Here is a 115,343-nt window from a genome sequence, read left to right as displayed (position 1 = left end):
AAATCAAGTTACTGACTTTTGTCGCCTGGTTGCTCGGCTCGGCGGTCGGTTTCATGACGGTTAAAGGCATGATGACGCTGACCACAATTCCGTCCGTGGATTCGATTCTGGTGGCCTGTGTTTGTTATGCGTTGTTTAGCCGGATGCAAAACCACTAACCGCGAAAAGGGTAAAATGCGTCATAATTGAGGAAATCCGTCGTCATGACGGATTTCCTTTTTTTTGCGGCAGGAGCGCCTCTGTATGCTGATTTCTGATGAAAGTATTCGTATCGTCCATCTGGTCGCGAAATACCAAAGTATTACCACCGCCGCCGATCAGCTGAATAAAGTCCCTTCTGCCATCAGCTATACCGTCAAAAAGCTCGAAGAAAGCCTCGGCGTGGCGCTGTTTATACGCAAAGGCAACCATATCGAGCTCACCCCGGCGGGACAGTATTTTATCCGCCACAGTCAGACCCTGCTCAGCGATCTCGATGCCCTAAAACGCAACACAGCGCTTATCCACGACGGCGTCGAGCAGGAATTTATCATCGCGGTGAATAACATCGTGCCGATGCCTGTGCTGGTAGATTTTATCAGCGCCTTTGAGCGGACGTTTCCGTCGACGCGGCTGTCGCTGAACGTCGAGGTTTATAACGGCTGCTGGGATGCGCTCTACAGTAAACGGGCCGACCTGGTGATTGGCGCGCCGCATAATGTGCCGGGCAGCGAAGGCGTGATTACCGAAAGTCTGGGACAGCTGGAATGGGATTTCGTCGTCGGACCGCAGCATCCGCTGGCCACCCTGATGCAACCGCTAACTAATACCGAGCTGCGGCAATATCCGGCGGTATGTATCCGCGATACCGCTGTGAATTTCGCACATCAGCAGGCATGGCTGCTCGAAGGCCAGAAACCGTTGTTTGTGCCTGATTTTCCTATCGCTATTTCGCTTATCGAGCGCAATACCGGCATCGGCTATCTACCCCATCATCTGGCCTTACCGCTGCTCAATAACGGCCAGCTTGTGAAAAAACCCATGCTGGAACATAAACATGCGACGCAACTGTTTCTCGCCGCCCGCTCCGACGGCCTGGGTAAAGTCTGTCAGTGGTGTCTCGATTACCTGCTGGATCCGGGTATCAAAGCCGAACTGTGCGGAAAATGACGCGTTTTAATTGATTGAGAATCAACATGCCAAAAATCAAAAGTCAGGAAGCCCTGGTGCGTCAGCGCAAACGCTGGGTAATGCTGGCGGTGCTGGTGGCTCTTATTACAGGAAGCTATCAGTGGTGGAAGCAGGGAAAACTGATTTCCGAAACCTGGAGCCCGAATAAGCAATATGTCGTGCGCGAATACCGGACGTTCGATTTTCTTCCGCGCATGGCCATGCCGGGCGATGGCGGGCATTATTCAGGTTACATCCGGGTGTATAACCGCGACGGTAAGCAGTTCTACGAAGAGTACTCCGACTTGCTCGATTTTATCGAAGGGCCGTTTTGGTCAAATGACGGGGTTTACTGGATGGGCAATGATAATCAGGACATCGTGAGATTGCCGACAACGCCGGTAGAATGAGGTTTTAAGATACAAAAAAGCCGCGACACTGCGCGGCTTTTGTCTTTTTCAGGCGTAATGGAAACCCATTAGCTCCTGATTTTGCGGTAAATAAACAGAACCACAATCGCACCGATTACCGCGACAACGAAGCTGCCGAAGTTGAAACCGTCTACGCGGCCAAAGCCGAAGAAAGTACTGATGTAACCACCCACTACAGCACCGACAACACCCAGTACTACAGTCAGAATGAAACCGCCGCCATCTTTGCCCGGCATGATCCACTTAGCCAGAATACCTGCAATAAGACCAAAGATGATCCAGGATAAAATTCCCATTTTCGACTCCTCCGAATAAATTTCCGTTACCGTGAATATTGTTCAGCCAAGTCGGCCAAACAAAAGCAGAACCTTTAAGATGCTGCGGTCTGGGTGGCAGGTTTATTTTCATGCCCCACGCACAACCCGTTTCTGATACTACCCTGAAAGCGTAGCACTGAATCGACAAACCCGCCAAAAATCAGCAGGAAGGAGAAAATAGCAGCATAAAGTGACGTTGTTTAAGGCTGCGTCAGCATTCAGGGGGTTTCGTCAGGTACACGCACAGGGACGTAAAATTGCGTAAAAAGTAGACCAAATATTTTGAATGACTTACTCAAATCAATCCGTTTTTCATCTCCGCGTATCAGGCCTATTATACCTCCATCGAAAGGCAACCACCTTTCACTCTCACAAACCTGAATGGAATACTTATCATGAAAAACGTCAAAATTTTTGCTGTAGCTGCCACCCTCTCCCTGATTTCTTTCGGTAGCTTCGCGGCTCAGCAGGTCACTCAGCCATCCGGTGACATGCAGAAAATCGGTGTTATCTCCGCCGCTAACTCCACTACCCTGAGTGGCCTGGAAGCGAAACTGTCACAGCAGGCGAAAGATGCCGGTGCGTCTTCTTACCGCATCATCTCCGTGACCGGTAACAACAAACTGCACGCTGACGCTGAAATCTACAAATAATCGTCACGCCGGATCATCGCTCCGATAAAACCCGCTGAAAAGCCTGTGGAAGCTCATCTTCCACAGGCTTTTTTTTGGTTTCGGCTTCATTGGAAACTTCCTGCACGATTGTCTATTCTGGATTGCCGACACTTATAAGGAATCCTGTCATGAAGACCCGTCTCACCCATACACCGTCCCCCGAAGACCTTGAAGAAATCAAAACAGAACTGCGTAATTTCAACAGCAACTTTATTCACAGGCCAACACTCCGTGAGTTAGGCGTATTTGTTGAAGATGAGAACGGCAAGAAGCAGGCCGGGATTGTGGCTGAAACTGTCGGAAAGTGGATGTACATTCAGATGTTGTGGGTTGATGAGTCACTGCGCGGGAAAGATGTCGGCACGCAACTGATTACCGAAGCGGAAGAAGAAGCCAAAGCGCGTGGCTGCCGGTATTCACTGGTTGATACCTTCAGTTTTCAGGCGCGTCCGTTTTATGAACGTATGGGATATAACGTGCAGATGGCACTGGAAGATTACATCGATGACTCCCGTGCGCCGGAGGATGCACCTTCAACCCATACGCGCTTTTTCCTGACCAAATCTCTGTAATCTGCTTTTTCGCGCAGTCAGTTTTTCGGCTGACTGCGCCCTTCATTTTATTTCTTCGCTGATAACGCCAGCCATTCTAAAACTGAAGGTCTTTGCCATTGCGCCTCGGCGTAAGCGGCGAGTTTTTCCGGCATCGGATCGCCGTTTATATGCAGACGGTTCAGCATCAGCGCCAGATCCACATCCGCAATACTCCATTCACCAAACAAATGCGTTTTATCACCGAGCAGACGCTCAGCGGCGGCGTAAAGTTTTTCGGCGGCCTGCTGACCTTTGGCGGACAGCGCCGGACGTTTCGCACCGGCAAACACCACTTCAGTCGAACGTTCTTCACGGACAGGCATCAGATCGCTGCGCAGCCACGCCTGAACTTCGCGGGCCTTGGCGCGGTTTTCCGGATCGAGCGGATAAATCGCCGGAAACGTCGGCGCGGGGAACAGCTCATCAACATATTCGTCAATCGCAGAAGATTCAGATAAGACAAAAGTGCCATTGGTGAGCGTCGGCACGCGGCGGGTGACGGAAATCGCCGAATACGTTTCCTTCAGGTTCTCCGCTTCGGCCAGATCGACGGTTTCCAGTTCAAACGGAATGCCTTTTTCAGTCAACGCGACAAAGGCTGACATCACGTAAGGACTGAAATAATTGGCGTCGGAATATAAAATCAGCGAAGGCTGGCTCATGACGAACTCCTGAAGAAATAAAGCAAAAGGATAAAAAACATAGCGCAGAAAAGGGGATGTGTCGTCAGAAAAAGCCTTCTCCCCGGCGGGAGAAGGCGGTGTAAATCATTATTTCAGCCGGAACACCTGCACGATTTCGTTGAGGCGGCGTGCCTGATCTTCAAGCGAAGCCGAGGCGGCAGAGGCCTGCTGCACCAGCGCGGAGTTTTGCTGGGTGACGCCGTCCATCTCATGCACCGCCTGCGTGACCTGAGTGATACCGCGCGACTGCTCGTCGGAGGCCGAGACGATTTCACTCATGATGTCGCGCACGTCGGTGATCGCTTTCATGATCTCTTTCATCGTCTCACCGGCATTTTTTACCAGCCCGACACCGTGATCGACGCGTGAGGTCGATTCCGCGATCAGTGCGGAAATCTCTTTTACCGCGTCGGCGCTGCGCTGCGCCAGACTGCGCACTTCCGCTGCAACTACCGCGAATCCGCGCCCCTGTTCGCCTGCGCGGGCGGCTTCAACCGCCGCGTTCAGCGCCAGAATATTGGTCTGAAACGCGATGCCGTTGATAACGGAAGTAATGTCAGCAATGCGACGCGAACTGTCGTCAATCTCGCCCATAATTCCCACAACGTCGGACATAATGCTATTCCCCTTTCCGGCAATCGTGGTGGCGTTTTCGGTCAGCTCGGTAGCAACGTGCGCGTTGTCAGCGTTTTGTTTTACCGTAGCGGTCAGCTGTTCCATGCTGGCGGCGGTTTCTTCCAGCGCGGCGGCCTGCTGCTCGGTTCGCGAAGCCAGGTCGATATTCCCCGCCGCAATCTGCGACGCCCCGCTGCCGACGGCGTGACTGGTGGAAATAATGTCAGTCACCACGTGCCTCAGCTGCGCCTGCATGGTTTGCAGCGCGAAGAAGATACTGGTGCGGTCATTTTTCTGCGTCACAATCGGATGCGTTAAATCGCCGTCGGCCACCGTCAGCGCAATTTTCGCGGCATCTGCCGGTTCACCGCCGACCGGGCGCAGCACTTTGCGGGTGAAAATAATGCTCAACACGGCAAACACTACGACGATGCTTAATACCATCAGCACCAGCGCGGAATACAACTGCCGCGTGCTCTCTTTCATCACCGCATTGACCGGCGCCACAATCCCCAGCATCCACGGCGTACCGGTATTGCCAATCTGAATCGGCACAAATTCGGCAAAGGCTTTTTCGCCCAGTATGGGATCCTGCTGCTCACTGCTAAAAAATGCGCCGGTCTGGATGCTTTTCAGCAACGGCGCATCGTTTTCCAGTTTTTTCGTCACCTGATCTTTTTGCGGCGAGGAAATGTAATTACCGGACTGCGAAAACAGCATCGCATAGCCGGTGCCCTGATAGGGTTTGATGCCGTTGACCATGGTCTGCAAAGTTTGCAGCGAGAAATCCGCCGTAACCGATCCCAGGAATTTGCCCTCGACGATGATAGGCACGGCAATCGAAGTCAGCAGTGTATTGACGCCGTTGTACGGATAGCTATAAGGCTCGAGTATCACCTCTTTTTTCAGCTTACGCGGCAGCAGATAATAATCGCCGCTGCCCGGCGTTTCGTAATCGGTCAGGTTATGCAGCACGACGTTGCCGCTGGTGTCGCGGTCAACATAACGGACATAGCGACCGTCCGGATCCTGCCCCGGCTGGGCGGCTAACTCGTCATCTTTGCCATCAAACGCGTCCGGCTCCCACGCCAGCGACATAGAGAGGAAATCCGGGTGATTTTTTAGCGCGTTTTGCAACAATGTATCGGCCAGTTTGCGGTCGGCGTGTCCGGCTTCGCGCAGGCTCAGCATGCTCTGCCCCAGATCGCGGGCGGCATAGAGTGCAGTATCGAGTTTCTGACGGGCAAGATAACCGTCGGTGTTGGCGGTCTGCTGAAGATAACGGCGGGCGATATCACGTTGCTGATTGGCGGACTGCCAGCTCAGCAAACCGACCGTAATGATGTAACCCAGACTGATGGTCAGCAGCCCGACAATCAGCATCAGCGTGCGGGTGCGCATCGCCTTTCTTTGCTGTGTTTTTTGCTTCTTTGGCGCAGCCGTGGCCGCAGGTGAGAACGCCTGACTCTGACTCATAAAACTCCCCGGAACAGTCAACGTGCTGTGAAAAACTCACTGTAGAAAATGGGTTATCTGTCCCTGATACATGTCCTCTGCGGATGAGCAGGAATTCCGTTATCGTCTGAATTATCGGCACAGACCGGAGATGCTTTAGCCAAAACGGGTAAAATCCTCCCCGAAAAGATAAACGTTCGCATCCTGCCCACGTCTCCCTATACTGCTGTTATGTCGGCTAATTCAGACCTGTTCAGGAAACTCCTATGAAGTCATGGCTTTTACCTCTGCTGTTACTTGTGCCGCTGTGCTCGCAGGCGGCATCGACGCCGAAAGAAATCAAAACCCGCTTTAACCAGTTTAAGGTGGGCGATAAGACCATTTGCCTGGATGACGTGACCTACGCCAACAACAACAAAATGAAGGTGATCGAGAACGGTTTTGTGGTGTCTAAACGCAAAAACGTGCTGGTTTACCAAAGCAATACGCTGTTTTTGCTGGGCAATGAGGTGACGGTAAATATCAAAGCGATCATCGAAAGCCGGATTGGCAAAACGTCGTTCAGCAATCAGTTTAAGCAGGCGATGATTCAGGTCGAAGGGCTGGACGATCCGACGCGCGCCGGTGAGAAAGCCAAAATCATTCAGTCTTTCCAGGAAGTGGTGGCGGATAAAGACAATCAGACGCCGTACAGTTCGGTAGCGCTGACCGACAACGGCTACATCATCACGCAGGCGGAAAGCCATTCGACCACCATCAGCGAATGCTATGTGACGCCGTATAAAAAACCGGAAATCATTAAATAACGCAGAGGGAAAGGATGACTGTATTAATGCCCATGAGCGCCACGTTCTTTGAGGAATTCGCAGAGCAGCTGGCAATAGATTACGCCGAAGAAAATGTGACAGCCGGTTTGTGGCTGGAAGAGACGGCCCTTGAACGCGCGCGAAGTTCAACGCAGAACGCGCTGCCGCAGGGCATCAACACGCCCGATCATTATCTGTTTGAAATTAAAGCCGACGAACAAAGCGAAACCGCCGGCTATCTGTGGTTTGCCAACGTGGAACGGTACGGCGTGCGCAGCGCGTTTGTGTATGAGCTGACGGTTTATCCGCAATTTCGCCGTCAGGGACATGCCGCCGCCGCGTTTCGTCTGATGGAGGAACGCCTGCGCCAACTCGGCAGTGTAGCGATCGAACTGAATGTTTTCGCCAGCAATCCGGGCGCACAGGCGTTGTACGCCAGCCTGGGTTACGTCACCACCAAAATGAACATGCGCAAACCGCTTTAACGGATATATTTCATAAAGTTGGTCGGCTGCCCAACCCGGTCATACAGTTTGCGCGCGGTGTGGTTGGTGGTTTGCGTCATCCAGTACACGTTGGCTTTGCCGTTCTCGTCGGCGTAAGCGTACACCGCTTCAATCAGCTTCTGCCCGATCCCCAGATTGCGCGCGCTGTCATCGACATATAAATCCTGCAGGTATACCACCTGATTCATATGCCAGCCGTGATCGTGATTCAGGCAGTTCACCAGCCCGACCAGTTTCCCCTGATATTCCGCCAAAAAGCCAAACATACCCGCGTAGTTCGGGTCCGAAAGACGCTGGAACGTGAAATCAAACTGCGAAGGGTCGAGCCTTGACTGATAAAAATCGAGATAATCGCGCCACAGCGTTTCCCAGCCTTCACGGTCAGCGGATGTTAATGGGCGAATAACAATGTGATCAGATTGGCTCATGGGCTTTCTCTCTGTTAAATATAAGTAATCTCCATGCAGTTTATTGCAACTGTCGTTCTTTTCGCCAGAAGGATTTTTCAGCCATGTCGTCACGTTTCAACGTCAGGGATCTCACGTTTTCGGCGGTGATCGCCGGATTTGTTGCCGTATTAGTCGGATATACCAGCTCAGCGGCGATTATCTTTCAGGCGGCAGAGGCGGCAGGTGCCACTGCGGGGCAGATTGGCGGCTGGCTGAGCATGCTCGGCCTGGGAATGGGCGTCACCAGCATCGGTTTATCATTGTATTACCGCACGCCGGTGGTGACCGCGTGGTCGACGCCCGGCGCGGCGCTGCTGGTCACCAGCCTGCCCGGTACCTCGATCAACGAAGCGATTGGCGTTTTCGTGTTTGCTAGCGGGCTGATTCTGCTGTGCGGCGTCACCGGATTATTCGCCAGACTGATGCATTACATTCCACAGGCGCTCTCGGCCGCAATGCTCGGCGGGATCCTGTTGCGGTTCGGGCTGAACGCCTTCACGTCACTGCAAAGCAATTTCGCGCTGGCGGGAACGATGTGCCTGGTTTATCTGCTGGCGAAACGCGCCCTGCCCCGTTACGCAGTGGTGCTCGCGCTGGCCGCAGGGCTTATCGTCGCCGGATTACAGGGCAATATCGCGCTGCACGGCCAGACGCTGACCTTTGCCACGCCGGAGTTTGTGATGCCGCATTTCACGCTCTCCTCGATTATCGGTATCGGAATTCCTTTCTTTGTGGTGACGATGGCGTCGCAAAACGCACCCGGCATTGCCACGCTGAAAGCGCACGGTTACAACCTGCCGGTTTCACCGTTGATTTCCTGGACAGCGCTGACTGCGTTGATTTTGGCACCGTTCGGCGGTTTTACCATCTGTATCGCCGCCATTACCGCCGCGATTTGTATGGGCGAGGATATTCATCCCGATCCGAAAAAGCGTTATATGGCCGCGGTCGCGGCGGGCGTGTTTTATCTGATTGCCGGAGTGTTTGGCGGGTCGATTGGCATGGTCTTTACCGCGCTGCCTGAAGCGCTGATCCACACCATCGCTGGTCTGGCGCTGCTCGGCACGATTGCCGGGAGTTTGTATCGCGCGCTGGAAAACGAACATCAGCGCGACGCGGCAATCATTACGTTTCTGATCACCGCGTCCGGCGTGACGTTGCTGGGCGTAGGATCGGCATTCTGGGGGCTGCTCGGCGGCGTGATCACCCATCTGATCCTCAGTATTCCTGCGCGAAAAAGATGAGTCCGTTCAAGTTATGGGTAACAGGTTTTCGTAACACGGCACAAAGTGATGGCGATCACATTTTTCACCGCCCAAACGCTCTTTACTGGGGATAATCAGGCAACACACGCCCCCTTTAAAGAGCGAGAAATCCATGACTACTGCCACGCAATCCTGCGTCGTGACCGGAAAAAAAGACGTTTCGGTCATCGACCAGACAATTGATTACACAGGCCAGGGCACTTTGGTGAAAATTACCCGCGGCGGCATCTGCGGCTCCGATCTGCATTACTACGAACACGGCGCAGTCGGTGATTTCAAAGTGCGCGAAGCGATGGTGCTCGGCCATGAAGTGGTCGGCGTGGTGGAGAAATCTGACAACCCGCGTTTACAGCCTGGCCAGAAAGTGGCGCTCAACCCAAGCAAGCCGTGCAAAACCTGTAAATACTGCCTGTCCGGCGACGAAAACCAATGCACGACGATGAAATTTTTCGGCAGCGCGATGTATTTCCCGCACATCAACGGCGCGTTTACCCAATACAAAATCGTCGACAGCGATCAGTGCATTCCGTACGACAATCAGGTCAGTGACCGGCTGATGGTGTTCGCCGAACCGCTGGCCGTTGCTATTCACGCGGTGAATCAGGCCGGTGATGTGCGTGGCAAAACGGTATTCGTGTCCGGCGTCGGGCCAATTGGCTGCCTGATTGTACTGGCGGCGCAAGCCCAGGGCGCGGCACAGATTGTCGTGACGGATCCGAGCGAACGCTGCCGCACGCTGGCACTCGCCGTCGGTGCCGACAAAGCGCTGGACGCCGCACAGGGCGATTTCACCGCGTATCAGGCCGAAAAAGGCTTTTTCGATGTATCCTTCGACGCTTCCGGCCACCCTTCATCCATCCGCCGCTGTCTGGAAGTCACCCGCGCGCGCGGTACGCTGGTCCAGGTCGGGATGGGGCCGGTGGTCAATGAATTTCCGCTGATGATGCTGATTGCCAAAGAAATTAACTGGGTCGGCAGCTTCCGCTTCACCGAAGAGTTCAACACGGCAGTGGAATGGCTGGCGAATAAAACCGTCGATCCGATGCCATTGCTCTCCGCTGAATTCCCGCAGGGTGATTTACTGGAAGCGCTGGAGTTTGCACTGGATAAATCCAAAGCCTCAAAAGTGCAGCTGGTTTTCTAACCTGCATTTTTCCGGTCTGCCACGCAACTCACAATATCAAAACACCGTTTCAATTTATGATGTCCTCTGATTTTTTTTCTCAGAGGACATTTGCATGATGGTAACGGACAACGCAAAAAAGCAGGTCGCACTCCTGCTGGCAGACGGATTTGAAGAAGGTGAAGCGGTAATTGTGCTCGATATTCTCGAACGGCTGGAGATTCAGGTCACCACGCTGGCGTGCCAGAAAAGTCAGACGCTGCGCAGTTATCACGGCATTCAGATGCAGGCCAATGAATTGCTGAGCGCGCAGGGCGATCGCCTGTTTGACGCGGTGGTGATGCCCGGTGGCCCGGAAGGTTCCGTGGCGCTGGCGGCCAGCGGAGAGGTGGTGGAGTTTGTCCGTCGCCACGACGAGGCCGGTAAACTGATTTGTCCGCTGTGTTCCGCCGCTGCGCGCGTGCTCGGCGGCAACGGCCTGTTGAAAGGCCGCCGCTATGTGTGCTCCGGCGATTTATACAAAGATGTCAAAGACGGCGTTTACGTGAATCAGTCCTTCGTCGAAGACGGCAATCTGCTGAGCGGCAAAGGATTAGGACTGGCATTCGATTTCGCCTTCCAGCTGGCCTACCGCCTGACCGGCAACGCCGAAGCTACAGATTTCCAGGCCGACCACATCGATTATCACCACTGGCGCGCTAACCAGAAAATCTGATTGTTTTCAGCGGACGGCGCAGGTCGTCCGCTGTGGTCAGCATCGTGTCCGTTTTTGGCATTCCCCCGCATCTTTTTCAGGCGCACACTGGTTTCATGCTCACCAGATGGAGTCCGAAAATGACAAAAAGCGCCCTGTTAAATATCGACGTTCAACGTTCGTTTGAACATAAAGAGTTCTGGCAGAAAGACGATCTTCCGGCATTTCAGCACGCCCTGACCCGCCTGATCGACGGCTGCCAGACGCGAAATGTTCCGGTCGTGGATGTGTTCCACGTTAACGCGGAAGGCGTATTCTCACTGGCGTCCGGGCTGGTCACGCCAATGACATTCCTCAGCCATACGCCGCAAAAAACCGTTCACAAAAATGTCCACAACGCGTTGCTGGAGTCCGGGCTGGACGCCTGGCTGCGCGAGAAAGGCATTACACATCTGATTATCGCCGGAATGCGCACCGAACAGTGCTGCGAGACCACGACGCGCGTGGCGTCGGATATCGGCTATAAGGTGACGTTCGTGACCGAAGCGACGATGACGTTCCCGATGACGCACGCCAGCGGGGAGGTGTTCTCCGCCGATTCAATCAAACGTCATACCGAGCTGGTGCTGGCCGACCGCTTTGCCACTATCACTAACGTGGACGGCGCGCTGGCGGAACTCGACCGGGCTGTGTGAAGATACGCTTTTGTGCGAACGGGTAAATGAAACGATATGCAGCGAAATGTCTACTTTGTGACGCTACCGGGCGTGATGTCGTTAGATCTGACTGGCCCGGCAGAAGCGCTGCGGCTGGCCGGACAATTTCAGCTGCATTACATCGGTCCGCAGGCGGAAGTGACGATGTCCACCGGGTTGACGGTGTCCCATTTGCAGCCACTCCCCGACACCCTGCCGCAGGGCAGTATTTTGATCATGCCAGGCGTGACCGAAACGGTGGAAAATTTTTCCTCACCGGTCGCGCAGACCACCTGTAACTGGCTGCGTCAGCAAAAAAGTGCTATCGAACAAGGCCATGTCACGCTGGTATGCATCTGCTCGGGCAGCCTGCTGGCCGGAAAAGCCGGGCTGCTGGACGGTTATCAGTGTACGACGCATCACGACGTGATCGACCGTTTACGTCAGCAGGTGCCTGCCGCGCAGGTAAAAGATAACCGGATATTTGTTGAAGACCGCTTCGTACTGACCAGTGCCGGCATCAGCGCCGGTATCGATCTGGCGTTACATCTCATCGCCACGCATTCAGGGCCACAGGCCGCGCTGGACGTCGCCCGCGAAATGGTGGTTTATTTCCGCCGCGCCGGTGATGATCCGCAACTCTCCCCGTGGCTGCGCTACCGCAATCACCTGCACCCCGCCGTTCACCGCGCACAAAACCTGATGGCCGCCGAACCTGAATCGCCGTGGCAGGTGGAAGACGTCGCCGCCCGGTCCCATATCAGCAGCCGCCACCTGACGCGCCTGTTCCGTCAGCATCTGGGCATCAGCGTGCGTGATTACCATGAGCAGCTGCGTATCGCCATCACCCAGCAGCGCATTCAGCAAGGCGCAGGCATTGAAAAAGCCGCGCTGGCCGCCGGATTTTCATCTGCAAGGCAATTCAGGCGGGCGCAGGAACGGTGGGAATGAGTGGAAGACCGGTTGCAAATTAAGCGGGTAGTGAGTAAAATTTTACCCGCTGACGATTTGTGGGACTGAATAGCTGAGCTAAACAGTACGTCAGTGTCTGCCTTCAAAGGCCGCTGGCCGTGCCGCGATAAGAAAGTTTTCTAAAGACCTCCACCTGATAGTGCAGGAAATGACAAAAAAGCGACGCTAAGTCGCTTTTTTGCTATCTGCGCCTTGTCGGCAGTTTTAATCCATTGAGTCTTGCATCAAATATATGCCAAAAGCTAAACCGGCCTGTGGTTCCCACCGGCGCTGCCCATTTTTCCAAAGGATATGCAGTAGTCACTTTTAAACGTATTTCACTGCAGGGATGCTGGCTTTGGGTTATTTCAAAAAATAAACGATAATCCACGCCCATAAAATATTCTTCAAGATAGAAAAAGTTTCATGGTGTTGATGCAATGTTCTGCCGAGTATTGCATTGTCATTAATAAGCTTAATAACAAGTTCAGGTAAATGCTTTGAGCAAGAATAACGTTCATGGCAAAAATAACGTTTATGACGCCCGATACTATAGGGATAAACCCAATTTTCGGACACTGCCGTATGTGCCGTAAAACAATGATCACTAAAAATAATAAATACGCGGATACTACGGGAAGCGAAATGACTACTGGCAGGCCTCACGGCAGTCAGAGTTGTGGCCCTAAGGTGGTCCAGCACGTAGCGAACACCGTTAATTTCAAAGGGTGGCCATAGGTTCATCGTCATATGCTCAAATAAATGAGGCAAAATAGTAACTGTGTCTTTCACGTAAATATAATGAAATATACAAATCGAAATGACTTCGAATTTAGTATCTAAGATAGATTATTACTGAAACTCATTTTTAACTTTAAATATAACAATCAATAATTAAACACGAATCAATAATATAGTTAAGATAGATTCACGAGGTAAATTAATTTCAGTTTACCCTCAGCTCACCCACTTCCGCCGATCGATTTTCGCTAATAACATCGCCAGCCCTAATCCACCGCCCAAACCGCAGATAAACAGGTACGCGACGTTAAGCAGCGGAAACTGTGGTAAATCGAGGTGACGGCTACGCAGGGCAATAATGATCAATGCGTGAAAGCCGTAGATAGCCAGAGAATGCCGGGAGATCAAGCTAAATCCCGGCAGGATGCTGTTTGATAGCGCATTTTTAAATGTCACAAATAGCGCCATCGCCGAGATAAACACCAGCGGGCCACTGTAGACGTAAAAGGTGTCGGCGAAGTTCTGGTTGATCTGCATCTGCCGGTAAGTGCCTGCGGCGATGGCCAGTGTGCTGAGAACGAAAATAGCGGCGGCGGCCAGCGTGATGCCAGATTTTCGGGTGTCGAGCTGGCTGATGGCGCGTCCCATCAGGGCGTAGAGGACGTAATAAAACGTATCGCCGCCGATATACAGATCCAGCGGTAAAAGATGGATTTTCTGCCAGTTCAGCGCCGGCAGTTGCGGATTCGCCAGTACGCCGAGCAGGATACCGGCAATCAGCAAATATTTTCCGGAGACTGCTTTGACGTGAATCAGCGGGGAAAGCAGATAAATTACGATGATGGCGTAGAAAAACCAAAGGTGATAAAACACCGGTTTTTCCACTATCAGCCGCAGAGACGGCCAAAACCCGATTTTTGTCATGGTGAGAATGTAGAGCAGCGAGACAGCGCTGTAGAACAACAGGCAGAGCGTTACGCGCAGAAAATGCCGTTTTTGTGCGCTTCTCTCGCCAAAAAACAGCGCCCCGGAAATCATGAAGAACAGCGGCACGCAAACACGCGACGCCGAATTAAGCAGGTTTGCCACCGTCCACTCCGCGGTATGTACCGCCGCGAAATTTACCACCAGCGAGGTGCTGGCGTGGACCATCACTACCATCATGCAGGCGAGCGCGCGCAGATTATCTATCCAGCTTATTTTTTCGCTCATGACCCGCAAATTCCTTCCCGTTGATGTGGTGTTTGCAGCCTATCCAGCTTTCAGACGGCTAACAAGGCAAAAGTACCATTCTCAGATTGTGCTGAAGGTGAATCCGAGGATTGCACCGCGCTCAAAAAATGGGCAAAATAGCCAACATTACTGCCTCGCTTGCGAAACCCGCCCGGACAGTCTCTACTATTTCGCTAATTTTCAAACAATTAGCCTCAGTCTGTGAAATAACAAAAATGCATAATTCTCCAAATACTGCGTCCCTTCTGGGGCGGCAGGCGCTTCTGTTCCCTCTGTGTCTGGTGCTGTTCGAATTCGCGACCTATATCGGCAACGATATGATCCAACCGGGCATGCTGGCTGTCGTGGCCAATTTCAACGCCGGTGAAGAGTGGGTGCCTACCTCGATGACCGCGTATCTTGCCGGCGGGATGTTCCTGCAATGGCTGCTCGGGCCACTGTCTGACCGCCGCGGACGTCGTCCGGTCATGCTTACCGGCGTCATCTTTTTTATCATCACCTGCCTGGCGATTTTGTTCGTGCAGAACATTGAACAGTTTATGGTGATGCGTTTTCTGCAAGGCATCAGCCTGTGCTTTATCGGCGCGGTGGGTTACGCCGCGATACAGGAATCCTTCGAGGAATCGGTGTGCATTAAAATCACTGCGATGATGGCAAACGTGGCGTTGATAGCCCCGCTGCTCGGCCCGCTGGCCGGTGCTGCGTTGATCCACGTCGCGCCGTGGCAACTAATGTTCGTGATTTTCGCCGCGCTCGCCGCCATTGCGCTATGGGGTCTGTGGAAATCGATGCCAGAAACCGCATCGCGCCTTGGCGAACCGTTCTCCATGCCAAGCCTGCTGCGCGATTACAAACACGTGCTGAAGAACCGTCAGTTCGTGTGCGGCGCGCTGGCGATTGGCTTTGCCAGCCTGCCGCTGCTGACGTGGATCGCACAATCGCCGGTGATTTTGATCAGTGGTGAAGGGCTTTCGACCTACGATTACGGCCTGTTGCAGGTGCCGATTTTCGGTGCGCTGATCGTCGGTAACGTCACGCTGGCGCGTCTGACCGGAAAACGCACGGTGGAATATTTGATCAAACTGGGCGCGGGTCCGATGGTGTTCGGCCTGCTGATCGCCGCCGCCGCGACAGTGGTCTCCTCTCACGCCTATCTGTGGATGACCGCCGGTCTGAGCCTGTATGCTTTTGGGATCGGTGTGGCAAACGCCGGTCTGTACCGCCTGACATTGTTCTCCAGCGACATGAGCAAAGGCACGGTTTCTGCGGCGATGGGTGTCATCAGCATGATGATTTTCACACTTGGGATAGAGCTTGCGAAAGTGGCTTACGTTGAAGGCGGTGCGGGAATGTTCAATATGTTCAACCTGTTAAGCGGCCTTTCGTGGCTGGCGCTGGTGGTGTTTTTCCTGCGCAGCCGTCAGGTAGTAATGCCGCCGAATGGCGTGATTTGATTTCGTTCTGAGTCGCCATTAATACCCCACCCCTCCCCTTCGCAGGGGAGGGAGCAGATCGCGTTTTTGCTCCTCCCCCTGCGAAGGGGGAGGCCGGGAGGGGGTTTAGCAGACTGCCCGGTGCTTAGAATAACCCCATCGGTTTGCTTGAATAGGAAACGAGTAAACATTTCGTTTGCTGATAGTGATCCAACATCATTTTATGCGTTTCACGGCCAAGGCCTGACTGCTTGTAGCCACCGAAGGCGGCGTGCGCCGGATAGGCGTGGTAGCAGTTGGTCCAGACGCGTCCCGCCTGAATGTTTCGCCCCATGTGATACGCCACGTTGCCGTCGCGGCTCCAGACGCCCGCCCCCAACCCGTAGGCGGTATCGTTGGCAATTTGCAGCGCTTCATCCATATCTTTAAATGTCGTCACCGCCAGCACCGGTCCGAAGATTTCCTCCTGGAAGACGCGCATGTTGTTTTTACCCAGCAGGATGGTCGGTTGCAGGTAATAACCTTCGTTGAGCGAGCCTTCCAGCTTTTTCTTCGCGCCGCCGGTCAGCACTTCCGCGCCCTCTTTTTTACCGATTTCAATGTAGTCCAGAATGGTTTTCATCTGTCCGGCAGAGACCTGCGCGCCCATCTGCGTTTCCATATCCAGCGGGTTGCCGGTTTTGATGGCCTCGACGCGCTTAATCGCACGCTCCATGAAGCGTTCATAGATGGATTCCTGCACCAGCGCGCGGCTCGGACAGGTACAGACTTCACCCTGATTAAAGGCAAACAGCGCGAAGCCTTCCAGCGCTTTGTCGAAGAACTCGTCTTCTTTATCCATCACATCAGCGAAGAAAATATTTGGCGATTTCCCCCCCAGCTCCAGCGTGGCCGGGATCAGATTCTGCGCGGCGTAACCGGCAATTTGCTGGCCGACTTCGGTCGAACCGGTGAACGCGACTTTGGCAATACGTTTGGAGGTGGCCAGATATTCGCCAATTTCGCCGCCCGCGCCGTTGACCACGTTGATGACGCCCGGCGGCAGAATGTCCTGCACCAGCTCCATCAGCAGCAGTACGGAAAGCGGCGTGAGTTTAGCCGGTTTGAGAACAATGCAGTTACCGGCAGCCAGCGCCGGTGCCATTTTCCAGCAGGCCATCAGCAGCGGGAAGTTCCACGGGATGATTTGCGCCACGACGCCCAGAGGTTCATGGAAATGGTAAGCGACAGTTTCGCTGTCGATTTCGCTGATCCCCCCTTCCTGTGCGCGGATGCAGGACGCGAAATAGCGGAAATGATCGATAGCCAGCGGAACGTCCGCACCGCTGGTTTCGCGGATCGGTTTTCCGTTATCCCAGGTTTCGGCGTTAGCCAGCAGTTCGATGTTTTGTTCCATGCGATCGGCGACTTTAAGCAGTAAATTCGCCCGCTGCTGCACCGGCATTTTGCCCCATTCCCCTTTGGCATTATGCGCGGCAACCAGCGCCAGCTCGATATCGTCGGTGCTGGAACTCGCCACTTTGCACAGCACTTCGCCGGTCACCGGCGTCAGATTGTCGTAATACTCATTTTTCACCGGCGCGACCCATTCACCGCCAATGAAGTTTTCGTATTGTTTTTTGAGTTTGAGCGGGAAACCGTATTCTTCCGGTTTGACGGCATGAGGATTTTTATCATAAGCCATGATGGGACTCCTTTATGCAGCAGGTTTTAGCAATGCGCTGCATAAAGCGTAGGCCGTGGACGCTTATCCGGTGGGATGTAAAGAGAACTCTTCGAGCGGCCTCACACCTTTTTCACTGCAAAGCTGGCAGTACCGCCTCCGGGGGGTGTAGTGCGCGCAAAACTCTCGCGCTGGAACAGGCGTTCGACCAGTTTAATCAGCTCCGGACGCTCGACACACCAGCCCGGTGCGATACGGCGAAAGTTGATGTATCCCAGCGAACAGGCGACGGCAATATCGGCCACGTTAAGGCTTTGAGAATTGAGCAACGTGCGTTTCCCGGCGAGTTTTTCCAGCGCGTCCAGCCCACGCAGCAGCTTTTCACGCTGACGCAAAACCCAGGCTTCGTTACGTTTATCCGGATCGCGACGGCCTTCCAGTACCAGCGCCACGGCGGCGTCGGTCACGCCATCGGCCAGCGCTTCGATTTGCTTCACCCGCAGGGCTTCCAGTGGCTGCCACGGCAACAACGTCGGGGCGACGTTCAATAGCTCGATGAACTGAACAATGATCGGGGAATCGTAAAACACTTCGCCCTCGTCGGTAACCAGCGCGGGCACTTTCCCAAGGGGATTGAACTGGGTGATTTTGCAGCCCGGCTCATGGGGGATGTCATTGATAAAATCGAACGGGATGCCCTTTTCCAGCAACATCACGGAAATTTTTCGCACATACGGGCTGGTATAGCTGCCGATCAACTTCATCAGACCCTCCACTTTTCACCGGAACCTCTATTAAACCTAGCAGCCGCACGCCTTTCTTTCCATCACGCGGCGGCTGCCAGATTCAGAGATTACTGCGCGGGAAACAGAAACGGATTGATGCCGCTGCCGGTGAAGCCCTTGTCTTCCATACGATCGTCTAACAACAGCGTGGCGAGATCGTCCGCAACCGCCTCGGCCTGCGGATCTTTTTCCTGATAGATGACTTTCAGATAAGCGCCGCAGTCGTCGCAGGTTTCGGCCTTCACCGCTGCCTGTTCATTCTCAACGGAACCGTCCGTCACAGACCAGTAGTGCAGATTACCCATCTCGTCGCAGTTGCTGCATTTGGCGCGCACGACGTGCCATTCGCTTTCGCACAGATTGCAGTGCAGATAACGCAGGCCGCTGATCGTGCCCATCGCGATCACCCCGGAGACCGGCACGCTGCCGCAAACCGGACAGAACTGACGGTTTTCGCCGTAATCTGCGCGCCCGACGCCATGCAGCTGCGCTGCCATTTGCGCCCAGTAGAGCGAAAGCGCGGCCCAGATAAATGGCGCTTTATCAGCAGGAACGTGCGTGAAATCCTGATTCAGCAACTGCGTCGCCATCATTTCGCGTTGCAGACTGGGTGCATGTTCAAGGCGTCCAAGCACGGCCTGTACCGGGCCGGAGGACTGCGGTTTGAGCACGACGATCAGCGCGTCCAGCAACCGCAGCCAGTGCGGAGTACGGGGAAACAAATGGCAATCGAGCGGCGGTTTTCCAGCGGCTTTTTGCAATTCTTCGCTGAGATCGATATTCAGCGGAAACTCCGTCAGCACACGTTGCTGCGCTTCGCACACCGACGCGGCAAAGTTCAAATACCCGTCCAGCGGGCTGTCTTCTGCCAGCTTGCGCAGACGATCGGCGCGGTGCTGATACAGGGTTTTGAGGTTGGCGAACAGCACCGGCGGGATGTTTCCCGCCGTTTTTTTGCCGTCGGCCAGTTGGTCCTGCGGGACAATCTGGATGCTCATCCGGCTTTCCTCTCGTCTTCGTCTTTTTGCTTCTGCTTCGCCAGCTCTTCGCGATACCAGCGTGGATGGTGGTACTTCGCCCAGGATGCCGGCACTTTACCGCCGGTCATCGCATCGATAGAACCTTTCGCCCAGGTCGCGGCGTACACGTGCATGATGATGACCAGAATCAGCCCGATACCTGCCAGCGAATGCACCAGCAGGGCGAGACGAATCAGTGGGATAGGAAAGAAATCCGCAAACCACGGACGCCAGATAATGACGCCGCTAGCCATCAGCAGAACCAGGCAACTGATCGCTGCCCAGAACACGCATTTCTGGCCAAAGTTATAGCGGCCTGTGTCGCCCACTTCATGGTTAGTCAGCACTTTGTCGATATTTTTCGCCCAGACCAGATCGTCTTTTTCCGGCAGGTTGTGCTTCCAGTAGCGGAAGAACATCCCGAGGAACGAGACGAACATCACCACGCCGAAGAACGGATGGAGAATACGCGCCAGCTGCGGCGTGCCGTAAATGTTCATCAGCCAGTTAAACGAAGGAAAAAAGAACCCCAGACCGCTGAGCGCCAGCGTCACAAAACAGAACGCGACGGTCCAGTGATTGAGGCGTTCCATCAGGCTGTAACGTTGGATCATTTTTTCTTTTTTCATGGTTTTTTCTCCTCGTCATCATGCTCTTCTTCCTCTTTCACATAGTTAGGTCCTACGCCGAGGAAGTGGAAGGCGGCAGCAGCAAAGGTCACCGCAAATCCGACGGCTGCGAGAGGTTTCCAGACACCTTTCCATAACGTTACTGCCGCACTGATCGCCGGATCTTTCGGCAGACCGTGATACAGCTCCGGTTTATCGGCGTGATGCAGCACGTACATGACGTGCGTGCCGCCGACGCCTTGTGGATCGTACAGTCCGGCATGTTCAAAACCGCGCCCCTGCAGCTCGCTGACGCGCTCTGCGGCGAGGTATTTCATCTCCTCTTTGGTGCCGAAGTGGATCGCGCCGGTCGGGCAGGTTTTCACGCAGGCCGGTTCCTGACCCACGCTCACGCGGTCGACGCACAGCGTGCATTTGTAGGCACGGTTGTCCTGTTTGTTGATGCGCGGCACGTTGAACGGGCAACCGGCGATGCAGTAGCCGCAGCCGATGCAGTGCTCAGACTGAAAATCGACGATGCCGTTGGCGTATTGCAGGATCGCGCCTTCCGCCGGGCAGGCTTTCAGACAGCCCGGATCGGCGCAGTGCATACAGCCGTCTTTGCGGATCAGCCATTCCAGCTTGCCGTTTTCCTCGACTTCCGAGAAACGCATCACCGTCCAGGATTTCGCACTGAGATCCATCGGATTGTCGTACACGCCGGTGTTGATGCCAACGTCGTCGCGCAGGTCGTTCCATTCGGAACAGGCGACCTGACAGCCTTTGCAGCCTATGCAGGTGGTGACGTCGATAAGCTTCGCCACTTCCTGCTGATGATCGCGGGCACGCGGCGCTGGCGTGAACCCGTTAGTTGCGGACTTACGAAGTATGTCCTGAGATTGCATTGCCATGATTCGCCTCCGTTAGACCTTTTCCACGTTAACCAGGAACGCCTTAAACTCCGGCGTTTGCGAGTTAGCGTCACCGACCGACGGCGTCAGCGTATTGGCTAAATAGCCTTTGCGCGTGGCGCCTTCAAAGCCCCAGTGGCAAGGAATGCCAATGGTATCGACGTGTTTCCCGTCGATAGTGAGCGGACGGATGCGTTTGGTGACCACGGCTTTCGCCACGATGAAACCGCGCTTTGAAGACACTTTGACTTCGTCGCCCTGCGCGATGCCTTTCGAGGCGGCCAGACTTTCGCCGATCTCGATAAACTGCTCAGGCTGCGCGATGGCGTTCAGCAGCGCGTGCTTGGTCCAGTGGCGGAACAATTCGGTGATCGAATACGTGGTAGCGACGTACGGGAAATCCTTCGCCGTGCCCATATTCGGCACATCGCTGGCAAAAATACGCGCGACCGGGTTAGAGATAACATTCGGGTGCAGCGGATTGGTGCCAATCGGCGATTCGATCGGTTCGTAATGCTCAGGGAACGGGCCGTCGGCCATTTTATCGGTAGAGAACAGACGTCCGACGCCTTCCTGCTGCATGATGAAAGGCCCGACGCCGCTGCCCGGCGCAGCGTTGCTGTAATCCGGCACGTCAAAACCGATCCACTTCGCGCCATCCCAGCGGATAATTTCGCGTTTGGGATCCCACGGCTGGCCCTGCGGGTCAACGGACGCGCGGTTATACAGAATGCGGCGGTTCAGCGGCCATGCCCATGCCCAGCCGGACGTGCAGCCCAGACCGGACGGATCGGCGTTATCGCGGCGCGCCATCTGATTACCGGCTTCGGTCCAGCTGCCGGCATAAATCCAGCAGAAACTGGCGGTGGTACCGTCGTTTTTCAGATGGGCGAAGGTCGAGAGTTGCTGACCTTTTTTCGCCACAAGATTGCCCTGTTCGTCATGAATATCTGCCAGTGCTTTGCCGTTAGCTTCACGGGCGATTTCTTCCGGCAGCGGGTCAAGCGGATCCTGATAATCCCACGCCATATTCATCACCGGCAGCGGGTTCGCACCGCCTTCTTTCTGGTACAGCTCGCGCAGTTTCATGAACAGGCGGGCGATGATTTTGCCGTCGTGCAGCGCTTCACCCGGCGGCTCAGAGGCCTGGAAGTGCCATTGCAACCAGCGGCCGGAGTTCACAATCGAGCCGTTTTCCTCCGCAAAACAGGATGACGGCAGACGGAACACTTCGGTCTGAATATCGGCGGTGCTGACGTCGTTCATCGCGCCGTGGTTTTGCCAGAAGTTCGAGGACTCGGTCACCAGCGGGTCGATCACCACCATGTATTTCAGTTTTGAGAGCGCACGCGAGGATTTATTTTTGTCCGGGAACGCCGCCAGCGGGTTGAAGCCCTGCACGATATAACCGTTCAGTTTGCCTTCGGTCATCAGCTCGGCCTGTTGCATCACGTCGTAGCTTTTGTCCCATTTCGGCAGCCAGTCAAAACCCCAGTCGTTCTGCGCCGTGGCGTTGTCGCCCCAGAAGCTTTTCATCATGCTGACGAAGAAGTTCGGCGTGTTTTTCCAGAAGTTGACCTGATTTTCGACCAGCGGCCCCGGCGTGATTTGTTTCAGGTAATCCGTCAGTTTGGTCTGTTTTTCCGACGGCAGCGGCATATAGCCCGGCAGGTTCAGGGAAAGTAAACCGAGGTCGGTATACCCCTGAATATTCGAGTGGCCACGCAGCGCATTGACGCCGCCGCCGGGCATCCCGATGTTGCCGAGCAGCAGCTGGATCATCGCCGCACAGCGGATGGTTTGCGCGCCGCCGGTGTGGTGCGTCCAGCCCAAGGCATACAGGATGGTCGAGGTTTTGTCGCGCGCGCAGGTTTCCGCCAGAATCGAGCTTATCAGCAGGAAATCTTCTTTCGAAGTGCCGCACAGGCGCTCCACCAGCTCCGGCGTATACCGGGAGACGTGCTCTTTCAGCAGATTCCACACGCAGCGCGGATCCTGCAAGGTTTTATCCTGTTTCGCGACGCCGTTTTCATCCAGCTGATAGTGCCAGCTGTCTTTGTTATAGGCTTTCTTCGCGGCGTCGAAGCCGCTGAACAGGCCGTCGTTAAACGCATAATCTTCCCGCACCAGCAGGCTGGCGTTGGTGTATTCCCTGACGTAGTCGGTCTGAATTTTATTATGTGTAATCAGGTAGTTGATCATGCCGAGCAGGAAGGCGGTGTCGGAACCGGCGCGGATAGGTGCGTAGATATCGGCCACAGCGGCGCTGCGGTTAAAGCGCGGATCGACAACGATGACTTTGGCGTTATTTTTGGTTTTTGCCTCAATCACCCATTTGAATCCGACCGGATGCGCTTCGGCAGCATTTCCGCCCATGATTAAAATCACGTTGGCGTTTTTAATGTCTACCCAGTTGTTGGTCATCGCCCCGCGTCCAAAGCTTGGCGCTAAGGCGGCGACGGTCGGGCCGTGACACAGACGCGCCTGACAGTCGATAGCAACCATCCCGAGCGCGCGGGTAAATTTCTGATCCAGCAGGCCGGTTTCGTTACTGGCCGCAGAGGAACAGAGCATCCCGGTGGTCAGCCAGCGGTTGACCGTCACGTTGTTGTCGTTTTTCTCGACGAAGTTGGCATCGCGATCATCTTTCATCAGGCGGGCGATACGGGAAATCGCCTCGTCCCAGCTCATGCGCTGCCATTTATCAGAGCCCGGCGCGCGATATTCCGGATATTTCAGGCGCCCTTCGCTGTGAATGTAATCCAGCACGCCAGCGCCTTTCGGGCACAACGAGCCACGACTGACCGGATGATCGGCATCACCCTCGACGTGGAAAATGTTCTCAGTGACATTTTTTGCGCCATCGCCCTGGCTGTAAATCAGCATTCCGCAACCGACCGAACAATAAGTACAGTTATTACGGGTTTCGCGCGAACGCAGCAGTTTGTACTGACGCGTTTCGGCCAGCGCCAGTGTCGGGGTAAAACCCAATAAAGCCGCCGTGGTGCCGGCCATACCGCCTGCACATATTTTGAATAATTGTCTTCTGCTGACTTGCATGAAAGACTCCTTCCCATCATTTGTTAACACATTGCTTTTCAAATTGTCGCTTTCCCCGTCAGACGCGGAAGCGGTAAAATCCAAGCCAGATACCCATTTTTTTTGTACGGCTTATGTAGCCGGAATGTTTATAAGGTTATTGCTAATGGATGTCCATCAAGTAAACGAACTGGGCAAAAAAGATGATAAAAAAGTGACTCAGATCATCGGAGCCAGCCAAAAACCGGTGATGCAGCGCACACATCCTGGCGAACTGGAAGACGACTGGATTGCAGAAGAAGTGCCCGTTGCGCTGGTCTATAACGGGATTTCGCATGTGGTGATGATGGCGTCGCCGAAAGATCTCGAAGCCTTTGCGCTGGGATTCTCGCTGTCGGAAGGAATTATTGAATCGGCTGCGGATATTTACGGGCTGGACGTGACACCAAACTGTAACGGTATTGAAGTTAACATCGAGTTATCGAGCCGCCGTTTTGCCGGGCTGAAAGAACGACGTCGCGCCATGGCGGGCCGCACCGGTTGCGGCGTTTGCGGCATCGAGCAGTTGGGTGATTTATTCCGTCCGCTCGCGCCGTTGCCGTTTACCCAAACGTTTGAACTGGCAAATCTGGATAAGGCGCTGAGTCAGTTGAAATCCGTGCAGGAAATTGGCCAGCTGACCGGCTGCACGCACGCCGCCGCGTGGATAACGTCGCAGGGTGAATTATTAGGTGGCTGCGAAGACGTGGGACGTCACGTGGCACTCGACAAAATGCTCGGCCTGCGTGAAAAGCAAAGCGGATGGAAAACAGGTGCCGCACTGGTGTCCAGCCGCGCCAGCTATGAAATGGTGCAGAAAACCGCGATGTGCGGCATCGAAATCCTGTTCGCCGTTTCCGCCGCCACGACGCTTGCCGTCGACGTCGCTGAAAAATGCAATCTGACGCTGGTCGGTTTCAGCAAACCCGGCCGCGCGACGGTGTATACGCATCCTCAAAGACTGCGGTAAACTCAGCGCAGAATTTGAACAGTTATCCATCGGAATAATTATAAGGAAATCAAATGCGGCAACCGTACCGTCTGGAAAGCATAACTCTCAGGGATGTGGGCGTATTCGAGAATACGCATTTTGATTTCCCACCGATCAAAAGCGCCGAAGCCGATGCTGAAAAGGCGGAGATTCATATCTTCACCGGCCCGAACGGCTGCGGGAAAAGTACGTTGCTGTATGCGCTGGCGGCGGTGTTTGAGGGTAAACCGGGGGGAGCTTATTTAACTGGCGGATCAGAATTATTAAAAAGTCGGTTGAGGAACTATTCTGCACGTATCAATTTTTCTTTTAATAATCAATTCGGTCAGTTGTCCAATACTGATGATAAAGACTTAATATCAGATTACTATCTTTTGGCTTCAGCAGATCCGTCGTTTAGGGAGTTTTCCCCTATGAATTTCGCGGCTTTCGCATACTCTGGCCAGTCAAATCCTTATGAAAAATTTGATATTTCCACGATTGAAGAAATCACAGCATCTCCTTTCGAAAATGCGCTGTCATTCAACTCAACTGTTCGTCCAAAAATTGTCGCTCAATGGATTGCCAATAACCGAACTAAAACAGCGTTGGCAAATCAGGATGGGGAATTAGAAGAAGGCAAAAAGTACGACATCGCGCTAGCTCGCATCAGCCAGTTTATCAAAACGGTTTGCGATCTGGATGTGGTATTACGTTTAGAACGCAGTCCTCTGGCGGTGACGCTAAAAATTGATAATGAGAACGTATCACTTAATGTCTTACCCGACGGTCTGAAATCCATCATCGGCTGGATCTCCGATCTCGCCCTGCGTCTCGAAGCCATCCCGTGGAAAGAAAGTCGCGATATTTTCTCGCAACCGATCATCTTATTCCTCGATGAAGTCGATATTCATCTGCATCCGAAATGGCAGCGCCGCATTCTTCCGGCGATTCAAAAACTGCTGCCCAATGCGCAGGTGTTTGTTTCCTCCCACTCGCCGTTTGTCGTCGGTTCTGTGGAAGATGCCTGGGTTTATAGGTTGCCGGATCCGCAACGTTTGGTTTGCCGGGATCCGCATATTGCCGAGGTGATTACGCCGACAGAATCCTCAGGCGGGAAAAGTTACCAGGTGATTCTGGAAGAAGTTTTCGAAGTGAAAGAACAGTTTGATATCGAAACTGAAAAACAGCTGGAACATTTTTATCAATTGCGGAACGCCTATCTAAAGGATCCTCAGGACATCCGTGCACTGAAAGTCTGTGCGGAAAAACTGAGTGAAATAAGTGAAGAAGTCGACGCCATCATTTTGATGGAAATGCGCCAAATTGCACGGCTGACCAAAGCAAAATAAGGATTTTTTGCATGTACACATTTATTAGGGATGCCTCCCCGGCATGTCTCGCTTTGCGCTGGGAAGAGTGGACAGATCGCTACTGCTCCGGTGACAAGGGTTTTAAGTGGTATTCACCCAAATGCTACGAAAACGTCCGTCAAAAATTATTCGAATCCAGCCTTCAGCATTGTGCATTCTGTGACGGACTAACGGGTGCGGAAAGCCGCCAGACTATCGAACACTTCAAACCAAAAGAACGCCACGCCTTTCCTGAACTGGCATTTCACTGGGCGAATCTTTATCCCTGCTGCGACCGCTGTCAGAGCCAGAAAGGCAGCCGGTACGATCCCGCACTGCTTAACCCTGACGATCTTGAATATCATTTTGATGATTATTTCGTGGCGAATTATCTGACGGGTGAAATAGAAGTTTCCCCACTCGCCAGTGCGGAAAACTGTCACCGAGCACATGTTACTCTTGAGTTGTACGGACTAAATCTGGGTATCAGAACCGCACGCCGTAAGCGTGAAGCGCAACTGTTCCAGCACAGAAATCCGGAAACAGAACCCTTAGATGATTTCAGCTATCGCTATTTCCTCAAGAACTGTTGAGGTAAGCCCACTAAGCACCGCGTGCCTTTAGACAATTTCGGATTCGCTGCTGTTATCTGGTTCTAAGCCCCGTATAACAGGGGCTTACAAGTACCCGCACAAAGTGCGGAGCATAGATAATCATTTTCAATATCATTTAATTAACTATAATGATCCGACTGATTACGCGGTGCTCACAATGACGGTGCCGCCCTACACTATGGAGACGATGAACATGAGTTATTCACTGCCATCACTGCCTTACGCATACGACGCACTCGAACCGCATTTCGACAAAGAAACGATGGAAATCCATCACTCTAAACATCATCAGGCTTACGTGAACAACGCTAACGCTGCACTGGAAAGTCTGCCAGAACTGGCAAAACTTTCTGTTGAAGAGCTGATCGCGAACCTGGACAAAGTCCCTGCGGATAAGAAAGTCGCACTGCGTAATAACGCAGGTGGCCACGCTAACCACAGCCTGTTCTGGAAAGGCCTGAAAACCGGCACCACCTTACAGGGTGAACTGAAATCCGCTATCGAGCGCGATTTCGGCAGCGTTGACGCGTTCAAAGAGACTTTCGAAAAAGCAGCAACCACTCGTTTCGGCTCAGGCTGGGCGTGGCTGGTTCTGAAAGACGGCAAACTGGCCGTAGTTTCAACGGCTAACCAGGACAGCCCGCTGATGGGCGAAGCCGTTTCTGGCGCTTCCGGTTACCCGCTGCTGGGTCTGGACGTTTGGGAACATGCTTACTACCTGAAATATCAGAACAAACGCCCTGACTACATCAAAGCATTCTGGGATGTTGTGAACTGGGACGAAGCAGAAAAACGTCTGGCTGAAGCGAAATAATTTCGCCCTGCCGCCCTTAACGGGCACGATGTTTTCGCCAATGGCGGGTCTGTGACCCGCCTTTTTTATGCGTGTAATATGCTGAAAACGTTACCCTGATCACCATAATCAAGTGAATCATTTTTATTTACCCCGCTTTTTTCCGACTTCGCTCTCATTTATCAAAAATACCCCGCAGCACCTATAAAGTTTATTTTTACTCCACCGATAGATTGTTCACAAAGGCGTTACAAAACCGCTAATTTTCGCAGGGATGTACTACGGAGAACGATTATGGGTAACGGCACGGGTCTTTCGCAGTGGATGAATAATCTCAAGGTGGGCACCAAACTGGGTCTGGGATTCGGATTGGTATTATTGATCGCCGCCGTGATCACCGTGGCAGGCATGGTCAAACTTAATGACATCAGCCAGCGGGCTGAGAAAGTCGATTTTAGTAATCAGATGAATGCGTTACTCAACGACGCGCGTCTGAGCCGCACGCTGTATCAGCTTAAGTACGATCCCGTCTATCTCCAGCAGAATCAGGACAAAATCAACGCGCTTTCGCAGCTGATTGCCCAATCTAAAGGCACATTGGAATGGGATGCCACCAGCCAGGCGAATCTCGATCAGGTGCCGGTGAAAATCCGGGAATATCAGCAGGCGCAGGACGCGTTTAAAAAGGCCGTCGATATGAAAGACGCCGTGCGTGCCAGCTGGAATCTTTCTGAAACCGAAGCGGTAGTGAAACGCCTGCAAGATCAGCTGCGCGTGGAAGATGCCGATCCTTCCATCCGCTTGTCTCTGGCGGAAGTGATTCAGAAACTGATCAGCGTGCGTTACTACGTGCGAGGCCTGTTGCTGAACATGGATAAAGAATCCGAAACCACGTTGCTGAAGGCCATTGATGATACGCAGGCGAACGCCAAAAAACTGAACGCGCTGTTACTGCCGAATCAGCAGGCCACACTGGCTCCGCTGATGACCGCGCTGGCCGACTATAAAAGCCACGTCGTCGCCTACATGCCTGCCTATGATGAAGAACAGCAGAACTCGCAGGTGCTGTCGGTCAAAGCCAGTGAGATGAATACGCTGGTGGGAAAAATCTTCAAAAATGAGCTGGCAAATACACACACTGATATCAGCCGTGCACAGTTAATGATGATGGTGATAACGCTGACAGTGCTGCTGGCCGGGATTTTAATCGCATGGCGCATCACCCGTCAGATTACTCAGCCGCTGCGCGCCACCTTGCAGACCGCCGAGCTGATTGCCAAAGGTGATCTGACCGCAGCACATCCGACGACGCGTCGCGACGAGCTGGGCATGCTGATGAATGCGGTTGCGGCGATGAGCCAGAACCTCAGCACCATGATTTACGAAATCCGCTCGGGCGTGACGCAGGTTTCCCACGCGGCGGCCGAAATCGCCGCCGGAAATACCGATTTGTCATCACGCACCGAACAGCAGGCCGCTGCGGTGGAAGAGACGGCAGCCAGCATGGAAGAACTGAGCGCAACGGTGAAACAGAACGCCGATAACGCGCATCACGCCAGCAAACTTGCCAGTGAAGCCTCCGGCACTGCCACGCTCGGCGGTAAGCAGGTCAGCGACGTTGTCGACACCATGCAACAGATTTCCGGGAGTTCGAAGCGTATTGCTGAAATTACTTCAGTGATCAACGGCATCGCCTTCCAGACCAACATTCTGGCGCTGAACGCCGCAGTCGAAGCAGCAAGAGCCGGAGAACAAGGGCGCGGCTTCTCGGTGGTTGCCTCTGAAGTCCGCACGCTGGCACAGCGCAGTGCGCAGGCCGCGAAAGAAATCGAAGGGCTGATTGCCGAATCGGTCGAGCGCGTCAATACCGGCGCGAAACTGGTGGAAAACACCGGTCGCACCATGCAGGACATCGTTAAATCGGTTTCGCACGTGCGCGATATTATGGGTGAAATTGCTTCGGCGTCTGACGAGCAAAGCCGCGGCATCAGCCAGATTTCTCAGGCTATCGTCGAGATGGACAGCACCACCCAGCAGAACGCCGCGCTGGTGGAGCAGTCTTCTGCTGCCGCAGATTCTCTGGAAGATCAGGCGGCTACGCTGACGCAGGCGGTCTCGGTATTCCGTCTGGCGGATAACCGCAATATGGAGCACGCACCGGCGGCCAATGCGCTGCGTCGCCCGGCGCTTTCTCCGGTGCAGAACAAAACCAGCCAGGAAAACTGGGAAACTTTCTGATCCCTCTTTTCGCCCTGCGCGCTTTCTCCCCGATGGCGCGCGGGGTGATTCTTCCTACTCACGGCATGGGATGCAGGTTATGCTGAGGTCAACGACTGATTCCAAGCGGAGATCTTATGCATTATCCCGACGTCTACATTGGTACTGTTGAGAGCTACCCCGATTACTCACCAAGCGCAATTGCCAAACGTCAGGTCAACGGCGGCATACCATTAACGCATCTGGGCCTAGAAGGCGATCAGCACGCCGAAACGTCTTATCACGGCGGCGCGGATCGCGCGCTGTGTCATTTTCCACGCGAGCATTACGCCTGGCTGCGTCAGCAATTTCCTGAAGAAGAAGAGCGCTTTCATCCGCCCGCGTTTGGCGAGAACCTTTCCACGCTGGGCATGACTGAAGAGAATGTGTTTATCGGCGATATCTTCCGCTGGGGCGAGGCGCTGATTCAGGTCACGCAGCCACGTGCGCCCTGCTATAAGCTGAACCATTTTCTCGACTGCAAAAATCTGTCGCCTTTACTGCAAAGCAGCGGGCGCTGCGGCTGGTTGTATCGCGTGGTGGGCAGCGGAAATATCAGCGGCGATCGTCCGCTGGAGTTGCTGACGCGCAACAGCGACGTCTCAGTCGCTGAGGCGATTTCTATCGCGTTTCACATGCCGTTCGATGAAGAACAATATCGCCGTCTGATGTCAGCCGCAGGGATTTCTGCCAGCTGGAGCAAGACGATGCAGATGCGTCTGGTGAACCGCAAGATTGAGGATTTTGGACGGAGATTGTTTGGGAAGTAGGGTCTTGCTCCTCCCCCTGCAAGGGTGGGAGGCAGGGAGGGGGTATTGCAAACGGCAGAGAGGCCATTAATACCCCAACCCTCCCCTTCGCAGGGGAGGGCGTTAAAAATCAGAACGCTTTTTTAGCGAAACCGGTTACCACTTTCAGGCCCATTTCGCGTCCCAGCGCGGTCATCGGGTGAACGACCACGATACCGCGTACGGTTTTCTTCAGCGTGCCCATATCAGCCTGTTCTTTCTTAGTGATTTCACGGCTGAACGGCAACTGCTCCAGCTTCTGCGCTTCGGTGCTGAGTTTTTTGACCCGCACATCTTTCAGGCGCGCAATTTCAGCGGCCAGCTTTTCTTTCTCTTCTTCGTGCTTGGCGATGAGATCAGAATTACCCTGCTGGATAACCGTAGGGTCTTTGTGATTCAGGGCATCAAGCATGTCGCTGAGGCGTTTAATCTCGGCTTTTTCGATTTCTTTCATGGTGTCAGATCCGTTCATGCCGCAGCGGGCAAAACTGTAAATTGGGAATAATAACCGTCAGTGTATCAGGAAGTGGGCAATTCTTCAGCTCACTCCTGCGATTCTGCCAGCCCCGGAGGCAAACCGCACATCTCACAGGCGCGCTGGCCAATGCGGACCATGGCCGAAATATACCGCGTGTCGAACACATAACAACAGGATAGCCGCAGGCCATTGGTGTAACGGCCGCTCGGCGAATAAAGCTGGCCTGGCGTCATGCAGATTTTATCCTCTAATAGCTGGCGGAATAACGCCACGCAATCGACGCCCGCCGGGAAATCCACCCAAATCACGAAGCCGCCCGCCGGTTGTGTGGCACGCGTTCCCTGCGGGAAATGCAGGGCGATCAGCGCACGCGCCTGCTCGACCTGTGAGGCATACCGGCGGCGCAGCGCACGCAGATGGTGGTCATAGCCGCCTGACTCCAGAAACACCGTCAGCGTTTGCGAGAGCAGCGCAGATTCAGCCATCGATGAGACCGCTTTCAGCTTGTGCAGCTTCGCGGCAAAGCGCCCCCCCTCCATCCAGCCGATACGAAAATCTGGCGCCAGCGTTTTGGTAAAACTGGTGCAAAACAGGATCCAGCCATCGCGGTCAAACGCTTTCACCGCCGGGGACAGCGTCGCGCCGAACTGAATTTCCGCATACAGGCCATCTTCAATCAGTGGTACCTGATGATCGTTCATCATCCGCGCCAGCCGTTTTTTCGCGGCTAACGGCATGGTGAAGCCCAGCGGATTCTGCGCCGTCGGCATGGCGATCACCGCGTTCAGACGTTTTTCGCTGAGCAGCATTTCCAGCACGTCCAGCGAAAGGCCGGTTTGCGGATCGGTCGGGATTTCCACCGCCTTCAGCCCCAGACTGGCGAGCAGCGGCAGCAGATAGAAATAAGTCGGCGTCTCCAGCCCCACACTGTCGCCGGGTTGCGTGGTGACGCGCAGCGCCAGTTGTAACGCTTCCATACAACCGTGCGTGATGGTGATGTCAGTCGGCTCTAAAATCATCCCCAGCGTCAGCGCCCGGCGGGCGATTTGCTGTCGCAGCGGTGGATGCCCTGGTGGCAGCGCATACTGGCCAATCAGATTGGGCTGGCGGCGCAGCAGAGACGACATAATACGCCCCAGTTTTCCGCTCGGATAAAAGTCATTGGACTGCGGGCAAGCCAGCGAAAGATTGGTGTAGGTCGGGTCGATTTGCGCGGCGAACACTTTGTCGATGAGATCGAGCACTTCATCCGCCGGTTCCGCCGCCTGCGTATGTTGCTGCTCCTGCGGCTGATGCTGTTCGAGCGCAGGCAGCGCCGCACGGACGTAAAAACCGGACTGCGGCCGCGCCTCGATAAACCCGCGATCTTCCAGCCGCCGGTACGCCGCCACCACGGTATTAATACTGACTGACCAGGTCTGCGCACTGCGTCGCACCGACGGCAAACGACTGCCCGGCGCGAGCGTGCCACGGCGGATGGCTTCGGCAAGTTGTTCCGCCAGCTGGTTGTAACGAGTGTCAGTCAGATCCGCGGTATCAGTCATGGTGTCAGTTCCGTGAAAAAGGGAGGGGTACAGTGTGCGTCATCTCAATCTGTAACCCTGACAATAGCGTATTTCTGGTTCTGTTACCCTCTCCTGCAACGCTTTATTCTGGTTCTCTGGAATACAGGGGAGCAGGAAAACAAAAATGATAGATACCGCTTTTGTCAGTTACGTCACCGTGATGTCGATTACACCGGGTCCGAACAATCTGCTGCTGGCGGCTTCCGGCGTGAATTTCGGGCTGCGCCGCAGCGTGCCGATGATGCTCGGGATAACACTCGGCTGCGTCGTGCAATGTGCGCTGATGACCTCAATGCTGGCGATTTTACTGAGCTGGATGAACGCCGTACGCCTGCCGATGGCGGCCGTCGGCTGTGCCTATTTGTTCTGGCTGTCGTGGAAAATCTACCGTTCCGGCACGCCAAAAGAAGGTGAGAAACAGCAACCGATGAACATGGTCGGCGGCGCGCTGTTTCAGGCGATCAACCCGAAAGCCTGGCTGATGGCGACCAACGTGGCGATTCTGTTTACGCCCCCGGATGGCAATATGCTGCATCACACGCTGCTGATTTGCATCGGCTTCGCGCTGATCAACCTGCCGTGCATTCTGGTGTGGGTGGTGATGGGTGACAGGTTACGTCAGGCGTTACGCGTTGAGTGGAAACTGAAACTGTTCAATACAGTCATGGGCGGCATGATGGCGCTTACCGCGCTGTGGCTGCTGGTCGGCGAAGTGCGCCATGCCATGATGTAGTCACGTTATTTCTGAACGGGGGACAGACGTGAGGGCTGCTGATTGCTGATGTGGGCGATAAGGCCGGTCACGGAAAGCACCATGGTGGAGCGGACGATTTGCTGATAACGCTGGCGTTGCATGGCGATCAGCGATTCGTCGGCTTCACCGGGTTTCAGGAAGGTCGGCGCAGGCGGTAGCTCGGTTACGCAGTGCAACTCTCCGAACGGCCCCAGAATTTCATCGTCGGTAAACCGGTACTCTTCGCCGTCGTAGTTCAGCTCTTCACGCAGCGCCATCAATAATTCCGCATCTTCATATTCATGACGGCTGATGACACCCAGCGCATAAATCAGTTTCAGACGCACGGACAGATCGCCCAGCGGACCGGTGCCGGTCAGCAACGGTTCGACCGCGTATTTTACCGCGTAATCGTCTTTGCGGAAAACCTGCACCACCAGAATATCCAGCGCTTCGGCCAGTAATTCGACGGACGTCATCAGGAAGCTGCGCACGGTTTTACCTGCATTGAGCTTCTCGAGGACACGGTTTTCAAATGCCTGAGCTTTTTCCATTGGGCTTTCTTGCAATAAAGAACCGATGCTTTTAACGCCCTTGGCGTCATCCCTGAAACGCACATGTCGGGCAGTCACTGCCTGCCCGACAGGGCTTTCTTTGCCTGGTGTTGGCGAAATCAAAACGAACGCAGTATTAGTGCATGGATTCGTAGATTTTTACGGCTTCGGCGACGACTTCGCCTTCTTCCGGCAGACCTGAGATCTGGGCAAGGGCAGCTTTCGGCCCGACTTTCTCCAGCAGCTCTGCCAGCTCTTTAGCCTGTGGATCCTGCTCGCTGCGATAACGCATCGCGGCAGCAATACCGATCACCAGATTATTGTGCGGCAGACGATATTCCTGCGTGCCCAGCAACGGTTTGATCAGACGGTCGCCCGCGCTCAGTTTACGCAGCGGCTGACGGCCAACGCGTTCCACGTCATCGTGCAGATACGGGTTTTCAAAGCGGGACAGAATTTTTTCGATGTATGCGCCGTGTTTTTGCGAATCAAAGCCATAACGACGGATCAGCACTTCGCCGCTTTCGACCATCGCGCCGCGAACGATCAGTCGCACTTTCTCGTCGAGGATCGCCTCACGAATGGTGGCGTGGCCGGCCTGCTGGCCGAGGTACGCGGTGATCGCATGACCGGTGTTCAGGGTAAAGAGTTTGCGCTCGACGAACGCCATCAGGTTGTCGGTCAGTTCCATTCCGGCGATTTTCGGCAAAGTGCCTTTAAACTGAGTTTGATCGACAATCCACTCGCTGAAGGTTTCTACCGTCACTTCCAGCGGATCGGTAGTACCGGCGGCGGCTGGCGGAACAATGCGGTCTACAGCGGAATCGACAAAACCGATATGCGCTTCAACCCACACTTTCTCATCTTCCGGCAGCGCGTTGAATACGTGCTGTTTGAACTGGCTGGTGCCGCGCACCATATTTTCACAGGCGATGATATTCAGCGGGTTTTCGTTACCCTGCTGGTGACGCAGAACCAGACCTTTCGCGACGTTTGGCGCGATTTTTTCCAGCACGGTCGGGCCCACGGCGGTGGTGACTAAATCGACTTCGGCGATCAGGTTAATCGCATCCTGGCCTGCGCTGTTCACAGCGCTGACGTTGCTGACCGGCTCAACGGTGGCCTGTTCACCCACGACATGCACGTCATAGCCTTTACGGCTGTTGAGCGCGTCGAGTAAGACAGGGCTGACATCCGCAAACGTCAGTTCGATTCCGGCATCAGCCAATAATTTACCGATAAAACCGCGGCCAATGTTACCTGCGCCAAAATGTAATGCTTTCATAATATTTCCTTCAAATCGGGGGCCATCATTAGGTAAAGCTGGGGAGCCGCCCGGCTCCGAATCAACAAGCGGGTCTCGTAAGACCCGCTGAGTGACGCTCTATATTTTCTGAATGTTTAAGGCTTAACCGCGAAGAATACTCAGGACTTCTTCCACGCTGGTGGTGTTGGCCAGACGGTCAATCACGCCATCTTCATCAAGCGCCGTGGTCAGTTTAGTGATCACGTTGATGTGCTCATTATTACGTGCGGCGATACCGATAACCAGACGCGCTCTGTCATCCTCGTCTTCACCCCAGCGGATACCCGCCGGATACTGGCAGAACACAATACCGGTTTTCAGTACGCGGTCTTTCGCTTCGATGGTGCCGTGTGGCACAGCGATGGATTCACCCAGATACGTGGAGGTCAGCTGCTCACGGGCCAACATCGCTTCGACATATTCTGCCTGAACATAACCGCCTTTCACCAGTTGCTCACCGGCAAAGCGGATCGCATCTTCTTTACTGGTCGCCTGCAGGCCGAGGAAGATGTTGCTTTCGCTCATACGGAACAGGTTTTCGTTATCAGTATCAGCCACGATGCTGTCGCCGAGCGTGGTGGTCACTTTCTCTTTGTACTGGCTGGCTTTGTTCACTTCAACCAGACGGGAAGTCAGGTCAGTGTAAAGGCCGCTGTCGAGGAAGTTGGTCAGCGAGATATGCTGCGCATGCGGCACCTGACGCATGGCACGTTCAGTCAGGTCGCGGTGGGTAATCACCAAATCCACATCGTCAGGCAAGTTGTTGATTGCGCTGTTGGTGACGCTGATATTGGTCAGCCCCGCATCCTGCACTTTCTTACGCAGAACACCGGCACCCATTGCGCTGGAACCCATACCGGCGTCACAGGCTACGATAATTTTACGCACGGTGGACAGGTCGCCCGCCACGCCCGTTGCAGAAGGTTTGCCGCCTTTAGATTCGGCTTTCATGTCCTGCATGCGACGGGTTGCTTCGTCCAGATCGTCGCCTTCTTTCGCTTTGGTGGTTTTCAGCAACAGTGCAGAGACCACGAAGGATACCGCAAATGCTGCCACGATAGCCGCGATGTTAGCGAAGTAAGCCCCTTTTGGCGTCATCGCCAGTACTGCCAGGATGGAACCCGGTGAAGCCGGAGATACCAGACCGCCGTTCAGCAGAGTCAGGGTGAATACGCCGGTCATACCACCGAGGATAACCGCCAGCAGCAGACGTGGATTCATCAGAACGTATGGGAAATAAATTTCGTGGATACCACCCAGGAAGTGGATGATTGCCGCGCCGCCAGCAGATTGCTTGGCACTGCCACGACCGAAGAACATGTACGCCATCAGGACGCCCATACCCGGACCTGGGTTCGCTTCGATCAGGAAGAAGATAGATTTACCGGTTTCAGTCGCCTGCTGGATGCCCAGTGGAGAGAAGATACCGTGGTTAATGGCGTTATTGAGGAACAGGATTTTCGCCGGTTCAACAAAGATAGAGGCCAGCGGCAACAGGTTATGAATAACCATGATGTGCACGCCTGCAGCCAGCACTTTAGACAGCGCTTCTACCAGCGGACCGATTGCCAGGAAGGCGAGGATCGCCAGCAGCATACCGATAATACCGGCTGAGAAGTTGTTAACCAGCATCTCAAAGCCGCTTTTGATTTTACCGTCAACCCAACGGTCAAAGCGCTTGATACACCAGCCGCCCAGCGGGCCACCAATCATCGCACCGAGGAACATCGGCATGTCCGCACCGACTATCACACCCATTACGGTGATTGCACCGACCACACCACCGCGATCACCACCGACCAGACGACCACCGGTGAAACCGATGAGCAATGGCAGGAGATAAGTGATCATCGGGCCAACCAGTTTCGCTAATGTTTCGTTAGGAATCCAGCCGGTAGGAATGAACAGAGCGGTAATGATACCCCAGGCGATGAACGCGCCGATGTTGGGCATTACCATGTTACTCAGGAAGCGACCAAAGTTTTGAACTTTGATCTTAACGTCTGGTGAAAACATAAAACGCACCCCTATTGATACGCGCTGACAATAGAGCGCGTGATATCAGTTAATTATCGGTGACGGTTAATTCGGTTTTATATGCCACTGCTTTAAAAATCCGTCCGTCGAATTGCTGTCTGCGAGGCGGACTCTACCACGTGATTATAGGCATCGCGTACCCACCCGGCATCCCGTGACGCGGATCACACCTATGAGCCCACTACCCCCTGCATTATGGTGATCCCGATCACAAAAACACCCTGTAACCCGGCTACACTGGCGAAAATGCAGCCACCAAAGCGCTAAAACCGTGACTTAAGTCACCTTTTGTTAACGAGTCTTTATCATAAAAATGTGATATTTATCACAAAGTATTTTTCGCCGGACTTGTGTATTTCGCTTAAAAAGCATTCAGACGTGTCTGTTCCGCGCAGAAATGCGTTTACGGGGGAGATGTTGAAAGAAAATTACAGGGGGAAATACAAACGGCGAGCTGTCAGACAGCTCGCCGCTTTATTTAGAACGGTTTTTTAGGAATTACTTCCCGCCTTGCGCCTTCACAATGGCGGCCTGCAAATCGTCGGCGGATACTGCGCCCGGCAGTACTGTAGTGTTTTCAGCGGTTGCGCCGCTGGTTGGCATCACTACAAAGCCCGGTGTACCGCTGAAACCCAGGGTGCGGGCCAGTTCGTCGTTGGCGGCGATGGCTTCATGCGTGGCTTTACGCTGCGCTTCGGTCGGCTGCGTAGCCTTGGCGGCTTTCACGGCACCGGCGATATCCGCTTCGGTCAGTTTGCCTTCGTCATGCCCGGTGCGGTAAATGCTGTTGTGATAATCGAAATACGCCTGCGCGCCCTTCTCTTTCCACACCGCCATACCGGTTTCAGCGGCGGTGATTGACGGTTTCCAGCGGTCGCCGAAGATTGGCCACTCTTTGAAGACGAAGCGCACATTTGGATTAGCTTTCACCGTTTGCTCGACCACGGGTGCCATGCGGCTGCAGTAAAGGCACTGATAATCGAAGAATTCGACAAACGCGACTTTGGCATCTTTTGGGCCATAGCTCGGGGTCGCCGGGTCGCCGGTGAGTTTATTGGCATTCGCCAGTACCGCGCTCAGGGTTTGTTGCTGTTGCTGATCGGCCTGCTGCGCCTGTAATTTCTGGCTGACCTGCACCAGAATTTCCGGGTGCTGAAGCAAATAATCTGCTGCGATTTTACCAATAGCCGCCTGCTGTGCAGGGGTAAAGTCTGCAGTCGCGCTCTCGGCAGCGGAGGCCAGCGTCGGGGCCAGCACCAGAGCAGCCAGCAAAGTCATCGTCTGACGTTTCATCAAAAATCCTTAAAGTGAAGACGGGAAAAACGGACAGTTGCCATCAAAAGTAGAGGAATTTAGACAGCTTTGCAGGTTAAAAATTGTCATTTTTTATAAACCTGCCGTGATATTCGTCGGTTAAACCCACAAAAAAGCCACGCAGCTAAGACGTGGCTTTCAAACAATGACCGAAGGGGCTTAGTTGCTGAAATCGCCCTGCGCGACTTTCTGCGCCTGAAGCAATGTCTGCTGTTTGCCCACCAGATTCGACATCATGGTGTTGTACTGCGTCGCCTGTTGCTGCGTCGGAAATTGCACGCCGCCGTTGGCGAAAGCGACCTGAGTGCCCTGCTGTTGCAGATAGTCACCGACGGAGACGATATCCTGCGTGAAGCTTTGCAGCGCAGGTACCAGCGGAGTCAGCACGTTAGCAGGCTGAGTCACCACGGTGCTGTAAACCTGGCTATAAACTGCTTTCAAATCGTCCGGCTGCTTCAGTGCGGCCATCGCGGTATCAGCTTTAGTTTTGGAATCACGCAGCTGTGCATTCAGCAGGCTCAGCGTGCTGGCCGCCTGTTGCAACGCACCGCGTTGAGTTATGTAATCCTGCGGTGTCCGCACCTGACCGATAGCATTGACGACCGGTACGAAGCTGCCGTCTACAGCGCCTTTCATCTGACGGGAGAATGACAAAATAATGCCGTAGTCATTCGCATAATTACCAAAACGTTGTTTTTGGTCTTCACTCAGCGAGGGCAGATTTTGCCCGCTGCGCATCACGGTATTTTGCAAATAATCGATAAAGGCTTTGCGTTGTTCCGGTTCTTTATCGCCGCATGCAGTGAGCTGAAACACTACCAGCAGTGCGATAAACGGCGCCAGCCAGCGAGAAAATGCACCGCTTCTGATCCCTACAGTCATGAGTCCTGACTCCTGATTTCAATGTTCTTTTACCGGCAAGTTCCCTGCCGAGTTTATGTATTCCATGCGGTTTATAGGATAGAACATAAGGTGGGGATGCGATACCTGCGGCCCCGACGCTTTTCAATAAAGCGTATATATTCGAATCCAGGCCGGTTTTGCTCTGCTCCCTCCCCCTCGCAGGGAAGGGAGCAGATCGAGACACATGCGTAACTTTATTGAAGCAACGAAATATCCGCTACCTGCAGGAACAACTCCCGCAGCTTAGATAACAACGTCAGACGGTTAATACGCACCGCTTCGTTCTCATCCATTACCATCACGGTATCGAAGAAGGTGTCGACGGTTTCGCGCAGCGCAGCCAGTTCGACCAGCGCTTCTTTGTACTGACCGGCAGCAAACAGCGGCTCGAGTTTATCGCGCAGAACCACCAGATGCGTCGCCAGTTTCAGCTCGGCAGGCTCTTTGAGCACGGAAGCGTGAACGTGATCGAGCAGAACGTCGGTGGATTTCGCCAGAATGTTGGAAACGCGTTTGTTGGCAGCAGCCAGCGTAGCCGCTTCATCCAGCGTGCGGAAATAGCTCACCGCTTTCACACGGGCATCGAAGTCAGCCGGTTTGGTCGGACGACGCGCCAGTACAGCCTGAATAGTATCGACCGCGTGACCTTCTTCCTGATACCACGCGCGGAAACGTCCGAGCATGAAATCAACCACTTCATCAACAACCTTGGCGTTGGTCAGCTTGTCACCGTACAGGCGCACCGCTTCTTCGGTCAGGGTTTGCAGATCGAGCGTCAGGTTTTTCTCGACAATAATACGCAACACGCCCAGCGCTGCACGACGCAGTGCGAACGGGTCTTTATCACCTTTCGGATGCTGCCCGATGCCGAAAATACCGGCAAGGGTGTCCATCTTGTCGGCGATCGCCAGCGCACAGGCCACCGGGGAAGCCGGTAAGGCGTCGCCCGCAAAGCGTGGCTGATACTGCTCGTTTAGGGCGACAGCCACTTCTTCTGCTTCGCCGTCGTGACGCGCATAGTGCATGCCCATCACACCCTGCGTATCGGTGAACTCGAAGACCATGTTGGTCATCAGGTCACATTTGGACAGCAGACCAGCGCGTTTAGCGTTCTCCACGTCGGCACCGATTCTATCAGCGATCCAGCCGGAGAGAGCTTCGATACGATCGGTTTTATCACGCAGCGTACCGAGCTGTTTCTGGAACATCACGGTAGCCAGACGCGGCAGGTTATCTTCCAGACGTTTTTTGCGGTCTGTCTTGAAGAAGAATTCAGCATCGGCCAGACGCGGACGAACCACTTTCTCGTTACCGGAAATGATTTGCTGCGGATCTTTCGATTCAATGTTGGCCACGAAGATGAAGTTCGGCAGAAGTTTGCCCGCGGCGTCGTACACCGGGAAATACTTCTGGTCGCCTTTCATGGTGTAAACCAGCGCTTCAGCCGGCACCGCCAGGAATTTCTCTTCGAATTTCGCGGTCAGAACGACCGGCCATTCCACCAGGGACGCCACTTCTTCCAGCAGGCTTTCGCTCAGATCGGCGATACCGCCAATCTCTTTCGCTGCTTTCTCGGCATCACGTTTGATGATGGCTTTACGTTGTTCGTAATCCGCGATGACTTTGCCGCGTTCGAGCAAAATCTGCGGATACTGATCGGCGTTGTCGATCGTGAATTCCGGCTCACCCATGAAACGGTGACCGCGAACAGTGCGCGCAGAATCGATACCGAGGATTTTCGCCGGGATCAGCTCATCGCCCAGCAGCAAGGTTACGGTATGAACCGGACGTACGAACTGCACGTCGGAATCGCCCCAGCGCATCAGTTTAGGAATCGGCAGTTTGGACAATGACGTAGCGATCATCGCAGGGAGCAGCTGTTGGGCGCTTTCGCCTTTGACGTGCGCACGGTAAACCAGCCATTCGCCTTTATCGGTGACCAGACGATCGGCCTGATCCACGGTGATACCACAACCGCGTGCCCAGCCTTCAGCGGCTTTGCTTGGTTTGCCTTCGGCATCAAACGCCTGAGAAACCGCAGGGCCACGTTTTTCAACTTCGCGATCGGCCTGAGATTCATGCAGGGCAGAGACTTTCAGCGCCAGACGGCGCGGGGCTGCAAACCATTTTACGTCGCCGTGTGGCAGATTCGCCGCATCCAGCTCCGCTGTCAGGTTAGCCGCAAAAGATTCAGCAAGGCTGCGAAGAGCCTTCGGTGGCAGTTCTTCCGTGCCGATTTCCACCAGAAATGTTTTATCAGTCATCACTGTTTCTCACTTCTCGTTCTTTTTGCACATCGGGAAGCCCAGCACTTCGCGGGAAGCGTAATACGCTTCAGCTACCGCTTTGGTCAGGGTACGGATGCGCAGAATGTAGCGCTGACGTTCAGTCACAGAAATCGCTTTACGCGCGTCGAGCAGGTTGAAGCAATGAGCTGCTTTCAAAATGCGCTCATACGCAGGTAATGCCAGAGGCTTTTCAAGTGCCAGCAAGGTTTGCGCTTCTTTCTCGTGCTGTTCGAAGCAGGAGAACAGGAAATCGACGTCGGCGTATTCGAAGTTATAGGTGGATTGCTCCACTTCATTCTGATGGAACACGTCGCCGTACGTCGTTTTACCCAGCGGACCATTGCTCCAGACCAGATCGTAAACGCTGTCCACGCCCTGGATGTACATCGCCAGACGCTCAAGACCGTAGGTGATTTCACCGGTCACAGGTTTACATTCCAGGCCGCCGACCTGCTGGAAGTAAGTGAACTGCGTCACTTCCATGCCGTTCAGCCACACTTCCCAGCCGAGGCCCCAGGCGCCGAGCGTCGGGTTTTCCCAGTTGTCTTCAACGAAGCGAATATCGTGGATCAACGGATCAAGACCCAGCTCTTTCAGGGAACCGAGGTACAGCTCCTGTATGTTTTCCGGGGAAGGTTTGATCATCACCTGGAACTGATAATAGTGTTGCAGGCGGTTCGGGTTCTCACCGTAGCGACCGTCAGTCGGGCGGCGTGATGGCTGAACATAGGCTGCCGCAAATGGCTCAGGGCCAAGCGCGCGCAGGCTGGTCATCGGATGCGAGGTACCCGCGCCGACTTCCATATCCAGCGGTTGAACAATGGTGCAGCCCTGCTGCGCCCAATAATCTTGCAGTGTCAGGATCAGGCCCTGAAATGTCTTGGTATCAAACTTTTGCATGTTGGATTCGCACGCGAGAAAGTGGGTTTAAAGAGAGTCCGACAGTATACCCGCTGAACGGAAGATAATCAGCCAGAATCAGGCGACTGAGCGTTACCGAGAGGGAGTGTTTAGGTTTTGGCGGGCATTTTTGGAAAGTAAAAGGGGCTGAGCGCCCCTTTCGTCGTTAAAACCGGGCACTGATCCCGGCGTTGTAAGACGTTTGTTCGCCGGAATCCAGGCCGGTGGTTTGGGAAACAGCGGCGAAGGCGGAAATGCTGTGGGTGATTTGCACGTTCGCCCCGACGGTCATATCCACCCAGTCATCATCCTGCTCGCCGGTGGTGCGGCTAAAGTGCGTTCGGGTAGATTTGATCGCGCCCGTGGCGGTGTAGGTTTTATCGCCAAACTGGCGGTCGTAGGTCACCTGCGCGTAGGGATTTACGATGCCGAGCTCAGCGTTCAGACGCCAGCCCAGCGCGCCGATTTGCGAATGGGACGTCTGGTCGCCAAAGCGCATCGAAGTGCTGTTGTTGCCCTTCTCGCTGTATCCGTCAACGCTGCTGTAATCCCAGCTATATTGCGCCACCGGACCGGTTTTCAGCACCGGTAACACCGGGAAATCCCAGCCAGCGATGACGCGCCCGCCGATCTGTTTGCCGTCGGTATCGCCGCGCTCGGTACGTGTCGTCGGCCCCAATTTGACACTGCGGTTAATATCGTCGTAATTCAGTGAGCCATAATGCACATCGCCGTTAATCCAGCCATTTTCGGCGATTTTCACACCGGTAAAGGCAGTCGCCATCCAGCCGCGGGTGCGGTAGCTGTAATGGTCGGTCGGATCCTGTTTATCGTCTGAACCGGAAATCATCAGCCCCATCATCCAGCGATCGGTCATCTGATAATCCATGCCGATATTCAGCGAGTTAGACGTCAGATCACCCTCCCCCAGTGACGGATTGATTTTGCTGTCCGCGCTCTGCCCGGCGTAACCGCCGAACATGCCGAAAGTACCGGCGTCGTTATCCTGCGAACGCAGCTGCTGGAAGCGGCTGTCGAGCAGACCCTGCGTATTGCGCGCCAGCGTCAGCGAGCCCTGATTCAGCGCGGTGACTTCCAGCGGACCGTTAATCACCGACTGCATGTACTCGGCGATCAGCGCGTGTGCCTGCGGGGTCGGATGGAAATGGTCGGCAAACAGGAACGCTTTGCTGCTGTCGAAGCCCGGCAGGTTCGACGTACATTCAGAGGCTGAGGTACCGACCGGGCATGCAGTGCCGGCGGTATTGGCGAAGCCGTACAGGTTCGGATCGGCAATCACTTCGTTGAACAGCCCGTTGATATCCACACGCGCAATGTTGCCGCCGGTTTTCGCCAGCGCGATATCTTCGGTGGTGTTATAGGTATCAGTGAGACCGCCCGCCACACTTTTCAGCGCGTCATAGGCGGCGATCAGCCCTTTTGACAGCAAATCCTGCACCAGTTCGGAATCCAGCCCGGCCGAGGTTGAAGCCTTCAGCGCATTGTGAATCGCCTCGGTCCGCGCATCGTTATCCGGCGTGTTTTGGGCATTGAGATATTTGTAGGCCGCTTCCAGCGCCTGCTGCTGAACCGGCAGCAATCCGACCTGAATAATGCCTTCCATCAGCACCGGCGTGAGGCCGATATTCGGCACGGTCGGCACGACCACGGTTCCCGCTCCGGCTTTCAGCAAATCGTTCACCTGCGACGCGGCCTGCGTGGCGCTGTTAGTGGCAATTTCTACAGCGGAAATCGGGTTCAGGCTCAGCGCAGCGGCGGCCAGATCGTTGCCACCAATCCAGTGAATATACAGCCCGTTGGGATCGGCTTTGCCGCCGGTCGAGGCCAGATAGCTTTTGACCTGATCCTGCGTGGTGTAATCGGAATCAAGACCCGGCACCGCAACACCGCCGCCTTCGGCATAGTTCAGGCCTCCTTTGGAAGAAGGCGTCAGGGTGGTGCCGATATTTTTCGCCAGAATTTCGTCGTACAGCGGATGTGAGCTGCTGTCGAAGGTCCAGCGGCCAATATTGCCAGTGTCACTCAGGCTGTCGCCGAAGACATAAAGTTGACTGTAAGCCTGTGCCGGAGCCTGCAAACCTAAGCACATTGCCACCGCGAACGCGCCCTGTGTCAGCCGTAAAACGGCGGTTTTTTTGCCTGTCATCGTCGTGATATCCCGAAAGTATTTGCAGTTCGAATCCCTGACTACGTAAGGATTGCGTAATGAATGGCTTTAAATATTGTTCAGATCCGACCAGCGTCAAGTTGGTGGTGTGTAAATTGCGACGTTGCAGAGTTATCCGAGAAGCCACACACTGACCCCACGTTTTCAGGCTTCTTAAAAGGACGACAGAATGGCGACCACCCGATGTAGCTGGGTTTCGAAAGAACCGATTTATCTCGAGTATCACGATAAAGAATGGGGCGTGCCGGTCAAAGATGGCCGTGAATTGTTTGAAATGCTGTGTCTGGAAGGCCAGCAGGCAGGGTTGTCGTGGATCACCATCCTGAGAAAGCGCGAAAACTACCGCCAGAACTTTCACAATTTCGATCCGGCACGCATCGCCAAAATGACTGACGACGACGTAGAGCGTCTGGTGCTCGACGCCGGGATTGTGCGTCATCGCGGAAAAATCAAAGCGATCATCCTGAATGCGCAGATTTATTTAGCCATGCAGGCCAACGGCGAGGATTTCTCAGAGTTCATCTGGAGCTTTGTCGAACATCAACCGGTCATCAATAATCCGCTCGGCCCGGAAGGCGTACCGGCCAAAACCGCCGTTTCTGATGCGATGTCTAAAGCGCTGAAAAAGAAAGGCTTTAAATTTACCGGATCGACGATTTGCTACGCATTTATGCAGGCCGCCGGGCTGGTGAACGATCATCAGTCTTACTGTTTCTGCCATCCGAAAAATCAACCGGTATGATCCGCCTTTCCGCGCCTGCCGACACCGAAGCCATTATGCGACTGTGGTTGCGCAGCACGCTGGCGGCGCATCCGTTTATTGATGAAACCTATTGGTTTGAAAGCGCACCCATGGTGCGCGAAACCTTTTTGCCGCAGGCGGTGACCTGGGTTTCCACCGCTGAAGACGGCGGAATCAATGGCTTCATCAGCGTGCTGAATCATCAGTTCATCGGCGCGCTGTTTGTCGATGAAAGCGCTTATGGCACAGGCATTGCGCAGCAATTAATGCGTGAAGTGAAAAATCACTATCCGCTTTTGCTGCTCGAGGTTTATCAGGAAAATCACCGCGCCGTGGCGTTTTATCGCAAAGAAGCGTTCTTAGTGGTGAACGATACGGTTCACCCCGGAACCGATCTCCCTACCTGGGTTTTGCGCTGGCATCAGCCCCTTTCTGAATAAGTTTCTAAAATCCGTAAAAAGACAAAAACGGATAACCGGAATTCTCCTACTGCTTAACGCCCCGAAATTACGCATAAATGGCGCCAGAACGCCGCAGGGCTGATATCGGCTCGTTGCAATTGTTTATGTTTTGTCACCTTTTTCTGTGCAACTTAACGGAAAGCGTGCAGTCATAATGCAGCAGTCAGGTTCTGAAAAAAGAACATAAAGAAAACATCCAGAAAGGAAATAAGATGAACAAAAGACTTCTTGTGGTTGCTGGCGTGCTTTGCGTCACGATGGGCCTGTCAGCCTGTACCACCAACCCGTACACCGGCGAATCAGAAGCAGGTAAATCCGGCATTGGCGCGGGTCTGGGCGCCGCCTTAGGGGCGGGCGTTGGGATGCTTTCTTCATCCAAACACGATCGCGGCAAAGGCGCGCTGATCGGTGCTGCTGCTGGCGCTGCGCTGGGTGGCGGTGCGGGGTATTACATGGATGTGCAGGAATCTAAACTGCGCGACAAAATGAAAGGCACCGGTGTCAGCGTCACCCGTCAGGGCGACAACATCGTGCTGAACATGCCGAACAACGTCACCTTCGACACCAACAGCAGCACGCTGAAACCGGCGGGCGCGAACACGCTGACCGGCGTGGCGATGGTACTAAAAGAGTATCCTAAAACTGCGGTGAACGTAGTCGGTTACACCGACAGCACCGGTACCCGTGCGCTCAACATGAAGCTGTCCCAGCAACGTGCTGACGGCGTCGGCAGCGCGCTGATCACTCAGGGCGTCGACGGCAGTCGCGTACGCACCACCGGTGCAGGCCCGGATAATCCGATCGCCAGCAACAGCACCGAAGCCGGTAAAGCGCAGAACCGCCGCGTTGAGATTACCCTCAGCCCGTTGCAGTAAAACCGCTGAAATACAAAATATGAACGGAGCCGCGAGGCTCCGTTTTGCGTTTATGTTATCCTCCGGCAACCGCTTATCTCACCTGCGCAACGGATGCCAGTATGTCTCTGAAAGCTATCGCCAAAGATCTCGGTCTCTCTGTGACCACCGTCAGCCGTGCGCTGAACGGTTACGATGACGTTTCAGCCGATACCAAAGCGCGGGTGCAGGCGGCAGCGGATGTACGCGGTTACCGGCCCAATACCCTCGCCCGCCGCCTGAAAATGGGCAAGATCGACGCCGTTGGCCTCATCTTTCCCTTCACATCCCATCCGTTAAGCAATTCTGCGTTTGTCGAAATGGTCGGCTGTATTACCCGCGAACTGGCAAAACATGAGATCGACTTGCTGCTGGTGCCGGACGAGCTGGGAACCTTTTCATGGCGACGGCTGATCGAAAGCAAACGCGTGGACGCCATGCTGGTGGCGCATACGCTCAATGACGATCCGCGCCTGCTGGATTTGCAGCAACGCAATTTCCCGTTTCTGGCACTCGGTCGCAGCACCTGTCTGACTCAGGATTATGCCTGGTTCGATTTCGATAACCGCGCCGGTATGCAAATGGCCGTCGATCATCTCGCCGGGCTGGGACATCAGCGCATTGCCTTTCTCGGCGAAAACAATCAGCAATCTTTTATCAGCCAGCGGCATCAGGGTTATATCGACGGCCTGAAGGCGAATAAACTGCCGCTGAACCCGCAGTATGTGAACAAAGTCAGCCCGAGCCGCCGCGCCGGTTATCAGGCAACGCAGGCGCTGCTGTCCTTACCGCAGCCGCCTACGGCAATGGTCTGCGATTGCAATATGCATGGCGAAGGCGCGGCGCTGGCATTGTACGAAGCCGGACTGCTGCAAAGTGGAGCGGTTTCGCTGATTATCTACGATGGTTTACCCTCTGACAGCCTGCCCGACGTGGCCGTCACCGCTATTCGTCAGGGCACCCGCGAAGCGGTCGGGCTGCAAATCGCCGAGATGACGATGGCGCTGATCCGTAACGAACCGATGAGCCATTTGCAGGTTCTCTGGCAGCCGGAATTGCAGGCGGGCGTCACCGCTCATCCACCACAGTTATAATTCCTCTTTAGGTTATTTTTCCACCCTATATCACAAATTTGCATCAACGAATTTCCCATCCGAAACGTTTCGGATCAATAGTGACTCCACCAGATAGCGTTTTATCGCTGCAAATTACCTTGTGGAGTCGTGACACTATGGAAAACCAGATCGTCCATTTAACCAGCGAACACACCAGCCTGATCGTGCGCTGCACACCGTTCGCAGAAATCCTGTACTGGGGAAATCGTCTGAGCCAGTTTTCAGCCGATGACGTCATTTCCCTTGCCCGCGCGGTACCCAATGGCCGCCTGGACGTGGAAGCCCCGCTAAATTTCAGCGCTGACACCGGACGCGGGTCTTTCGGTACACCGGGCGTTGAAGGCCATCGTGACGGTCTGGACTGGTCGCCGGTCTTTGATACCGTTGACGTCCGCCACCAGGGAAATCAGCTGACGATCACTACCGAGGATGCGACAGCCGGCCTGCAATTTCGCAGCGAACTGCGCCTCGATGACAGCGGCGTGTTGCAAACCCGCAATGCCCTGACCAATCTCAAATCCGGCACCTATCAGCTGACGCGCCTTGCCGTGACGCTGCCGCTGCCTGAACGCGCCGCCGAAGTAATGGCGTTTCATGGCCGTTGGATCAAAGAGTTCCAGCCGCACCGCACGCAGCTGGATCACGGCGGCATCATTCAGGAAAACCGTCGCGGCAAAACCTCCTCCGAATATTTCCCGGCGATGATGATCGGTCATCCGGGTTTTAGCGAAGAACAGGGCGAAGTCTGGGGGATCCATCTGGGCTGGAGCGGTAACCACCGTTTGCGTGCCGACATCAAAATCGACGGCCGCCGTCTGGTGCAGGCCGAAGCGCTGTATCTGCCGGGCGAGCAACGTCTCGAACAGGGTGAAACGCTGGAAACGCCGTGGCTGTACGCCAGCTACTCCGCCAGCGGGCTGAATCGCATGAGTCAGCAGTTTCACCGCTTCGTGCGTGAGGAAATTTTACGCTTCCCGACGGAGAAACCGCGCCCGGTACATCTCAATACCTGGGAGGGAATTTATTTCGATCACGATCCCGACTACATCATGCAGATGGCGACGGAGTCTGCCGCGCTAGGCGTTGAACGCTTCATTATCGACGATGGCTGGTTCCGCGGGCGCGGCCACGACCGTGCCGCGCTTGGCGACTGGTATCTCGATGAGAGGAAATACCCGAACGGGCTGAAACCGGTGATCGACCACGTTAAAAATCTCGGTATGGAGTTTGGTATCTGGGTCGAACCAGAAATGATTAACCTAGATTCGGATTTGTATCGCGCCCACCCGGACTGGCTGCTGGCGCTGCCGGGTTATCAGCAACCAAGCGGCCGTCATCAGTTCGTGCTCGATCTCAATAATCCACAGGTCTTTGATTATCTTGTAGAACGTATGAGCTGGTTGCTCGGCGAGCAAGACGTTGATTATGTGAAATGGGACATGAACCGCGAAATCGTCCAGCCGGGGCATGAAGGCCGCGCGGCGCTGACGGCACAAACGCAGCAGTTCTATCGCCTGCTCGACGTACTGGGTGAACGCTTCCCGCAGATTGAATTCGAATCCTGCGCCTCCGGCGGTGGCCGTATTGATTATGAAGTGCTGAAACGCAGTCATCGCTTCTGGACGTCGGACAACAATGACGCGCTGGAGCGGCAGAAAATTCAGCGCGGCATGAGCTATTTCTTCCCGCCGGAAGTGATGGGCTCGCATATCGGTAACAAGCTGTGCCACGCCACGTCGCGCCAGCACAGCATCGAATTTCGCGGCCTGACGGCGCTGTTCGGCCATATGGGCATCGAGCTCGATCCGGTGAAAGAAGGCGAGGAGGAGCGCGCCGGATTCGCGAAATATACCCGGCTGCATCAGCAGCTGAGGCCGTTACTGCACAGCGGCGACGTCTATCGGGTCGATAGCCGTGATGACGCGATGCTGGTCAACGGCGTGGTCAGCCAGAGCGGCGATCGCGCGGTGTTTCTGGTAAGTCAGCTGGCGATGCCAACCTGGTCATTACCGGGAACGCTGAGGGTGCCAGGGCTGCAGGCCGATGCGCGTTATCGCGTGACGGTGCTGGACGAACCGGCGCTGCTGGCCGGTGGCGGCAGCGGACACACCATGCGCGTGCAACCGGCATGGCTGCATGAAGCGCCGGTGCTGAGCGGTGAATGGCTGGCGAACGCCGGGCTGACGCTGCCGGTGCTGGATCCGGAAAGCGCCCTGCTGCTCGGTTTTGAACAGGTGTAATCCGGTTAGTTAAAGAATACATAAACATAAAAAACGCCGGCACTGCGGTGCCGGTTTTGATGGTTTCGGCAAGGAAATCACTATGAACCCTACACAAACTGGCGATCGTTGCTTCTATAAAAAAAATGCGAATTTCTGGATATTTGGCAGCTATTTCTTCCTCTATTTCTTCATTATGGCGACCTGTTATCCGTTTTTACCGATCTGGCTGTCTGACGTTATCGGCCTGAGCAAAACGGAAACCGGCATCGTGTTCTCCAGCATGTCGCTGTTTGCCATTCTGTTTCAGCCATTCTTCGGCATTATTTCTGACAAACTCGGCCTGAAGAAACACCTGTTGTGGATCATCGCCGTACTGCTGTTCCTCTTCGCACCGTTCTTTATTTACGTGTTCGCGCCGCTGCTGAAAATCAATATTGTGCTCGGCGCTATTCTGGGCGGCGCTTACATCGGCTTCGTCTTTGCGGGCGGTTCGGGCGCGACCGAGGCGTACATCGAAAGGGTAAGTCGCAACAGCGCCTTCGAATACGGCAAGGCGCGGATGTTCGGCTGTTTCGGCTGGGGGATTTGCGCGTCAACGGCGGGCGTACTGTTTAACATCAACCCGGATATCGTGTTCTGGATGGGATCCGGCGCAGCGGTCATTCTGATGATTTTGCTGCTGATTTCGCGTCCGCAGGAAAACAAAAATGCGCAGGTACTGGATAAACTCGGCGCTAATCAGTCGCAATTCTCGCTGAAAACGGCGGCTTTGTTGCTGAAAGAGCGCAAACTGTGGATGCTGATTTTATATGTGGTGGGCGTCGCCTGCGTTTACGATGTTTTCGATCAGCAGTTCGCCACCTTCTTCAAAACGTTCTTCTCCTCGCCGCAGCACGGCACCGAAATGTTCGGCTATGTCACTACCGCCGGTGAGCTCTGTAACGCGCTGATTATGTTCTGTTCACCCTGGATCATTAACCGCATTGGCGCGAAAAATACGCTGCTGCTGGCCGGTACCATTATGTCGATTCGCATCGTCGGCTCTTCGTTTGCAACCACGGCGGCAGAAGTTATTCTGCTGAAAATGCTGCACGCGCTGGAAGTGCCGTTCCTGCTGGTCGGCGTGTTCAAATACATCACGCAGATATTTGATGTCCGGTTCTCGGCGACCATTTATCTGATCGGCTTTAACTTCGCCAAACAGCTGGCAGCGATTTTCCTTTCCGCCTTTGCAGGCAGTTTGTACGACCGCATCGGGTTCAGCGATACCTACCTGATCCTCGGGGGAATTGCCTTCAGTGTGACCATTATTTCCGCCTTCACGCTGAGCAGCCGTCCGCAGAAACAGGCAGTTCCGGCGGCGAGACCGGTGGAGGGATTGCGCTGAGTAACGTTTACAGCCTTTCGACACTCTGTGCTAGTCTCCGTGAGATAAGCATGAGGGGAGAAAGGTTGTGAGCAAAAAACAGGAGCCGGGCGCAGCGGGTCGCGCCACGATACGTGACGTGGCCAGTGCAGCAAAAACCGGCAAAACCAGCGTTTCGCGTTATCTCAACGGTGAAAAACACCTGCTGTCCGATGATCTCAAAGAGCGCATCGGACGGGCAATTTCCCTGCTGGATTACCAGCCCAGCCAGATGGCACGCAGCCTGAAAAGCGGTCAGACGCGTTTGGTGGGGCTGATCCTCGCCGATATTACCAACCCCTATTCTGTCGAAGTGATGCGTGGCGTCGAAGCCGCGTGCCGTCAGGAAGGGCTGACGCTGCTGGTGTGTAACACTAACAACGAACTTGATCAGGAAAAACATTATCTCCAGTTGCTCAGCAGCTACCGCGTAGACGGCATTGTGGTGAACGCCGTCGGGATGCGCGAAGCGGCGATTTCCACGCTGCAACAGGCGAACCTGCCGATGGTGCTGATCGACCGCAAAGTTGCGGATTTCGCCTGCGACGTCATCGCGCTGAACAATGTGGAAGCCACAAAGATGATGACCGATCATCTGCTGCAAAATGGTTTTGAAGCGCTGCTTTTCGTCACCGAACCCGCCACCATCAACACCCGTCTGGATCGCCTGCGCACCTTTTTGCAACGTATGCAGCAATCGCCGCAGTGCATCGCCGAACAGGGTGAAATCGAGCTGAGCAATACCGAAGGGCTGGAAACGCTGCTGCGCGATTTTGTCGCTCGCCACCCGGATAAACCTAAAGCGGTGATGTGCGTGAACGGTGCGCTGACGCTTCAGGTCGCGCGCGCGTTACGCCGTCTGGATATTACCTGGGGGGCGGATATTGGTCTGTCAGGTTTTGACGAACTGGTGTGGGCTGATCTCGCGGGCGTTGGGATAACGACCTTTAAACAGCCGACCTACGACATGGGCGTTGCGGCGATTGGCCAGCTGGTGACGCGCATTCAGGGCAATACTGAACCCGTTAAAGACATCGAATTCTCCGGCGAACTGATTGCGCGCGCATCGACTGCCGCCCGCTGATTTCCTTTTCCTTCCCCCTTTTCTCTCCCGTTCTTCGTGAGCGGGATCATGTTTCTGGCTTTCCGGCCTTTCGATTGGAACCGGTTCCAATTAGGTTGTATAAAGCGAAACAAATTATTAACAAGAACACGTTTAGCCATTTGTTCCACTAAGATTAGGTCTTCTAAACGGTCGCTGGCACCGCAATTCGGTGCGTATTAACAGGATAGAGAGTCATGCAAAGAGAGATCGTCATCGTTACCGCCGCGTACGGTAACAGCGTAGTGAAAGCCCTTGGCGGGCAGGCAGAACTACTTTCAATTATCGCCGGTGCAAAAGCTGACGGAGTGGAAATCCGCCGTGAATTATTCTCCGATACGGAACTGGGTGCATTGCCCCAGCTGGCGGAAAAAATTCAACAACACGGGCTGTTTGCGGTGTATTCCGTCCCCTTCGCACTGTTCGTTCCGGGCGGCAAGCTAAACCCGGACGCTGAGCAGTATTTTGAAGAGGCCAAAGTGTTAAGCGCCCGTACCATTAAGTTTTCACTCGGTGAGTTTGAGCCGGGTGCCGATCTGACGCCGCTGAAAGTGCTGTTGGCCTCGCAGCCGGTAAAACTGGTGGTCGAGAATGACCAGTCGAGTGAATGTGGGATTCTTTCGCGCATTAACGCTTTTATGTTTGCGGCTGAATCGCTGCGCCTGCCGCTGACGATGACCTTCGATATGGCGAACTGGTTGTGGGTCGGACAAGATCCGGCCACCGCGGCGGAGCGTCTGGCGCGCCACGTCGGGTACGTGCATGTAAAAGCAGCGGAAAAACGCGCCGGCAAATGGCACGCCGTGGCACTCGATGACAGCGACGGCAGCTGGAAAACGTTGCTCAAAGCGCTGCCGCAAGGTGTACCGCGCGGTATCGAATTCCCGCTTGAAGGGGAAGATTTGACCGCTGTGACTAAGTATTACGTCGACTTGTTACGCGCTGAGTAATCGCAAAGAAAGTGGTGTAAGTCATTCTGACGAATAATCAGGAGAAACCGTTATGAAGCCGTCCAGGATCGCGCCGCGTCGCTGGTGGTACATCATGCCGATCGTGTTTATCACCTACAGTCTGGCATATGTTGACCGCTCGAATTTTAGCTTCGCCTCGGCCGCCGGAATTAATGATGATCTCGGTATCACCAAAGGAATGTCGTCGCTGCTGGGCGCGCTGTTTTTCCTGGGTTATTTCTTTTTCCAAATCCCCGGCACCATTTACGCGGAGCGCCGCAGCGTTAAGAAACTGATTTTCTGGTGCTTATTGCTGTGGGGCGGATTTGCCTCTCTCACCGGCGTGGTCAACAATATTCCGGTGCTGGCGGCGATACGCTTCGCACTAGGCGTGGTGGAAGCCGCAGTCATGCCCGCCATGCTGGTGTACATCAGCAACTGGTTTACAAAATCTGAACGCTCCCGCGCCAATACCTTTCTGATCCTCGGAAACCCGGTCACCGTGCTGTGGATGTCGGTGCTTTCCGGCTATCTGATTGAATCCTTTGGCTGGCGCGAAATGTTCATCTTTGAAGGCATTCCGGCGGTGATCTGGGCGATTATCTGGTGGTTCACCGTCAAGGATAAGCCGGAACAAGTCGGCTGGCTGAGCGAGCAGGAGAAAAAAGCCCTGAGCGATCAGCTGGCAAAAGAGCAGAAAGACATTCAGGCGGTCGGCGGCTATCGCGAAGCCTTCCGCTCGCGCAGCGTGGTCTTGCTTTGCCTGCAATATTTCTTCTGGAGTATCGGCGTTTATGGCTTTGTACTGTGGTTGCCGTCGATTCTGCACGATGGCAAAGAGATGGGGATGGTCGAAGCGGGCTGGTTGTCCTCCGCGCCGTACCTGGCCGCGACCATCGCTATGATTGTGGTGTCGTGGGCCTCCGACAAAATGCAAAACCGTAAGTTGTTCGTCTGGCCGCTTTTATTGATCGGTGCACTGGCGTTCTTTGGTTCCTGGGCCGCCGGCAGCCACCACTTCTGGCTGTCTTATGGCTTACTGGTCGTTGCCGCCGCTGCGATGTATGCGCCTTACGGCCCGTTCTTCGCCATCATTCCTGAAATGCTGCCCAAGAATGTCGCCGGTGGCGCGATGGCTCTGATCAACAGCCTTGGCGCGCTGGGCTCGTTCTTTGGTTCCTGGTTTGTCGGGTATCTGAACGGCAATACCGGCAGCCCTTCCGCCTCCTTTATTTTTATGGCCGTGTCACTCGTGCTCTCGGCAGGGTTAACTCTGCTGGTGAAACCGCGACAGGCCGCCACAAAATCCGAAGATGTTTCCTTAACTCAGGGGAGTAATAATTGATGAAGCCGTCTATCGTTCTGTACAAAAAACTGCCAACCGATTTGCATCAACGTCTCGAGCAGCATTTCGCTATCACCGAATTTGATGGCATTACTGACGAAAACCGTCCTGCCGTATTTGATGCGCTGCAAAACGCCGAAGGGCTGCTGGGATCTGGCGGAAAGATTGATAAAGAGCTGTTTGGCCATGCGCCGCGCCTGCGTGCGGTATCCACCATTTCCGTCGGTTACGATAATTTCGACGTGGCGGAGCTGACGCGTCGTGAAATCCCGATGATGCACACCCCGACCGCGCTGACCGATACCGTGGCCGACACCGTGATGGCACTGGTGCTTTCCACTGCGCGTCGTGTGGTAAATGTCGCCGAGCGCGTAAAAGCCGGTGAATGGACCGATAACGTCGGCCCGGACTGGTTCGGCATCGATGTACATCACAAAACCATGGGCATCGTCGGTATGGGCCGCATTGGTCTGGCATTAGCACAGCGCGCGCATTTCGGCTTCGACATGCCGATTCTGTATAACGCCCGCAGCCAGCATAAAGAAGCGGAAGAGAAGTTTGGCGCCCGCAAATGCGAGCTGGATGAACTGCTCAAAAAATCTGATTTCGTGTGTATTTTGCTGCCGATGACCGAACAAACGTTCCACCTGATCGGCAAAGAGGAGCTGGCGAAGATGAAATCCAGCGCAATCCTGATCAGCGCCGGTCGCGGTCCGGTGATCGATGAACCCGCACTGATTGAAGCCCTGCAAGCCGGTACAATTTATGGTGCAGGCATGGACGTATTCGAGACTGAACCGCTGCCGAAAAACTCCCCGCTGCTGAGCCTGCCGAACGTGGTTGCATTGCCGCACATCGGTTCCGCTACGCATGAAACCCGTTATGACATGGCCGCCTGTGCCGTCGATAACCTGATTGCCGCCCTGAAAGGTGACGTGAAAGAGTTTTGCGTGAACCCGGAAGTGCTGAAGAAGTAATTCACAAAAAATCCTGCCTCACTCCTTCCCTGCCTGCGCGTCCGGCGGGGAAGGACATTTCAAAACCCGGTGGTCCGATTGCACTGCTTTGCCGCAGGCGTTATTGTGGGCATCACATTTCGATAACATACAAAGCTTTCTATGACGTTTTCTGCTTTCGGTGACAAATTTACCCGTTTTTCAGGCATCACCCGCCTGATGGGCGACATGAATGACGGTTTACGCACGCCAGGCGCTGTGATGCTTGGCGGCGGCAATCCGGCGCAAATTCCTGAGATGCAGGATTATTTCCAGACGTTACTCAGCGAAATGCTGGCCGCAGGCAAACTGACGGAAGCCTTGTGTAACTACGACGGCCCGCAGGGCAAAGACGTGCTGCGTCACGCGCTGGCCGGGATGTTGCAAAAAGAACTGGGCTGGCAGCTCGACGCGCAAAACATCGCGCTGACCAACGGCAGCCAGAGCGCCTTTTTCTACCTGTTTAACCTGTTCGCCGGACGGCGCGCCGACGGCAGCATGTCCAAAGTCCTGTTCCCACTGGCACCGGAATATTTGGGCTATGCCGACGCCGGGCTGGATGAAAATCTGTTTGTTTCCGCCAAACCGAACATCGAATTACTGCCGGAAGGCCAGTTCAAATATCACGTCGATTTTGATCATCTCAACATTACCGATGACATCGGACTGATCTGCGTTTCACGCCCGACCAATCCGACCGGCAATGTAATCACCGACGAAGAGCTGATCCGCCTCGACGCACTGGCGCAGCAGAAGAATATCCCGCTGCTCATCGATAATGCCTACGGCGTGCCGTTCCCGGGCATCGTATTCACCGAGGCCACGCCGCTGTGGAACCCGAATATCATTCTGTGTATGAGCCTGTCGAAACTCGGCCTGCCGGGTTCACGCTGCGGTATTGTGATCGCCGATGAGAAAATCATCAAAGCAATCAGTAACATGAACGGGATTATCAGCCTGTCTCCCGGCAGCGTCGGCCCGGCGATTGCACATGAAATGATTGTACGTGGCGATTTGTTACGACTTTCCGAAGAGGTGATTAAACCTTTCTATTATCAGCGGGTGCAGGAAACCATTGCCACGCTGCGCCGTTATTTGCCGGAAGAACGCTGTCTGATCCATAAACCGGAAGGCGCGATATTCCTGTGGCTGTGGTTTAAAGATCTGCCGATCACCACCGAAGTACTGTATCAGCGCCTGAAACAACGCGGCGTGCTGATGGTGCCGGGCGATTACTTCTTCCCAGGGCTGGAGCATCCGTGGGCGCACACACACCAGTGTATGCGCATGAACTACGTGCCGGATTCGGAGCAGATCGAACGCGGCGTGAAGATTTTGGCGGAAGAAGTGGAAAAAGCGCACGCGGAAAATCAGTAACTTCTTTTGGGTTTCGTCTATTTATCACATATATAAACCGGTGCTTAGCAGCACCGGCTCACCATTGATCATAATGATTTATTATGGTTACGGTGCTATTTCCGCACGTCGTGAATAATATAAATAAGCAGCAAGATGCGGGCTAACAATAGAATCTATATATATTTAAAATAAAAATATTATCCCGTCAAATACATTTGATATAAAAACACTCGACAAACATTCAACTCGGTAGCTTTCGTTGACTTTAAATACCTTCCCATATAAAAGGCAAGTGGGTTTATTTAAAATAAAGGAAGGAGCCTTATGAAAATCAAGTTAAAAAAAGCGGTTGTATTGATGTCGCTTATAGTTCCCTGTCTGGCACACTCTCAGGCTGTTAGTGAATACACTTTCACTAAGAATGGTGGTGACCTGAATAATATAAAGGGAACCATTGCTGCAGCAAATGCATCACTGGTAGAAAAAAGTCATATGCCAGAATTCAACTCCGTGGGTCACATCTCTGGCTGTACCGCGACCTGGTTGGGTGATGATGATGAATGGGTTTATATTCTTTCAGCAGCACATTGCAATAATGCTAAAACTGATGTCGCAAACACTGGTTACGTATTTTACGCTGATGATTATAAAACCATTATCGGTAAAGGTCCGGGTAAGATTTATACTGTCCCAGAACGTAATCACAGGCCAGCGGGATACGGTGGTGCTTCAACCGACCTTGAGATCCTCAAATTAGTTAAAGCTGCGGACTTCGTGGATTCCAATGGCAAAAAGGTGGTAAAACCTGTTCTTTACGATGGTACGGAAGAAAAAGGTTTACCCGTTCAATTCGTAGGGTATGGCATATGGGGTGTGGGTTTAGCCCTTACGACAATTGAAAGTCGGATGACAACCACGAGTATCATTGACAGTATTTTTGAGCAAGACCACGGAATTTCCGCAGGATATGAACCGGTCAAAGAAAGTGAGAAATGGGGTAGTACAACCCCAGGAGACAGTGGTTCTGCCTGGTGGCAAACGCATCACGGCATAAAAACCATTATCGCAGTTACCAATGGTGGTGGCGAAAGAAGCAGTACAGGTCCTCGCGTATCACAATATATCGACTGGATTAAAACTGTTTATCCTGATGTTGATATTCTTTCTGAGCACGCCTTTGATTGGTCGGATAACGATCGAAAAGGTACCATCGGTGATCTGTACGTTTATAATAATCCTTACAATTATCAGACTGAATACTTTATGTTATCTGGGCTGGGATCCGATAGCCGCTACTGGTATTTCCCAACGGATAAAACCAATAATAACTACTGGCGCTACCTGGGTACCAATAAGCAAGATGCATTACAACACATAGCAGATCTCAAAGGTTATAAAAACTGGAGTTCTAATAATCATCAGGGTACTGCTAAGGACGTTTATGTTTATTACAACCCTTACAATAATGACACTGAACTCTTTGAGTTGAAGCAAACCGGTGAATACGGTTACTTCCCAACCGATAAGAAAGACAACAAGTACTGGACATATATCAAAACGGTTAAGTACTAAAGCCGGAACAGTTGCATTTAATAAAAAGTAGTTAAGTAAAGGGAGGACGTGATGTCCTCCCTTTTTATTTCATTCATTCGACATATATCCGGTTAGCTTTCTAACGCAGGCCTGTCTGTTCCGATAGCAATTTTCTGCGGTTGCAGCGCTTGCGGTACATCACGCACCAGGCTGATATGCAGCAGGCCGTTGACGAACTCCGCCGCTGAAACGTGCATATGTTCAGCCAGCGTGAAGCTCAGAGTAAACGGCTTGATGACGAGCCCCTGATGCAGATACTCGACTTCGGTTTCCGGCAGCTGCGGCGTACCGCTGACGGTTAGTCGCGGGCCTTCTACTTCAATATTCAGGTCGCTTTGTTTAAATCCGGCCAACGCCAGCGAGATGCGATAATGGTTATCGTCTGACTTCTCAATGTTGTACGGCGGAAATGCCTGATCGGCACCCTGCATGGAACTGGCTAATTTATCGAAACCAATCCACTGACGCAGTAATGGGGAAATATCGTAATTACGCATGGTGTTACTCCTTCTTTGAAGCGAGATTAATGATCCCATCAACCGTTTGGATGTGACGGGGCAGCTCCCTGACGGCAAGCCTAAACTTTTTCATTTTCTGGCTGTCTTCACATACGGTTTTTAAAATTCAGACAGCCCGTTGATTAGAGAATTTCGATACGCCGCGGTTTGGATGATTCAGGAACGATGCGTTCCAGATCGATATACAACAAACCGTTCGCCAAGTTGGCGGCTTTAATCTGTATATGTTCGGCCAGCTGGAATTTGCGTTCGAAATTACGTTCAGCGATGCCCTGATATAAATACGTGCGGTCGGTTTCTGTCGGTGCATGTGCACCTTTGACCACCAGCATGTTGTCATGGGCCGTGATGTCCAGCTCGGATTCGGCAAAACCGGCTACCGCGATCGCAATCCGGTAATGGTTTTCATCCACCAGCTCGACATTGTAAGGGGGATATCCGCCGCCCTGATTCTGACCCGATTCGATAAGATTAAACAAACGGTCAAAACCAATAGCAGAACGGTACAGCGGGGATAAATCAAAATTACGCATTACTACTTCTCCTGATATTCAGCGAGTATATTTGTTTGAGACCTTCCCTTGGGACAGGCCCGCGACACATTTCTTTCTGAAAGAGGAAATACCCTTCCGGCGTATATCCTCCTGCGTCGTAAATTAAAAATGGCGACTAAAGAAAAATTTTCAAGTCCGACGCCACAAAAAAAAACGAAAATTTTTGGGTTGGCTTGAACAGTAAAAGACAAAATGCGTGACGGAGAGCTGCCAGCGAATACGGACAGTTTTCAGCAAGATTTCAAATAGTCATTACACTTAATGAGATCGCAGCCACAGAGCTACAGCATGCTTTGTTAAATTTTTTAGTTGAGTGGTATAAGTCGTTTTGACGAAAAAAACTCAGCCTGACAGCATAAGATGAGTTCTAACATGAAGAAATTTGTACTAGTGCCGCTGATAACCGGATGCGCATTTTTAGCAACCAGTGGCTGTTCCAGCGTCATGACCCATACGGGCGGCGATACGGGATATTATTCTGGCACGCGCTCGGACGTGGAAATGATAAAGAGTGATGACACCAGCTGGGCGATTACGCCTCTGTTATTGTTGGATCTGCCGTTCAGCGCCGTGCTTGATACCGTACTTTTGCCGTATGACTATTTCCGCAGCGGCACCGTGACAGCCCGGGATCGCATCAAGGCCAGCGAAGAACGTAATCTCGCGCTGAGTAACGGCGTCGATATCGATCATGTGCCGCCGATGTCTGCAACCACGCATTCGCAGCAATCATCGGCTCACAAAAAATAGCCTGCATAGACATCAACAAACCGGCCAACGCAGGCCGGTTTGTTTTTTTAAGCCGCGCTAGCAGCTTGATGTCATCGCAATCTGAGCAAACTCACCGCACTGGCGCATAAACGCCACTTTACTGCCATCCGGCGCATACACTACCGCATCGGCGCAGGGCGCAATTTCGGTTCTGTCCGTCAGCCGGGTCATCTCACCCGTTGCCACATCAAGGCGCATCACGCTGTTGTCGCACACTAGCGCCAGCGATTTACCGTCAGGGCTCCAGCTGAAAGCAGACTGAATGCCCGTTGCCGTATGGCTGATTTGCAGCGGCTCGCCGCCATTCGGTGAGACCGTCCACACCTGTACCACGTCCTGCTTGTCTTTCATCAGAAACGCAATCTGTGTGCCGTCTGGCGACGTGCGCAGCCAGTGGCGCGGCTGCGTCGCGATGCCTTTTTCGGTGAATGTGATGCGTCGCTGCTTCACGCCCGCAGGCGGTGCTGGCAGCGTTTCCGGTGTACCCTGCAACAGTTTTTCGCCTGCACGCAGATAATTTTCATCGATGTATGGCAAATCCACCACGAAGATTTCAGGGTGTTTTTCGCCGTTTGCTGACAACGTATCGCCGATAAACGCCAGCGCCCAACGCTGATGGCTGCCGTCAGGTTTCAGATACCCTTCGGTGCCAATCCAGCCTTCCTCATAAGCGCGGTTGATATCGTCACTGCCAGGCGCAGGTGTCGCGGTAGTTTCGCTGACCAGCACGCAGAAATGGCTGCCATCATATTCACGCGGATGATGTTTTGCCGGAGCCACCGGATATCCGGACAGCGCGACGCCGACGTTGCGCAGATCGAGAGCCGGATCCAACTCATGCAAAACGTGGTCGTTATAGGTGAAGCTGAGACGTGAACCGTCAGGGCTGAAGACGTGAACGTGCGTACCGCCGCGCAACGCACCCGGTGTGAAAGGTGGGGTGATGTCCATCGCATCGAGCGTGACGGCTTCATTGCGAGATGGATCTGAGACGATGACACCGCGGCGGTGATGGAAATCATATTCCCAGCTGGCATCCGGGTTTTCCGGGCCATGAATAAAGGTGTAACGTACCGGCAGAACCGGGCTGACGGTGGCCACACCGACGTGTGCGCCTTCAGGAGCGCGGTATATCACTTGCGTTTCACCGCTGTCGATACTCACCCGCTCAATGGTTGAACCGGTAAAAGAGCCGCCGTGCGGACGCACGTCATACACCAGCCACTGGCTGTCCGGCGTCCAGACGTTAATGTTGGTCAGCTGATGCCCGCGGGCATCAGAGGTTAATAGTTTTTCCATGGCCGCGGCGGGCTCCTTTTCAGCAATCTCAGACGTTCAGGACAAACTTCTCCACCGCAAACGCCACACCGTCTTCGGTATTGGTTTTGGTGACGAACTGGCTGACGGCTTTCACGCTGTCGAGCGCATTGCCCATCGCCACGCCGAGCCCGGCATATTCCAGCATCGCGATATCATTTTCCTGATCACCCAGCGTCATCACGCTTTCGCGTGCGAGACCCAGTTTTTCCACCAGTACTTTCACGCCTTCGCCTTTATTCACGCGCTTATCGAGGATTTCGAGGAAATACGGCGAGCTTTTCATGATGGTGTAACGCGCTTTGGCTTCTTCCGGCAGCTGGCTGATGGCGCGATCCAGCAGTTGCGGATCGTCAATCATCATCACTTTCGGGAAAGTCAGCGTCGGATCCATCTCTTCTGCCGGGCAGAACTGCAATGGAATACCGGTGGTGAAGGACTCATGAACGGTATAGCTGCTGACGTGGCGGTTCGCGGTGAACAGATCGGTTTTGGTCAGCGCATGGAAATGTACGCCGAGCTGACGGGAAAGTTGTTCGAAGTAGTGATAATCATCAATCGTCAGAGCTATTTCGGCGATCACGCTGCCATCTTTCGCGTTATGAACCAGCGCCCCATTGTTAGTAATGCAGTAACATCCGTCCTGCTGCAAATCCAGTTCCTGTAAATAACGTTGTACGCCGATAAAAGGACGCCCGGTCGCCAGAACGATCTGTACGCCTTTTGCACGTGCGTCGGATAACGCTTTTTTCACGGCAGGCGTGACTTCGTGCTGCGGATTGAGCAACGTCCCGTCCATATCAATTGCAATCAATTCAATAGCCATAGCATCCTCAGAGTTGGAATAATCTTTCTCAATGCTAACGCGATCACAACCTGTAAAGCCAGACAGAATGCGGGTCGCGTCAGACGAAAAAAAAGTCCGAAGCGGTTTCCCGTTTCGGACTCTGTTCTGCCATTCAGCCAGCGTTCAATCAGATATCGATATTGGCGGCTTTCAGGGCGTTCTCTTCGATGAAGGCGCGGCGCGGTTCAACCGCATCGCCCATCAGCGTAGTGAACAACTGGTCTGCCGCGATAGCATCTTTCACCGTCACGCGCAGCATGCGGCGTTGGGTAGGATCCATCGTGGTTTCCCACAGTTGCTCTGGGTTCATTTCACCCAGACCTTTATAACGCTGAATCGACAGGCCGCGACGCGACTCTTTCACCAGCCATTCCAGCGCCTGCTCGAAGCTGGTCACTGGCTGACGGCGTTCACCACGTTCGATGTAAGCATCTTCTTCGATCAGGCCGCGCAGTTTTTCACCCAGCGTACAGATTTTGCGGTATTCGCCGCCCTGAATGAAGTCTGCATCGAGATCGTAGTCGGTATCCACACCGTGAGTACGAATGCGCAGGATTGGCTCGAACAACTGGTGTTCAAGATTTTCGCGCACGATCGCACTGTAGCTGCTGCCGTGCTGCTCTTTCTCGTTCAGACGAGACACCAGCGTTTCGATCCATTCTTTCACTTTCGCTTCATCGGCCAGTTCAACACCCGCCAGCGTTGGCTGATAGACCAGATTGTTCAGCAGCGCACGCGGATAACGACGTTCCATACGACCAATCATTTTCTGCACGCTGTGATGTTCAGCGACCAGTTTCTCCAGCGGTTCACCCGCCAGTGCCGGAGCATGGGCGTTGGCGTGTAACGTTGCCCCGTCCATCGCAATGGAGATCTGATACTGATCCATTGCTTCATCATCTTTAATGTACTGTTCCTGTTTGCCTTTCTTCACTTTGTACAGCGGTGGCTGCGCGATAAACACGTGGCCACGCTCAACAATTTCAGGCATCTGACGGTAGAAGAATGTCAGTAACAGGGTACGGATGTGCGAACCATCGACGTCGGCATCGGTCATGATGATGATGCTGTGATAGCGCAGTTTATCCGGGTTGTATTCGTCACGGCCAATACCGCAACCGAGTGCGGTGATCAGCGTCGCCACTTCCTGAGAAGAGAGCATTTTGTCGAAGCGCGCTTTCTCAACGTTGAGGATTTTACCTTTCAACGGCAGAATCGCCTGGTTCTTACGGTTACGGCCTTGTTTTGCTGAGCCGCCCGCTGAGTCCCCTTCCACTAAGTACAGTTCGGAATGTGCCGGGTCGCGTTCCTGACAGTCAGCCAGTTTGCCTGGCAGACCGGCCAGATCGAGCGCGCCTTTACGACGGGTCATTTCGCGTGCTTTACGCGCGGCTTCACGCGCACGGGCTGCATCGATGATTTTGCCGACAACGATTTTCGCGTCGCCCGGGTTTTCCATCAGATAATCAACCAGCTTCTCGTTCATCAGAGACTCAACGGCGGTCTTCACTTCGGAAGAAACCAGTTTGTCTTTGGTCTGAGAAGAGAACTTAGGATCCGGCACTTTTACCGAAACCACGGCGATCAGGCCTTCACGGGCATCATCACCGGTGGCGCTGATTTTCGATTTCTTGCTGTAGCCTTCTTTATCCATATACGCGTTCAGCGTACGGGTCATCGCAGAACGGAAGCCGACCAGATGGGTGCCGCCGTCGCGCTGAGGGATATTGTTGGTAAAGCAGTAAATGTTTTCCTGGAAACCGTCATTCCACTGCAACGCCACTTCCACACCGATATCGTCTTTCACGGTGGAGAAATAGAACACGGTTGGGTGGATTGGTGTTTTGTTTTTGTTCAGGTATTCCACGAAAGCTTTGATACCGCCTTCATAATGGAAGTGATCGTTCTTGCCGTCACGTTTGTCGAGCAGGCGGATCGCCACACCGGAGTTGAGGAATGACAGTTCACGCAGGCGTTTCGCCAGAATGTCATACTCGAATTCCGTTTGATTGGTAAAAGTGGCATAGCTTGGCCAGAAGCGCACGGTCGTGCCGGTTGCTTCGGTATCACCGACCACTTTCAGCGGATCCTGCGGCTCACCGTGGACGTAAGTCTGGGTGTGCACTTTGCCTTCACGGCGGATAACCAGTTCAAGTTTTTCCGACAGGGCGTTAACGACGGAAACACCCACGCCATGCAGACCGCCGGAGACTTTGTACGAGTTATCGTCAAATTTACCGCCGGCGTGAAGTACGGTCATGATGACCTGAGCAGCAGAAACGCCCTCTTCTTCGTGAATGCCGGTAGGAATACCACGACCATCATCCTGTACGGAAACAGAGTTATCCGCATGGATCGTGACCTGAATCTCTTTACAGTGGCCCGCGAGGGCTTCGTCGATAGCGTTGTCCACAACCTCGAATACCATGTGGTGCAGACCAGTGCCGTCATCGGTATCGCCGATATACATGCCGGGGCGCTTACGCACCGCGTCCAGCCCTTTTAATACCTTGATACTTGAGGAGTCATAAGAATTCGACATCAACGTTTCTCGCTCATTTTTAGTCCTGTGATAGAACGGCTATTTTACCTTGTTCCACGCGGAACATCTTGCCCTTTTCACCCATCATATCGGTCACTTGTTCAGCGCTTATCGCACTGACAAAAACCTGTGCCTGGGTGGCTTTCAGGCGATCGGCCAGCAACCGACGTCGGTCGGCGTCCAGCTCGGAGGCAAAATCGTCAAGAAGATACAGGCAACGCCGCCCGCTCTGTCGGGTAAGAAACTCACCCTGCGCTAACCGGAGCGCGCACATCAGCAATTTCAGCTGCCCTCGAGACAGCAAATCCTCCACCGGCGTGCCGTCGGCACGAATGCGGAAATCCGCTTTATGCGGACCTGATGCGGTATAGGTTAAGGCTCTGTCGCGTTCAAAGTTACGCTCCAGCAACTCGCCGTACTCAGTTTCCTTGTCCCATCCACGCTGGAAAGAAAAACTGAGGTCGAATTCGGGCAGGAATTGCGCGCAGGTCGCGCTGATATCAGCCGCGATCGCTTCGCTGTACGCTGCCCGCCATTCGCTAATACGCTCGGCTAACGGGATCAATTCCTGATCCCAGGCACGAATTTGCGCATAACGACTCACCTGACGCAGCGCGGCGTTGCGCTGCTTGAGTAACCGTCTCAGGTTGCTCCAGGCGATAAAAAAACCGGGGTCGTGATGGAAACAACCCCAGTCGATAAACGCCCGCCGGTACTTCGGCCCGCCATTGAGCAGGGTAAAGCCTTCGGGCGTGATAAGTTGCATCGGCAACATCTGCGCCAGTTCGGACACTTTGTGGCCGTCACTGCCGTCGATGCGCACTTTACTGTCGCCCTGACGGCTTTTGCTCAGGCCGATCGACACTTCACGATCGCCGCCATCATCCACGCGGGCGTGAAGAACGAACTCCGGTTGGTCGTGACGGATTACGCGCCCTGCCTGCAAACTGCGAAAAGCGCGGCCGTGCCCGAGCGTATACACCGCCTCGAGCACGCTCGTTTTACCGCTGCCGTTGGGACCGACGAGAAAGTTAAAACCGGGCGAGGGATCTAAATCCGCCGCCTCAATGTTGCGGAAATCTTTTATCAGTAAGCGCGTTAAGGCCATTAATTCAGATCAAAGCCTCATCGGCATAACGACATAGGCCGCAGACTGGCTGGCGGCATCTTCGATCTGCACGCTGGACACAGAGTCGGTCAGCAGCAGATTCACGTCTTCGCACTTGAGGGCATTAAGCACATCCAGTACGTAACTGACGTTGAAGCCGATTTCCATTTCGGTACCTTCGTAGCCGACGTCCAGAATCTCTTCCGCTTCTTCCTGTTCCGGGTTATTGGCGGTGATTTTCAGCTGGTTATGGCTGACATACAAACGCACGCCGCGGAATTTTTCATTGGACAGGATCGCTGCACGGGCAAACGCCTGTTTCAGCAAATCACACCCGGCCTGCAGCGTTTTGTCGGGATTTTTCGGCAATACGCGGCGATAGTCAGGGAAACGGCCATCAACGAGTTTAGACGTAAAGATAAAGTCGCCGACATGAGCACGGATATTGTTGCTGCCAATTTGCAACTGCAATGTCGTGTCGCCGCCGTCGAGCAGACGCACCAGCTCCATCACACCTTTACGAGGCACGATCACCGAATGCGACGGCAGTGACTGACCGATGGGCATGGAGCACACCGCCAGGCGATGGCCGTCGGTTGCGACAGTACGCAGTTCTTCACCTTCGGTTTCGAACAGCATGCCGTTTAAATAATAACGAACATCCTGATGTGCCATTGAGAACTGCGTGGCTTCGATCAGACGTTTCAACGTGGCCTGCGGCAGGGTGAATTCCACCTCGCTTTGCCAGTCGTCGAGATTAGGGAAATCTGTTGCCGGCAGGGTCGACAGCGAGAAACGGCTGCGGCCTGAGCGTACCAGCATGCGATCACCGTCGAGAGCGACGGAAATTTCCGCGCCTTCAGGCAATCCACGGCAGATATCAAAGAATTTACGCGCCGGTACCGTGGTGGCACCCGCTTCATGGGGCTGAGATAGCGCGACTTTGGCCACCATCTCCATTTCCAAATCCGTCCCGGTCAGCGACAACGCGCCATCCGTCACCTGTAATAACAGGTTACCCAGAATAGGCAACGTCGGTCGTCCACCCAGCGGGCTACTGACCTGTTGCAGTGGTTTCAGCAAATGCTCACGTTCAACAATAAATTTCATAGCGCTAGGAAGATAATGTTCTGATTAAGTTGGAGAAATCTTCTTTGATGTCGTGACTTTCTTCACGCAACTGCTCGATTTTACGGCAGGCGTGCAACACCGTGGTATGGTCCCGACCACCGAACGCATCGCCGATTTCTGGCAGGCTGTGGTTGGTCAGCTCTTTCGCCAGCGCCATCGCCATCTGGCGTGGGCGGGCTACCGAACGGGAACGCCGTTTGGAAAGCAGGTCAGCGACCTTGATTTTATAATATTCGGCCACTGTTTTCTGAATATTATCGATAGTGACCAGCTTCTCCTGAAGCGCGAGCAAATCTCGCAGCGCTTCACGAACGAAGTCGATGGTGATCGCGCGCCCGGTAAAGTTGGCGTTGGCAATCACGCGGTTCAGTGCGCCTTCAAGCTCACGCACATTGGAACGCAGACGTTTAGCAATAAAGAAAGCCACTTCGCCCGGCAGACGGATATCGTTCTCGTCGGCCTTTTTCATCAGGATCGCCACGCGGGTTTCTAATTCAGGCGGCTCGATCGCCACCGTCAGGCCCCAGCCGAAACGGGATTTCAGACGATCTTCAACACCATTGATCTCTTTCGGATAACGATCCGACGTCAGAATGATCTGCTGATTACCTTCCAGCAACGCATTGAAGGTGTGGAAGAACTCTTCCTGTGAACGTTCTTTATTCGCAAAGAATTGAATGTCATCGATAAGCAACGCATCGACGGAGCGATAGTAGCGTTTGAACTCTTCGATGGCATTGTTTTGCAACGCTTTGACCATGTCCTGAACAAAACGCTCGGAATGCATGTACACCACTTTCGCATTGGCTTTACGCGCCATGATGCCGTTGCCGACGGCATGCAATAAGTGGGTTTTACCCAGACCGGTGCCGCCATAAAGGAAAAGCGGGTTGTACGCGCCGCCCGGATTATCTGCCACCTGACGCGCCGCCGCGCGGGCCAGTTGGTTAGACTTACCTTCAACGAAGTTATCGAATGTGTGTTTCGGATTCACGTTAGAACGGTAAGACAGCTCAGGTTGTACCGGCGAGCTGTCCCAGCTTGGACGAGAAGGAGCGAGGCGTGGGATCGCCGGTGCTGACTGCGAACTGACGCTGGCCGCAACAGGCTGACTGACGCGCTGAATTAATGGTTTGCTGCCTACTTCAAAGCGCAGCAACGGCGCGTTTGCACCGCAGAAATCATTGAGCAAACCATTAATATTATTTAGATATTTGTCACGAACCCAATCCAGGACGAAACGATTCGGGGCGTAAAGCGCCAGCGTATTGTCGTTGAGTTCCGCCTGTAGGGGGCGTATCCACATACTGAATTCTGTGGCAGGTAGTTCATCCTGCAAACGGGCAAGACATTGCTGCCAAAGCGAAAGTGACACGGCGGACTCCACTCGAACAAGATCAAAAAAGAAAAGGATCAGGATATTTTTTAAATCATGATTTTTGACACACGTCCCGCCCGGTGAATGGGGGAAATTTCTTTCGCCACCCTGTCAGCGGCATAAAGTCACGTGCGAACCGCTTTTTGCGGTTTTTGTCGACGGCATCCCGGCAGGGATCGCGATCGGAATGGCGGATCATAACGCAATCCGGCACAGAGATCCTCCCCTTCCTGACAGTTTAGATCCTTTTTATCCACAGGCAGCAGTCGGCAAGTGGGTAAGCTTAGCCGATCCTTTTAAAATTAGGCGATGTAATCATCACTCTGGTGAAAAAATAGGACTCCGCTGAGGCATTTTTCAGCAGATCGTACACAAGATCTCAGGCCTGTGGATAAGGATCAGACGAGGATCCTTGCGATTTGCCTCAGAGTCCGTATAATTCTCAGCCCTATGTGTCAAGCCTGTGTTCCTGATGGTCATAACCAGATGGATTTGCGGTGTGACCACGGGCCATTCTGGTAAACATTTGGACCCTTTCTGGCAATGTAAATTGACTCAGGACTGTACAGTTATTACAATCCCGCTTCTTTATATGTTGCGACAAGGGCATCGGTCGTATTTTCGCCGAAATGTCTTCGCGTTTACTGATCAGTAATAATTTAAGTTTAGGTAGAAATCGCTATGAAACGCACTTTCCAACCGTCCGTATTGAAGCGCAACCGCACCCACGGTTTCCGTGCTCGTATGGCAACCAAAAATGGTCGTCTGGTTCTGGCCCGCCGTCGTGCGAAAGGCCGTACTCGTCTGTCAGCTGCTTCCAAGTAATAAAGCTAATCGAATTAGTGGTTAAGCTCGCTTTTCCCAGGGAGTTACGTTTGTTAACTCCCCGTCATTTCACTTTCGTCTTCCAGCAGCCACAACGGGCTGGCACGCCGCAAATTACGATACTCGGCCGCCTGAACGAGCTGGGGCATCCCCGCATCGGTCTTACCGTCGCAAAAAAACACGTCAAACGCGCTCATGAACGCAATCGGATCAAACGCCTTACCCGCGAAAGTTTCCGACTGAATCAGCACGCGCTGCCGGCGATGGATTTTGTAGTGGTAGCCAAAAAGGGTGTCGCCGATTTAGATAATCGCGCGCTGACGGAAGCGTTGGAGAAATTATGGCGTCGACATTGCCGACAGGCACCCGCATCCTGATTAAACTGATACGTGGTTATCAGTTGTTCATCAGTCCCTTGCTCGGGCCGCATTGCCGCTTTCGACCAACCTGCTCTCAATACGGTATTGAAGCAATTGGTCGTTTTGGCGTGTTAAAAGGCAGTTGGTTGACTTTGAAACGCGTATTAAAATGCCATCCTTTGAACCCAGGTGGTGATGACCCCGTACCGCCGAAAACCGACAATAACAGAGAACTCTAACGATGGATTCGCAACGCAATCTTTTCCTCATCGCTCTGCTGTTCGTGTCTTTCATGATCTGGCAGGCATGGCAAACGGACCACGCTCCGCAACCGGCCAACCAGACCACGCAACAGACTGCGAACACTGCAAACGGTGATGCTGCTAACCAGGCTGTTCCTGACAGCGGTCAGGGTAAATTAATTACAGTTAACAGTGATGTTCTGTCATTAACTATCAACACCCGTGGTGGCGACATTGAGCAGGCTCTGCTGACTGCTTACCCAACGACTCTGGGTTCTAACCAGCCTTTCCAGTTACTGGAAACCACTCCTAATTTCGTCTATCAGGCGCAAAGCGGTCTGACAGGCAAAAACGGTCCAGACAATCCGGCTAACGGCGAACGTCCTCTGTTCCAGGCAAGCTCGGATTCTTTCACATTAGCTGAAGGCCAGTCTGAGCTGCGCATCCCGATGACCTATACGGCTCAGAACGGTGCGGTTTACACCAAAACCTTCGTGATCAAACGTGGCTCTTACGCAGTGAACGTTGAATACAATATCAACAACACCTCGCCAGCCCCGCTTGAACTGACTATGTTTGGCCAACTGAAACAAACCACCGATTTGCCTAAGCACCGTGATACCGGTAGCAATAACTTTGCTCTGCACACGTTCCGCGGCGCGGCATATTCCTCCAGCGATGACAAATATCAGAAGTATGCGTTCGATAAGAGCGAAGCGCTGAATGTCACCACTCAGGGCGGTTGGGTTGCGATGTTGCAGCAGTACTTTGCAACTGCTTGGATCCCCTCTGCGAAAGACACCAACACTTTCTTCACCACGACCAACAACGGTATTTCAACGATTGGCTTTAAAGGCACACCGTTTACCGTAGCACCGGGCGCACAGCAGCAAGTTGCTTCCACCCTGTGGGTTGGCCCTGAAATTCAGGACAAGATGGCCGCTATCGCGCCTCACCTTGACCTGACAGTGGATTACGGTTGGTTATGGTTCATCTCTCAGCCACTGTTCAAACTGTTGAAATTCATTCACGGTTTTGTCGGTAACTGGGGCTTCTCGATCATCGTTATCACCTTTATTGTCCGCGGTATCATGTATCCACTGACCCGCGCGCAGTACACCTCGATGGCGAAAATGCGTATGTTGCAGCCGAAACTGGCGGCCATGCGTGAACGTATCGGTGATGACAAACAGCGCATGAGTCAGGAAATGATGGCGCTGTACAAGTCTGAGAAAGTGAACCCGTTGGGTGGCTGTCTGCCGCTGGTCATTCAGATGCCAATCTTCCTGGCACTGTATTACATGCTGTCTGGCTCCATTGAACTGCGTCATGCGCCGTTCATCCTGTGGATCCATGACCTGTCAGCGCAAGACCCGTACTACATTCTGCCGGTTCTGATGGGTATCACGATGTTCTTCATTCAGAAGATGTCGCCGACGACCGTGACCGACCCGATGCAGCAGAAGATCATGACCTTCATGCCGGTCATCTTCACCGTGTTCTTCCTGTGGTTCCCGTCTGGTCTGGTGGTGTACTACATCGTCAGTAACCTGGTGACCATCCTCCAGCAGCAGCTGATTTATCGCGGGCTGGAAAAACGTGGCCTGCACAGCCGCGACAAGAAAAAGTCATAAGTGATTGTCAGGGCGGCTTCCGTCCTGACAGCTAAACTTGATGATAAAAAGACAAAGGCGGTCATTTGACCGCCTTTTGCACATCAGTAAAAGACCAAAAGAGATAAACGCTATGAGCACCTCAGATACCATTATTGCCCAGGCAACACCTCCCGGTCGCGGCGGCGTTGGCATTTTGCGCATTTCAGGCCGTGCGGCGCGGGATGTGGCACTGGCTGTCTTAGGTAAGCTGCCCAAACCCCGCTATGCCGATTATCTGCCGTTTCAGGATGCGGACGGCAGTACGCTGGATCAGGGCATCGCGCTGTGGTTCCCCGGCCCGAATTCCTTTACCGGCGAAGACGTGCTGGAGCTACAGGGCCACGGCGGCCCGGTGATCCTCGATTTACTGCTCCGTCGCATTATCGCGCTGGAAAACGTACGTATCGCGCGTCCCGGTGAATTCTCTGAACGTGCCTTCCTCAACGATAAGCTCGATCTGGCACAGGCCGAAGCGATCGCCGATCTCATTGATGCCAGCTCCGAGCAGGCGGCCCGTTCGGCGGTCAACTCCTTGCAGGGCGCGTTTTCTCAGCGAATCCATCATCTGGTGGAAGCACTCACTCACCTGCGAATCTTTGTGGAAGCGGCGATTGACTTCCCGGATGAGGAAATCGACTTTCTGTCTGACGGTAAAATCGAAGCCAAACTCAACACCGTGATGGGTGATCTTGACGCGGTACGTGCCGAAGCGCGTCAGGGCAGCCTGCTGCGTGAAGGGATGAAAGTGGTGATTGCCGGACGTCCTAACGCCGGAAAATCCAGCCTGCTGAACGCCTTAGCGGGGCGCGAGGCGGCAATCGTCACCGATATCGCCGGTACCACCCGCGACGTGCTGCGTGAACATATTCATCTTGATGGCATGCCTTTGCATATTATCGATACCGCCGGTTTGCGCGAAGCCAGTGACGAAGTTGAGCGCATTGGTATCGAACGTGCATGGAATGAGATTGAACAGGCTGACTTAGTGCTGTTCATGGTGGATGGCACGACAACTGCCGCGACAGAGCCTGCTGACATCTGGCCAGAGTTTATGGCGCGCCTGCCCGCTACATTGCCTATCGTCGTAGTGCGCAACAAAGCCGACATTACCGGCGAAGCGTTAGGCCAGACTGAAGTGAATGGTCACTCACTTATTCGCCTTTCCGCACGCACCGGTGACGGTGTCGATTTGCTGCGTGATCATCTTAAACAGGTCATGGGTTTCAATCACAACATGGAAGGCGGATTCCTCGCCCGACGCCGTCACCTGCATGCGCTGGAAGACGCCGCACAGCATCTGGTTCAGGGTAAAGACCAGCTGTTAGGCGCGTGGGCCGGTGAATTGCTGGCAGAAGAGTTGCGTCTTGCGCAGCAGTCGCTCAGTGAAATCACCGGCGAATTCACATCCGATGATTTGCTGGGAAGGATCTTCTCGAGTTTCTGTATTGGTAAGTGATTTAGCCGCCTGAACGGAAAAACCCACATCGCAAAATGTGGGTTTTTTATTATCTTTCACTCAATGCCCTGACCGCACTTTATAAACTCGTCCGGTCTGCACGTTAACGTTCTATCTTGTTCAGAGCTTGAAACCCGCGACCACGGTTTCCAGCTGAACGGTTTGATCCTGCATCGCCTGAGCGGCGGCAGACACCTGTTCCACCAGCGCGGCATTTTGCTGCGTGGCGTTATCCAGCTGGGTGATCGCTATATTAACCTGCTCAATGCCGAGACTTTGTTCCTGACTGGAGGACATGATTTCGTTCATCAACGTCGCCACGTTATTCACGCCGCCCATCACTTCATCCATCGTCGTACCCGCCGTGGCCACCAGTTGGCTGCCGGTGGCAATATCCGCCACCGAGTCTTCGATGAGTTTTTTAATTTCCCGGGCAGACGTGGCCGAACGTTGTGCCAGACTGCGTACTTCCGACGCTACCACCGCAAAACCGCGCCCCTGTTCCCCGGCGCGCGCGGCTTCCACCGCGGCATTAAGCGCCAGAATATTAGTCTGGAAAGCGATACCGTCGATCACGCTGATGATATCAACAATCTTGTGTGATGAACGGGTGATAGAGCCCATGGTCACTACCACTTGTTTCACTACGTCAGCCCCTTTCTCAGCAACGGCAGACGCATCGCGAGCCAGTTGGTTTGCTCCTTCGGCATTTGCGGCATTTTGTTTCACCGTGCTGGTGAGTTCTTCCATCGAGGCGGCCGTTTGCACAATCGAGCTGGCCTGTTCTTCGGTTCTCGCGGAGAGATCGAGATTTCCGCTGGCGATTTGCCGCGATGCCGAGGTAATGGCCATACTGCTGTCACCGACCTGGCGCAAGATAGATTGCAGGAAAGTCAGGAAGCTGTTGAAACTCTGGTTAATAGCATTGAACTCAGGGCTGCGACTGTCCGGTAAACGACGGGTAAGATCCGCGCCCCCGGCAGAGAGCTGACTGATGTTTTTATGCAGCGCAGACAGCTGGCGCATGAAAATTTTGATAGCGACGATCAGTACGATTAACAACAGCAAGACCATCGGGATTTGCACCATCCCAAGACTGGCAAGAATGCTGTGCGTGCGCGTCAGCAACTGGCTGGTCGGCATATCCGTGACGATGTACCACGGCCCCTGAATGTTGCTCATAAACATCGTGTGGGACGTGCCATCGTTGTCATAATCTGCTACCAGATTCGACTGCCCCTCGATCTGATCGAGGCTTTTGCGGATTTGCGCCGCAAGCTGGGATTGTTCTCCCAGTGACGCCAGTTTTGGCAGCTTTTCATCGCTGGTGTGGCTGGTGCCGACAATCGTGCCGTCTTTCTCAACGATGTAAATCGTCGCATTGACCTTTTTCTCCATCCCCGTCACCAGCTGGTTAAAGAAGCCCAGCGTGACATCGATGGTGGCTACACCCCACTGTTTGTCGCCTTTGTAAATCGGCATCGCGCAGTTGGTTCGCGGCTGGGTGCTGGCATCGTCGAAATAGGCCGGAGCCCAGACGCATTGCCCTTTTTCACCTTTTGACGCCGCCATATACCAGGATTGTTCGAAGTAATTTGGCGATTCCGCGCTGTTCCAGAAGGTGTTGACCGTCAGCTCATTATTATTATTACGAGCAAAGAAGGTGCTGAATTTGATTTTTGCGGGATCGCGCTGGTTTGGCAGCGGCCAGATACCCCCGCCAAAGACTGCGGCGTCACCATACTGATCAACCAGCGCAGGCAGCAGGCGATCAATGCTGTCGCTGTCCATCTGTGCCACGGTTTGCGTGATGGTACGCACCTGTGACTCTACTTTATTCAGACGATCGTTGATGGCGACCGCCACATCATCTACCTGATTAGCAACCAGATCACTTTCTGTTTGTTTCAGTTGGGGGGCGATAAAGACCTGGATAACAATGAGCGTAACGATGACCAGCACAATAAAAAACAAGCTGATCAATGCGATAAAGCGAGACTGTGTTGTTTTTAACATATTAGGGTACTCACCGGCAAAGCAGCGAGATCGCTGCTTAACTACTAACGGCATTTTCTGATGTTTCTTTATGTTGCTATAGTAGATATATCTGGTGGTCCGATCATCGGCGTGAAAAACCAGAACATCGTGCGCATGAGATTCTTTCTCACTATGAAGCTAACAACGTGATAGCGTTCACTAAAGCGTTATGAAAAACTTTCTGAAACGTAAAAAAACTGTGGTGTATCGCGGGTTTTAAGCGGTTTTTAATGATTTCTCTTAATGTTATTCTTATCGCATGTTGAGAAAATATGGTCGAACCATTAATCATGGAGTGAACAATGGCGTGCCATTTTGCAAGATGGGCAGTAACGGACGCAGAACCTGATACACACCGGGTGCCCAGAGACATCGTATTATCCGCAAGAAACCTTTCCGAAAAACAGTGCCGGCGCTTTCTGAACGGTCGCGTTCTGCTGGCAGAAATGATTTTCTATTTGTACGGCATTCCCGAGTTGCCAAACGTCATCACCTTACCCAGCGGTCGTCCAAGCTTTGAATCTCCCGATTTGCCGGATTTCAGCCTGGCCTATGCCGGCAGCACGGTCGGGGTGTTGATCAGTAGCGAAGGCAAAGTCGGGCTGGATCTCGAAATTATTCACGCCCGCAGCGCACTGGTGAATCCTCAGCAGCAGGTGCAGTTGTCCGCCGTCGAAAAAACCTGGATTGCCATGCAATCCGATCCGATCGAGTCCTCGCTGCAATTGTGGTGCATCCGCCAGAGCATGCTGAAGATGTCTGGCATCAACGATCAAAATCCGCTGACACTCAGCTTAAATCCGGCCTCCGGGCGTTTACGCTCCACCGTCACACCGGAAGCGCAGGTGATGAGCGACATTGAAGGATCGATTACCTGGGCCTGCGCGCAGTCACCGTCGATTATCCGTTTGCAGTGCTGGCGCTATGAACCGGAAAACGGGTTTACCCGCACGCAAACCCTGTCAGTGGATCAGCAAACTGAATCGCCGCACTACATGAAATTTATCAGCCTGCCGCCAGCTAAATAAAACTTCACCAATGTTTTCATTAACGTTGTATATCGTGGTGCGGCTTTTCGTTTATGGTAGAACCCTACGTTAACCAAAGCAGGAGAAAGCCATGTCAGCTCAGCCACTGAAGTTTGTCACACTGTTAGGGAGTCTTCGTAAGGGGTCTTACAACGCAATGGTGGCGCGCTCGCTGCCAAAAGTCGCGCCGGCCGGCGTCACCATTGAGGCGCTACCCTCTATCGGCTCAGTGCCGCTATACGACGCCGACGTTCAGCAGGAAGAGGGTTTCCCGGCAGATATCGAGGCCATTGCGGAACAAATTCGTCAGGCCGATGGTGTGATCATCGTGACGCCAGAATATAACTACTCGGTACCGGGTGGCCTGAAAAATGCTATCGACTGGATTTCCCGTCTGCCAAACCAGCCGCTGGCCGGTAAACCGGTACTGATCCAGACCAGTTCAATGGGGCCGGTTGGCGGTGCTCGCTGCCAGTATCATTTGCGTCAGATTCTGGTCTTCCTCGATGCGATGGTGATGAACAAACCGGAGTTCATGGGCGGCGTGATCCAAAGTAAAGTCGATGAACAGACCGGCGAAGTGATCGACCAGGGCACGCTGGATTTCCTTAAAGGCCAGCTCACCGCCTTTGCTGATTACACCCATCGCGTCAGTAAATAATTCCCGCATTACCCAATGCAAAAAGCCCGCTCACTGTTTAAAAGTGAGCGGGCTTCTTAATGTCGAAGACGGTGTTCTTACGAATTAATGCCCGTCAACAAACGCGATTTTCAGCACGAACAGCAACGCCACGACCACCACGCACGGGCTGATTTCTCTCCAGCGGCCGGTGCCCAGTTTCATCACGACGTAAGAGATAAAGCCCAGCGCAATACCTTCGGTAATGGAGAAACTGAACGGCATCATTACGGCTGTCACAAACGCCGGAACGGCTTCGGTCAGGTCATCCCACGATACGCGCGCCAGACTTGAGGTCATCAGAACGCCGACATAAATCAGCGCGCCCGCAGCGGCGTATTCCGGAACCATGCCTGCCAGCGGTGAAATAAAGATAACCAGCAGGAACAGCAAACCGGTGACCACGGCCGTCAGGCCGGTACGGCCACCCACAGAGACGCCTGAGGTGCTTTCGATGTAAGCACCCACTGATGATGTCCCGATGAATGCGCCCGCCACAGAGGCCACACTGTCGACATACAGCGCCTGCTTCATCTGCGGGAATTTACCCTGCGCATCGGCCAGCCCGGCTTTGTCGGTCACGCCAATCAGCGTACCGGAGGAGTCAAACAGGTTAACCAGCATAAAGGAGAAAATTACGCCTGCCAGACCAATGTTTAGTGCGCCTTTCAGATCCACCTGACCAACTACGGTGGTGATGCTCGGCGGCATCGACCAGAAACCTGTGTAATGCACATCGCCAATCGCCAGACCAATCAGCGTCGTAACGACGATAGACACCAGCACCGAGGCGTGGAAATTACGCGACGCCAGCACGGCAATAATGAAGAAGCCCAGCACGCCAAGCAGTACGTTGTGCGAGGTCAGATTGCCGATGGTCACGATAGTGTCCGGGTTCGGCACGATGATCCCGGCGTTTTTCAGCCCCATCATGCCGATGAACAGCCCGATACCGGCGGTGATCCCCACGCGCAGGCTGATGGGAATATTGGCTATCATCCAGTAGCGGATGCGGAAGATGGTCAGCAGCAACAAACCGACAGCGCCCCAGAAAATCGCCCCCATCCCGACTTGCCACGACACGCCCATCGCGCCCACGACGACAAATGCAAAGAACGCGTTTAGCCCCATCGCCGGTGCCAGCGCTACCGGCAGGTTAGCAATCACACCCATCAGGATGCTGCCGAACGCGGCGATCAGGCAGGTGGTCACAAAGACGGCCTGCTTATCCATGCCCGCCACGCCCAGGATTTGCGGGTTCACGAAAACGATGTAGACCATAGTCAGAAAGGTGGTTAAACCCGCGATAGTTTCAGTGCGAACCGTGGTGCCGTGCTGCGTCAGTTTAAACAAACGCTCAGCCAGCCCTTTTCCACCGGTCGCGTTGCTGTGTGGTGTGCTCATGTGTGAGTTCCAAAATGGGGGAAAAACAATCGGGGGGTATCCTAAGGATTTTAGCCGGAAAGCGCCAGCACTGGATGGGGGCAGGAAGACTGACCGCTGTAGCGGTCAGTCCACGCTGGCGATAAATCAGTCTTTAAGCACCGCGAGGTCATGCGCAAGCATCCGTTTTTCCAGCTCGACCAGCGAGCGCAAGCCATCGGCGAGCGGCAGGGTTTTATCATTGAAGATTTCCAGCGACCACGGGCCGCTGAAGCCTTTTTGATTCAGCGTACTGACAAAATCCACCAGCGGTAAATCACCCTGTCCGGGATAACAACGGTAACTGCGGCTCCATTGCTGGACGTTCATGTCTTTATAGGGCGCGTCGGCCAGTTGCAGGAAGCTGATTTTATCCAGCGGCACTTCGTCCAGCCGGTCGAGATTGTCACCGACAGCAAGAACATGAAAACTGTCGAGCACAATGCCCAGTGCCGGATGATTCACTTCGCGTACGCGATCCCATGCCTGCAGATAGCGGTTAACGTGTTTCCCCCACGCCAGCGCTTCATAACCGATGCGGATGTCGTACGGCTGCGCCATTTCTGCCAGCGCAGCGAGATCGGCAATCTGAACGTCACGTTCGGCTGAGCTGTCGGCATCGGTATTGCTGCATACCAGCAGGTGATCGCAACCCAGTTCGCTCATCAGATCAAACTGACGTCGCGCGCTGGCGAGCTTCTCCGGGCGTTTTTCCGGCGCAACACCTTCGAAATCGCGAAAAGGCTGCAGCAGGAAAATCTGCAATCCCAGGGAGTCAGCCAGATTACGGATAGCGACCGGTTTAACCGGATTTTTCAACAAGTCATCTTCGAAGATTTCCACGCCATCAAATCCCGCCGCGGCGATGGCCTTAAGTTTTTCAGGCAAGGTTCCGGGCACAGAAACCGTCGCAATGGAGCGTAATCGTGAAGTTACTGGCAAAATAGCATCCTTTTTTTCAGGTTTCGGTTCTTACAGTAGTGGACCCTGATCCCCGGTTCGTCAAGTGCCACGGGCGGGTGTGAATGCACGGATTGTCGCCCGGCGGATTGTAACTGAGCGAATCAATGGTTAATCTCTGGGGCGTGAATGTGGTTAATGATGAGGGTAAGACGCTGAGCAGCCAAAGTTCCCCGGCGCCGGGACGTAAAAATGATCCGATAGGCCTGAAACAGCGTATTTTTGACAGCGCGCTGGCCGAATTCGCCGAGTCTGGCCTGATGGGCGCGCGGATGGAAAATATCGCCTCCAACGCCAACACCACAAAACGCATGGTGGTCTACCACTATAAGACCAAGGAAGCGCTGTATTTACTGGTGCTGGAACACGTTTATCGTGGGATCCGCCAGCACGAGCTGGATCTGGATTTATCGGCGTTTCCGCCCGCCGAAGCGATCGTCAAGCTGGTAGAAGCCAGTTTTGATTTCCACGTCTCGCATCCGGAATTTATCCGTATTGTTTCGACCGAAAACATGCTGCGCGGGCGCTTCATCCGCCAGTCCACCAGCATCCGTGAGATCAACAAATCGGCCTTAACGGTGCTGGAAGATATTCTCGAGCGTGGCAAACAGAGCCACCTGTTTAAGGACGACGCGCAGGCGCGTGACGTTCACCGGCTAATCAGCAGCCTATGTGTGCATCAGGTGGCTAACCAGTACACTTTCGGCGCATTGTTTGAAAATCCTGACGAAGTGGATCTGCAGGTCGCGCATTATCGCCAGCTGGCGGTGATGGTGGCGCTGCGATATGTGATGAAATAACCGCTGATCGGACAGCAAAAAGGCCTCGTATGAGGCCTTTTTTGTTTTCAGGATTTCGCTGACCGATCAGTCTTTTTTAGCTTCTTTGCTGTCTGTCAGCAGCTTATCTAATGCATCGCCGCCAACGTGACGGAAATCCTGACCTTTCACAAAGTAGAAGATGAACTCACAAATGTTCTGACAACGGTCGCCAATACGTTCGATAGAACGGGCACAGAACAGCGCGGTCAGGACGCTTGGAATGGTGCGCGGATCTTCCATCATGTAGGTCATCAGCTGGCGCACGATGCCTTCATATTCCTGATCCACTTTCTTGTCTTCGCGGTAAATACGTACCGCTTCGTCCAGATCCATGCGCGCGAACGCATCCAGTACGTCATGCAGCATCTGCACGGTGTGGCGGCCCAGTGATTCCAGGCTGACCAGCAATGGCTGATGCAGATGCGAGAATTTCTCCAGCGCGGTACGGCAGATTTTATCCGCCACGTCGCCGATACGTTCCAGCTCGGAAATGGTTTTGATAATAGCCATGACTAAACGCAGGTCGCTGGCAGTCGGCTGGCGCTTGGCAATAATGCGCACGCAGGCTTCGTCGATCGCCACTTCCATCATGTTCACTTTGTCATCGCCTTTGATGACCTGCTGCGCCAGCTCCGCGTCCTGATTGTGCATCGCGGTAATAGCATCCGTCAGTTGCTGTTCAACCAGACCGCCCATCGCCAGCACCTGGGTGCGGATGTGCTCAAGCTCTGCGTTGAACTGGCCGGAAATATGTTTGTTTAAGTTCAGGTTATCCATTTTTCTTACCTCAACCGTAGCGGCCAGTAATGTAATCTTCAGTCTGTTTACGCGCTGGCGAAGTGAACAGCGAATCGGTGTCGCTGTATTCGATCAGTTCGCCCAGATACATAAACGCAGTGCGGTCTGAACAACGCGCAGCCTGCTGCATGTTGTGCGTCACAATCACTACCGTGTAATCGGATTTCAGTTCAGTGATCAGCTCTTCAATACGGCCGGTGGAAATCGGGTCCAGCGCCGAGCAAGGTTCGTCGAGCAGCAGCACGTCAGGGCGGATCGCGATACCGCGCGCGATACACAGACGCTGTTGCTGGCCGCCGGAGAGGCTGTAGCCGCTCTGATGCAGTTTGTCTTTGGACTCATTCCACAGCGCCGCTTTGGTCAGCGCCCACTGCACGCGCTCGTCCATATCGGTACGGGAAAGCTTCTCAAACAGACGCACACCAAACGCGATGTTGTCGTAAATCGACATCGGGAATGGCGTTGGCTTCTGGAACACCATGCCGACTTTGGCGCGCAGCAGGGCGATATCTTGTTTATCGACCAGAATATTTTCGCCATCGAGCAGGATTTCGCCTTCTGCATGTTGCTCAGGATACAGCTGATACATTTTGTTAAACGTGCGCAGCAGCGTGGATTTCCCACAGCCGGACGGACCGATAAAGGCGGTCACTTCGTTCTTGGCAATATCCAGGGAGATATTTTTCAGCGCGTGGAATTTGCCGTAATAAAAGTTCAGATCGCGTACCTGAATCTTGCTGTTGGATGCGTCAGTCATTCTCAGACATCTCTCTTATTCGTGCGCCGCATCGCGACGCCGGGAAAACAGTGACGGCAGCCGTTATCGGCTACCCTCAATCATGAATTATTGTTTCTTCTGCGCGAAAATCACACGCGCCAGAATGTTCAGCAGCAGCACGCACAGAGTAATCAGCAGCACGCCCGCCCACGCCAGTTGTTGCCACTCACCAAACGGGCTCATCGCAAACTTGAAGATAGTCACCGGCAGGTTGGCAATCGGCTGCATCATGTCGGTGCTCCAGAACTGGTTGGAGAGTGACGTGAACAGCAGAGGCGCGGTTTCACCGGCGATACGGGCAATTGCCAGCAGGATACCGGTGATGATGCCGGACACCGACGCTTTCAGCGTGATGGCAGAGATCATCTTCCACTTTGGCGTACCCAGTGCGTAAGCCGCTTCGCGCAGGCTGTCCGGCACCAGTTTGAGCATGTTTTCAGTGGTACGGATAACGATAGGGATCTGCAGCAGCGCCAGCGCCAGAACGCCCGCCCAGCCGGAGAAGTGCCCCATTTTTGCTACCATAATGGTGTACACAAACAGGCCGACGACGATAGAAGGCGCGGAAAGCAGAATGTCATTGATGAAACGAATGAACTCCGCCAGCCAGGATTTGCGGCCATATTCAGCCAGATAAATCCCCGCCATCACGCCCAGTGGCGTACCGATCACGGTCGCCCACAAAATCAGTAATCCGCTGCCCGCGATGGCGTTCGCCAGACCGCCGCCCGCCGTATTCGGTGGCGGAGTATTCTCGGTGAACAGCGCCAGTGACATTCCGTCGACGCCTTTCACCACGGTGGTAAACAGGATCCACACCAGCCAGAACAAACCGAACGCCATGGTCATCATTGAAACCAGCAGCGCCAGACGATTTTTCTGGCGACGCCATGCCTGACGTTTACGGCGCGACTCCAGCAGTTCAGGGGTGCTTTGCATTTCGAGTGTCGTCATCTTAACGGCCCTCTTTCTTAGCCAGACGCAGGATCATCACTTTCGACAGCGCCAGAACGATAAAAGTAATCACGAACAGAATCAGGCCCAGTTCCATCAGCGCGGCGGTGTGCAGACCGGCTTCAGCTTCGGCGAATTCGTTAGCCAGCGCTGAGGTAATACTGTTGCCCGGCATGTACAGCGAGACGCTGTCGAGCTGGTAGGTGTTGCCGATAATAAAGGTCACGGCCATGGTTTCACCCAACGCGCGTCCCAGCCCTAACATCACACCGCCAATCACGCCGTTTTTAGTGAACGGCAACACGATGCGCCAGATCACTTCCCACGTCGTACAACCGATGCCATAAGCGGACTCTTTCATCATCACCGGCGTTTGCTCGAACACGTCGCGCATTACCGAGGCGATGTAAGGGATGATCATGATGGCGAGGATCACACCCGCAGCCAGAATACCGATACCAAATCCGGGGCCGGCGAACAGGGCGCCAACAATCGGGATGCCGGACAGTACGTCACCGACCGGCGTCTGGAAGTATTGGGCAAACAGCGGTGCAAAAACAAATAAACCCCACATGCCGTAAACAATGCTGGGAATAGCCGCCAGCAGCTCAATGGCGATGCCCAGCGGACGTTTCAGCCAGTTCGGTGCCAGTTCGGTGAGGAATAACGCGATACCAAAGCTGACCGGTACAGCAATCAGCAAGGCGATAATCGAGGTTACGACGGTACCGTAAATCGGCACCAGTGCGCCGAACTGCTCGTTCGGGGCGTCCCAGGTTTTATTCCAGAGGAAGGATAAACCGAACTTTTCAATGCTCGGTAAAGAAGCAATAAACAGCGAGACGATAATACCGCCCAGCATTAATAACACGATCAGCGCTGCCAGTTTAACCAGCGCGCCAAAGATGATGTCACCGTTTTTGCTTGGTGCCTTAATAGCCGGCTTGTATTCAGCCATACCACTCTCTTTTAATTCAGATTTAATTCCCTCCCCGGCCGGAGAGGGAATGAAGCAGAAGACTTGTACTCTATATCAGACGGAAGGTCAGATCCTAGTACAGTGCTTTGCCGCTGGAATCTTTAATATTGGTTTTCCATGCTGCGCGGATCTGTTCAACCACAGAATCAGGCAGTGCGGCGTAATCCAGATCGGTCGTCAGCTTGTTACCGTTTTTGTAAGCCCAGTCGAAGAACTTCAGTACTTCAGCGCCTTTCGTTGCATCTTGCTGGTCTTTATAAATCAGGATGAAGGTGGTGGAGCTGATTGGCCACGCGTTATCACCTTTCTGATTGGTCAGATCCTGAGCGAAGGTTCTCTTCCAGTCAGCGCCTTTAGCCGCTGCGCTGAAGGATTCTTCAGTCGGGGTGATAGCTTTGCCGTCGGCATCCACCAGTTTGGTGTAAGCCAGATTATTTTGTTTTGCGTAAGCGTATTCTACGTAGCCGATTGAGCCTGGCAGACGCTGTACGAATGCGGCCACGCCGTCGTTACCTTTACCGCCCAGACCGGTAGGCCAGTTAACGGTAGAGCCGGAACCGATTTTCTCTTTCCACTCGTTGTTCACTTTCGCCAGATAGCTGGTGAACACGAAAGAGGTACCGGAACCGTCAGCACGGCGAACAACCGCGATGTTGGTGTCTGGCAGTTTCACGCCCGGGTTCAGCTTGGTGATCGCCGCGTCGTTCCACTTTTTGATTTTACCGAGGTAGATATCACCCAGCGTTGCGCCGTCCAGCGTCAGCTGACCGGATTTGATGCCTGGGATGTTCACAGCCAGTACCACGCCACCGATCACGGTAGGGAACTGGAACAGGCCGTTTTTGTTCAGATCTTCTTCTTTCATCGGGGCGTCGGACGCGCCGAAATCAACGGTTTTGGCGATGATTTGTTTCACGCCGCCGGAAGAACCGATACCCTGATAGTTAACCTGATTGCCAGTTTCTTTCTGATAAGCATCCGCCCACTTAGCGTAAACAGGTGCAGGGAAGGTACCGCCAGCGCCAGTCAGGTTAGAGGCAGCGAAAGCAGACATTGCTGTGAGGGAAAAAGTCGCTGCTACAAGACCGGCGACGGTGTTACGCATCAATTTCATGTTCCACTCCTGGTGGTTTTAAACTTCCCGACTTATGTCGACGTTAATTAAAGTGTTTGGCACAGGAGGAAAATAGGACAGTTTGGTGACAGTAAAATGTACGTAATATGACAGTTTTATGACAGAGGTCGCCATTTAGGCAAACGCTATTGCCATGCGCGCTTTAAGGCTTCGACGGCCAGAACAATATCGGGGACTTTTACACAAGCAAAACCCAGCACCAGCCCATAGCGTCCCGTTTGTTCCTCTGAGCTGTCAGGCAGCCACGAAGCGCTGAGTGGTGTGATTTCAATACCCACAGAGAGTGCCTGTGCAATTAAACGCTGTTCTGTTTCAAGGTTCGCTAAACGAATGGTGACATGCAGACCGGAGGAGACCTGCGGCATGTGACCAATGTGGCCGAGATGCTGGTTCCAGGCGTCGAGCAAGGCATTGCGCCGGGCCAGCGCTGCGCGCCGCATTCGGCGGCTGTGCTGCTGGAAATGCCCTTCGCTAAGGAAAAGTGCCATTGCCATCTGGTCATTCATCGGTGGCTGACGACTGGCCATTGTGCGCACCAGCAAAAATTGCTCCACCAGCTGCTTCGGTGCCACCAGATAACCTAAACGCAATCCCGGATACATTACCTTAGAGAAAGAACCGATATACAGCACCCGGTTGCTCTGATCGATAGCCGCCAAAGGAGTGAGTGGCGTACCGCTGTAACGGTATTCTCCATCGTAATCATCTTCAATAATCCAGGCTTTGTTCTGCTCTGCCCATTGCAGAATCTCCATTCGGCGCGCCATAGAGAGCGTCGCTCCCGTCGGATACTGACAGGACGGGCTGACATAAGCCATACGCGCTTTGGGGATCTGTTGTAACTGCCCGGTCTGTAGTCCCTCCTCATCGACTCCTATCCCATGCATTTTGACACCCAGGCAGGAGAATACCCCTGCGGCAGCCCAGTAGCAGGGGTTTTCAATGACGACTTCATCTTCGGGGCGTAACAATAATGCTGAGCAGATCATAATCGCCTGTTGCGCGCCCAGCGTAATGACGATTTGTGAAGGATCACACTTTAAACCACGGGAATGGCGCAAATATTGCGCAATCAGCTCCCGCAGCTGCGGCTCCCCCGCAGGATGCCCATAACCCATATGGGACATCGGTTCACTGCGCCAGAAGCGGGTTTGCAACCGGCTCCAGATATCAAAAGGAAAAAGATCTATTGCCGGCATACCAATGCGGAATGCTTTGGGCACTCCTTCGTGGATACGGTGTTGGTTGAACAACGACGCTATGGGCAGGCGGTAACCAATGTGCAGTTGTGGTTCAGCCATGGCGTTATCGCCGGGGTGCAAGGTTTTCGGCGGCGAGTGTAGCTGCGCGACGTAGGTACCATCACCCACCCGCGTTTCGATAAAACCTTCAGCGAACAGGCGTTCATAGACGTTAACCACCGTGTTACGGGAGATATCGAGCATTTCCGCCAGCTCGCGGCTGGCAGGAAGTTTCACCCCGCTGCTTCTCGGGTTCCCTATAATCAATTCACGCAATGCGTCATAAAGCTGTATGGATAGCTTTCGTCCAGGCTTTAGGGTCAGTCCGGTGATTTCAAAAGGTAAGGAAGCGGGCAAATTGGCACCTTTATATAGGGGTGTTTTGGCTCTTTTATACATCCAATACCAGGAATAGCATAGCTCCATAATGTTAAACCCTATGGATATGCTTTTTTTGCGCAACCACAGGGACTCCATCTCTGCGAGGATTATTTATGTCTGCTCCAACTACTGTGATTTACTCGGCCAAAAAAATCATCACCATGTGTCCTTCCCAACCGGAAGCAAGTCATGTGGCAGTCAAAGACGGACGGATCCTGGGTGTTGGTTCACTGGATGAGCTAAAAGAATGGGGCGAATGTGTTGTTGATAACACCTTTGCCGACAAAGTTATTATTCCAGGCCTGATTGAAGCCCATTCACACGCCACCGGGGGCGGTATGTGGCAATTCCCTTATGTCGGTTTTTATGATCGCCCTGACTACACGGGTAAAATCTGGAAAGGCTGCCGCTCCTTTGATGAAGTAGTTGAAGCGCTGCAAAAAGTCGAAAGAACCATGACAGATCCAAACGCGCCACTGATTGCCTGGGGCGTCGACCCTATCTACTTCGGCAGCGAAAAACTGGGCCGCCAGCATCTGGATCGCGTGTCGACCACCCGCCCGGTGGCCGTGATCCACATGAGCATCCACTTGATGGGCGCTAACACAGCAGCACTGGCTGATTGCGGCATTTTTGCTGACAGCGAGATCGAAGGCATCGTTAAAAACGAAGATGGTTCGCTGCACGGTGAGCTGGTTGAGTTTGCTGCCATGGGTCCGGTGCTGCAAAAGTACGGTTTTTGGGACGCACTGACCACCGAGCGAGCTATCCATACTTTTGGTCAGGAAGCTTTCCGCGCAGGCTGTACTTCAGCCGCCGACATGGGCTTAACGGATTTCGATAACCCTGAGCTGGCCGCCAACTATATCCGTATGACCCGCGCTGAAGACTTCCCCATCCGCCTGCTGGTGGCTTACGGCCCTCCGTTTGTGAAAAAACCTTTTATTGAAGCCGTAGAGTTCGCGGTCGATGTGATGAAGCACGGTCATAACAAAATGATTTTCGGCCCGATGAAGATTTTCCTCGATGGTTCGATTCAGGGCGGTTCAGGCAGAATGTTAGCTCCGGGTTATTTCAAAACCCAGAAGAATGGCGCCTGGAATGCAACCCCTGCCGAAGTTGAAAATCAGGTGTACGAAATCATGAAACGCGGTTATCAGATCCACTGCCATTGCAACGGTGACGAAGCCTCAGAAGCTTTTATCCAGGCCGTCGAGAAAACCCTGAACCGCATTCCGGCAGCGAATCATCGCGCCACCATGCAGCATGCTCAGATGCTGCGTGAAGATCAGTTCAAACGCATTAAAAGCCTCGGCATGTGCGTTAACTTCTTCAGTAACCACATCTACTACTGGGGTGATCAACATTACAGTAAAACCATGGGGCCGGAACGTGCTAATCGGATGAATGCCTGTGGCAGCGCGGTTCGCCACGGAGTTCCGTTTGCTTTCCACAGCGACTGCGGCATCACACCAATTAACCCGCTATTTACCGGCTGGTGCGCCGTGAACCGTGTGACCGCCTCAGGGCGTGTATTGGGCGAGCGCGAAAAAATCAGCGTTGAGGATGCTCTGCATGCCATGACCGTCGGCGCCGCGTACACCATGAAGGTCGATCATCTGATTGGCAGCATTGAGTGCGGCAAACTGGCTGACTTCACCATTCTGGAAGAGAACCCTCTGACCATTGAACCGATGCATCTGAAAGACATTCAGGTCTGGGGCACGGTGCTTGGCGGCAAAGTACAGCCAATTTCCCGATAGTCTGTTCCCCTGACCTGACCGGTCAGGGAACCCCTTTTTAGACAGGATGCCTATCCGCCTGGAAACAGCCGGACGGCTTCCTGCTGCCCATTATTAACAAAATTTGATGAGGTATTTTTTATGGCGACACATGCCACCGAGCCACTGGCTGTACCTTCCTCCACCCCTTCGGTGTCAGGATGGGCCAAATGGCTTCCCTTACTGGTGCTTTGCCTGGCCCAGCTGTCCACTTCAGGTGATAACGCCACACTGAGTATCGCCACCGGTGCGCTGGTTAAAGATCTCCATGCTTCCATGGATTTAATCAGCATTGCTAACGCCATGTACTCTCTGGCGGCAGGCTCACTGATGGTCGCGGCCGGAATGGTTGGGCTGATTATCGGCTGGAAAAAAACTTTCCGTATCGGCTGTGCACTGCTGTTTTGCGCCGAACTGACTGCCTTCTTCTCACCGAATATGCAAATTTTCACCTACGGTGCCCGTCTGCTTTCCGGTATCGGCGGCAGCTTTATGATCCCATCGGTTCTGGGGCTCATCGCCAGTAACTTTAAAGGCCGTGATCAGGCCGTCGCTTTCGGCGCCATCGGCGCGGCCAGCGGTGTCTCTTTTGCAGCTGGCCCTCTTATCTGCGGCACGCTGGTAGATCAGTTTGGCTGGCGTTACGCTTTCGCAGCAATCGCCTGCCTGTGCGTAGTAATTTTCGTCGGTTCTTTCATCATCCCAACGCCGGCAAAACCAGAACGCAAAGTACGATTCGACTTACCGGGCGTCGTGTTGACTGTCATCGGTCTGTTCATCGTCATTCTTGGCTTCCTGAAAGTTTCCAGCTGGGGTTTGTTCACGCCGTTTGCTGCGCCGTTCACTCTCTTTGGGTTAAGCCCTGCGCCATTCCTGGTGCTGTTTGGTTTAGTCGTGCTGGCTTTGATGCTGAAATGGGAACGTCATCGTGAGGCTTCTGTTGGTAGCGCACTGATCCCGATGTCCTTCTTATCGACACCACAAGTTCGCAACGGTTTATATCTGACCGCCTTTATCTTCCTGGCCTATGGCTCAGGTATTTTTGTGACCGTCAGTTTTGTGCAGGTTGTGGCGGGACTGAACGGTATCCAAACAGGCCTGATGATATTACCGTTCGCTTTAGGCGTGGTTATCTTCTCGCTGGGGCTACCGGTGGTGTGGAAAAATGCCAATCCGAAACGTATGTGTCAGTCAGCATTGTTGATAGGTACTCTCGGCTCGGTGCTGTGCATTTTCGGCTTCGGCCCTTCCAGCTTCTCTATGATTGTACCGATAGGTATGTGTTTGATTGGCGTGAGTATGGGAATCGTCTCGGCCTATTCCAGCTATATTGTAACCAGTGGATTGCCATCAAGGGATGCACAGCAGTCAGGCGGCGTACAGGCAACATCCCGTAATGTCGGCCAGGCGATTGGTGTTGCAGTATGCGGCATGGTGATGCTGACAGCAGTGACCATGGGTGTGCAGGGGGCAGCGCGCAGCGATCCGGCTTTAAGCCCGGACACTCAGACCAAAGTATCTGAAATGACCGTGATCCCTTACCTGAGTGACGCGGGCTTCTCTGCCCTGATGCTTGACCATGGCATTGTACAAAAAGACGTGCCTGCTCTGACGCAGGTTTATCAGACGTCCAGATTAAACGCGACTCGTGCCGGGATGATTGCCACCGCGCTAATGACAGTCCTCTTCCTGTTCGGTACGCGTAATCTGCCAACTAAAACCAAAGTTGCAGCGTCAGATAACCTCGCAGAGGATCGTAAAAAGAAAAACTAATGTTATAGCTCGGGTAATAGCCTAATTATTATCCGATATTTTTAGCGCGCACCCTGTTTGCAGGTTGCGCGCTTTTGCGTAGCTGAAATCATTAGGAAAATACTATGGCTGAGAAAATACGCCTTAACCGACAGGCCATTGGCTTGCCCCTTCTGGTTCTGTGCCTGGCTCAGTTTCTGGCGTCGGCAGATAACGTTACCCTAAGCATTGCCACCAGCGCACTTATCCGCGATCTCGGTGCATCAATGTCACAAATCAGCACCGCAAACACCATGTATCCGCTGGTTGCGGGCACATTTATGATTGCCGGTGGCATGTTGGGGTTGATTATTGGCTGGCGTAAAACCTTCCGCACCGGCTGCATTCTCTATTTTTTAGCTGAGATCATCGCGGTTTTCTCGCCTTCAATAACGGTTTTCATCTGGGCGGCAAGGATACTGGCAGGCATAGGCGGAAGTCTGATGATCCCGGCGGTGTTTGGGATTATTACTGGCAGTTTTCAGGGGCGGGAGCAAGCAATTGCCTTTGGTGCGCTTGGGGCTGCCAGCGGTTTTTCTTTTGCGATGGGCCCGGTGTTGTGCGGTTTGCTGCTCGATACGCTGGGCTGGCGCTGGGCTTTTGGCGTTCTGGCTGGGCTGGCGATTGTGATACTGGTTTGCTCAAGCAGGGTTCCCTCCCCGTCAAAACCCGAAAAACGCGTTAACTTTGATTTTGCAGGTTTTATCCTCTCAACACTCGGTCTGTTTTTAGTCGTGTTTGGAATTTTGCAAATATCAACCTGGGGTCTCATCACTCCGTTCAATCCTCCTTTCACTTTTTTCGGCCTCAGTCCGGCTTTGATGCTGGTCGCAAGCGGCCTGCTTATTCTGGTCGTCGTGCTGCGGTGGGAAAAATTCCGCGAAACAGTCACTGGCAGTGCCATGATCCCACAGTCATTTTTACGCACGGCACAGGTTCGCGCCGGGCTTTATCTGACCATGTATATTTTCTTCGCGTACAGTTCGGGGATTTTCGTCGTCGTCAGTTTTGTGCAGGTGGTGGCAGGGCTGGACGCCGTACATACCGGCCTGATGATCATTCCGTTTGCCGTCTGCCTGGCCGGTTCGTCGATGGGCTTACCGCTGATTTTCCGACAGCGTAATCCACGCCGTCAGTGCAGGGCTGGATTACTGCTGGGAATGGCTGGATCGGCGATCACTGCTTTGGGCATTCACGGACTGAGTTTTAACACGACAATAGTGACGTCGGGACTCTGTCTGATCGGAGCCAGCATGGGCACCGTAGCAGCAAACGCCCCCTTTCTTATCACAAGCGCGCTGCCGGAGCGTGACGCTCAGCAGTCCGGAGGGATTCAGGCGGCAGCCAGAGATATCGGGCAGGCATTGGGCGTGGCATTAGTCAGTATGGTGATGCTGACCGCTATGACATTTAGCATGAAGAAATTTACAGCCGAAGTTTCAACAATGAGTCCGCAAACCTTTCAGACGGTAAAAAACCTGACGGTTATTCCTTATCTTAGCGATGCAGGGTTTGAGTTGATGATTGTAAAAGAGGGGGCTAATCCGCAGGACCTTGTAGCACTGACGCCGATTTATCAGCGTTCACGTGCGAGAGTTACCCGCGCAGGGCTGTTTTCGATGACGATAATGACACTGCTGTTCCTGATGGGAACAGGAAAAATCCCGGTGACGCTGGAGGGCTCTGATTCGAACGTTGGAAAGCACGAAAAAGTTAACTACTGAGCCGGCGAGCAATTAAAGCACTCTTTAACCCGTCACTCTTCAGACACGGAGCCTTCAAGCTGTCTAAATAATGCGGTCCGTTCATCACGGGTCAGTTCCCGCGATTCCCCCAACGGCAGCTTATCCAGATGAATATTCATGATCCGCACACGTTTAAGCCGTGTCACTTCAAAACCAAAATGCTTCGACATACGGCGGATCTGACGGTTAAGTCCCTGCATCAGCGTGATACGAAAGACATATTCCGACTCTTTCATCACTTTGCAGGCTTTGGTCACCGTGCCCAACATCGGGACGCCGTAACTGAGGCCCAGAATAAACGCGTCGGTCACTGGCTTATTGACGGTCACCACATATTCTTTTTCATGATTGTTACCGGCGCGCAGAATTTTGTTCACCAGACAGCCGTGATTGGTCAGTAAAATCAGCCCTTGCGAATCTTTATCCAGTCGCCCGATCGGAAAGATACGCTTACTGTGATGGATGAGCGTACCGATGTTATCCGGCAGATTTTCATCCATCGACGTAATGATACCCACTGGCTTATTCAACACGAGCAGCACCAGATCGGTTTCATCTCGTTGCTCTATAGGCTGACCATCGACCTTCACGACATCGCCGTCAAAGACCTGCGCGCCAAATCCGGCCAGCGTATCGTTAATCAATACCCGCCCATTTTCGACATAACGGTCAGCATCACGCCGCGAACACATGCCGCTGTCGCTGATGTATTTGTTAATCCGAATGGAAGAAGAGATCGGCATTGCGCAGAGAACCTCTGTAAAAGGCGGACTATACCTTGTTGCGTTGCAGAAATAAAAAAGCGCCCACGTGGGGCGCTCGGAAGCAGAAATCCTAATGACTTATTCTACCGTCACGGACTTCGCCAGGTTACGCGGCTGGTCTACGTCGGTGCCTTTGATCAGCGCAACATAGTAGGACAGCAGCTGGAGCGGAACGGTGTAGAAAATCGGTGCGACGATTTCTTCAACGTGTGGCAGCTGGATGATCTTCATACCTTCGCTGTCAGTGAAACCGGCATTCTGATCGGCGAAGACGTACAGCAGGCCGCCACGGGCGCGCACTTCTTCGATATTCGACTTCAGCTTTTCCAGCAGTTCGTTATTAGGTGCAATCACGATCACCGGCATATCCGCGTCGATCAGCGCCAGCGGGCCGTGTTTCAGCTCACCCGCCGCGTAAGCTTCGGCATGAATATAGGAGATCTCTTTCAGCTTCAGTGCACCTTCCATCGCGATCGGATATTGATCGCCGCGACCGAGGAACAGGGCGTGATGCTTGTCAGAGAAACCTTCTGCCAGAGACTCGATGGTTTTATCCAGCGACAGCATCTGCTCGATACGCGCAGGCAGTGCCTGAAGCGCATGAACGATGTCGTGCTCAACCTGCGGCGCCATATCTTTCAGACGGCCCATGCGCGCCACCAGCATCAGCAGAACGGTCAGCTGAGTAGTAAAGGCTTTGGTGGAGGCCACGCCGATTTCGGTGCCCGCTTTGGTCATCAGCGCCAGATCGGACTCACGCACCAGAGACGAACCTGCAACGTTACACACGGCCAGAGAACCGAGATATCCCAGCTCTTTGGACAGGCGCAGTGCAGCCAGCGTATCGGCAGTTTCGCCGGACTGAGACAACGTGATGATCAGGCTGCCCGGACGCACGGCAGATTTGCGATAGCGGAATTCAGACGCGATCTCAACATCACAAGGCATACCGGCCAATGATTCAAACCAGTAACGCGCGACCATACCAGAGTTATACGACGTCCCGCAGGCAATGATCTGGATATGCTGAACGCGAGACAGAATGTCGTCAGCCTTTTCGCCCAGTTCGCTCAGATTCACTTCACCGTGGCTGAAACGGCCTTCCAGAGTGTTTTTGATCGCCAGAGGCTGTTCGTAGATTTCTTTCTGCATGTAGTGGCGGTAAACGCCTTTATCACCCGCGTCGTACTGCACTTTAGATTCGATTTCTTCCCGCTCAACCGCATGACCGTTTTTGTCATACACGCTGACCGAGCGGCGTTTCACTTCCGCGACATCGCCTTCTTCAAGGAACAGGAAGCGGCGGGTGACCGGCAGCAATGCCAGCTGATCGGAGGCAATGAAGTTTTCACCTACACCACGACCGATCACCAGCGGGCTGCCGGAACGGGCAGCGACCAGAACGGACGGATCACGGCTGTCCATCACGACAGTACCGTATGCGCCACGCAGTTGCGGGATAACACGCTGAACCACTTCCAGCAGCGTGCCGCCCTGAAGTTGTTCCCAATGCACCAGATGCGCGATCACTTCGGTATCCGTTTCGGAATCAAAACGGTAGCCGCGTTCGATCAGTAATTCACGCAAAGGTTCGTGGTTTTCGATAATGCCGTTATGCACCACCGCGATGTAATCGGACACATGCGGGTGGGCGTTCGCTTCTGAAGGTTCGCCGTGGGTTGCCCAGCGGGTGTGCGCAATACCGGTGCCGCCGTGCAGTGGATGTTGATCCAGCGCGTCAGCCAGCATCTGGACTTTGCCCAGACGACGCAAACGCCCCATTTTCCCTTGCGCATCAATCACAGCCAGACCGGCTGAGTCATAACCGCGGTATTCGAGACGGCGTAAACCTTCTAACAGAATTTCAGCAATATCGCGTTGCGCTACTGCGCCTACAATTCCACACATCAGTTTTATTCCTATTGAAGGTCTTTCGGGACCTTTTTTGATGCCTGACCTGATTTATCCGCGAGCCCCGTTTTCCGGTGTACTTACGGTTCCCCGAGCCTTGTAGAAGTTGGGGATTATTATGTAATGCTTATTATTTCTTCACCGGTTTTTGCCAGTCAGGTTTATGCACCTGAGGCACCCGGCTTAACAGTAAACCGTTATCAGGAACATCGCGCGTCACGGTGGTGCCCGCCGCGATGGTCACGTTATTGCCGACGGTAACAGGCGCAATCAGCTGAGTATCGGAGCCGACAAACACGTCATTGCCGATAATCGTTTTGCTTTTGTTCACACCGTCATAGTTACAGGTGATGGTGCCCGCGCCGATATTGACGTTGTCACCTATCTCGGCATCGCCAAGATAGGAAAGGTGACCCGCTTTAGAGCCTTTGCCCAGACGAGATTTTTTGATTTCAACGAAGTTGCCCACGTGTGCGCCCTCGGCCAATTCAGCGCCAGGGCGCAAACGGGCGAAGGGGCCGACGGTGCAACCGCTTTCCAGCACCGCATCTTCGAAAACGCTGTAAGGGCTGATTTCACAATCATCGCCAATCACACTGTTTTTCAGCACACAGCCCGCACCGATTTTCACGCGATCGCCCAGTTTGACGTGGCCTTCGATAATCACGTTGGTGTCGATCAGCACGTCAATGCCATGGGAGAGTTCGCCACGGAGATCAAAGCGCGCAGGATCCATCAACATCACACCTTCCAACAGCAAGCGTTCAGCCTGTTCACTCTGATACACGCGCTCAAGGCGGGAAAGTTGCAGGCGGTTGTTCACACCATCCACTTCACTGTTACGCGCCGGATGAACGGTGGCGATCTGGTGCCCTTCGGCATGTGCCATCGCAATAATATCGGTGATGTAGTATTCACCCTGCGCATTGTTGTTGTTCAGTTTGCTGAGCCAGCGTTTGAAAGATGCCCCGTTGGCAACCAAAATCCCGGTGTTAATCTCCTGAATTTCAAGCTGTTCTTTGCTGGCATCTTTTTGTTCGATAATGCCAGTGACCGTGCCGTTTTCACGCACGATGCGACCATAGCCGGTTGGGTCATCAAGCACGACGGTCAATAAACCAATACCGCCTTCCGGTTTAGCTTTCAGCAGTTTTTCCAGCGTACCGACGGAAATCAGCGGAACATCGCCGTACAGCATCAGCACATCTTCATCATCTGCAAAGAAAGGCGCAGCCTGCTGCATAGCATGGCCGGTACCCAGTTGCTCTGCCTGTAATACCCAGTTCAGTTCACTGCCCGCCAGATTTTTCTTCAGCAAGTCTCCACCATGGCCATAGACCAGATGCACGTTCTTCGCCCCCACCTGCGTGGCGGCATCAATCACGTGTTGCACCATTGGCTTACCCGCCAAGGAATGAAGAACTTTAGGAAGGTTGGAGTACATGCGTGTTCCCTTGCCCGCGGCAAGGATCACCACACTCAGTGTGCTGTTCGACATAGGTAACCTGACAAATCCAATTTGAGTGACAAAAGTAACCCGTTCAGTGCACGGATTACTACATATTTCGCTTCAAAAACCACCTGCAGGCCGCAGCCTGTAAGGGTTGAGCACGGTATAGACTACAGCAAAAAATCTGAGGGTAAAACGTCCACTTATTCCGCAAGTATTCCATTAAACGTGAATTCACGCCTTCGGATAAACGCTGAAAAGTGTCTTATTTAAAGGTAAAAAAAAAGCGACCCGAAGGTCGCCTTTTACACTGATGTCGTTACATCGCTTTCCTGGTCAGTTCGATAACGCGAAGTTTCGCGATCGCCTTAGCCAGTTCTGCTGACGCCTGAGCGTAGTCAACGTCGCCGTGAGAACTATTAATATGTTCTTCCGCCTTGCGCTTAGCTTCAAGCGCGCGCGCTTCGTCGAGGTCTTGCCCACGGATTGCAGTATCAGCCAACACGGTAGTTGCATTCGGCTGCACCTCAAGGATGCCGCCGGAAAGATAGATATACTCTTCTTCCCCGTGTTCTTTAACAATGCGCACCATGCCAGGCTTGATGGCGGTGAGCAGCGGAGCATGCCCCGGGAAAATACCCAGTTCGCCTTCGCTACCCGTCACCTGGATCTTCTGTACCATGCCGGAAAACATTCTCTTTTCCGCACTGACTACATCCAGATGGTAAGCTTTTTCAGCCATGTCATCCTCTCTCAATACCACAACAAACTAGCGTTACAGTTTCTTGGCTTTTTCCACTGCTTCTTCAATGGTGCCAACCATGTAGAACGCTTGTTCCGGCAGGTGATCGTAGTCGCCGTCCATAATGCCTTTGAAACCACGGATGGTATCTTTCAGCGAAACGAACTTGCCCGGAGAACCGGTGAAGACTTCGGCCACGAAGAATGGCTGGGACAGGAAACGCTGAATCTTACGCGCACGGGATACAACCAGTTTGTCATCTTCTGACAACTCGTCCATACCCAGGATCGCGATGATGTCTTTCAGTTCCTGATAACGTTGCAGAATAGACTGCACGCCACGAGCCACATCATAGTGTTCCTGACCAACAACCAGTGGATCCAGCTGACGACTGGTGGAATCCAGTGGGTCTACCGCCGGGTAAATACCCAGTGACGCGATCTGACGGCTCAGTACCACGGTCGCATCTAAGTGAGCGAAGGTGGTGGCTGGAGATGGGTCAGTCAAGTCATCCGCAGGGACGTAAACGGCCTGTACGGAGGTGATAGAACCACTTTTGGTCGAGGTGATACGTTCTTGCAGAACGCCCATCTCTTCCGCCAGTGTTGGCTGATAACCTACCGCAGAAGGCATACGGCCCAGAAGTGCAGACACTTCAGTACCGGCCAGGGTATAACGGTAAATGTTATCGATGAACAGCAGGACGTCACGACCCTCATCACGGAATTTCTCCGCCATGGTCAGGCCGGTCAGTGCTACACGCAGACGGTTGCCTGGTGGCTCATTCATCTGGCCATAAACCAGGGAAACTTTGTCGATAACGTTGGAGTCGGTCATTTCGTGGTAGAAGTCGTTACCCTCACGAGTACGTTCACCCACGCCTGCAAACACAGAATAACCGGAGTGCTCGATCGCGATGTTACGGATCAGCTCCATCATGTTTACAGTTTTACCTACACCCGCACCACCGAACAGACCGACTTTACCGCCCTTAGCGAACGGGCACATCAGGTCCATAACTTTGATACCGGTTTCCAGCAATTCCTGGGAGTTCGCCAGCTCTTCGTAAGAAGGAGCAGGACGGTGAATTGAACGGCGTTCTTCTTCGCCGATTTCACCTTTCATGTCGATTGGTTCACCCAATACGTTCATGATGCGACCCAGAGTCGCTACACCCACCGGAACTTCAATTGGGTGTTCCAGGTTGTTCACTTTCAGATTGCGACGCAGGCCATCTGATGTACCCATTGCGATACAACGAACAACGCCGCCACCTAACTGTTGCTGTACTTCCAGCACCAGTTTGGAGGTACCGTTTTCTACCTCAAGAGCATTGTACACGTTCGGTACTGCATCCTGAGGGAACTCGACGTCCACCACGGCGCCGATTACCTGGATAATCTTTCCAGTAGCCATCTTGAATCCTCTACGTAATTCGTAAACCTAGCTTAAACCGCGGAGGCTCCCCCGACGATCTCGGTGAGTTCCTGAGTGATGCTGGCCTGACGAGCTTTGTTGTATACCAACTGCAGCTCTTTGATCAGGCTGCCGCCGTTATCGGTTGCGGCTTTCATCGCTACCATTCGCGCGGCCTGTTCGCTGGCCAGGTTTTCTACGACGCCCTGATAAACCTGAGATTCCACATAGCGACGCAGGAGGGTATCCAACAGCGCTTTAGGGTCCGGCTCATACAGGTAATCCCAGGATTTCTTCGCCAGTGCGCCGTCTTCTGCTGGTGGCAGAGGCAACAGCTGCACGATGCGTGGTTCCTGAGACATGGTATTGACGAATTTATTGCTAACAACGCATAACTTGTCTAAACGACCTTCGTCGAAAGCCTGCAACATCACTTTCACCGGTCCGATCAGTTCTGACAGGGAAGGGTTATCCCCCATGCCAGTGACCTGAGCAACAACGTTGCCACCCACGGAGCCGAAGAAAGAGGCTGCTTTGGAACCGATCAGTGCGAGATCAACTTCAACACCCTTTTCGGACCAGCCTTTCATCTCTGCCAGCAGTCTTTTGAACAGGTTAATGTTCAGACCACCACAAAGACCACGGTCGGTAGACACCACCAGATACCCGACGCGCTTAATGTCACGCTCATCCAGGTAAGGGTGCTTATATTCCAGATTACCTAACGCAAGGTGACCAATCACTTCACGAATGGTTTCTGCATAAGGACGGCTGGCCGCCATACGTTCCTGCGTTTTACGCATTTTGGAGGCGGCGACCATTTCCATCGCTTTAGTGATCTTTTGCGTGTTTTGCACGCTGCTGATCTTACTACGTATCTCTTTTCCGCCGGCCATCTCTGCTTCTCCTCATTACCAAACGGCCCGCTGCTTATCTGCCAAAAGCAGGACAGCAAGGCCGCTTAGTGTTACCAGGACTGGGTTGCTTTGAAGGTATCGAGGATATTTTTGAATTTACCCTCGATCTCATCGTTATACGCACCAGTTTGGTTGATTTGCTGCAGAAGCTCGCCGTGCTCACGGTCGGCAAACGCCAACAGTGCCGCTTCGAAGCTACCGACTTTGGACAACTCAACGTCTTCCAGATAACCACGTTCTGCTGCGAAGATGATCAGAGACTGCGCCACGATTGACATCGGAGCGTATTGTTTCTGTTTCAGCAGCTCAGTCACTTTCTGACCGTGGTTCAGCTGTTTACGGGTTGCCTCATCCAGATCGGAAGCGAACTGGGAGAACGCAGCCAGTTCACGATACTGTGCCAGCGCGGTACGAATACCACCGGACAGTTTTTTCATGATCTTGGTCTGAGCAGCACCACCAACACGGGATACCGAGATACCCGGGTTAACCGCAGGACGAATACCGGCGTTAAACAGGTTGGATTCCAGGAAGATCTGACCATCAGTAATCGAGATTACGTTGGTTGGAACGAACGCGGAAACGTCGCCCGCTTGCGTTTCGATGATCGGAAGCGCAGTCAGGGAACCGGTTTTGCCTTTCACTTCACCCTTAGTGAATGCTTCAACGTATTCAGCGTTTACACGCGCAGCACGTTCCAGCAGACGGGAGTGGAGATAGAAAACGTCACCTGGGTAAGCTTCACGACCTGGTGGACGACGAAGCAGCAGGGAAATCTGACGGTAAGCAACAGCCTGTTTAGACAGGTCATCATAAACGATCAGTGCGTCTTCACCGCGGTCACGGAAGTATTCACCCATTGCGCAGCCGGAGTACGGTGCCAGGTATTGCAGTGCAGCAGATTCTGATGCAGTCGCAACAACAACGATGGTGTTCTCCAGTGCGCCGTGCTCTTCCAGTTTACGAACCACGTTAGAAATGGTGGACGCTTTCTGACCGATAGCCACATAGATACATTTGATGCCGGAATCGCGCTGGTTGATGATCGCATCGATCGCCAGAGCAGTTTTACCGGTTTGACGGTCACCGATGACCAGTTCACGCTGACCACGACCGATTGGGATCATGGCATCAACGGATTTGTAACCTGTCTGCACAGGCTGGTCTACGGATTGACGTTCGATAACGCCAGGTGCGATTGCTTCGACAGCTGAAAAGCCGTCATGCTCTACCGGACCTTTACCGTCGATTGGCGCACCCAGAGTGTTAACAACGCGACCTAACAGGCCACGGCCAACTGGAACTTCCAGGATACGGCCAGTACATTTTACTTTCATCCCTTCGGCGAGGTCAGCGTAAGGGCCCATAACAACAGCACCTACGGAGTCGCGCTCCAGGTTCAGGGCGATAGCGTAACGGTTACCCGGCAACGCAATCATTTCCCCTTGCATGACATCGGCTAAGCCGTGCACGCGGATGATCCCGTCACTGACGGAAACGATAGTACCTTCATTGTGAGCTTCGCTCACTACATTGAACTGAGCAATGCGCTGCTTTATCAGTTCGCTGATTTCGGTGGAATTCAGTTGCATGCTCCAGTCCCCTTAAGACTGCAAGACGTCTGCCAGGCGTTCAAGACGACTGCGAACGCTGCCATCAATCACCATATCACCTGCACGGATAATGACACCGGCAAGAACAGACTTGTCAATTTTGCAATTCAGCTTAACTTTGCGAGACAAACGTTTTTCCATAGCAGCAGCAATTTTTGCCTGCTGTTCTTCCGTCAGTGGACTTGCTGAAGTGACTTCAACCTCAGCACTAGCCTCCAGTGAGGCGCGCAGTTCGATGAACTGCTGCAACACTTCCGGAAGAACGCGTAAACGTCCATTTTCAGCCATAACCCTAATCAGGTTCTGGCCTGCGTCGTCGAGTTGTTCACCACATACGGCAATAAATGTCTTAGACAGCGTTTCTGGTGCTGTTGCACCGGAAAGCAGTTCTTCAATCATTTCATTGCGCGTGACTTCAGCCGTGAACGCTAACATAGACTGCCAGCGATCTAAGCTTTGGTGCTCAACGGCAAAGTCAAAAGCTGCTTTGGCGTAGGGGCGAGCTACAGTTACAAATTCAGACATCAGCCCCTCCCTCCTTACAGTTCAGCGACCAGTTTATCAACGATGTCGCTGTTAGCAGCTTCATCCACGGAACGTTCGATGATCTTCTCGGCGCCAGCAATGGCCAAAATCCCGACCTGTTTACGCAACTCTTCACGTGCACGTTGGCGTTCGGCGTCAATCTCTGCCTTAGCTTGCGCTACGATCTTGTTACGTTCCTGCTCGGCTTCGGTCTTCGCTTCGTCGACGATCTGTGCTTTACGCTTGTTCGCCTGGTCGATGATTACCTGAGCTTCAGCTTTGGCTTTCTTCAGTTGGTCGGTCGCATCGGCTTGCGCTAAGTCCAATTCTTTTTTGGCACGTTCTGCGGAAGACAAACCTTCAGAAATCTCTTTCTGACGTTTTTCGATGGCTGCCATAATCGGCGGCCATACGTACTTCATGCAGAACAGGACAAACAGGACAAACGCGATAGCCTGGCCGAGGATTGTTGCGTTAAGATTCACAGCACAATGCCTCTTTCAAAGTGAAATATTTGATGTAGTTCGTTTAACCGTGAGCAAGCTCAGAGTTAAGCGACAGCAAACATCACGTACAGACCCAGACCAACAGCAATCATTGGGATTGCATCGACCAGACCCATAACGATAAAGAACTGTGTACGCAACAGAGGGATCAGGTCAGGCTGACGTGCAGCACCTTCCAAAAATTTACCACCCAAGATGCCGATACCGATTGCAGCACCGATTGCCGCCAGGCCCATCATCACAGCGGCAGCCATGTACAGCAGATCCATACTCAGGTTTTCCATGACAGTCTCCAGTTTGTTTCAGTTAAAACGCAGTAGTGTTGAAAGAAAAATCAGTGTTTTTCAGATGCCATCGAGAGATAGACAATCGTCAGAACCATGAAGATAAAAGCTTGCAGCGTAATGATCAGGATGTGGAAAATGGCCCAAGGCACACTCAGGATCCACTGTGACCACCACGGCAGCAGGCCAGCAATAAGGATGAAGATCAACTCACCCGCATACATATTGCCAAACAGTCGCAGACCCAGTGAAACTGGTTTAGACAGCAGGCTGACACCCTCAAGAATCAGGTTAATCGGAATGAAAACCGGATGATTGAATGGCTGCATTGTCAGTTCTTTAACGAAACCGCCAATGCCTTTCATCTTAATGCTATAGAAAAGAATCAGAATGAATACGCCGAGCGCCATGGACAACGTGATATTCACGTCAGCCGTGGGTACAACACGCAGAGCAGGCAGACCAAGCCATTTTTCACCGATAGTCGGCAGCAAATCGATTGGCAGCAAATCCATCATGTTCATCATGAACACCCAGACGAAGACAGTCAGAGCCAAAGGCGCTATGACTTTGCTTTTGCCGTGATACATGTCACGCACGTTGCTATCGACGAAGCCCACAACCAGCTCGATGGCCGTTTGCAGTTTTCCCGGAACACCACTGGTGGCGTTTTTAGCGACGCGATGGAAGATAACCAGAAAGAGTACTCCGAGGAACACGGAGAAAAACATCGAATCGATGTTAATCGACCAGAATCCCGTCCCTATCTGAAGCTGAGTCAGATGGTGACCGATATACTCTTGTGGAGTAGAGATTTCTCCTGATGCAGACATGATGCCTCTTACCCTTTAGTAGTTAAGTACGGTAACTGTTAATGACGGCCGGTGCCAAAATCTGAGTCATCAACACCGATAAATAGGCCAACCCCAACGGAGCGAACGCCGCCTTAAACAGGCCAAGTGCGACAATCATTAAGATTATCGTAACCAGCACCTTCAGCGCCTCTCCGATAGCAAAGGACCAGGCAACCCGTCCAGAGACCGTTGTTTGCGCCTGATGGCGCCATGCAAACAGCATGAACAGTACATTTGGCAGCCAGGCGGCCAAACCACCCATAAGAGCCGAAGTGGTCCATTCCAGGCTTTTAAAGCCAAAGACTGCACTGAGCAGAACAAAGGTCAATAACTGCAGTAGTAACAGCTTTCTGGCAACCTTCACACTATGCGTACTGTGTAAAATACCGGATACAGACATGACGTTTGTTCTCTCCGTATCGAGTACCTAGCTGGAGGTATACTGAATGCCGTATATCACTGCCTTTACTGTTTTGAGTCAAGCAGCAAAAACCGAGCAAATTATACGGTGCACAGGAACGAATTCAATGGATAAGTAGCGAAAAGGTGAACAATTATTTAAATTTTCCTCTTCATCACTATTTTGATTACGAAACTATAGCTGAATTTGCCCTTTTTACTTTGCTGCGGTTATTTCATCACCCGACAAAGAAGCGTGCACTGGATCACATAATTAACGCGACCCTATTTATATACCCTGCACCGCTCGAATGTCTTTAGCTAAACCGGCCTTTTAAAAACGATATAAATCAATTTGTTAAGGAAAATGCGGTTGAGAAAACATCTTATTTAAAAATAGACATCATCCGATGATACAACTACCCAACAAATATCAACATTTTCATTACAAGTTGAATTTCATCGGCCTGGTGCCAGTTAAATTTCACAAGTGACTATCTCGGTGCGGATTAAAAATAAACGTCACCTAATTGCTAACAGTGTGTAAAAAAGAGGTGTTTGGTCGAAAGTCACCGTTATTTAATTAGCCTGCTCATTTTAACTCTGTTAACACACATACTTTTTAAGGATTATTTGATAATTCTCAACTTTAGTTTGCCCTGAGAATTATCAGATGACGTTCTCCGTCAAGTTCCGGAACCTGCAGTTTCACCACGCTTTCCAAAGTGATACCTGAAGGTAAGGTGGCAAGTTCATCATCAGGACATATACCTTTGAGGGCATAGAACCTGCCCTGCCCTTTCTTAGGCAGATGATGGCACCAGGACAACATGTCCTGCAGCGAGGCAAACGCACGGCTTATCACACCATCAAACGGCGGCTCAGGCTCAAACTCTTCCACACGGCTTTGTACAGGCTCGATGTTCTTCAGCCCCAGCTCATGCTGAACCTGACGCAGGAAGCGTACACGCTTGCCCAGACTGTCCAGCAATGTGAAATGCGAGTCCGGACGGACGATAGCCAGTGGTATGCCCGGTAAGCCGGGCCCCGTACCCACATCAATGAAACGGCTGCCCTGCAAATGCTCATTTACTACGATACTGTCCAGAATATGGCGCACGAGCATTTGCATTGGATCGCGCACCGACGTCAGGTTATAGGCTTTGTTCCACTTATGCAGCAGTTCAACATAGGCAATCAGTTGGTGTTTTTGCTGATCGGGTAACGCTATTCCTGCCGCAGCAAGCAGCGAGTCCAGTTTATTTTGCACAGTGAAAATCCTCTGACAGAGTCGATATTCCGGGAACAGCCCGGTGGGGGAATGATAAAGCAGCCAAAAAGGCGGGGAAAGCGAGAAATGACCGCCGCCTTGGGATCAAAGGGCGGTCATCAGAGATGTTATTCAGGCGCTACGGCGCAGCAAACCTTGTTTTTTAAGCCAGATCAGCAGAATTGAGATGGCCGCCGGTGTGATACCGGAGATCCGCGAAGCCTGACCGATCGACGTCGGCTTGTGATCGTTTAACTTGGCGATCACTTCGTTCGACAGACTGTTCACCTGACGGTAATCCAGATCTGCTGGCAACAAAGTATTTTCATTGCGCAGCTGTTTGTCGATCTCTTCCTGCTGACGTGCAATGTAGCCTTCGTACTTGATTTGAATCTCAACCTGTTCAGCGGCCTGTATATCTGGCACGCCCGGCGCAAATGGAGACAATGTGGTGATCAGCGCATACGTCATTTCAGGCCGACGCAGCAACTCTTCAGCATTGGCCTCTTTTGAGAGCGGCGCGGAAAGGTGTGTGTTGATTTCACTGACCTGTGCGTGATGAGGATTGACCCAGATCCCGCGCAGACGCTGACGTTCCTGCTCGATCATCTCCAGCTTCTGATTAAAGCGTGCCCAGCGGGCATCATCGACCAGACCTAATTCACGCCCTTTTTCCGTCAGACGTAAATCGGCGTTATCTTCACGCAGCATCAGACGATATTCAGCACGCGAGGTAAACATGCGGTACGGTTCTTTGGTACCCAAAGTACACAAGTCATCTACCAGCACCCCCAGATAAGCCTGATCACGGCGTGGCGCCCAGCCTTCATCGTCGGTGGCGCTGCGTGCGGCGTTCATACCTGCCAGCAGGCCCTGTGCCGCGGCTTCTTCGTAGCCGGTTGTGCCATTGATTTGTCCGGCAAAGAACAGACCAGCGATAAATTTGCTTTCCAGCGTCGGTTTCAAATCCCGCGGATCAAAGAAATCATATTCGATGGCATAGCCGGGACGAACGATCACCGCATTTTCCATCCCCTGCATGGAACGTACGATCTGCATCTGTACATCAAACGGCAAGCTGGTTGAAATCCCGTTTGGATAGACTTCGTTGCTGGTCAGGCCTTCCGGTTCGAGGAAGATCTGATGAGAATTGCGATCGGCAAACCGCATGACTTTATCTTCGATCGACGGACAATAACGCGGGCCGATCCCTTCAATGATCCCGGCATACATCGGGCTGCGATCCAGATTATTGCGGATCACATCATGCGTTTTTTCGTTGGTATAGGTCATGTAACACGGGATTTGACGCGGATGTTGCGACGCGTTACCCATGAAAGAGAATACCGGAGCCGGGTTATCGCCGTGCTGTTGAGCCAGCACGCTGAAATCAATAGAGCGGGCATCGATACGAGGCGGTGTACCTGTTTTAAGACGGTTCACACGTAACGGTAATTCACGCAGACGCTGTGAAAGGGAGATAGCTGGAGGATCACCTGCACGGCCGCCGCTGTAGTTTTCAAGGCCAATGTGGATCTTCCCGTCCAGGAAGGTCCCAACGGTCAGTACTACCGTTTTGGCGCGGAATTTCAGCCCCATTTTTGTCACAGCACCAACAACGCGATCGTTTTCCACGATAAGATCTTCGACTGACTGCTGGAAGATCATCAGGTTCGGCTGATTCTCTAAGGCAGTACGAACTGCCTGACGGTAAAGTACACGGTCAGCCTGAGCACGGGTTGCCCGTACGGCAGGGCCTTTGCTCGCGTTTAGTATCCTAAACTGAATGCCCGCATGGTCGATAGCTGTGGCCATCAGTCCGCCGAGTGCGTCCACTTCTTTTACCAGATGTCCCTTCCCGATCCCGCCAATCGCCGGGTTACACGACATCTGTCCCAGCGTGTCGATATTGTGGGTTAATAATAAGGTCCGACGTCCCATGCGTGCAGATGCCATGGCAGCTTCAGTACCTGCATGACCTCCACCGATGATAATGACGTCAAATTGATCCGGATAAAACATGCGACTGCACCTCAGCGTTCAAGCGAACTTTCTTTGTATGGCGTTGGGAGGAGGGATTCTACTCAAGTTTAGATCTTCCACAAGCCCCGAAGGATCTTCCCTAATTAAAAGAAGATCTTTTTTATTTAAAGATCTCTTATTAATACTTCTATTAGGATCGCGATCCTCTGTGCATAAGTCATTTTTATCAATGAAGATCAATATGCTAAGAAGGATCGTATGCTGTGAATGATCGGTGATCCTGGACAGTATAAGCTGGGATCAAAATTGAGAGTTATGCACAGCCTGAAAAGCGTACAGCAGTTGTTAGAGGGATAACTACCGGTTTTACACTGCTTTAAAGCATAGTTATCCACATCTGATCGCCTGAAATTTACACTTATTTGAGTAAATTAATCCAGTTGATCACCCAAACCTCTGCGGGATCCTCAGGAATTTCATGCTGAGTCACGTCGATCTCAAGTCGATCGCCGATCCGTTTGGCGCCTAATGACGTCAGTTTCTGATCGAGAGAATTGATTGCGCCACAGAAAGTGTCATATTCGCTGCTGCCTAAACCTAAGGCACCAAAACGAACTTTTGATAGATCCGGTTGCTGATCTTCCAGCTGTTCCAGGAAGGGTTGCAAGTTATCAGGCAACTCCCCTGCACCGTGTGTGGAGCACACCACCAGCCAGATCCCTTCTAAAGGGACTTCATACAGTTCCGGGCCATGAAACATCTGTGTAGAGAAACCGGCTTCTTCCAGCTTCTCTGCCACGTGTTCAGCAACATATTCGGCACTGCCAAGTGTACTTCCACTGATCAGGGTTACGTCAGACATAGAACTCTCACCCGAGAAAAGGAAGACATTGTACGCTGTGAATGAGCTGGGATCTACCTGTGGATAATAGGGGTATAGAATTCAGTGCTCAGGGCTGGATAGTGCGTGTGATGGGGTTCTGCAGGGAAATCAGAGTCTCTGTTGATTGGATCTCATCGATGGTCTGGATCTTGTTGATAAGTACGTGTTGCAGAGAATCAATGGAGCGGCACATGATCTTAATGAAGATGCTGTAGTGGCCGGTGGTGTAATAGGCTTCAACCACTTCTTCGATACTTTCCAGTTTTTTAAGGGCAGACGGATAGTCCTTGGCGCTTTTCAATATGATGCCAATAAAGCAGCAAACGTCGTAACCGAGTTGCTTAGGATTCACGGTGATGTGCGCACCCGTAATGATTCCAGCCTGCTTCATCTTTTCGACGCGAACGTGAATGGTGCCGGGGCTGACTGTGAAGACTTTGGCAAGTTCGGCGTAAGGTGTTCTGGCGTTGTCCATCAACGCATTGAGGATCCCGCGATCCAACTCGTCGAGCTGATAGATTTCAGACATAGTGTTCTTTCTCTTTAAGGTTAATTTCTTTGCCAGCGGCGTTGTACACGGCTTTTCACACCGGTATCAAAGCGCCAGATATGATCGAAAATACGCAGGATCCCGGGCTTGCCATAATGCGACATCGCCAGCGCATGGAAGCGGTGCTGCTTCTCCCGCTGAAGCATTTTGACCTTCTTCTGTACCTCGTCAGGCAGCCGCTGAGCGATGAAATCGGAGATCACCACTGCGTCGGCGTCATGCCACTCCGGTGAGGCCAGTTTGTCCAAGGTAGCATTCAGGCAGGCCGCCAAATCGGTGCCGCCGCGAAAATGCTGCCCGAGAAAACGCAATGCCTGATCCAGTCCACCGGCGGACGTCAGTTCATAATGGATCACTTCGCTGGCAAACAACATGATGTAACAGCGACGGTTATCGGCCAGGGCGATCTTCAGCAGCGCCAGGCAAAAGGCTTTCGCACACTGTTCATTGAATCCCCCCATCGAGCCGGAGGTATCCACACACACCACAAACGGGCCACGGGGCTGCGGTTCCTGTTGCTGATACACCACCGGACGCTTTACCACTTTTTCGCGCCAGACGTCGCCCTGCAGACGATAGGTCATCAGCCTTTTTTCCAGTAACCGGCGGTAAAATTCATATTCGAGCTCAGGAATTCCCAGCGTACCCAGTTCGGTTGGCATCAGCCGCAGGATATCGTCACTCTGGTGAATGCCATTCACTTCCTCCGGTACTGTCGCAGGTTCGCGGACCATCAGCCGATGCGTTTCCATTTTGGCATCTTCATGCGGGCTGGTTTTTACCGTCTGGCTGCGCCCCAGCTGCTCTGCCAGCTGAACCAGCTCAGGCTGTTGTTGCAGGAAAGCACCAAAGCGGGCCAGCGACTGGATATCTCCGCGCAGACGCTTTCCTTTACTCATATCCCAAAGACGTCCCGCTGCGGTATCGTTCTCTGCTAATAAAGGAGACAACTCGCTGCTCAGTTCAAGACGCTGAAGTAACTCCTCCTGCAATTTCTCCTGTTCCTGCTCCAGTAACTGGTGATGAACGTTCACCGTCTGGAATGTCAGGTTCAGGCGCCAGCGCTGGAGGAAGAGAGTCTGAAAACAGTTGCCGGTTCGCGCCGTTCGCGATTCCTCATAGTTCTCGAATAATGTACGGGCCTCGGTAGTAAAAGGAGAGTTCAGTCGGAACAGCTCATCAATCAGCTCCGGCAGCCCGGTCTGAAAGGTGGTGATATCGGTCTGCTGACAGCGCTGGTAAAGGTAGAATTCTTTCGCCAGATCGGGGGGGACCGGCGTTTCATGGATCCTCTGGCGCAGCCGCAGCTTCCATTCGGGAAGATCTTTGGTCAGCGCGCGTTTGAGGCGGGGAAATTTCTCAAAGAAGACGGCCAGCGCGGGGGCGGCCAGTAATCCGACGATCAGTTCCTCGATCAGTTCGGCTTCGCTGATTGCCAGCAGCAGATCCAGAGATTCCAGGCTGAACATTGTTAGTGTCCGCTGAACGTCTGCTGCTGATGGCGCAGCTGTTCGGTGACCTGCAGCAGGCTGGCTTCGATTTTCGCCATCCATTGCGCCGGAACAAACAGGCAGTTTTGCTGCTGGCCAAATTCATGCCGCTGCTGGGCGAGTTTTGCGCTCAGATCGCTCAGCGTATTCTTCATCTCGTCGGGAACGGCGATATGTTCGTTGCCTGGCAGAGTCAGCGGCGTGCTCTGGCGACTGACATCCAGCACCAGCAGCTGCTGTTTATCATCAATCTCTGCATCGATGGTTTGCGCAAAGCCGATGCCGTTCAGTTTAGCTTTCAGAACGCCGCCTTTATTCAGCCATTCTTCCAGCGTGATACGGTCGAAGAGCAAATGCGTGACTTTGATTTCATGCAGGTGCAAAGGTGTTTGCAGTAACAACGTCAGGTGAGTGGCGGAAAGGCTGTCCGGCAAGCTGTGTTGTGGTTTGCGGCTGAACATCCCGGCTTTTTTGCTGAGCTTGACGGACTGACGCGAGCTTTGCTGCTGCTGGTACTGCATCCACTGCTGATCTAACTGCTGTATTTTCATCAGTAATGTTTGCTGCTGATAGGCCTGCTCGGTGATCAGCTGCTCGATTTGAGTTTGCAACAGCTGATACGTATTGAGGTCATGCCACAGGCAGTCTTTAAGCAGGATCAGATCAACAGGCGTAATGGTGTTTCGCCCGCTGAAGAACGCGCAGGCCTGCAACAGACGTAGCGCTTTTTTCCAGCGGCGATCTGAAACATAAGGTGCGGTGTCGAGTGCATCAAGACGCTGACGAAGCTGGAAAACCAGTTCAAAACACGCATCCGGCAGATTGACTTTATCAATCTCCGGCTGCCATTGTTGATACTCTTCATCGCTGATACTCAGTGATTCGGCCACAGGATTGGCGCTTTCGTTGGTACGGCTGGTCAGCAGTGAGCGGAAATTTTGTTTATCCTGTACCTTATCCAGCCACAGACGGATCAACATACGGTCGTATAACGCTTCCAGACTTCCGTCGGCTTCAGGGAGTTCGTTAGAGGCGCTGACCAGCAGGCGTAAAGGGATCGGCTCTTCGCGTTCGCCATTACGGAAACGGCGTTCGTTGATGGCGGTCAGCAAAGTATTGAGGATCGCAGGACCCGCTTTCCAGATTTCATCAAGGAAGACGATTTCAGCTTCCGGTAAGTAACCTTCGGTCAGACGCAGATATCGGCCTTCATCTTTCAGGGCCTGAATTGAGAGCGGGCCAAAGACTTCTTCCGGGGTGGAAAATCGCGTCATCAGATATTCAAAAGCACGTGCATGACGGAAGGCGAATTTTAAACGGCGCGCGATCAGGCTCTTTGCAATGCCCGGCGGGCCGAGCAGAAAAACGCTTTCGCCGCACAGTGCGGCCAGCAGGCATAAACGAATGGCGTCCTGTCGTTCGTACAAGCCATGTTCCAATGCGTTAGCAAGACGGGCGATCCGTTCTGCCAGAAGGGGAGATTGCGCCATACTGTCTCTTCCGGTTTCCATTTAGATATTGAATAGTGTACTGGCTCGCAGCGATAAGCCATGATTATTTTTCACTGTATAGCTTGTTGATTACTAAAAATTTTCTATTATCAGATTTGTGACCTCGTTCTTCTGAACGCCGGTTTAGCTGCACATTTAAGGGTAGGCAATCTGATTTATTCGTGCATACTGTGCGCCTTTTAGTGGGCATCATTGGACTGAGCGCACGCATCGCTTACGGATGTTCGAGCAAAAAAGAAACGAAATATGAGCACTGAACATAAACGGTCACTCCCAGCAGTAACCCTGGCCGCCATTGGTGTGGTCTATGGCGACATTGGTACCAGTCCTCTCTATACCTTAAGAGAGTGTTTTTCCGGACACTACGGTTTCAATGTTGAGCCTAGCGTTGTATTTGGTTTTCTCTCTCTGATTTTCTGGATGCTTATCCTTATTGTGTCGCTTAAGTACCTCACGTATGTGATGCGGGCGGACAATGCGGGGGAAGGCGGTATACTGACGCTGATGTCTTTGGCGGGCAGAAACACGTCGTCACGCACCACGGCGGTGCTGGTGATTCTTGGCCTGATCGGTGGTAGCTTTTTCTATGGCGAAGTGGTGATCACTCCGGCAATTTCGGTACTTTCCGCAATGGAAGGTCTGGAGATTGCAGCGCCGTCACTCGATCCTTATATCGTTCCTCTTTCTATTACTGTTCTGACGCTGCTTTTCATTATTCAGAAACACGGGACCGGTATCGTGGGCAAACTCTTCGCCCCGGTAATGCTGGTCTGGTTCCTGACGCTCGCCGTTCTGGGCGTTAACAGCATCATGCAGAACCCTGAAGTTTTACGCGCCATGAACCCAATGTGGGCGGTTAACTTCTTCATCGAACATAAATCCTTCTCCTTCCTGGCACTCGGCGCTGTCGTTCTGTCGATTACCGGTGTGGAAGCGTTGTATGCCGATATGGGGCACTTCGGGAAATTCCCGATCCGTCTGGCGTGGTTCACGGTGGTATTGCCGTCCCTGGTGCTCAATTACTTCGGTCAGGGCGCGTTGCTGCTGAAAAATCCGGAAGCGATTAAAAACCCCTTCTTCCTTCTGGCGCCTGACTGGGCGTTAATTCCGTTACTGGTATTAGCCACGTTAGCGACCATCATTGCCTCTCAGGCGGTGATTTCCGGTGTGTTCTCCCTGACGCGTCAGGCTGTGCGACTGGGTTATTTACCGCCGATGCGCATCATTCACACCTCGGAAATGGAAGCCGGTCAGATTTATATCCCGGCCATTAACTGGTTGCTGTATTTCGCAGTGGTGATTGTGATTGCCAGCTTTGAACATTCCAGCAATCTTGCCGCGGCGTACGGTATTGCGGTGACTGGTACGATGGTGCTCACCAGCATTCTTTCCTGCACGGTGGCGCTGAAAAACTGGCACTGGAAACCGTTCCTGGTAGGTATTTTGCTGATCGGTCTGCTGTTTATGGATATCCCGCTGTTTGCAGCGAACGCCACTAAGCTGTTCTCCGGCGGCTGGTTGCCGCTGACGCTTGGCCTGTGCATGTTTATCGTCATGACCACGTGGAAAAGCGAGCGTTTTCGTCTTATGCGCCGCATGAACGAACATGGGAATTCGCTGGAGGCAATGATCGCTTCGCTCGAGAAATCTCCGCCGGTTCGCGTTCCGGGAACTGCGGTATATATGTCGCGAGCCATCAACGTCATTCCGTTCGCATTGCTGCATAACCTCAAGCACAACAAGGTGCTGCATGAGCGTGTGGTCCTGCTGACGCTGCGAACGGAAGACGCGCCTTATGTACACAACGTCCGGCGTGTCACTATCGAGCAGCTGTCACCGACGTTCTGGCGCGTGGTGGCAAGTTACGGATTTAAAGAAACACCGAACGTGGAAGAAATTTTCCACCGCTGTGGTCTGGAAGGTTTGCCGTGCCGGATGATGGAAACGTCGTTCTTCATGTCGCATGAATCGCTGATCCTGACCAAGCGTCCCTGGTATCTCTACTTCCGTGGCAAGCTGTTCATGGCGCTCAGTCGTAACGCCTTGCGCGCACCGGACCAGTTTGAGATCCCGCCCAACCGCGTTATCGAACTGGGTACGCAGGTGGAAATTTAATCCTGCTTTTTGCCGCTCACAGGGTACCTTCGGGTACCCTGTTTTGTTTGTATCTTCTCCTTTGTGAAATGACTAACTCAAATTGCCTCCCGATTTCTGAATCATTCAGCGAAACGTTTCGACGTTGATCACAATTCCATCACATCTTCGTTGCCTTGTGCGGCCAGTCTCATAAACTCATTGGTGAGCGAAACGTTTCGCTGTAGGAGTCAAAATGAAGAAGTCACCGCTGTTAAATGCCGAAATCTCAACTGTTATTGCCCGGTTAGGTCATACCGATCAGCTGGTTATTGGCGATGCCGGACTTCCGGTGCCAGCAGCTTGCCAGCGCATCGATCTGGCGCTAACCCAGGGAGTTCCCACCTTTTTACAAGTCTTAGAGGTAGTGACACACGAGATGCAGGTTGAGCGGGCTATCCTCGCAGAGGAAATCCTCATTAAAAATCCTCAACTCCATGAAGCGTTACTCGCCCGATTGACACAACTCGAACAACACCAGGGAAACACCATTGCTTTGGATTACGTCAGTCATGAGGCATTCAAAGCGCAAACCGAAAAAAGTCGGGCTGTCATCCGCAGCGGGGAATGTTCGCCGTATGCGAATGTGATCCTGTGTGCCGGCGTAACCTTCTGAGGCCTTTATGCAACCTTTGCTGCAACTAACAGGGATTGATAAAGCCTTCCCCGGCGTAAAAGCACTTTCCGGCGCGGCGCTCAGCGTTTATCCGGGACGTGTCATGGCGCTGGTGGGTGAAAACGGCGCGGGTAAATCCACGATGATGAAAGTGCTGACCGGCATCTACCAAAAAGATGCCGGCTCAGTGCATTTCCTCGGCAAGGAAACCGCGTTCAGTGGCCCGAAAGCTTCGCAGGAAGCGGGGATCGGCATCATCCATCAGGAACTTAACCTGATCCCTCAGCTGACTATCGCTGAAAACATTTTTCTCGGCCGTGAGTTTGTAAACGGTTTTGGCCGTATCAACTGGAAAAAGATGTATGCCGAAGCGGACAAACTCCTGGCCCGTCTGAATCTGCGCTACAAAAGCGATCGTCTGGTCGGTGAACTATCGATTGGCGATCAGCAGATGGTCGAAATCGCCAAAGTGCTGAGCTTTGAATCCAAAGTCATCATCATGGATGAACCGACGGATGCGCTGACCGATACTGAAACCGCCTCCCTGTTTAGCGTTATTCGCGAACTGAAGGCGGCCGGCTGCGGCGTGGTGTACATCTCGCACCGCATGAAAGAAATTTTTGAGATCTGCGATGACGTCACCGTATTCCGTGACGGGCAGTTTATCGCCGAGCGTCCGGTCAGCGAGCTGGAAGAAGACACCCTAATCGAAATGATGGTTGGCCGTCGTCTGGAAGAGCAGTATCCGCGTATTGTTCACGAGCGCGGTGCACTGCGCTTGCAGGTTCGCGATGTCTGCGGGCCGGGCGTGGATAACGTCAGTTTTGATTTGCACAGCGGCGAGATCCTCGGGGTGTCCGGGCTGATGGGTGCCGGTCGCACCGAACTGATGAAAATCCTCTACGGCGCGCTGCCGCGTAAAAGTGGATACGTTTCTCTTGATGGCCGCGAAGTGGTGACTCACTCACCGCAGGACGGTCTGGCGAACGGTATCGTTTATATCTCCGAAGATCGTAAACGCGATGGCTTAGTGCTCGGGATGTCGGTGAAAGAAAATATGTCGCTGACCGCACTGCGTTATTTTAGCCACGGCGGGGGACGCCTCAAGCATGCGGATGAACAACAGGCCGTCGGCGACTTCATCCGTCTCTTCAATATTAAAACGCCATCGATGATGCAGCCGATTGGTTTGCTC

101 protein-coding genes and 2 pseudogenes (1 of these 103 running past the window's edge) are annotated in these 115,343 nt (G+C 53.2%); 47 read left to right on the top strand and 56 right to left on the bottom strand.

Annotated elements, in window-relative coordinates; translation table 11 throughout:
* The 3 genes from ACMHLI_RS14000 to ACMHLI_RS13990 form a co-directional block, all read left to right on the top strand.
* Positions 1–158 carry the final stretch of a cytosine permease gene (locus tag ACMHLI_RS14000; protein WP_413529991.1) on the top strand. The gene continues 1,063 nt to the left of window position 1, outside the view, so the window shows 158 of its 1,221 coding nt (coding positions 1,064–1,221); its start codon lies beyond the left edge, outside the window; the stop codon is at positions 156–158.
* A gap of 85 nt (positions 159–243) precedes the next feature.
* Positions 244–1,149 carry a LysR substrate-binding domain-containing protein gene (locus tag ACMHLI_RS13995; protein WP_413529990.1) on the top strand — a complete coding sequence of 302 codons (906 nt, stop codon included), beginning with the start codon at positions 244–246 and terminating at the stop codon, positions 1,147–1,149.
* Positions 1,150–1,175: 26 nt separating this feature from the next.
* On the top strand, positions 1,176–1,559 hold the full coding sequence (locus ACMHLI_RS13990) for a hypothetical protein (protein ID WP_413529989.1): 384 nt from the start codon (positions 1,176–1,178) through the stop codon (positions 1,557–1,559).
* Positions 1,560–1,627: 68 nt separating this feature from the next.
* Here ACMHLI_RS13990 and ACMHLI_RS13985 read toward each other — a convergent pair whose 3' ends face one another.
* Positions 1,628–1,876 carry a GlsB/YeaQ/YmgE family stress response membrane protein gene (locus tag ACMHLI_RS13985; protein WP_056775793.1) on the bottom strand — a complete coding sequence of 83 codons (249 nt, stop codon included), beginning with the start codon at positions 1,874–1,876 and terminating at the stop codon, positions 1,628–1,630.
* A 416-nt stretch (positions 1,877–2,292) separates the two neighbouring features.
* Here ACMHLI_RS13985 and bhsA point away from each other — a divergent pair, with 416 nt between their 5' ends.
* Together bhsA and ACMHLI_RS13975 are read left to right on the top strand one after the other, a co-directional pair.
* Entirely contained in the window at positions 2,293–2,550 is a 258-nt protein-coding gene (gene bhsA, locus ACMHLI_RS13980) for a multiple stress resistance protein BhsA (RefSeq protein ID WP_208951449.1), read from the top strand.
* Positions 2,551–2,699: 149 nt separating this feature from the next.
* The gene (locus ACMHLI_RS13975) at positions 2,700–3,143 is read left to right on the top strand and encodes a GNAT family N-acetyltransferase (RefSeq protein WP_413529988.1); all 444 of its coding nucleotides are present in this window, start codon (positions 2,700–2,702) and stop codon (positions 3,141–3,143) included.
* A gap of 47 nt (positions 3,144–3,190) precedes the next feature.
* On the opposite strand, the gene yfcF is transcribed toward ACMHLI_RS13975, so the two are convergent.
* The gene (gene yfcF / locus ACMHLI_RS13970; RefSeq protein ID WP_413529987.1) at positions 3,191–3,826 is read right to left on the bottom strand and encodes a glutathione transferase; all 636 of its coding nucleotides are present in this window, start codon (positions 3,824–3,826) and stop codon (positions 3,191–3,193) included.
* A 108-nt stretch (positions 3,827–3,934) separates the two neighbouring features.
* Positions 3,935–5,938, bottom strand: a complete 2,004-nt coding sequence (locus ACMHLI_RS13965) for a methyl-accepting chemotaxis protein (RefSeq protein ID WP_413529986.1) — start codon at positions 5,936–5,938, stop codon at positions 3,935–3,937.
* A gap of 245 nt (positions 5,939–6,183) precedes the next feature.
* Between ACMHLI_RS13965 and ACMHLI_RS13960 the strand changes: the two genes are divergently transcribed.
* Together ACMHLI_RS13960 and ACMHLI_RS13955 are read left to right on the top strand one after the other, a co-directional pair.
* Positions 6,184–6,723 carry a hypothetical protein gene (locus tag ACMHLI_RS13960; protein WP_413529985.1) on the top strand — a complete coding sequence of 180 codons (540 nt, stop codon included), beginning with the start codon at positions 6,184–6,186 and terminating at the stop codon, positions 6,721–6,723.
* Between the two features lie 14 nt (positions 6,724–6,737).
* Complete coding sequence (locus tag ACMHLI_RS13955; RefSeq protein WP_413529984.1) at positions 6,738–7,208, top strand: GNAT family N-acetyltransferase; 471 nt, start codon at positions 6,738–6,740, stop codon at positions 7,206–7,208.
* On the opposite strand, the gene ACMHLI_RS13950 is transcribed toward ACMHLI_RS13955, so the two are convergent.
* Positions 7,205–7,657, bottom strand: a complete 453-nt coding sequence (locus ACMHLI_RS13950; protein WP_413529983.1) for an N-acetyltransferase family protein — start codon at positions 7,655–7,657, stop codon at positions 7,205–7,207. The two genes, ACMHLI_RS13955 and ACMHLI_RS13950, sit on opposite strands and share 4 nt — an antisense overlap.
* 83 nt (positions 7,658–7,740) lie before the next feature.
* On the opposite strand from ACMHLI_RS13950, the gene ACMHLI_RS13945 reads away from it, so the two are divergent.
* The 5 genes from ACMHLI_RS13945 to ACMHLI_RS13925 all read left to right on the top strand — a co-directional run bounded on the left by ACMHLI_RS13945 (position 7,741) and on the right by ACMHLI_RS13925 (position 12,406).
* Entirely contained in the window at positions 7,741–8,922 is a 1,182-nt protein-coding gene (locus tag ACMHLI_RS13945; RefSeq protein WP_413529982.1) for a benzoate/H(+) symporter BenE family transporter, read from the top strand.
* A gap of 133 nt (positions 8,923–9,055) precedes the next feature.
* Positions 9,056–10,087, top strand: coding sequence for an L-idonate 5-dehydrogenase (gene idnD / locus ACMHLI_RS13940; protein WP_413529981.1), 1,032 nt, complete (start codon positions 9,056–9,058; stop codon positions 10,085–10,087).
* Positions 10,088–10,184: 97 nt separating this feature from the next.
* On the top strand, positions 10,185–10,781 hold the full coding sequence (locus ACMHLI_RS13935; RefSeq protein WP_413530141.1) for a DJ-1/PfpI family protein: 597 nt from the start codon (positions 10,185–10,187) through the stop codon (positions 10,779–10,781).
* Between the two features lie 119 nt (positions 10,782–10,900).
* Positions 10,901–11,455, top strand: a complete 555-nt coding sequence (locus tag ACMHLI_RS13930; RefSeq protein WP_413529980.1) for a cysteine hydrolase family protein — start codon at positions 10,901–10,903, stop codon at positions 11,453–11,455.
* Positions 11,456–11,491: 36 nt separating this feature from the next.
* Entirely contained in the window at positions 11,492–12,406 is a 915-nt protein-coding gene (locus ACMHLI_RS13925) for a GlxA family transcriptional regulator (RefSeq protein WP_413529979.1), read from the top strand.
* Between the two features lie 957 nt (positions 12,407–13,363).
* Here ACMHLI_RS13925 and ACMHLI_RS13920 read toward each other — a convergent pair.
* Positions 13,364–14,359, bottom strand: a complete 996-nt coding sequence (locus ACMHLI_RS13920; RefSeq protein ID WP_413529978.1) for an acyltransferase — start codon at positions 14,357–14,359, stop codon at positions 13,364–13,366.
* A gap of 236 nt (positions 14,360–14,595) precedes the next feature.
* Between ACMHLI_RS13920 and ACMHLI_RS13915 the strand changes: the two genes are divergently transcribed.
* Positions 14,596–15,834, top strand: a complete 1,239-nt coding sequence (locus ACMHLI_RS13915; protein WP_413529977.1) for an MFS transporter — start codon at positions 14,596–14,598, stop codon at positions 15,832–15,834.
* 124 nt (positions 15,835–15,958) lie between these two features.
* Here ACMHLI_RS13915 and ACMHLI_RS13910 read toward each other — a convergent pair whose 3' ends face one another.
* The 6 genes from ACMHLI_RS13910 to fdnG all read right to left on the bottom strand — a co-directional run bounded on the left by ACMHLI_RS13910 (position 15,959) and on the right by fdnG (position 23,859).
* Complete coding sequence (locus ACMHLI_RS13910; protein WP_413529976.1) at positions 15,959–17,497, bottom strand: aldehyde dehydrogenase family protein; 1,539 nt, start codon at positions 17,495–17,497, stop codon at positions 15,959–15,961.
* Positions 17,498–17,598: 101 nt separating this feature from the next.
* Positions 17,599–18,240, bottom strand: a complete 642-nt coding sequence (locus ACMHLI_RS13905; RefSeq protein WP_413529975.1) for a glutathione S-transferase — start codon at positions 18,238–18,240, stop codon at positions 17,599–17,601.
* Positions 18,241–18,329: 89 nt separating this feature from the next.
* Positions 18,330–19,259, bottom strand: coding sequence for a formate dehydrogenase accessory protein FdhE (gene fdhE / locus ACMHLI_RS13900; RefSeq protein ID WP_413529974.1), 930 nt, complete (start codon positions 19,257–19,259; stop codon positions 18,330–18,332).
* Positions 19,256–19,909 carry a formate dehydrogenase cytochrome b556 subunit gene (gene fdoI, locus ACMHLI_RS13895; RefSeq protein ID WP_413529973.1) on the bottom strand — a complete coding sequence of 218 codons (654 nt, stop codon included), beginning with the start codon at positions 19,907–19,909 and terminating at the stop codon, positions 19,256–19,258. Before fdoI ends, fdhE begins: the two co-directional genes overlap by 4 nt.
* Positions 19,906–20,799 (bottom strand): formate dehydrogenase subunit beta, encoded by an 894-nt coding sequence (gene fdxH / locus ACMHLI_RS13890; protein ID WP_413529972.1) that lies wholly within the window; start codon positions 20,797–20,799, stop codon positions 19,906–19,908. Before fdxH ends, fdoI begins: the two co-directional genes overlap by 4 nt.
* A 12-nt stretch (positions 20,800–20,811) precedes the next feature.
* Complete coding sequence (fdnG, locus tag ACMHLI_RS13885; protein WP_413529971.1) at positions 20,812–23,859, bottom strand: formate dehydrogenase-N subunit alpha; 3,048 nt, start codon at positions 23,857–23,859, stop codon at positions 20,812–20,814.
* 145 nt (positions 23,860–24,004) lie between these two features.
* On the opposite strand from fdnG, the gene fdhD reads away from it, so the two are divergent.
* The 6 genes from fdhD to yiiM all read left to right on the top strand — a co-directional run bounded on the left by fdhD (position 24,005) and on the right by yiiM (position 30,632).
* Positions 24,005–24,847 (top strand): formate dehydrogenase accessory sulfurtransferase FdhD, encoded by an 843-nt coding sequence (gene fdhD / locus ACMHLI_RS13880; protein WP_413529970.1) that lies wholly within the window; start codon positions 24,005–24,007, stop codon positions 24,845–24,847.
* A gap of 53 nt (positions 24,848–24,900) precedes the next feature.
* Positions 24,901–26,199 carry an AAA family ATPase gene (locus tag ACMHLI_RS13875; protein ID WP_413529969.1) on the top strand — a complete coding sequence of 433 codons (1,299 nt, stop codon included), beginning with the start codon at positions 24,901–24,903 and terminating at the stop codon, positions 26,197–26,199.
* Positions 26,200–26,210: 11 nt separating this feature from the next.
* Complete coding sequence (locus tag ACMHLI_RS13870; protein WP_413529968.1) at positions 26,211–26,792, top strand: hypothetical protein; 582 nt, start codon at positions 26,211–26,213, stop codon at positions 26,790–26,792.
* Between the two features lie 214 nt (positions 26,793–27,006).
* A complete protein-coding gene (sodA, locus tag ACMHLI_RS13865; protein ID WP_413529967.1) occupies positions 27,007–27,627 on the top strand; it encodes a superoxide dismutase [Mn] in 621 nt (206 codons plus the stop codon).
* A 273-nt stretch (positions 27,628–27,900) separates the two neighbouring features.
* On the top strand, positions 27,901–29,844 hold the full coding sequence (locus tag ACMHLI_RS13860; RefSeq protein WP_413529966.1) for a methyl-accepting chemotaxis protein: 1,944 nt from the start codon (positions 27,901–27,903) through the stop codon (positions 29,842–29,844).
* Positions 29,845–29,960: 116 nt separating this feature from the next.
* Positions 29,961–30,632, top strand: coding sequence for a 6-hydroxyaminopurine reductase (gene yiiM, locus ACMHLI_RS13855; protein WP_413529965.1), 672 nt, complete (start codon positions 29,961–29,963; stop codon positions 30,630–30,632).
* Positions 30,633–30,741: 109 nt separating this feature from the next.
* Here yiiM and ACMHLI_RS13850 read toward each other — a convergent pair whose 3' ends face one another.
* Positions 30,742–31,104 (bottom strand): YibL family ribosome-associated protein, encoded by a 363-nt coding sequence (locus tag ACMHLI_RS13850; RefSeq protein ID WP_112165309.1) that lies wholly within the window; start codon positions 31,102–31,104, stop codon positions 30,742–30,744.
* 89 nt (positions 31,105–31,193) lie between these two features.
* Positions 31,194–32,672: a PLP-dependent aminotransferase family protein gene (locus ACMHLI_RS13845; protein ID WP_413529964.1), complete on the bottom strand. Its 1,479-nt coding sequence runs from the start codon at positions 32,670–32,672 to the stop codon at positions 31,194–31,196.
* A 145-nt stretch (positions 32,673–32,817) separates the two neighbouring features.
* Between ACMHLI_RS13845 and ACMHLI_RS13840 the strand changes: the two genes are divergently transcribed.
* Positions 32,818–33,426, top strand: coding sequence for a LysE family translocator (locus tag ACMHLI_RS13840; RefSeq protein ID WP_413529963.1), 609 nt, complete (start codon positions 32,818–32,820; stop codon positions 33,424–33,426).
* A 5-nt stretch (positions 33,427–33,431) separates the two neighbouring features.
* Here the strand turns inward: ACMHLI_RS13840 and ACMHLI_RS13835 are convergent, their stop codons facing one another.
* From ACMHLI_RS13835 to ACMHLI_RS13800, 8 genes are all read right to left on the bottom strand, one after another.
* Positions 33,432–33,980 (bottom strand): MltR family transcriptional regulator, encoded by a 549-nt coding sequence (locus ACMHLI_RS13835; RefSeq protein WP_056775860.1) that lies wholly within the window; start codon positions 33,978–33,980, stop codon positions 33,432–33,434.
* A gap of 136 nt (positions 33,981–34,116) precedes the next feature.
* The gene (locus ACMHLI_RS13830) at positions 34,117–35,265 is read right to left on the bottom strand and encodes a mannitol-1-phosphate 5-dehydrogenase (RefSeq protein ID WP_413529962.1); all 1,149 of its coding nucleotides are present in this window, start codon (positions 35,263–35,265) and stop codon (positions 34,117–34,119) included.
* 123 nt (positions 35,266–35,388) lie between these two features.
* On the bottom strand, positions 35,389–37,302 hold the full coding sequence (locus ACMHLI_RS13825; protein WP_413529961.1) for a PTS mannitol transporter subunit IICBA: 1,914 nt from the start codon (positions 37,300–37,302) through the stop codon (positions 35,389–35,391).
* 519 nt (positions 37,303–37,821) lie between these two features.
* On the bottom strand, positions 37,822–38,616 hold the full coding sequence (locus ACMHLI_RS13820; RefSeq protein WP_413529960.1) for a DsbA family protein: 795 nt from the start codon (positions 38,614–38,616) through the stop codon (positions 37,822–37,824).
* Between the two features lie 180 nt (positions 38,617–38,796).
* Positions 38,797–39,519 carry a DUF3053 domain-containing protein gene (locus ACMHLI_RS13815; RefSeq protein ID WP_413529959.1) on the bottom strand — a complete coding sequence of 241 codons (723 nt, stop codon included), beginning with the start codon at positions 39,517–39,519 and terminating at the stop codon, positions 38,797–38,799.
* A 215-nt stretch (positions 39,520–39,734) separates the two neighbouring features.
* On the bottom strand, positions 39,735–41,804 hold the full coding sequence (gene glyS, locus ACMHLI_RS13810; protein ID WP_413529958.1) for a glycine--tRNA ligase subunit beta: 2,070 nt from the start codon (positions 41,802–41,804) through the stop codon (positions 39,735–39,737).
* Positions 41,805–41,813: 9 nt separating this feature from the next.
* Positions 41,814–42,728 carry a glycine--tRNA ligase subunit alpha gene (gene glyQ, locus ACMHLI_RS13805; protein ID WP_056775883.1) on the bottom strand — a complete coding sequence of 305 codons (915 nt, stop codon included), beginning with the start codon at positions 42,726–42,728 and terminating at the stop codon, positions 41,814–41,816.
* A gap of 166 nt (positions 42,729–42,894) precedes the next feature.
* The gene (locus tag ACMHLI_RS13800) at positions 42,895–44,895 is read right to left on the bottom strand and encodes an autotransporter outer membrane beta-barrel domain-containing protein (protein WP_413529957.1); all 2,001 of its coding nucleotides are present in this window, start codon (positions 44,893–44,895) and stop codon (positions 42,895–42,897) included.
* A 190-nt stretch (positions 44,896–45,085) separates the two neighbouring features.
* On the opposite strand from ACMHLI_RS13800, the gene ACMHLI_RS13795 reads away from it, so the two are divergent.
* The 12 genes from ACMHLI_RS13795 to ACMHLI_RS13740 all read left to right on the top strand — a co-directional run bounded on the left by ACMHLI_RS13795 (position 45,086) and on the right by ACMHLI_RS13740 (position 59,077).
* Positions 45,086–45,658: a DNA-3-methyladenine glycosylase I gene (locus ACMHLI_RS13795; RefSeq protein WP_413529956.1), complete on the top strand. Its 573-nt coding sequence runs from the start codon at positions 45,086–45,088 to the stop codon at positions 45,656–45,658.
* Positions 45,655–46,098, top strand: a complete 444-nt coding sequence (locus ACMHLI_RS13790; protein ID WP_413529955.1) for an N-acetyltransferase — start codon at positions 45,655–45,657, stop codon at positions 46,096–46,098. The genes ACMHLI_RS13795 and ACMHLI_RS13790 overlap by 4 nt, the downstream gene beginning before the upstream one ends.
* Before the next feature lie 233 nt (positions 46,099–46,331).
* Positions 46,332–46,994: an OmpA family lipoprotein gene (locus tag ACMHLI_RS13785; protein WP_413529954.1), complete on the top strand. Its 663-nt coding sequence runs from the start codon at positions 46,332–46,334 to the stop codon at positions 46,992–46,994.
* A 101-nt stretch (positions 46,995–47,095) separates the two neighbouring features.
* Positions 47,096–48,106 (top strand): substrate-binding domain-containing protein, encoded by a 1,011-nt coding sequence (locus ACMHLI_RS13780; protein WP_413529953.1) that lies wholly within the window; start codon positions 47,096–47,098, stop codon positions 48,104–48,106.
* 137 nt (positions 48,107–48,243) lie between these two features.
* Complete coding sequence (locus ACMHLI_RS13775) at positions 48,244–50,367, top strand: alpha-galactosidase (RefSeq protein WP_413530140.1); 2,124 nt, start codon at positions 48,244–48,246, stop codon at positions 50,365–50,367.
* Positions 50,368–50,449: 82 nt separating this feature from the next.
* Entirely contained in the window at positions 50,450–51,736 is a 1,287-nt protein-coding gene (locus ACMHLI_RS13770; protein WP_413529952.1) for an MFS transporter, read from the top strand.
* A 67-nt stretch (positions 51,737–51,803) separates the two neighbouring features.
* Positions 51,804–52,838, top strand: a complete 1,035-nt coding sequence (locus tag ACMHLI_RS13765) for a LacI family DNA-binding transcriptional regulator (RefSeq protein ID WP_413529951.1) — start codon at positions 51,804–51,806, stop codon at positions 52,836–52,838.
* A 215-nt stretch (positions 52,839–53,053) separates the two neighbouring features.
* On the top strand, positions 53,054–53,806 hold the full coding sequence (locus ACMHLI_RS13760) for a sugar phosphate isomerase/epimerase family protein (RefSeq protein WP_413529950.1): 753 nt from the start codon (positions 53,054–53,056) through the stop codon (positions 53,804–53,806).
* A 52-nt stretch (positions 53,807–53,858) separates the two neighbouring features.
* Entirely contained in the window at positions 53,859–55,151 is a 1,293-nt protein-coding gene (locus tag ACMHLI_RS13755) for an MFS transporter (protein ID WP_413529949.1), read from the top strand.
* Positions 55,151–56,128: a glyoxylate/hydroxypyruvate reductase GhrB gene (gene ghrB, locus ACMHLI_RS13750; protein ID WP_413529948.1), complete on the top strand. Its 978-nt coding sequence runs from the start codon at positions 55,151–55,153 to the stop codon at positions 56,126–56,128. Before ACMHLI_RS13755 ends, ghrB begins: the two co-directional genes overlap by 1 nt.
* 141 nt (positions 56,129–56,269) lie before the next feature.
* Positions 56,270–57,523 carry a valine--pyruvate transaminase gene (locus ACMHLI_RS13745; protein WP_413529947.1) on the top strand — a complete coding sequence of 418 codons (1,254 nt, stop codon included), beginning with the start codon at positions 56,270–56,272 and terminating at the stop codon, positions 57,521–57,523.
* Between the two features lie 306 nt (positions 57,524–57,829).
* Positions 57,830–59,077 carry a trypsin-like serine peptidase gene (locus tag ACMHLI_RS13740; RefSeq protein ID WP_413529946.1) on the top strand — a complete coding sequence of 416 codons (1,248 nt, stop codon included), beginning with the start codon at positions 57,830–57,832 and terminating at the stop codon, positions 59,075–59,077.
* Positions 59,078–59,169: 92 nt separating this feature from the next.
* On the opposite strand, the gene ibpB is transcribed toward ACMHLI_RS13740, so the two are convergent.
* Together ibpB and ibpA are read right to left on the bottom strand one after the other, a co-directional pair.
* The gene (ibpB, locus tag ACMHLI_RS13735; RefSeq protein ID WP_413529945.1) at positions 59,170–59,595 is read right to left on the bottom strand and encodes a small heat shock chaperone IbpB; all 426 of its coding nucleotides are present in this window, start codon (positions 59,593–59,595) and stop codon (positions 59,170–59,172) included.
* 143 nt (positions 59,596–59,738) lie between these two features.
* On the bottom strand, positions 59,739–60,149 hold the full coding sequence (gene ibpA / locus ACMHLI_RS13730; RefSeq protein WP_413529944.1) for a small heat shock chaperone IbpA: 411 nt from the start codon (positions 60,147–60,149) through the stop codon (positions 59,739–59,741).
* 393 nt (positions 60,150–60,542) lie between these two features.
* On the opposite strand from ibpA, the gene ACMHLI_RS13725 reads away from it, so the two are divergent.
* A complete protein-coding gene (locus ACMHLI_RS13725) occupies positions 60,543–60,920 on the top strand; it encodes a YceK/YidQ family lipoprotein (RefSeq protein ID WP_413529943.1) in 378 nt (125 codons plus the stop codon).
* Positions 60,921–60,977: 57 nt separating this feature from the next.
* Here ACMHLI_RS13725 and ACMHLI_RS13720 read toward each other — a convergent pair whose 3' ends face one another.
* From ACMHLI_RS13720 to dnaA, 6 genes are all read right to left on the bottom strand, one after another.
* Positions 60,978–62,240: a DUF3748 domain-containing protein gene (locus ACMHLI_RS13720; protein ID WP_413529942.1), complete on the bottom strand. Its 1,263-nt coding sequence runs from the start codon at positions 62,238–62,240 to the stop codon at positions 60,978–60,980.
* A gap of 28 nt (positions 62,241–62,268) precedes the next feature.
* The gene (gene yidA, locus ACMHLI_RS13715) at positions 62,269–63,084 is read right to left on the bottom strand and encodes a sugar-phosphatase (RefSeq protein ID WP_413529941.1); all 816 of its coding nucleotides are present in this window, start codon (positions 63,082–63,084) and stop codon (positions 62,269–62,271) included.
* Between the two features lie 148 nt (positions 63,085–63,232).
* Complete coding sequence (gene gyrB, locus ACMHLI_RS13710) at positions 63,233–65,647, bottom strand: DNA topoisomerase (ATP-hydrolyzing) subunit B (protein ID WP_413529940.1); 2,415 nt, start codon at positions 65,645–65,647, stop codon at positions 63,233–63,235.
* A 19-nt stretch (positions 65,648–65,666) separates the two neighbouring features.
* Positions 65,667–66,755 carry a DNA replication/repair protein RecF gene (gene recF / locus ACMHLI_RS13705; protein WP_112165374.1) on the bottom strand — a complete coding sequence of 363 codons (1,089 nt, stop codon included), beginning with the start codon at positions 66,753–66,755 and terminating at the stop codon, positions 65,667–65,669.
* A 9-nt stretch (positions 66,756–66,764) separates the two neighbouring features.
* Complete coding sequence (gene dnaN, locus ACMHLI_RS13700; protein ID WP_195825566.1) at positions 66,765–67,865, bottom strand: DNA polymerase III subunit beta; 1,101 nt, start codon at positions 67,863–67,865, stop codon at positions 66,765–66,767.
* Positions 67,866–67,869: 4 nt separating this feature from the next.
* Positions 67,870–69,261, bottom strand: a complete 1,392-nt coding sequence (gene dnaA, locus ACMHLI_RS13695; protein WP_112165378.1) for a chromosomal replication initiator protein DnaA — start codon at positions 69,259–69,261, stop codon at positions 67,870–67,872.
* A gap of 684 nt (positions 69,262–69,945) precedes the next feature.
* Between dnaA and rpmH the strand changes: the two genes are divergently transcribed.
* The 5 genes from rpmH (at position 69,946) to mnmE (ending at position 73,801) form a co-directional block, all read left to right on the top strand.
* Positions 69,946–70,089 carry a 50S ribosomal protein L34 gene (rpmH, locus tag ACMHLI_RS13690; protein ID WP_072158100.1) on the top strand — a complete coding sequence of 48 codons (144 nt, stop codon included), beginning with the start codon at positions 69,946–69,948 and terminating at the stop codon, positions 70,087–70,089.
* 17 nt (positions 70,090–70,106) lie between these two features.
* Positions 70,107–70,466, top strand: coding sequence for a ribonuclease P protein component (rnpA, locus tag ACMHLI_RS13685; protein WP_072158101.1), 360 nt, complete (start codon positions 70,107–70,109; stop codon positions 70,464–70,466).
* Positions 70,430–70,687 (top strand): membrane protein insertion efficiency factor YidD, encoded by a 258-nt coding sequence (gene yidD / locus ACMHLI_RS13680; protein WP_072158102.1) that lies wholly within the window; start codon positions 70,430–70,432, stop codon positions 70,685–70,687. The genes rnpA and yidD overlap by 37 nt, the downstream gene beginning before the upstream one ends.
* A 2-nt stretch (positions 70,688–70,689) precedes the next feature.
* The gene (yidC, locus tag ACMHLI_RS13675; RefSeq protein WP_413529939.1) at positions 70,690–72,324 is read left to right on the top strand and encodes a membrane protein insertase YidC; all 1,635 of its coding nucleotides are present in this window, start codon (positions 70,690–70,692) and stop codon (positions 72,322–72,324) included.
* A 112-nt stretch (positions 72,325–72,436) separates the two neighbouring features.
* Positions 72,437–73,801: a tRNA uridine-5-carboxymethylaminomethyl(34) synthesis GTPase MnmE gene (mnmE, locus tag ACMHLI_RS13670; RefSeq protein ID WP_213051689.1), complete on the top strand. Its 1,365-nt coding sequence runs from the start codon at positions 72,437–72,439 to the stop codon at positions 73,799–73,801.
* Positions 73,802–73,921: 120 nt separating this feature from the next.
* Here mnmE and ACMHLI_RS13665 read toward each other — a convergent pair whose 3' ends face one another.
* The gene (locus ACMHLI_RS13665) at positions 73,922–75,817 is read right to left on the bottom strand and encodes a methyl-accepting chemotaxis protein (RefSeq protein ID WP_413529938.1); all 1,896 of its coding nucleotides are present in this window, start codon (positions 75,815–75,817) and stop codon (positions 73,922–73,924) included.
* A gap of 467 nt (positions 75,818–76,284) precedes the next feature.
* On the opposite strand from ACMHLI_RS13665, the gene ACMHLI_RS13660 reads away from it, so the two are divergent.
* The gene (locus ACMHLI_RS13660; protein WP_413529937.1) at positions 76,285–76,866 is read left to right on the top strand and encodes a 4'-phosphopantetheinyl transferase family protein; all 582 of its coding nucleotides are present in this window, start codon (positions 76,285–76,287) and stop codon (positions 76,864–76,866) included.
* 91 nt (positions 76,867–76,957) lie between these two features.
* Entirely contained in the window at positions 76,958–77,527 is a 570-nt protein-coding gene (locus tag ACMHLI_RS13655; protein WP_413529936.1) for an NADPH-dependent FMN reductase, read from the top strand.
* An 84-nt stretch (positions 77,528–77,611) separates the two neighbouring features.
* Here ACMHLI_RS13655 and ACMHLI_RS13650 read toward each other — a convergent pair whose 3' ends face one another.
* Both ACMHLI_RS13650 and ACMHLI_RS13645 read right to left on the bottom strand, forming a co-directional pair.
* Positions 77,612–78,949, bottom strand: a complete 1,338-nt coding sequence (locus ACMHLI_RS13650; RefSeq protein WP_413529935.1) for an NCS2 family permease — start codon at positions 78,947–78,949, stop codon at positions 77,612–77,614.
* 153 nt (positions 78,950–79,102) lie between these two features.
* A pseudogene (locus ACMHLI_RS13645) lies at positions 79,103–79,909 on the bottom strand (sugar phosphate isomerase/epimerase family protein); the annotation flags it as partial.
* A 125-nt stretch (positions 79,910–80,034) separates the two neighbouring features.
* Here ACMHLI_RS13645 and ACMHLI_RS13640 point away from each other — a divergent pair.
* Positions 80,035–80,727 carry a TetR family transcriptional regulator gene (locus ACMHLI_RS13640; protein ID WP_413529934.1) on the top strand — a complete coding sequence of 231 codons (693 nt, stop codon included), beginning with the start codon at positions 80,035–80,037 and terminating at the stop codon, positions 80,725–80,727.
* Between the two features lie 66 nt (positions 80,728–80,793).
* Here ACMHLI_RS13640 and phoU read toward each other — a convergent pair whose 3' ends face one another.
* From phoU to ACMHLI_RS13610, 6 genes are all read right to left on the bottom strand, one after another.
* Positions 80,794–81,525 (bottom strand): phosphate signaling complex protein PhoU, encoded by a 732-nt coding sequence (gene phoU, locus ACMHLI_RS13635; protein WP_413529933.1) that lies wholly within the window; start codon positions 81,523–81,525, stop codon positions 80,794–80,796.
* Positions 81,526–81,535: 10 nt separating this feature from the next.
* Positions 81,536–82,303 (bottom strand): phosphate ABC transporter ATP-binding protein PstB, encoded by a 768-nt coding sequence (gene pstB, locus ACMHLI_RS13630; RefSeq protein WP_013577692.1) that lies wholly within the window; start codon positions 82,301–82,303, stop codon positions 81,536–81,538.
* An 87-nt stretch (positions 82,304–82,390) separates the two neighbouring features.
* Complete coding sequence (gene pstA, locus ACMHLI_RS13625; protein WP_112165400.1) at positions 82,391–83,278, bottom strand: phosphate ABC transporter permease PstA; 888 nt, start codon at positions 83,276–83,278, stop codon at positions 82,391–82,393.
* Between the two features lies 1 nt (position 83,279).
* Positions 83,280–84,236, bottom strand: a complete 957-nt coding sequence (gene pstC / locus ACMHLI_RS13620; protein ID WP_112165402.1) for a phosphate ABC transporter permease PstC — start codon at positions 84,234–84,236, stop codon at positions 83,280–83,282.
* A gap of 94 nt (positions 84,237–84,330) precedes the next feature.
* Positions 84,331–85,371 carry a phosphate ABC transporter substrate-binding protein PstS gene (gene pstS / locus ACMHLI_RS13615; RefSeq protein WP_413529932.1) on the bottom strand — a complete coding sequence of 347 codons (1,041 nt, stop codon included), beginning with the start codon at positions 85,369–85,371 and terminating at the stop codon, positions 84,331–84,333.
* Positions 85,372–85,517: 146 nt separating this feature from the next.
* On the bottom strand, positions 85,518–87,032 hold the full coding sequence (locus ACMHLI_RS13610; protein WP_413529931.1) for a PLP-dependent aminotransferase family protein: 1,515 nt from the start codon (positions 87,030–87,032) through the stop codon (positions 85,518–85,520).
* Between the two features lie 95 nt (positions 87,033–87,127).
* Between ACMHLI_RS13610 and ACMHLI_RS13605 the strand changes: the two genes are divergently transcribed.
* From ACMHLI_RS13605 to ACMHLI_RS13595, 3 genes are all read left to right on the top strand, one after another.
* On the top strand, positions 87,128–88,777 hold the full coding sequence (locus ACMHLI_RS13605; RefSeq protein WP_413529930.1) for an amidohydrolase: 1,650 nt from the start codon (positions 87,128–87,130) through the stop codon (positions 88,775–88,777).
* A gap of 120 nt (positions 88,778–88,897) precedes the next feature.
* Positions 88,898–90,568: an MFS transporter gene (locus ACMHLI_RS13600; protein WP_413529929.1), complete on the top strand. Its 1,671-nt coding sequence runs from the start codon at positions 88,898–88,900 to the stop codon at positions 90,566–90,568.
* 104 nt (positions 90,569–90,672) lie between these two features.
* Entirely contained in the window at positions 90,673–92,310 is a 1,638-nt protein-coding gene (locus ACMHLI_RS13595; protein ID WP_413529928.1) for an MFS transporter, read from the top strand.
* 35 nt (positions 92,311–92,345) lie between these two features.
* On the opposite strand, the pseudogene rluF reads toward ACMHLI_RS13595, so the two are convergent.
* The 18 genes and pseudogenes from rluF to ravA form a co-directional block, all read right to left on the bottom strand.
* Positions 92,346–93,074, bottom strand: a pseudogene (rluF, locus tag ACMHLI_RS13590) (23S rRNA pseudouridine(2604) synthase RluF); the annotation flags it as partial.
* Between the two features lie 99 nt (positions 93,075–93,173).
* Positions 93,174–95,003, bottom strand: a complete 1,830-nt coding sequence (gene glmS / locus ACMHLI_RS13585) for a glutamine--fructose-6-phosphate transaminase (isomerizing) (RefSeq protein WP_413529927.1) — start codon at positions 95,001–95,003, stop codon at positions 93,174–93,176.
* Between the two features lie 133 nt (positions 95,004–95,136).
* Positions 95,137–96,504, bottom strand: a complete 1,368-nt coding sequence (gene glmU, locus ACMHLI_RS13580) for a bifunctional UDP-N-acetylglucosamine diphosphorylase/glucosamine-1-phosphate N-acetyltransferase GlmU (RefSeq protein WP_413529926.1) — start codon at positions 96,502–96,504, stop codon at positions 95,137–95,139.
* Positions 96,505–96,775: 271 nt separating this feature from the next.
* Entirely contained in the window at positions 96,776–97,198 is a 423-nt protein-coding gene (locus ACMHLI_RS13575; RefSeq protein ID WP_112165412.1) for a F0F1 ATP synthase subunit epsilon, read from the bottom strand.
* A 33-nt stretch (positions 97,199–97,231) separates the two neighbouring features.
* Positions 97,232–98,614 (bottom strand): F0F1 ATP synthase subunit beta, encoded by a 1,383-nt coding sequence (gene atpD, locus ACMHLI_RS13570; RefSeq protein WP_056775954.1) that lies wholly within the window; start codon positions 98,612–98,614, stop codon positions 97,232–97,234.
* 32 nt (positions 98,615–98,646) lie between these two features.
* Positions 98,647–99,510 carry a F0F1 ATP synthase subunit gamma gene (gene atpG, locus ACMHLI_RS13565; RefSeq protein WP_112165415.1) on the bottom strand — a complete coding sequence of 288 codons (864 nt, stop codon included), beginning with the start codon at positions 99,508–99,510 and terminating at the stop codon, positions 98,647–98,649.
* A 71-nt stretch (positions 99,511–99,581) separates the two neighbouring features.
* Complete coding sequence (gene atpA / locus ACMHLI_RS13560; protein ID WP_056775956.1) at positions 99,582–101,123, bottom strand: F0F1 ATP synthase subunit alpha; 1,542 nt, start codon at positions 101,121–101,123, stop codon at positions 99,582–99,584.
* A gap of 12 nt (positions 101,124–101,135) precedes the next feature.
* Positions 101,136–101,669 carry a F0F1 ATP synthase subunit delta gene (gene atpH, locus ACMHLI_RS13555; protein ID WP_112165419.1) on the bottom strand — a complete coding sequence of 178 codons (534 nt, stop codon included), beginning with the start codon at positions 101,667–101,669 and terminating at the stop codon, positions 101,136–101,138.
* Between the two features lie 14 nt (positions 101,670–101,683).
* Positions 101,684–102,154 (bottom strand): F0F1 ATP synthase subunit B, encoded by a 471-nt coding sequence (atpF, locus tag ACMHLI_RS13550; RefSeq protein ID WP_056775959.1) that lies wholly within the window; start codon positions 102,152–102,154, stop codon positions 101,684–101,686.
* A gap of 65 nt (positions 102,155–102,219) precedes the next feature.
* Positions 102,220–102,459: a F0F1 ATP synthase subunit C gene (gene atpE, locus ACMHLI_RS13545; protein ID WP_004093904.1), complete on the bottom strand. Its 240-nt coding sequence runs from the start codon at positions 102,457–102,459 to the stop codon at positions 102,220–102,222.
* A gap of 50 nt (positions 102,460–102,509) precedes the next feature.
* Positions 102,510–103,292, bottom strand: coding sequence for a F0F1 ATP synthase subunit A (atpB, locus tag ACMHLI_RS13540; RefSeq protein ID WP_413529925.1), 783 nt, complete (start codon positions 103,290–103,292; stop codon positions 102,510–102,512).
* A 22-nt stretch (positions 103,293–103,314) separates the two neighbouring features.
* Positions 103,315–103,713: a F0F1 ATP synthase subunit I gene (atpI, locus tag ACMHLI_RS13535; protein ID WP_112165423.1), complete on the bottom strand. Its 399-nt coding sequence runs from the start codon at positions 103,711–103,713 to the stop codon at positions 103,315–103,317.
* Between the two features lie 648 nt (positions 103,714–104,361).
* Entirely contained in the window at positions 104,362–104,982 is a 621-nt protein-coding gene (gene rsmG / locus ACMHLI_RS13530; protein WP_413529924.1) for a 16S rRNA (guanine(527)-N(7))-methyltransferase RsmG, read from the bottom strand.
* A gap of 132 nt (positions 104,983–105,114) precedes the next feature.
* Positions 105,115–107,004: a tRNA uridine-5-carboxymethylaminomethyl(34) synthesis enzyme MnmG gene (gene mnmG / locus ACMHLI_RS13525; protein WP_413529923.1), complete on the bottom strand. Its 1,890-nt coding sequence runs from the start codon at positions 107,002–107,004 to the stop codon at positions 105,115–105,117.
* 379 nt (positions 107,005–107,383) lie between these two features.
* Complete coding sequence (mioC, locus tag ACMHLI_RS13520; protein ID WP_112165429.1) at positions 107,384–107,827, bottom strand: FMN-binding protein MioC; 444 nt, start codon at positions 107,825–107,827, stop codon at positions 107,384–107,386.
* Between the two features lie 88 nt (positions 107,828–107,915).
* On the bottom strand, positions 107,916–108,377 hold the full coding sequence (gene asnC, locus ACMHLI_RS13515; protein ID WP_056775967.1) for a transcriptional regulator AsnC: 462 nt from the start codon (positions 108,375–108,377) through the stop codon (positions 107,916–107,918).
* A 20-nt stretch (positions 108,378–108,397) separates the two neighbouring features.
* Positions 108,398–109,867 carry an ATPase RavA stimulator ViaA gene (gene viaA, locus ACMHLI_RS13510; RefSeq protein WP_413529922.1) on the bottom strand — a complete coding sequence of 490 codons (1,470 nt, stop codon included), beginning with the start codon at positions 109,865–109,867 and terminating at the stop codon, positions 108,398–108,400.
* 2 nt (positions 109,868–109,869) lie between these two features.
* A complete protein-coding gene (ravA, locus tag ACMHLI_RS13505; RefSeq protein WP_413529921.1) occupies positions 109,870–111,378 on the bottom strand; it encodes an ATPase RavA in 1,509 nt (502 codons plus the stop codon).
* A gap of 267 nt (positions 111,379–111,645) precedes the next feature.
* On the opposite strand from ravA, the gene kup reads away from it, so the two are divergent.
* From kup to rbsA, 3 genes are all read left to right on the top strand, one after another.
* The gene (gene kup / locus ACMHLI_RS13500) at positions 111,646–113,514 is read left to right on the top strand and encodes a low affinity potassium transporter Kup (RefSeq protein ID WP_112165435.1); all 1,869 of its coding nucleotides are present in this window, start codon (positions 111,646–111,648) and stop codon (positions 113,512–113,514) included.
* A 214-nt stretch (positions 113,515–113,728) separates the two neighbouring features.
* A complete protein-coding gene (gene rbsD / locus ACMHLI_RS13495) occupies positions 113,729–114,148 on the top strand; it encodes a D-ribose pyranase (RefSeq protein ID WP_413529920.1) in 420 nt (139 codons plus the stop codon).
* Between the two features lie 7 nt (positions 114,149–114,155).
* The coding region (gene rbsA, locus ACMHLI_RS13490; RefSeq protein WP_413529919.1) for a ribose ABC transporter ATP-binding protein RbsA at positions 114,156–115,343 on the top strand (1,188 nt) is incomplete at its 3' end.

Origin of the sequence: Rahnella inusitata (assembly GCF_965118895.1) — a bacterium.
GTDB classification, from domain to species: Bacteria; Pseudomonadota; Gammaproteobacteria; order Enterobacterales; family Enterobacteriaceae; genus Rahnella; species Rahnella inusitata_A.
The sequence above is the reverse complement of the archived record's forward strand: the minus strand, read 5'-3'. Positions and strand labels throughout refer to the sequence as shown.

Bases quoted from the DNA above. Each gene is read 5' to 3' on its own strand.
- ACMHLI_RS13650 (WP_413529935.1), bottom strand. From the start codon at position 78,949: ATGAGCACACCACACAGCAACGCGACCGGTGGAAAAGGGCTGGCTGAG.
- ACMHLI_RS13600 (WP_413529929.1), top strand. From the start codon at position 88,898: ATGGCGACACATGCCACCGAGCCACTGGCTGTACCTTCCTCCACCCCT.
- ACMHLI_RS13640 (WP_413529934.1), top strand. From the start codon at position 80,035: ATGGTTAATCTCTGGGGCGTGAATGTGGTTAATGATGAGGGTAAGACG.
- ACMHLI_RS13795 (WP_413529956.1), top strand. From the start codon at position 45,086: ATGGCGACCACCCGATGTAGCTGGGTTTCGAAAGAACCGATTTATCTC.
- ACMHLI_RS13850 (WP_112165309.1), bottom strand. From the start codon at position 31,104: ATGAAAGAAATCGAAAAAGCCGAGATTAAACGCCTCAGCGACATGCTT.
- yidA (WP_413529941.1), bottom strand. From the start codon at position 63,084: ATGGCTATTGAATTGATTGCAATTGATATGGACGGGACGTTGCTCAAT.
- ACMHLI_RS13665 (WP_413529938.1), bottom strand. From the start codon at position 75,817: ATGTTAAAAACAACACAGTCTCGCTTTATCGCATTGATCAGCTTGTTT.
- rpmH (WP_072158100.1), top strand. From the start codon at position 69,946: ATGAAACGCACTTTCCAACCGTCCGTATTGAAGCGCAACCGCACCCAC.
- glmU (WP_413529926.1), bottom strand. From the start codon at position 96,504: ATGTCGAACAGCACACTGAGTGTGGTGATCCTTGCCGCGGGCAAGGGA.
- atpH (WP_112165419.1), bottom strand. From the start codon at position 101,669: ATGTCTGAATTTGTAACTGTAGCTCGCCCCTACGCCAAAGCAGCTTTT.
- idnD (WP_413529981.1), top strand. From the start codon at position 9,056: ATGACTACTGCCACGCAATCCTGCGTCGTGACCGGAAAAAAAGACGTT.
- ACMHLI_RS13755 (WP_413529949.1), top strand. From the start codon at position 53,859: ATGAAGCCGTCCAGGATCGCGCCGCGTCGCTGGTGGTACATCATGCCG.
- fdxH (WP_413529972.1), bottom strand. From the start codon at position 20,799: ATGGCAATGCAATCTCAGGACATACTTCGTAAGTCCGCAACTAACGGG.
- ACMHLI_RS13905 (WP_413529975.1), bottom strand. From the start codon at position 18,240: ATGAAGTTGATCGGCAGCTATACCAGCCCGTATGTGCGAAAAATTTCC.
- ACMHLI_RS13910 (WP_413529976.1), bottom strand. From the start codon at position 17,497: ATGGCTTATGATAAAAATCCTCATGCCGTCAAACCGGAAGAATACGGT.
- kup (WP_112165435.1), top strand. From the start codon at position 111,646: ATGAGCACTGAACATAAACGGTCACTCCCAGCAGTAACCCTGGCCGCC.
- ACMHLI_RS13840 (WP_413529963.1), top strand. From the start codon at position 32,818: ATGATAGATACCGCTTTTGTCAGTTACGTCACCGTGATGTCGATTACA.
- ACMHLI_RS13575 (WP_112165412.1), bottom strand. From the start codon at position 97,198: ATGGCTGAAAAAGCTTACCATCTGGATGTAGTCAGTGCGGAAAAGAGA.
- ACMHLI_RS13800 (WP_413529957.1), bottom strand. From the start codon at position 44,895: ATGACAGGCAAAAAAACCGCCGTTTTACGGCTGACACAGGGCGCGTTC.
- atpE (WP_004093904.1), bottom strand. From the start codon at position 102,459: ATGGAAAACCTGAGTATGGATCTGCTGTACATGGCTGCCGCTGTGATG.
- atpI (WP_112165423.1), bottom strand. From the start codon at position 103,713: ATGTCTGTATCCGGTATTTTACACAGTACGCATAGTGTGAAGGTTGCC.
- ACMHLI_RS13790 (WP_413529955.1), top strand. From the start codon at position 45,655: ATGATCCGCCTTTCCGCGCCTGCCGACACCGAAGCCATTATGCGACTG.
- ACMHLI_RS13745 (WP_413529947.1), top strand. From the start codon at position 56,270: ATGACGTTTTCTGCTTTCGGTGACAAATTTACCCGTTTTTCAGGCATC.
- atpB (WP_413529925.1), bottom strand. From the start codon at position 103,292: ATGTCTGCATCAGGAGAAATCTCTACTCCACAAGAGTATATCGGTCAC.
- viaA (WP_413529922.1), bottom strand. From the start codon at position 109,867: ATGTTCAGCCTGGAATCTCTGGATCTGCTGCTGGCAATCAGCGAAGCC.
- mnmE (WP_213051689.1), top strand. From the start codon at position 72,437: ATGAGCACCTCAGATACCATTATTGCCCAGGCAACACCTCCCGGTCGC.
- ACMHLI_RS13965 (WP_413529986.1), bottom strand. From the start codon at position 5,938: ATGAGTCAGAGTCAGGCGTTCTCACCTGCGGCCACGGCTGCGCCAAAG.
- ACMHLI_RS13990 (WP_413529989.1), top strand. From the start codon at position 1,176: ATGCCAAAAATCAAAAGTCAGGAAGCCCTGGTGCGTCAGCGCAAACGC.
- ACMHLI_RS13925 (WP_413529979.1), top strand. From the start codon at position 11,492: ATGCAGCGAAATGTCTACTTTGTGACGCTACCGGGCGTGATGTCGTTA.
- mioC (WP_112165429.1), bottom strand. From the start codon at position 107,827: ATGTCTGACGTAACCCTGATCAGTGGAAGTACACTTGGCAGTGCCGAA.
- ACMHLI_RS13780 (WP_413529953.1), top strand. From the start codon at position 47,096: ATGTCTCTGAAAGCTATCGCCAAAGATCTCGGTCTCTCTGTGACCACC.
- ACMHLI_RS13835 (WP_056775860.1), bottom strand. From the start codon at position 33,980: ATGGAAAAAGCTCAGGCATTTGAAAACCGTGTCCTCGAGAAGCTCAAT.
- yidC (WP_413529939.1), top strand. From the start codon at position 70,690: ATGGATTCGCAACGCAATCTTTTCCTCATCGCTCTGCTGTTCGTGTCT.
- pstC (WP_112165402.1), bottom strand. From the start codon at position 84,236: ATGGCTGAATACAAGCCGGCTATTAAGGCACCAAGCAAAAACGGTGAC.
- fdnG (WP_413529971.1), bottom strand. From the start codon at position 23,859: ATGCAAGTCAGCAGAAGACAATTATTCAAAATATGTGCAGGCGGTATG.
- rbsD (WP_413529920.1), top strand. From the start codon at position 113,729: ATGAAGAAGTCACCGCTGTTAAATGCCGAAATCTCAACTGTTATTGCC.
- pstB (WP_013577692.1), bottom strand. From the start codon at position 82,303: ATGACTGACGCATCCAACAGCAAGATTCAGGTACGCGATCTGAACTTT.
- ACMHLI_RS13830 (WP_413529962.1), bottom strand. From the start codon at position 35,265: ATGAAAGCATTACATTTTGGCGCAGGTAACATTGGCCGCGGTTTTATC.
- fdoI (WP_413529973.1), bottom strand. From the start codon at position 19,909: ATGAAAAAAGAAAAAATGATCCAACGTTACAGCCTGATGGAACGCCTC.
- ACMHLI_RS13870 (WP_413529968.1), top strand. From the start codon at position 26,211: ATGTACACATTTATTAGGGATGCCTCCCCGGCATGTCTCGCTTTGCGC.
- ACMHLI_RS13915 (WP_413529977.1), top strand. From the start codon at position 14,596: ATGCATAATTCTCCAAATACTGCGTCCCTTCTGGGGCGGCAGGCGCTT.
- ghrB (WP_413529948.1), top strand. From the start codon at position 55,151: ATGAAGCCGTCTATCGTTCTGTACAAAAAACTGCCAACCGATTTGCAT.
- glyQ (WP_056775883.1), bottom strand. From the start codon at position 42,728: ATGCAAAAGTTTGATACCAAGACATTTCAGGGCCTGATCCTGACACTG.
- ACMHLI_RS13920 (WP_413529978.1), bottom strand. From the start codon at position 14,359: ATGAGCGAAAAAATAAGCTGGATAGATAATCTGCGCGCGCTCGCCTGC.
- ravA (WP_413529921.1), bottom strand. From the start codon at position 111,378: ATGGCGCAATCTCCCCTTCTGGCAGAACGGATCGCCCGTCTTGCTAAC.
- ACMHLI_RS13995 (WP_413529990.1), top strand. From the start codon at position 244: ATGCTGATTTCTGATGAAAGTATTCGTATCGTCCATCTGGTCGCGAAA.
- ACMHLI_RS13950 (WP_413529983.1), bottom strand. From the start codon at position 7,657: ATGAGCCAATCTGATCACATTGTTATTCGCCCATTAACATCCGCTGAC.
- fdhE (WP_413529974.1), bottom strand. From the start codon at position 19,259: ATGAGCATCCAGATTGTCCCGCAGGACCAACTGGCCGACGGCAAAAAA.
- ACMHLI_RS13655 (WP_413529936.1), top strand. From the start codon at position 76,958: ATGTCAGCTCAGCCACTGAAGTTTGTCACACTGTTAGGGAGTCTTCGT.
- sodA (WP_413529967.1), top strand. From the start codon at position 27,007: ATGAGTTATTCACTGCCATCACTGCCTTACGCATACGACGCACTCGAA.
- gyrB (WP_413529940.1), bottom strand. From the start codon at position 65,647: ATGTCGAATTCTTATGACTCCTCAAGTATCAAGGTATTAAAAGGGCTG.
- ACMHLI_RS13595 (WP_413529928.1), top strand. From the start codon at position 90,673: ATGGCTGAGAAAATACGCCTTAACCGACAGGCCATTGGCTTGCCCCTT.
- ACMHLI_RS13985 (WP_056775793.1), bottom strand. From the start codon at position 1,876: ATGGGAATTTTATCCTGGATCATCTTTGGTCTTATTGCAGGTATTCTG.
- yidD (WP_072158102.1), top strand. From the start codon at position 70,430: ATGGCGTCGACATTGCCGACAGGCACCCGCATCCTGATTAAACTGATA.
- ibpB (WP_413529945.1), bottom strand. From the start codon at position 59,595: ATGCGTAATTACGATATTTCCCCATTACTGCGTCAGTGGATTGGTTTC.
- recF (WP_112165374.1), bottom strand. From the start codon at position 66,755: ATGGCCTTAACGCGCTTACTGATAAAAGATTTCCGCAACATTGAGGCG.
- pstS (WP_413529932.1), bottom strand. From the start codon at position 85,371: ATGAAATTGATGCGTAACACCGTCGCCGGTCTTGTAGCAGCGACTTTT.
- ACMHLI_RS13770 (WP_413529952.1), top strand. From the start codon at position 50,450: ATGAACCCTACACAAACTGGCGATCGTTGCTTCTATAAAAAAAATGCG.
- ACMHLI_RS13725 (WP_413529943.1), top strand. From the start codon at position 60,543: ATGAAGAAATTTGTACTAGTGCCGCTGATAACCGGATGCGCATTTTTA.
- ACMHLI_RS13815 (WP_413529959.1), bottom strand. From the start codon at position 39,519: ATGACTGTAGGGATCAGAAGCGGTGCATTTTCTCGCTGGCTGGCGCCG.
- dnaN (WP_195825566.1), bottom strand. From the start codon at position 67,865: ATGAAATTTATTGTTGAACGTGAGCATTTGCTGAAACCACTGCAACAG.
- ACMHLI_RS13875 (WP_413529969.1), top strand. From the start codon at position 24,901: ATGCGGCAACCGTACCGTCTGGAAAGCATAACTCTCAGGGATGTGGGC.
- ACMHLI_RS13660 (WP_413529937.1), top strand. From the start codon at position 76,285: ATGATTTTCTATTTGTACGGCATTCCCGAGTTGCCAAACGTCATCACC.
- ACMHLI_RS13960 (WP_413529985.1), top strand. From the start codon at position 6,184: ATGAAGTCATGGCTTTTACCTCTGCTGTTACTTGTGCCGCTGTGCTCG.
- ACMHLI_RS13775 (WP_413530140.1), top strand. From the start codon at position 48,244: ATGGAAAACCAGATCGTCCATTTAACCAGCGAACACACCAGCCTGATC.
- ACMHLI_RS13860 (WP_413529966.1), top strand. From the start codon at position 27,901: ATGGGTAACGGCACGGGTCTTTCGCAGTGGATGAATAATCTCAAGGTG.
- yfcF (WP_413529987.1), bottom strand. From the start codon at position 3,826: ATGAGCCAGCCTTCGCTGATTTTATATTCCGACGCCAATTATTTCAGT.
- asnC (WP_056775967.1), bottom strand. From the start codon at position 108,377: ATGTCTGAAATCTATCAGCTCGACGAGTTGGATCGCGGGATCCTCAAT.
- pstA (WP_112165400.1), bottom strand. From the start codon at position 83,278: ATGACGACACTCGAAATGCAAAGCACCCCTGAACTGCTGGAGTCGCGC.
- ACMHLI_RS13930 (WP_413529980.1), top strand. From the start codon at position 10,901: ATGACAAAAAGCGCCCTGTTAAATATCGACGTTCAACGTTCGTTTGAA.
- ACMHLI_RS13605 (WP_413529930.1), top strand. From the start codon at position 87,128: ATGTCTGCTCCAACTACTGTGATTTACTCGGCCAAAAAAATCATCACC.
- ACMHLI_RS13945 (WP_413529982.1), top strand. From the start codon at position 7,741: ATGTCGTCACGTTTCAACGTCAGGGATCTCACGTTTTCGGCGGTGATC.
- glyS (WP_413529958.1), bottom strand. From the start codon at position 41,804: ATGACTGATAAAACATTTCTGGTGGAAATCGGCACGGAAGAACTGCCA.
- mnmG (WP_413529923.1), bottom strand. From the start codon at position 107,004: ATGTTTTATCCGGATCAATTTGACGTCATTATCATCGGTGGAGGTCAT.
- yiiM (WP_413529965.1), top strand. From the start codon at position 29,961: ATGCATTATCCCGACGTCTACATTGGTACTGTTGAGAGCTACCCCGAT.
- ACMHLI_RS13760 (WP_413529950.1), top strand. From the start codon at position 53,054: ATGCAAAGAGAGATCGTCATCGTTACCGCCGCGTACGGTAACAGCGTA.
- glmS (WP_413529927.1), bottom strand. From the start codon at position 95,003: ATGTGTGGAATTGTAGGCGCAGTAGCGCAACGCGATATTGCTGAAATT.
- bhsA (WP_208951449.1), top strand. From the start codon at position 2,293: ATGAAAAACGTCAAAATTTTTGCTGTAGCTGCCACCCTCTCCCTGATT.
- ACMHLI_RS13955 (WP_413529984.1), top strand. From the start codon at position 6,738: ATGACTGTATTAATGCCCATGAGCGCCACGTTCTTTGAGGAATTCGCA.
- atpG (WP_112165415.1), bottom strand. From the start codon at position 99,510: ATGGCCGGCGGAAAAGAGATACGTAGTAAGATCAGCAGCGTGCAAAAC.
- ACMHLI_RS13825 (WP_413529961.1), bottom strand. From the start codon at position 37,302: ATGTTTTCACCAGACGTTAAGATCAAAGTTCAAAACTTTGGTCGCTTC.
- ACMHLI_RS13845 (WP_413529964.1), bottom strand. From the start codon at position 32,672: ATGACTGATACCGCGGATCTGACTGACACTCGTTACAACCAGCTGGCG.
- ACMHLI_RS13740 (WP_413529946.1), top strand. From the start codon at position 57,830: ATGAAAATCAAGTTAAAAAAAGCGGTTGTATTGATGTCGCTTATAGTT.
- phoU (WP_413529933.1), bottom strand. From the start codon at position 81,525: ATGGATAACCTGAACTTAAACAAACATATTTCCGGCCAGTTCAACGCA.
- ibpA (WP_413529944.1), bottom strand. From the start codon at position 60,149: ATGCGTAATTTTGATTTATCCCCGCTGTACCGTTCTGCTATTGGTTTT.
- ACMHLI_RS13785 (WP_413529954.1), top strand. From the start codon at position 46,332: ATGAACAAAAGACTTCTTGTGGTTGCTGGCGTGCTTTGCGTCACGATG.
- atpA (WP_056775956.1), bottom strand. From the start codon at position 101,123: ATGCAACTGAATTCCACCGAAATCAGCGAACTGATAAAGCAGCGCATT.
- ACMHLI_RS13975 (WP_413529988.1), top strand. From the start codon at position 2,700: ATGAAGACCCGTCTCACCCATACACCGTCCCCCGAAGACCTTGAAGAA.
- atpD (WP_056775954.1), bottom strand. From the start codon at position 98,614: ATGGCTACTGGAAAGATTATCCAGGTAATCGGCGCCGTGGTGGACGTC.
- ACMHLI_RS13720 (WP_413529942.1), bottom strand. From the start codon at position 62,240: ATGGAAAAACTATTAACCTCTGATGCCCGCGGGCATCAGCTGACCAAC.
- ACMHLI_RS13820 (WP_413529960.1), bottom strand. From the start codon at position 38,616: ATGAAACGTCAGACGATGACTTTGCTGGCTGCTCTGGTGCTGGCCCCG.
- fdhD (WP_413529970.1), top strand. From the start codon at position 24,005: ATGGATGTCCATCAAGTAAACGAACTGGGCAAAAAAGATGATAAAAAA.
- ACMHLI_RS13610 (WP_413529931.1), bottom strand. From the start codon at position 87,032: ATGTATAAAAGAGCCAAAACACCCCTATATAAAGGTGCCAATTTGCCC.
- ACMHLI_RS13935 (WP_413530141.1), top strand. From the start codon at position 10,185: ATGGTAACGGACAACGCAAAAAAGCAGGTCGCACTCCTGCTGGCAGAC.